The 115,343-nt window shown below is 41.1% G+C and carries 114 protein-coding genes, 2 rRNA genes and 1 pseudogene (2 of these 117 cut by a window edge); 62 read left to right on the top strand and 55 right to left on the bottom strand.

Annotation, left to right across the window (positions count from 1 at the left end; genetic code table 11):
• The 5 genes in view from murQ to miaA are tightly spaced (at most 34 nt apart) and all read right to left on the bottom strand, a layout consistent with a single transcriptional unit that may run on beyond the window.
• Window positions 1-396 carry the start of an N-acetylmuramic acid 6-phosphate etherase gene (gene murQ, locus ACXAH9_RS06555; protein WP_474894055.1) on the bottom strand. The gene continues 417 nt to the left of window position 1, outside the view, so the window shows 396 of its 813 coding nt (coding positions 1-396); it begins with the start codon at window positions 394-396; the stop codon falls past the left edge of the window.
• Window positions 389-1,228 (bottom strand): hypothetical protein, encoded by an 840-nt coding sequence (locus tag ACXAH9_RS06550; protein ID WP_474894054.1) that lies wholly within the window; start codon window positions 1,226-1,228, stop codon window positions 389-391. The genes murQ and ACXAH9_RS06550 overlap by 8 nt, the downstream gene beginning before the upstream one ends.
• Window positions 1,221-2,228, bottom strand: coding sequence for a Gfo/Idh/MocA family protein (locus tag ACXAH9_RS06545; protein ID WP_474894053.1), 1,008 nt, complete (start codon window positions 2,226-2,228; stop codon window positions 1,221-1,223). The genes ACXAH9_RS06550 and ACXAH9_RS06545 overlap by 8 nt, the downstream gene beginning before the upstream one ends.
• A complete protein-coding gene (locus ACXAH9_RS06540; RefSeq protein ID WP_474894052.1) occupies window positions 2,228-3,508 on the bottom strand; it encodes a glycosyltransferase family protein in 1,281 nt (426 codons plus the stop codon). The genes ACXAH9_RS06545 and ACXAH9_RS06540 overlap by 1 nt, the downstream gene beginning before the upstream one ends.
• A 34-nt stretch (window positions 3,509-3,542) precedes the next feature.
• Complete coding sequence (miaA, locus tag ACXAH9_RS06535) at window positions 3,543-4,457, bottom strand: tRNA (adenosine(37)-N6)-dimethylallyltransferase MiaA (protein WP_474894051.1); 915 nt, start codon at window positions 4,455-4,457, stop codon at window positions 3,543-3,545.
• A gap of 36 nt (window positions 4,458-4,493) precedes the next feature.
• On the opposite strand from miaA, the gene ACXAH9_RS06530 reads away from it, so the two are divergent.
• From ACXAH9_RS06530 to ACXAH9_RS06485, 10 genes are all read left to right on the top strand, one after another.
• Entirely contained in the window at window positions 4,494-7,754 is a 3,261-nt protein-coding gene (locus tag ACXAH9_RS06530; protein WP_474894050.1) for a PAS domain S-box protein, read from the top strand.
• A complete protein-coding gene (locus ACXAH9_RS06525) occupies window positions 7,747-8,121 on the top strand; it encodes a response regulator (RefSeq protein ID WP_474894049.1) in 375 nt (124 codons plus the stop codon). The genes ACXAH9_RS06530 and ACXAH9_RS06525 overlap by 8 nt, the downstream gene beginning before the upstream one ends.
• A complete protein-coding gene (locus ACXAH9_RS06520; protein ID WP_474894048.1) occupies window positions 8,111-8,386 on the top strand; it encodes a hypothetical protein in 276 nt (91 codons plus the stop codon). Before ACXAH9_RS06525 ends, ACXAH9_RS06520 begins: the two co-directional genes overlap by 11 nt.
• Complete coding sequence (locus ACXAH9_RS06515; protein WP_474894047.1) at window positions 8,383-9,153, top strand: MBL fold metallo-hydrolase; 771 nt, start codon at window positions 8,383-8,385, stop codon at window positions 9,151-9,153. Before ACXAH9_RS06520 ends, ACXAH9_RS06515 begins: the two co-directional genes overlap by 4 nt.
• A 12-nt stretch (window positions 9,154-9,165) precedes the next feature.
• Entirely contained in the window at window positions 9,166-10,701 is a 1,536-nt protein-coding gene (locus ACXAH9_RS06510; RefSeq protein ID WP_474894046.1) for an NFACT RNA binding domain-containing protein, read from the top strand.
• 32 nt (window positions 10,702-10,733) lie between these two features.
• Window positions 10,734-10,973, top strand: coding sequence for a CBU_0592 family membrane protein (locus ACXAH9_RS06505; protein ID WP_474894045.1), 240 nt, complete (start codon window positions 10,734-10,736; stop codon window positions 10,971-10,973).
• Window positions 10,970-11,164: a YwbE family protein gene (locus ACXAH9_RS06500; RefSeq protein ID WP_474894044.1), complete on the top strand. Its 195-nt coding sequence runs from the start codon at window positions 10,970-10,972 to the stop codon at window positions 11,162-11,164. Before ACXAH9_RS06505 ends, ACXAH9_RS06500 begins: the two co-directional genes overlap by 4 nt.
• A 143-nt stretch (window positions 11,165-11,307) precedes the next feature.
• Window positions 11,308-13,026 (top strand): chitobiase/beta-hexosaminidase C-terminal domain-containing protein, encoded by a 1,719-nt coding sequence (locus tag ACXAH9_RS06495; RefSeq protein WP_474894043.1) that lies wholly within the window; start codon window positions 11,308-11,310, stop codon window positions 13,024-13,026.
• 19 nt (window positions 13,027-13,045) lie between these two features.
• The gene (locus tag ACXAH9_RS06490) at window positions 13,046-14,770 is read left to right on the top strand and encodes a tetratricopeptide repeat-containing sensor histidine kinase (protein ID WP_474894042.1); all 1,725 of its coding nucleotides are present in this window, start codon (window positions 13,046-13,048) and stop codon (window positions 14,768-14,770) included.
• Between the two features lie 108 nt (window positions 14,771-14,878).
• Window positions 14,879-17,104, top strand: a complete 2,226-nt coding sequence (locus tag ACXAH9_RS06485) for a SulP family inorganic anion transporter (RefSeq protein ID WP_474894041.1) — start codon at window positions 14,879-14,881, stop codon at window positions 17,102-17,104.
• Window positions 17,105-17,158: 54 nt separating this feature from the next.
• Here the strand turns inward: ACXAH9_RS06485 and tilS are convergent, their stop codons facing one another.
• On the bottom strand, window positions 17,159-18,460 hold the full coding sequence (tilS, locus tag ACXAH9_RS06480; RefSeq protein ID WP_474894040.1) for a tRNA lysidine(34) synthetase TilS: 1,302 nt from the start codon (window positions 18,458-18,460) through the stop codon (window positions 17,159-17,161).
• 24 nt (window positions 18,461-18,484) lie between these two features.
• Between tilS and ACXAH9_RS06475 the strand changes: the two genes are divergently transcribed.
• The 10 genes from ACXAH9_RS06475 (at window position 18,485) to ACXAH9_RS06430 (ending at window position 28,028) form a co-directional block, all read left to right on the top strand.
• On the top strand, window positions 18,485-20,119 hold the full coding sequence (locus tag ACXAH9_RS06475) for an OstA-like protein (RefSeq protein WP_474894039.1): 1,635 nt from the start codon (window positions 18,485-18,487) through the stop codon (window positions 20,117-20,119).
• Window positions 20,120-20,179: 60 nt separating this feature from the next.
• Window positions 20,180-20,986: an outer membrane protein assembly factor BamD gene (locus ACXAH9_RS06470; RefSeq protein WP_474894038.1), complete on the top strand. Its 807-nt coding sequence runs from the start codon at window positions 20,180-20,182 to the stop codon at window positions 20,984-20,986.
• Window positions 20,987-20,996: 10 nt separating this feature from the next.
• Window positions 20,997-21,329 (top strand): DNA-directed RNA polymerase subunit omega, encoded by a 333-nt coding sequence (locus tag ACXAH9_RS06465; RefSeq protein ID WP_474894037.1) that lies wholly within the window; start codon window positions 20,997-20,999, stop codon window positions 21,327-21,329.
• Window positions 21,330-21,339: 10 nt separating this feature from the next.
• Complete coding sequence (coaBC, locus tag ACXAH9_RS06460; RefSeq protein ID WP_474894036.1) at window positions 21,340-22,527, top strand: bifunctional phosphopantothenoylcysteine decarboxylase/phosphopantothenate--cysteine ligase CoaBC; 1,188 nt, start codon at window positions 21,340-21,342, stop codon at window positions 22,525-22,527.
• On the top strand, window positions 22,528-23,415 hold the full coding sequence (gene porD / locus ACXAH9_RS06455; RefSeq protein ID WP_474894035.1) for a type IX secretion system protein PorD: 888 nt from the start codon (window positions 22,528-22,530) through the stop codon (window positions 23,413-23,415).
• A 27-nt stretch (window positions 23,416-23,442) separates the two neighbouring features.
• Window positions 23,443-25,095 (top strand): DNA repair protein RecN, encoded by a 1,653-nt coding sequence (gene recN, locus ACXAH9_RS06450; protein WP_474894034.1) that lies wholly within the window; start codon window positions 23,443-23,445, stop codon window positions 25,093-25,095.
• 292 nt (window positions 25,096-25,387) lie between these two features.
• Window positions 25,388-26,200, top strand: a complete 813-nt coding sequence (locus tag ACXAH9_RS06445) for an enoyl-ACP reductase FabI (protein WP_474894033.1) — start codon at window positions 25,388-25,390, stop codon at window positions 26,198-26,200.
• 44 nt (window positions 26,201-26,244) lie between these two features.
• Window positions 26,245-26,535 carry a four helix bundle protein gene (locus tag ACXAH9_RS06440; RefSeq protein ID WP_474894032.1) on the top strand — a complete coding sequence of 97 codons (291 nt, stop codon included), beginning with the start codon at window positions 26,245-26,247 and terminating at the stop codon, window positions 26,533-26,535.
• Between the two features lie 18 nt (window positions 26,536-26,553).
• Window positions 26,554-27,345 carry a 4-(cytidine 5'-diphospho)-2-C-methyl-D-erythritol kinase gene (gene ispE, locus ACXAH9_RS06435; protein ID WP_474894031.1) on the top strand — a complete coding sequence of 264 codons (792 nt, stop codon included), beginning with the start codon at window positions 26,554-26,556 and terminating at the stop codon, window positions 27,343-27,345.
• Between the two features lie 206 nt (window positions 27,346-27,551).
• Window positions 27,552-28,028: a hypothetical protein gene (locus ACXAH9_RS06430; protein ID WP_474894030.1), complete on the top strand. Its 477-nt coding sequence runs from the start codon at window positions 27,552-27,554 to the stop codon at window positions 28,026-28,028.
• 100 nt (window positions 28,029-28,128) lie between these two features.
• Here the strand turns inward: ACXAH9_RS06430 and ACXAH9_RS06425 are convergent, their stop codons facing one another.
• Window positions 28,129-29,211, bottom strand: coding sequence for an aromatic ring-hydroxylating oxygenase subunit alpha (locus ACXAH9_RS06425; protein WP_474894029.1), 1,083 nt, complete (start codon window positions 29,209-29,211; stop codon window positions 28,129-28,131).
• 58 nt (window positions 29,212-29,269) lie between these two features.
• Between ACXAH9_RS06425 and ACXAH9_RS06420 the strand changes: the two genes are divergently transcribed.
• The 3 genes from ACXAH9_RS06420 to ACXAH9_RS06410 all read left to right on the top strand — a co-directional run bounded on the left by ACXAH9_RS06420 (window position 29,270) and on the right by ACXAH9_RS06410 (window position 33,847).
• Window positions 29,270-30,574, top strand: a complete 1,305-nt coding sequence (locus ACXAH9_RS06420; protein ID WP_474894028.1) for an amino acid permease — start codon at window positions 29,270-29,272, stop codon at window positions 30,572-30,574.
• Window positions 30,575-30,608: 34 nt separating this feature from the next.
• Window positions 30,609-32,456, top strand: coding sequence for a serine hydrolase domain-containing protein (locus tag ACXAH9_RS06415; protein WP_474894027.1), 1,848 nt, complete (start codon window positions 30,609-30,611; stop codon window positions 32,454-32,456).
• 110 nt (window positions 32,457-32,566) lie between these two features.
• Window positions 32,567-33,847: a serine hydrolase domain-containing protein gene (locus ACXAH9_RS06410; RefSeq protein WP_474894026.1), complete on the top strand. Its 1,281-nt coding sequence runs from the start codon at window positions 32,567-32,569 to the stop codon at window positions 33,845-33,847.
• Here ACXAH9_RS06410 and ACXAH9_RS06405 read toward each other — a convergent pair whose 3' ends face one another.
• Complete coding sequence (locus tag ACXAH9_RS06405) at window positions 33,848-34,729, bottom strand: diacylglycerol/lipid kinase family protein (RefSeq protein WP_474894025.1); 882 nt, start codon at window positions 34,727-34,729, stop codon at window positions 33,848-33,850. It abuts the gene before it with no gap.
• Window positions 34,730-34,887: 158 nt separating this feature from the next.
• On the opposite strand from ACXAH9_RS06405, the gene ACXAH9_RS06400 reads away from it, so the two are divergent.
• From ACXAH9_RS06400 to ACXAH9_RS06390, 3 genes are all read left to right on the top strand, one after another.
• Window positions 34,888-35,790 carry an App1 family protein gene (locus tag ACXAH9_RS06400; RefSeq protein ID WP_474894024.1) on the top strand — a complete coding sequence of 301 codons (903 nt, stop codon included), beginning with the start codon at window positions 34,888-34,890 and terminating at the stop codon, window positions 35,788-35,790.
• Between the two features lie 63 nt (window positions 35,791-35,853).
• Window positions 35,854-37,467: a SulP family inorganic anion transporter gene (locus tag ACXAH9_RS06395; RefSeq protein ID WP_474894023.1), complete on the top strand. Its 1,614-nt coding sequence runs from the start codon at window positions 35,854-35,856 to the stop codon at window positions 37,465-37,467.
• Between the two features lie 58 nt (window positions 37,468-37,525).
• Window positions 37,526-38,482 carry an NAD(P)-dependent alcohol dehydrogenase gene (locus ACXAH9_RS06390; RefSeq protein WP_474894022.1) on the top strand — a complete coding sequence of 319 codons (957 nt, stop codon included), beginning with the start codon at window positions 37,526-37,528 and terminating at the stop codon, window positions 38,480-38,482.
• Here ACXAH9_RS06390 and ACXAH9_RS06385 read toward each other — a convergent pair whose 3' ends face one another.
• The 5 genes from ACXAH9_RS06385 to tgt are packed head-to-tail and all read right to left on the bottom strand — an operon-like array spanning window position 38,483 to window position 43,110.
• Entirely contained in the window at window positions 38,483-39,622 is a 1,140-nt protein-coding gene (locus ACXAH9_RS06385; protein WP_474894021.1) for a serine hydrolase domain-containing protein, read from the bottom strand. It abuts the gene before it with no gap.
• 27 nt (window positions 39,623-39,649) lie between these two features.
• Window positions 39,650-39,970: a heavy metal-binding domain-containing protein gene (locus ACXAH9_RS06380; RefSeq protein WP_474894020.1), complete on the bottom strand. Its 321-nt coding sequence runs from the start codon at window positions 39,968-39,970 to the stop codon at window positions 39,650-39,652.
• A gap of 1 nt (window position 39,971) precedes the next feature.
• Window positions 39,972-40,883 (bottom strand): DMT family transporter, encoded by a 912-nt coding sequence (locus ACXAH9_RS06375; RefSeq protein ID WP_474894019.1) that lies wholly within the window; start codon window positions 40,881-40,883, stop codon window positions 39,972-39,974.
• Window positions 40,880-41,971: an LptF/LptG family permease gene (locus ACXAH9_RS06370; protein ID WP_474894018.1), complete on the bottom strand. Its 1,092-nt coding sequence runs from the start codon at window positions 41,969-41,971 to the stop codon at window positions 40,880-40,882. Before ACXAH9_RS06370 ends, ACXAH9_RS06375 begins: the two co-directional genes overlap by 4 nt.
• A gap of 8 nt (window positions 41,972-41,979) precedes the next feature.
• Window positions 41,980-43,110 carry a tRNA guanosine(34) transglycosylase Tgt gene (gene tgt, locus ACXAH9_RS06365; protein WP_474894017.1) on the bottom strand — a complete coding sequence of 377 codons (1,131 nt, stop codon included), beginning with the start codon at window positions 43,108-43,110 and terminating at the stop codon, window positions 41,980-41,982.
• A gap of 67 nt (window positions 43,111-43,177) precedes the next feature.
• Between tgt and ACXAH9_RS06360 the strand changes: the two genes are divergently transcribed.
• The 3 genes from ACXAH9_RS06360 to rsmG are packed head-to-tail and all read left to right on the top strand — an operon-like array spanning window position 43,178 to window position 45,515.
• Window positions 43,178-44,248 (top strand): glycosyltransferase, encoded by a 1,071-nt coding sequence (locus tag ACXAH9_RS06360; protein WP_474894016.1) that lies wholly within the window; start codon window positions 43,178-43,180, stop codon window positions 44,246-44,248.
• On the top strand, window positions 44,236-44,847 hold the full coding sequence (locus tag ACXAH9_RS06355; protein WP_474894015.1) for an RNA polymerase sigma factor: 612 nt from the start codon (window positions 44,236-44,238) through the stop codon (window positions 44,845-44,847). The genes ACXAH9_RS06360 and ACXAH9_RS06355 overlap by 13 nt, the downstream gene beginning before the upstream one ends.
• Window positions 44,848-44,885: 38 nt before the next feature.
• Window positions 44,886-45,515 (top strand): 16S rRNA (guanine(527)-N(7))-methyltransferase RsmG, encoded by a 630-nt coding sequence (gene rsmG / locus ACXAH9_RS06350; RefSeq protein ID WP_474894014.1) that lies wholly within the window; start codon window positions 44,886-44,888, stop codon window positions 45,513-45,515.
• A gap of 54 nt (window positions 45,516-45,569) precedes the next feature.
• Here rsmG and ACXAH9_RS06345 read toward each other — a convergent pair whose 3' ends face one another.
• The 3 genes from ACXAH9_RS06345 to ACXAH9_RS06335 all read right to left on the bottom strand — a co-directional run bounded on the left by ACXAH9_RS06345 (window position 45,570) and on the right by ACXAH9_RS06335 (window position 47,401).
• Window positions 45,570-46,094: a hypothetical protein gene (locus ACXAH9_RS06345; protein ID WP_474894013.1), complete on the bottom strand. Its 525-nt coding sequence runs from the start codon at window positions 46,092-46,094 to the stop codon at window positions 45,570-45,572.
• Between the two features lie 145 nt (window positions 46,095-46,239).
• Window positions 46,240-46,761: a porin family protein gene (locus ACXAH9_RS06340; RefSeq protein ID WP_474894012.1), complete on the bottom strand. Its 522-nt coding sequence runs from the start codon at window positions 46,759-46,761 to the stop codon at window positions 46,240-46,242.
• Between the two features lie 130 nt (window positions 46,762-46,891).
• Window positions 46,892-47,401 (bottom strand): outer membrane beta-barrel protein, encoded by a 510-nt coding sequence (locus ACXAH9_RS06335; RefSeq protein ID WP_474894011.1) that lies wholly within the window; start codon window positions 47,399-47,401, stop codon window positions 46,892-46,894.
• 241 nt (window positions 47,402-47,642) lie between these two features.
• Between ACXAH9_RS06335 and ACXAH9_RS06330 the strand changes: the two genes are divergently transcribed.
• The 3 genes from ACXAH9_RS06330 (at window position 47,643) to ACXAH9_RS06320 (ending at window position 49,347) form a co-directional block, all read left to right on the top strand.
• Window positions 47,643-48,122, top strand: a complete 480-nt coding sequence (locus ACXAH9_RS06330; RefSeq protein WP_474894010.1) for a hypothetical protein — start codon at window positions 47,643-47,645, stop codon at window positions 48,120-48,122.
• Window positions 48,123-48,190: 68 nt separating this feature from the next.
• Window positions 48,191-48,886 carry an SIR2 family NAD-dependent protein deacylase gene (locus ACXAH9_RS06325; protein ID WP_474894009.1) on the top strand — a complete coding sequence of 232 codons (696 nt, stop codon included), beginning with the start codon at window positions 48,191-48,193 and terminating at the stop codon, window positions 48,884-48,886.
• Window positions 48,883-49,347, top strand: coding sequence for a nuclear transport factor 2 family protein (locus ACXAH9_RS06320; protein WP_474894008.1), 465 nt, complete (start codon window positions 48,883-48,885; stop codon window positions 49,345-49,347). The genes ACXAH9_RS06325 and ACXAH9_RS06320 overlap by 4 nt, the downstream gene beginning before the upstream one ends.
• A gap of 368 nt (window positions 49,348-49,715) precedes the next feature.
• Here ACXAH9_RS06320 and ACXAH9_RS06315 read toward each other — a convergent pair whose 3' ends face one another.
• Genes ACXAH9_RS06315 through ACXAH9_RS06305 form a run of 3 tightly spaced genes read right to left on the bottom strand, consistent with a single transcriptional unit; the run spans window position 49,716 to window position 52,798 of the window.
• Window positions 49,716-50,768, bottom strand: coding sequence for an amidohydrolase family protein (locus ACXAH9_RS06315; RefSeq protein ID WP_474894007.1), 1,053 nt, complete (start codon window positions 50,766-50,768; stop codon window positions 49,716-49,718).
• 25 nt (window positions 50,769-50,793) lie between these two features.
• Window positions 50,794-51,951 carry a tetratricopeptide repeat protein gene (locus ACXAH9_RS06310; protein ID WP_474894006.1) on the bottom strand — a complete coding sequence of 386 codons (1,158 nt, stop codon included), beginning with the start codon at window positions 51,949-51,951 and terminating at the stop codon, window positions 50,794-50,796.
• A gap of 46 nt (window positions 51,952-51,997) precedes the next feature.
• Window positions 51,998-52,798, bottom strand: a complete 801-nt coding sequence (locus tag ACXAH9_RS06305) for a hypothetical protein (protein ID WP_474894005.1) — start codon at window positions 52,796-52,798, stop codon at window positions 51,998-52,000.
• Window positions 52,799-53,034: 236 nt separating this feature from the next.
• Between ACXAH9_RS06305 and ggt the strand changes: the two genes are divergently transcribed.
• Window positions 53,035-54,753, top strand: a complete 1,719-nt coding sequence (ggt, locus tag ACXAH9_RS06300; protein WP_474894004.1) for a gamma-glutamyltransferase — start codon at window positions 53,035-53,037, stop codon at window positions 54,751-54,753.
• On the opposite strand, the gene aat is transcribed toward ggt, so the two are convergent.
• From aat to ACXAH9_RS06265, 7 genes are read right to left on the bottom strand one after another with little or no spacing between them, the layout of a single operon-like run.
• Window positions 54,750-55,385, bottom strand: coding sequence for a leucyl/phenylalanyl-tRNA--protein transferase (aat, locus tag ACXAH9_RS06295; protein WP_474894003.1), 636 nt, complete (start codon window positions 55,383-55,385; stop codon window positions 54,750-54,752). The two genes, ggt and aat, sit on opposite strands and share 4 nt — an antisense overlap.
• Window positions 55,386-55,388: 3 nt before the next feature.
• Window positions 55,389-56,138: a helical backbone metal receptor gene (locus ACXAH9_RS06290; protein WP_474894002.1), complete on the bottom strand. Its 750-nt coding sequence runs from the start codon at window positions 56,136-56,138 to the stop codon at window positions 55,389-55,391.
• Window positions 56,139-56,141: 3 nt separating this feature from the next.
• A complete protein-coding gene (locus tag ACXAH9_RS06285; RefSeq protein ID WP_474894001.1) occupies window positions 56,142-56,594 on the bottom strand; it encodes a hypothetical protein in 453 nt (150 codons plus the stop codon).
• Complete coding sequence (locus ACXAH9_RS06280) at window positions 56,594-57,661, bottom strand: M42 family metallopeptidase (protein ID WP_474894000.1); 1,068 nt, start codon at window positions 57,659-57,661, stop codon at window positions 56,594-56,596. The genes ACXAH9_RS06285 and ACXAH9_RS06280 overlap by 1 nt, the downstream gene beginning before the upstream one ends.
• Before the next feature lies 1 nt (window position 57,662).
• A complete protein-coding gene (locus ACXAH9_RS06275; protein ID WP_474893999.1) occupies window positions 57,663-58,361 on the bottom strand; it encodes an SDR family oxidoreductase in 699 nt (232 codons plus the stop codon).
• Between the two features lie 10 nt (window positions 58,362-58,371).
• The gene (locus ACXAH9_RS06270; RefSeq protein ID WP_474893998.1) at window positions 58,372-58,725 is read right to left on the bottom strand and encodes a four helix bundle protein; all 354 of its coding nucleotides are present in this window, start codon (window positions 58,723-58,725) and stop codon (window positions 58,372-58,374) included.
• Between the two features lie 31 nt (window positions 58,726-58,756).
• A complete protein-coding gene (locus ACXAH9_RS06265) occupies window positions 58,757-60,268 on the bottom strand; it encodes an acyl-CoA carboxylase subunit beta (RefSeq protein WP_474894202.1) in 1,512 nt (503 codons plus the stop codon).
• Between the two features lie 188 nt (window positions 60,269-60,456).
• Between ACXAH9_RS06265 and ACXAH9_RS06260 the strand changes: the two genes are divergently transcribed.
• The 6 genes from ACXAH9_RS06260 to ACXAH9_RS06235 all read left to right on the top strand — a co-directional run bounded on the left by ACXAH9_RS06260 (window position 60,457) and on the right by ACXAH9_RS06235 (window position 65,619).
• Complete coding sequence (locus ACXAH9_RS06260; protein ID WP_474893997.1) at window positions 60,457-61,404, top strand: Ppx/GppA phosphatase family protein; 948 nt, start codon at window positions 60,457-60,459, stop codon at window positions 61,402-61,404.
• A gap of 59 nt (window positions 61,405-61,463) precedes the next feature.
• The gene (locus ACXAH9_RS06255; protein WP_474893996.1) at window positions 61,464-63,149 is read left to right on the top strand and encodes a hypothetical protein; all 1,686 of its coding nucleotides are present in this window, start codon (window positions 61,464-61,466) and stop codon (window positions 63,147-63,149) included.
• Between the two features lie 9 nt (window positions 63,150-63,158).
• The gene (locus ACXAH9_RS06250; RefSeq protein ID WP_474893995.1) at window positions 63,159-64,235 is read left to right on the top strand and encodes an Ldh family oxidoreductase; all 1,077 of its coding nucleotides are present in this window, start codon (window positions 63,159-63,161) and stop codon (window positions 64,233-64,235) included.
• Window positions 64,236-64,242: 7 nt separating this feature from the next.
• A complete protein-coding gene (locus ACXAH9_RS06245; protein WP_474893994.1) occupies window positions 64,243-64,668 on the top strand; it encodes a DUF1801 domain-containing protein in 426 nt (141 codons plus the stop codon).
• Window positions 64,652-65,140, top strand: a complete 489-nt coding sequence (locus ACXAH9_RS06240; protein ID WP_474893993.1) for a hypothetical protein — start codon at window positions 64,652-64,654, stop codon at window positions 65,138-65,140. Before ACXAH9_RS06245 ends, ACXAH9_RS06240 begins: the two co-directional genes overlap by 17 nt.
• Before the next feature lie 122 nt (window positions 65,141-65,262).
• A complete protein-coding gene (locus ACXAH9_RS06235; RefSeq protein ID WP_474893992.1) occupies window positions 65,263-65,619 on the top strand; it encodes a SiaC family regulatory phosphoprotein in 357 nt (118 codons plus the stop codon).
• Here ACXAH9_RS06235 and ACXAH9_RS06230 read toward each other — a convergent pair.
• From ACXAH9_RS06230 to ACXAH9_RS06205, 6 genes are all read right to left on the bottom strand, one after another.
• Window positions 65,616-66,143 carry an outer membrane protein gene (locus ACXAH9_RS06230; protein WP_474893991.1) on the bottom strand — a complete coding sequence of 176 codons (528 nt, stop codon included), beginning with the start codon at window positions 66,141-66,143 and terminating at the stop codon, window positions 65,616-65,618. The genes ACXAH9_RS06235 and ACXAH9_RS06230 overlap by 4 nt on opposite strands.
• On the bottom strand, window positions 66,143-66,445 hold the full coding sequence (locus ACXAH9_RS06225; protein WP_474893990.1) for an FtsB family cell division protein: 303 nt from the start codon (window positions 66,443-66,445) through the stop codon (window positions 66,143-66,145). The genes ACXAH9_RS06230 and ACXAH9_RS06225 overlap by 1 nt, the downstream gene beginning before the upstream one ends.
• A gap of 73 nt (window positions 66,446-66,518) precedes the next feature.
• Window positions 66,519-66,713 carry a hypothetical protein gene (locus ACXAH9_RS06220; RefSeq protein ID WP_474893989.1) on the bottom strand — a complete coding sequence of 65 codons (195 nt, stop codon included), beginning with the start codon at window positions 66,711-66,713 and terminating at the stop codon, window positions 66,519-66,521.
• A 224-nt stretch (window positions 66,714-66,937) separates the two neighbouring features.
• Window positions 66,938-67,180 (bottom strand): hypothetical protein, encoded by a 243-nt coding sequence (locus ACXAH9_RS06215; protein ID WP_474893988.1) that lies wholly within the window; start codon window positions 67,178-67,180, stop codon window positions 66,938-66,940.
• Window positions 67,181-67,200: 20 nt separating this feature from the next.
• A complete protein-coding gene (locus ACXAH9_RS06210) occupies window positions 67,201-67,629 on the bottom strand; it encodes a type I restriction enzyme HsdR N-terminal domain-containing protein (RefSeq protein ID WP_474893987.1) in 429 nt (142 codons plus the stop codon).
• Entirely contained in the window at window positions 67,607-68,902 is a 1,296-nt protein-coding gene (locus tag ACXAH9_RS06205; protein WP_474893986.1) for an MFS transporter, read from the bottom strand. Before ACXAH9_RS06205 ends, ACXAH9_RS06210 begins: the two co-directional genes overlap by 23 nt.
• Before the next feature lie 70 nt (window positions 68,903-68,972).
• Between ACXAH9_RS06205 and ACXAH9_RS06200 the strand changes: the two genes are divergently transcribed.
• From ACXAH9_RS06200 to ACXAH9_RS06175, 6 genes are all read left to right on the top strand, one after another.
• Window positions 68,973-69,905 carry a succinylglutamate desuccinylase/aspartoacylase family protein gene (locus ACXAH9_RS06200; protein WP_474893985.1) on the top strand — a complete coding sequence of 311 codons (933 nt, stop codon included), beginning with the start codon at window positions 68,973-68,975 and terminating at the stop codon, window positions 69,903-69,905.
• Window positions 69,906-70,030: 125 nt separating this feature from the next.
• Window positions 70,031-70,348: a GNAT family N-acetyltransferase gene (locus ACXAH9_RS06195; RefSeq protein WP_474894201.1), complete on the top strand. Its 318-nt coding sequence runs from the start codon at window positions 70,031-70,033 to the stop codon at window positions 70,346-70,348.
• A 109-nt stretch (window positions 70,349-70,457) separates the two neighbouring features.
• A complete protein-coding gene (locus tag ACXAH9_RS06190) occupies window positions 70,458-71,537 on the top strand; it encodes a serine hydrolase domain-containing protein (protein ID WP_474893984.1) in 1,080 nt (359 codons plus the stop codon).
• Window positions 71,538-71,541: 4 nt separating this feature from the next.
• Window positions 71,542-71,868 (top strand): hypothetical protein, encoded by a 327-nt coding sequence (locus ACXAH9_RS06185; protein WP_474893983.1) that lies wholly within the window; start codon window positions 71,542-71,544, stop codon window positions 71,866-71,868.
• On the top strand, window positions 71,865-72,413 hold the full coding sequence (locus ACXAH9_RS06180; protein ID WP_474893982.1) for an RNA polymerase sigma factor: 549 nt from the start codon (window positions 71,865-71,867) through the stop codon (window positions 72,411-72,413). Before ACXAH9_RS06185 ends, ACXAH9_RS06180 begins: the two co-directional genes overlap by 4 nt.
• Window positions 72,410-72,703, top strand: coding sequence for a hypothetical protein (locus tag ACXAH9_RS06175; RefSeq protein ID WP_474893981.1), 294 nt, complete (start codon window positions 72,410-72,412; stop codon window positions 72,701-72,703). The genes ACXAH9_RS06180 and ACXAH9_RS06175 overlap by 4 nt, the downstream gene beginning before the upstream one ends.
• Here ACXAH9_RS06175 and ACXAH9_RS06170 read toward each other — a convergent pair.
• Complete coding sequence (locus ACXAH9_RS06170) at window positions 72,700-74,133, bottom strand: OmpA family protein (RefSeq protein WP_474893980.1); 1,434 nt, start codon at window positions 74,131-74,133, stop codon at window positions 72,700-72,702. The genes ACXAH9_RS06175 and ACXAH9_RS06170 overlap by 4 nt on opposite strands.
• Window positions 74,134-74,327: 194 nt before the next feature.
• Complete coding sequence (locus tag ACXAH9_RS06165) at window positions 74,328-74,963, bottom strand: DNA-3-methyladenine glycosylase (RefSeq protein WP_474893979.1); 636 nt, start codon at window positions 74,961-74,963, stop codon at window positions 74,328-74,330.
• Window positions 74,964-74,984: 21 nt separating this feature from the next.
• Here ACXAH9_RS06165 and ACXAH9_RS06160 point away from each other — a divergent pair, with 21 nt between their 5' ends.
• Complete coding sequence (locus tag ACXAH9_RS06160) at window positions 74,985-75,848, top strand: DUF2911 domain-containing protein (protein WP_474893978.1); 864 nt, start codon at window positions 74,985-74,987, stop codon at window positions 75,846-75,848.
• Between the two features lie 108 nt (window positions 75,849-75,956).
• Here ACXAH9_RS06160 and ACXAH9_RS06155 read toward each other — a convergent pair whose 3' ends face one another.
• Both ACXAH9_RS06155 and ACXAH9_RS06150 read right to left on the bottom strand, forming a co-directional pair.
• Window positions 75,957-77,666, bottom strand: coding sequence for a sodium:solute symporter family protein (locus ACXAH9_RS06155; RefSeq protein ID WP_474893977.1), 1,710 nt, complete (start codon window positions 77,664-77,666; stop codon window positions 75,957-75,959).
• A 130-nt stretch (window positions 77,667-77,796) separates the two neighbouring features.
• Entirely contained in the window at window positions 77,797-80,265 is a 2,469-nt protein-coding gene (locus ACXAH9_RS06150) for a PIG-L family deacetylase (protein WP_474893976.1), read from the bottom strand.
• Between the two features lie 133 nt (window positions 80,266-80,398).
• Here ACXAH9_RS06150 and ACXAH9_RS06145 point away from each other — a divergent pair, with 133 nt between their 5' ends.
• Window positions 80,399-81,559: a sensor histidine kinase family protein gene (locus ACXAH9_RS06145; RefSeq protein WP_474893975.1), complete on the top strand. Its 1,161-nt coding sequence runs from the start codon at window positions 80,399-80,401 to the stop codon at window positions 81,557-81,559.
• Window positions 81,556-82,704 carry a histidine kinase dimerization/phosphoacceptor domain -containing protein gene (locus ACXAH9_RS06140; RefSeq protein WP_474893974.1) on the top strand — a complete coding sequence of 383 codons (1,149 nt, stop codon included), beginning with the start codon at window positions 81,556-81,558 and terminating at the stop codon, window positions 82,702-82,704. The genes ACXAH9_RS06145 and ACXAH9_RS06140 overlap by 4 nt, the downstream gene beginning before the upstream one ends.
• Here the strand turns inward: ACXAH9_RS06140 and ACXAH9_RS06135 are convergent.
• Both ACXAH9_RS06135 and ACXAH9_RS06130 read right to left on the bottom strand, forming a co-directional pair.
• Window positions 82,701-83,174, bottom strand: a complete 474-nt coding sequence (locus ACXAH9_RS06135; protein ID WP_474893973.1) for a response regulator — start codon at window positions 83,172-83,174, stop codon at window positions 82,701-82,703. The two genes, ACXAH9_RS06140 and ACXAH9_RS06135, sit on opposite strands and share 4 nt — an antisense overlap.
• A gap of 246 nt (window positions 83,175-83,420) precedes the next feature.
• Window positions 83,421-84,812 (bottom strand): sensor histidine kinase, encoded by a 1,392-nt coding sequence (locus ACXAH9_RS06130; RefSeq protein WP_474893972.1) that lies wholly within the window; start codon window positions 84,810-84,812, stop codon window positions 83,421-83,423.
• 142 nt (window positions 84,813-84,954) lie between these two features.
• On the opposite strand from ACXAH9_RS06130, the gene ACXAH9_RS06125 reads away from it, so the two are divergent.
• Window positions 84,955-85,251, top strand: coding sequence for a hypothetical protein (locus tag ACXAH9_RS06125; RefSeq protein ID WP_474893971.1), 297 nt, complete (start codon window positions 84,955-84,957; stop codon window positions 85,249-85,251).
• A 62-nt stretch (window positions 85,252-85,313) separates the two neighbouring features.
• Here the strand turns inward: ACXAH9_RS06125 and menC are convergent, their stop codons facing one another.
• Window positions 85,314-86,378 (bottom strand): o-succinylbenzoate synthase, encoded by a 1,065-nt coding sequence (menC, locus tag ACXAH9_RS06120; RefSeq protein WP_474893970.1) that lies wholly within the window; start codon window positions 86,376-86,378, stop codon window positions 85,314-85,316.
• On the opposite strand from menC, the gene ACXAH9_RS06115 reads away from it, so the two are divergent.
• The gene (locus tag ACXAH9_RS06115; RefSeq protein ID WP_474893969.1) at window positions 86,377-87,537 is read left to right on the top strand and encodes an S-adenosylmethionine:tRNA ribosyltransferase-isomerase; all 1,161 of its coding nucleotides are present in this window, start codon (window positions 86,377-86,379) and stop codon (window positions 87,535-87,537) included. The two genes, menC and ACXAH9_RS06115, sit on opposite strands and share 2 nt — an antisense overlap.
• On the opposite strand, the gene ACXAH9_RS06110 is transcribed toward ACXAH9_RS06115, so the two are convergent.
• Entirely contained in the window at window positions 87,527-87,973 is a 447-nt protein-coding gene (locus tag ACXAH9_RS06110; protein ID WP_474893968.1) for a DoxX family protein, read from the bottom strand. The two genes, ACXAH9_RS06115 and ACXAH9_RS06110, sit on opposite strands and share 11 nt — an antisense overlap.
• Window positions 87,974-88,360: 387 nt before the next feature.
• Between ACXAH9_RS06110 and ACXAH9_RS06105 the strand changes: the two genes are divergently transcribed.
• Window positions 88,361-90,376, top strand: a complete 2,016-nt coding sequence (locus tag ACXAH9_RS06105; protein WP_474893967.1) for a prolyl oligopeptidase family serine peptidase — start codon at window positions 88,361-88,363, stop codon at window positions 90,374-90,376.
• 199 nt (window positions 90,377-90,575) lie between these two features.
• Window positions 90,576-91,217, top strand: coding sequence for an SDR family oxidoreductase (locus ACXAH9_RS06100; protein WP_474893966.1), 642 nt, complete (start codon window positions 90,576-90,578; stop codon window positions 91,215-91,217).
• A gap of 10 nt (window positions 91,218-91,227) precedes the next feature.
• On the opposite strand, the gene ACXAH9_RS06095 is transcribed toward ACXAH9_RS06100, so the two are convergent.
• Window positions 91,228-92,418, bottom strand: coding sequence for a sensor histidine kinase (locus tag ACXAH9_RS06095; RefSeq protein ID WP_474893965.1), 1,191 nt, complete (start codon window positions 92,416-92,418; stop codon window positions 91,228-91,230).
• A gap of 109 nt (window positions 92,419-92,527) precedes the next feature.
• A complete protein-coding gene (locus ACXAH9_RS06090; RefSeq protein ID WP_474893964.1) occupies window positions 92,528-93,091 on the bottom strand; it encodes a type 1 glutamine amidotransferase domain-containing protein in 564 nt (187 codons plus the stop codon).
• Window positions 93,092-93,230: 139 nt separating this feature from the next.
• On the opposite strand from ACXAH9_RS06090, the gene trhA reads away from it, so the two are divergent.
• The 5 genes from trhA to ACXAH9_RS06065 all read left to right on the top strand — a co-directional run bounded on the left by trhA (window position 93,231) and on the right by ACXAH9_RS06065 (window position 98,797).
• The gene (trhA, locus tag ACXAH9_RS06085; RefSeq protein ID WP_474893963.1) at window positions 93,231-93,857 is read left to right on the top strand and encodes a PAQR family membrane homeostasis protein TrhA; all 627 of its coding nucleotides are present in this window, start codon (window positions 93,231-93,233) and stop codon (window positions 93,855-93,857) included.
• Between the two features lie 109 nt (window positions 93,858-93,966).
• The gene (locus tag ACXAH9_RS06080; protein WP_474893962.1) at window positions 93,967-97,089 is read left to right on the top strand and encodes a sensor histidine kinase; all 3,123 of its coding nucleotides are present in this window, start codon (window positions 93,967-93,969) and stop codon (window positions 97,087-97,089) included.
• On the top strand, window positions 97,089-97,601 hold the full coding sequence (locus ACXAH9_RS06075) for a YdeI/OmpD-associated family protein (protein ID WP_474893961.1): 513 nt from the start codon (window positions 97,089-97,091) through the stop codon (window positions 97,599-97,601). The genes ACXAH9_RS06080 and ACXAH9_RS06075 overlap by 1 nt, the downstream gene beginning before the upstream one ends.
• A gap of 20 nt (window positions 97,602-97,621) precedes the next feature.
• Window positions 97,622-98,341, top strand: coding sequence for a hypothetical protein (locus ACXAH9_RS06070; RefSeq protein WP_474893960.1), 720 nt, complete (start codon window positions 97,622-97,624; stop codon window positions 98,339-98,341).
• A gap of 51 nt (window positions 98,342-98,392) precedes the next feature.
• Window positions 98,393-98,797 (top strand): OsmC family protein, encoded by a 405-nt coding sequence (locus tag ACXAH9_RS06065; protein WP_474893959.1) that lies wholly within the window; start codon window positions 98,393-98,395, stop codon window positions 98,795-98,797.
• Here the strand turns inward: ACXAH9_RS06065 and ACXAH9_RS06060 are convergent.
• The 3 genes from ACXAH9_RS06060 to ACXAH9_RS06050 are packed head-to-tail and all read right to left on the bottom strand — an operon-like array spanning window position 98,794 to window position 100,783.
• Entirely contained in the window at window positions 98,794-99,396 is a 603-nt protein-coding gene (locus ACXAH9_RS06060) for a hypothetical protein (RefSeq protein ID WP_474893958.1), read from the bottom strand. The two genes, ACXAH9_RS06065 and ACXAH9_RS06060, sit on opposite strands and share 4 nt — an antisense overlap.
• Window positions 99,397-99,407: 11 nt before the next feature.
• Window positions 99,408-99,761: a response regulator gene (locus ACXAH9_RS06055; RefSeq protein WP_474893957.1), complete on the bottom strand. Its 354-nt coding sequence runs from the start codon at window positions 99,759-99,761 to the stop codon at window positions 99,408-99,410.
• On the bottom strand, window positions 99,758-100,783 hold the full coding sequence (locus tag ACXAH9_RS06050; protein ID WP_474893956.1) for a sensor histidine kinase: 1,026 nt from the start codon (window positions 100,781-100,783) through the stop codon (window positions 99,758-99,760). Before ACXAH9_RS06050 ends, ACXAH9_RS06055 begins: the two co-directional genes overlap by 4 nt.
• Before the next feature lie 67 nt (window positions 100,784-100,850).
• Here ACXAH9_RS06050 and ACXAH9_RS06045 point away from each other — a divergent pair, with 67 nt between their 5' ends.
• From ACXAH9_RS06045 to ACXAH9_RS06025, 5 genes are all read left to right on the top strand, one after another.
• Window positions 100,851-101,792, top strand: a complete 942-nt coding sequence (locus ACXAH9_RS06045) for a carbon-nitrogen hydrolase family protein (protein ID WP_474893955.1) — start codon at window positions 100,851-100,853, stop codon at window positions 101,790-101,792.
• Window positions 101,789-102,649 carry a hypothetical protein gene (locus ACXAH9_RS06040; RefSeq protein ID WP_474893954.1) on the top strand — a complete coding sequence of 287 codons (861 nt, stop codon included), beginning with the start codon at window positions 101,789-101,791 and terminating at the stop codon, window positions 102,647-102,649. Before ACXAH9_RS06045 ends, ACXAH9_RS06040 begins: the two co-directional genes overlap by 4 nt.
• Before the next feature lie 99 nt (window positions 102,650-102,748).
• Window positions 102,749-104,449 carry a sensor histidine kinase gene (locus ACXAH9_RS06035; RefSeq protein ID WP_474893953.1) on the top strand — a complete coding sequence of 567 codons (1,701 nt, stop codon included), beginning with the start codon at window positions 102,749-102,751 and terminating at the stop codon, window positions 104,447-104,449.
• Window positions 104,446-105,075: a response regulator gene (locus ACXAH9_RS06030; protein WP_474893952.1), complete on the top strand. Its 630-nt coding sequence runs from the start codon at window positions 104,446-104,448 to the stop codon at window positions 105,073-105,075. The genes ACXAH9_RS06035 and ACXAH9_RS06030 overlap by 4 nt, the downstream gene beginning before the upstream one ends.
• A 120-nt stretch (window positions 105,076-105,195) precedes the next feature.
• Complete coding sequence (locus ACXAH9_RS06025; protein ID WP_474893951.1) at window positions 105,196-106,461, top strand: cation:proton antiporter; 1,266 nt, start codon at window positions 105,196-105,198, stop codon at window positions 106,459-106,461.
• 93 nt (window positions 106,462-106,554) lie between these two features.
• On the opposite strand, the gene ACXAH9_RS06020 is transcribed toward ACXAH9_RS06025, so the two are convergent.
• The 10 genes and pseudogenes from ACXAH9_RS06020 to ACXAH9_RS05975 form a co-directional block, all read right to left on the bottom strand.
• A complete protein-coding gene (locus ACXAH9_RS06020; RefSeq protein ID WP_474893950.1) occupies window positions 106,555-106,962 on the bottom strand; it encodes a DUF2721 domain-containing protein in 408 nt (135 codons plus the stop codon).
• A gap of 17 nt (window positions 106,963-106,979) precedes the next feature.
• The gene (locus ACXAH9_RS06015) at window positions 106,980-107,948 is read right to left on the bottom strand and encodes a glycosyltransferase family 2 protein (RefSeq protein ID WP_474893949.1); all 969 of its coding nucleotides are present in this window, start codon (window positions 107,946-107,948) and stop codon (window positions 106,980-106,982) included.
• Window positions 107,941-108,930: a glycosyltransferase family 2 protein gene (locus ACXAH9_RS06010; RefSeq protein WP_474893948.1), complete on the bottom strand. Its 990-nt coding sequence runs from the start codon at window positions 108,928-108,930 to the stop codon at window positions 107,941-107,943. The genes ACXAH9_RS06015 and ACXAH9_RS06010 overlap by 8 nt, the downstream gene beginning before the upstream one ends.
• On the bottom strand, window positions 108,920-109,444 hold the full coding sequence (locus ACXAH9_RS06005) for a DUF4199 domain-containing protein (protein ID WP_474893947.1): 525 nt from the start codon (window positions 109,442-109,444) through the stop codon (window positions 108,920-108,922). The genes ACXAH9_RS06010 and ACXAH9_RS06005 overlap by 11 nt, the downstream gene beginning before the upstream one ends.
• 6 nt (window positions 109,445-109,450) lie before the next feature.
• Window positions 109,451-109,960 carry a DUF4199 domain-containing protein gene (locus tag ACXAH9_RS06000; protein WP_474893946.1) on the bottom strand — a complete coding sequence of 170 codons (510 nt, stop codon included), beginning with the start codon at window positions 109,958-109,960 and terminating at the stop codon, window positions 109,451-109,453.
• 2 nt (window positions 109,961-109,962) lie between these two features.
• Window positions 109,963-111,213: a dihydroorotase gene (locus ACXAH9_RS05995; protein WP_474893945.1), complete on the bottom strand. Its 1,251-nt coding sequence runs from the start codon at window positions 111,211-111,213 to the stop codon at window positions 109,963-109,965.
• Window positions 111,210-112,724: a hypothetical protein gene (locus ACXAH9_RS05990; RefSeq protein ID WP_474894206.1), complete on the bottom strand. Its 1,515-nt coding sequence runs from the start codon at window positions 112,722-112,724 to the stop codon at window positions 111,210-111,212. The genes ACXAH9_RS05995 and ACXAH9_RS05990 overlap by 4 nt, the downstream gene beginning before the upstream one ends.
• Before the next feature lie 144 nt (window positions 112,725-112,868).
• Window positions 112,869-113,063 (bottom strand): annotated as a pseudogene (locus ACXAH9_RS05985) (BatA domain-containing protein); the annotation flags it as partial.
• 93 nt (window positions 113,064-113,156) lie between these two features.
• Window positions 113,157-113,268, bottom strand: a 5S ribosomal RNA gene (rrf, locus tag ACXAH9_RS05980).
• A 92-nt stretch (window positions 113,269-113,360) separates the two neighbouring features.
• Window positions 113,361-115,343: ribosomal RNA gene (locus ACXAH9_RS05975) — 23S ribosomal RNA — on the bottom strand (it continues 884 nt past the right edge of the window).

Below are 115,343 nucleotides of genomic sequence, written 5' to 3'. Positions count from 1 at the left end.
CGTATCAAGAGCTGTAATATCAAACTTCATAACGTCTTCCCAACCCTGTTTTGGATCATCTTCTGCAAACTCTACGGCTTTTCTGATAGCACCATCTCCACCCGCAATAATCCCGATGACTAAATCGTGAGAGACTCCAAACGTAGGCGGACACTCAGAAGCATCAACTATCCCGAGACGACCACTTGTGCCTGCTCCAATATAAAATAATCGCCCGCCCTGTTGCATTCGTGGAATGATTCCCAACACCAATTCTTCAATTTGAGGAATGCACTTCTGCACCACTGATGGAACCGCCTGATCCTCTTTATTAATATTTTTTAATAGCTCTCCAACAGCCATTTTTTCTAAATGATCGTATTTAGAGTCTGACTCTGTAAGTGGTTTTTTAGCCATGCTTTTGATGATATAAAACTAATCCAGCAATGGGTGATTGTACGATGTTTCTAATGAAAAACCCTTGTTCATTTCCTACTTCTCTTAGAATATCTGAAAAATAATGTGCGACCGATCCTGAAAAATGGAATGGCCTATTGTGATATTCTGAGGAATGAAAAAAGGCATCAAAGAAATCGTTGAAGGACTGTTTGATCAATTGGTAGATTTCCGGATGATTTCGATGCTCATGAATAAATGTAGCGAATGAAGCCAGGAAATGATTGGGTTTGGGCTTATTGTATATCTTTTGTATTGCCTGATGAGGAGACAGATTCAATTTTTCCTGAAACGAATAGTTAATTTCTTCAGAGATCTGTCCGCGAAATACCCTGGCTAGCAACTTCTTCCCCAAATAAGCCCCACTCCCCTCATCGCCTAGAATATATCCAAGCGAGGCGCTTACTTTATTTACCGACTGCCCATCATAGAAGCAGGCATTTGCCCCGGTACCAAGGATACATACATTTCCCTCTTCTTTTCCACAGAGACCTCTGGCCACACCCAGTAGGTCATTTTCAACCTTTACATTATCTCCAAAAACATCCCTAAGTGCCTTCTTAACTTCTTCAGCTTGCTCGTCAGTATCTACTCCGGCTGAATAAAAATAGGCAGGTATTCCTTTTTCAATTTCTTTACCAAATGTTTGCGAGATACTCTTTTTCAGATCATTTACATCATGGGTGTAGGCATTAAATCCAATGGTTTCGAACTGTTGAATATTTTCACCTTTCACAACACGCCACTGAGTGCCGGTTCCACCTGCATCACCAACAATGAATAAATCAGCCATTTGCAGCTTTGTAAATTTTCTCAATAATCTCTACGGTCTTAAGTCCCTCTAGGCCATTGGTAGCGATACTACCTCCTTTTTGGAGAACGTCAATCAGGTTTTCGTAAACTCGATCGTGGTTACTCATGCTTCCCTGATATTCACCATATTCATTCGCAGGATTTCCGGCCCTTAGCTCACCGATCCCCTCTCCTTCGAAAGACTGATACTCAAGCTTATTCAAATATTGACCCCCTACTTTTACAGTTCCTCTTTCACCAAAAATGGTAATGGATCCTTCCATATTCTTGGCAAATGAATTGACCGTATAGTTGATAGTACCCAATACACCATTCTTAAACTTTAAAGACACCACCCCGGTATCCTCAAACTCTATCACTTCCTGATGAGCATAATTATGGATAAGTGCTGAAGCCTCCTCCACATCGCCTATCATCCAATAGAGCAAATCGATAAAATGGCTAAACTGAGTGAAGAGTGTTCCACCGTCGAGCTCTTTGGTTCCTTTCCAGTCAGAGTTTTGGTAATAAGCAAAATTGCGATTCCAAAAACAATTGAGCTGCATAGAGTAAATGTCACCGAAAGCCCCCGCATCAATTTTTTCTTTCACAGCCTCAATGGCCGGATTAAACCTGTTTTGTTTAACGATGAACAAGCGTCGATTACATCGCTCGGCGGTTTTAATCATCTCTTCGCAATCAGAGGATGTGAGCGCCATGGGTTTTTCACAAAGCACATGAAAGCCTGCTTTGAGCGCAGCAATACTATGCTTGGCATGCAATCCATTTGGAGAACAGACGGCCACCACATCCATTTCTTTCACTTGTAAAAGCTCATCCTCAGTCGTGAACGATGACACACCATATTCCTCCCCAAGCGAGTTTGCCTTTTCTTCATTTACATCACAGACAGCAACCAGCTCTCCAAGCCTATCAATATGACCAGCATGTCGTCGTGCTATTCGTCCGCACCCGATAATTCCAACTCGAATTTTTTCCATTATTTCTTTATCAATTCCTCTAATTTATCAACCAGCTTTTCATGAGAAAATTTCTCCAATAGAGACATTGTATCCTCTGTATTGGGTTTTCGTTCATTCTCAAATACGTCCTCTAAAAATCCTCTGATTGAATCAATTTCTGAATAAGCCAATATTTCTCCTACATCTTTAGAATTCATCAACTCTCCCAAGTCGCTTCTTCTCTCTCCTAACCCTAAAATCATCCGCTGAGCAGCCAGATACTCGAAAAACTTTACCGGAAGAATCCAATTAGAATTATCAGACTTATTCAATAAAAGAAGCAAAATATCACATTTCCTATATTCATCCTGAATTGATTCATGAGGTAGATACCCTAAAAAATCCACCTTACTTTTTAATTCATTCAATTCGGATATTTCGCCCTTTATCGATTCAGAAACGATTCCACCTATCCGGATTCGAAGTTTGTTGGCAAAGACTTGATTTTCTCTACACATCTGATCCAACAGGTGCCACAACTGACGTGGGTTTCTTAGCTCATTGAGAAGTCCAAAATAGCCAATGGTGAAATGAGACGTATTAGGAATTTCCACTGATTTATTTTGAATAGTGACCCCATTATGGATTACCTCAATTCCTCCAAAAGATTTTGCCAAGCTGGCGCTCACAGTAATGCCAGTGTCGGCAAGATCAAGAACAGCCTTTTCCAACCTCTTATGTATGTTTAATGCCATTGAAGATGTTTTCAGTTTCTCCAGCACATCCCACTTACTCCAGGGGTCTCTAAAATCAGCTAACCATTTTACACCCGTTTTTTTCTTTACTCGTTTACCAATCAAATGCATGCTATGAGGCGGTCCTGTTGTAATTATGGCACCAATCCCTTCTTCTTCAATAAGCTTAATAGCTCGTTTTGCTGCAGGGCGAATCCAAAACAGGCGAGGATCCGGAATAAGCAAGTTTCCACGGATCCATATCATAAGGCTATCCTTAAATGACCTGCCTGACTTTTCCAGCACCAGCCCCTGCTGAACATTTTTGCGATCTTTGTTTCCTGTGAGAGCGTGAAACAGATTGAAAGGCTCCCATATCGGCAACTTGACGACAGGAATATCTTTTACTCGCTCCAGGAGTTTCTCATCACTAATTTCAAACTGTGGATTTTCTGGAGTCAAAACCCATGGTTCCCATCCACGTTTTTTTAGTTGGATGGCAAAATTCATCCATCGCTGCACACCCACTCCCCCACTTGGTGGCCAATAATAGGTTACAATTAAAATTTTGCGGGATGAATCCATAAAGCGATTCGCAAATCAACATAAATCTTCCTTCTCAGGAAAGCTCTTTCTCTATCTGTGCTTTTACTTCTTTAATCTGGCCTGGCTCAAACCAATGAATGTCTTGATACTTTCTAAACCAGGTCAATTGTCGTTTTGCGTATCTTCTACTATTTCTTTTGAGCAGCCTAATGGCCTCCGCTCTGTCATATTCACCATCCATAAACCCGAATATTTCTGAGTACCCAACTGTCTGTAGGGCATTGTGGTCTCTGTATTTATATAAGCTTTCTGCCTCATCAAAAAGTCCCTGCTCAATCATCAAATCCATTCGCTTGTTGATTCGATCGAAAAGTGCTTCCCGATCCATATTTAAACCAATTTTCAAATGATCATAAGGCATCTCCTCAGATTGCTTCCTCCTGAATGAACTAAAAGGTTTTCCAGATCCCCTGATTACTTCCAATGCCCGAATAATTCGCTGACCGTTTTTCTTATCTACCTTTTCATAGTAAGCAGGATCTATTTGTTTCAATTCTTTCAAAAGTGGATCAAGTCCATTTTGTTCAAATTCAATATTTAGCTTTTCCCTGATTGACGGATCGATCTTCGGCATTTCATCAAACCCATCCCAGATCGCTTTCAGGTATAGACCTGATCCACCCACAGCAATAACGGCATCATGCTCTTGATGCAATTTTGCGATTTTCTGTACCGCATCTCTACCATATTCTCCAGCACTGTATGTGTCAGAAATGGAATGCGAATTGATGAAATGATGGGGGGCCATTTTAAGCTCTTCTTCTGTAGGTTTAGCTGTCCCAATAGTCATCTCCTGGTAAAACTGCCTTGAATCAGCCGATACGATTTCAGTGTTCAGCCACTGGGCCAGCTGAATTGACAAGTCGGTCTTGCCTACGGCAGTCGGACCAACGATAGATATTAATATAGGTTTGCTCGAAATTGCCATCTTTTGTAATGGCTAAAATGCCTAATTTTATTGGATATGGCTGAGGTGGAAAACGATATTGATAAGTTAAAAAAGAAGATAGCAAATCTTGAGGCTAAGTTAGACAATACCCAAAGGGACTACTACACGCTTGTCGAAAAGACCAATCAAAACCTTAAAGATCTCTTCGACAACTCCAATGACCTGATCATCATCTTCAAACGAACAGGAGAAATCCGGTTTGCTAATGAGGCTGTGAAAAAGAAACTAGGCTACACTGAGGAAGAGATAACGGACATGAAATTCCTCGAGGCAGTTCACCATGAATATCAAAGAGGAACACTTCAAAATATCTTAAAAATCACTGCCGGCAGTCGATTTGAACGCTTTGAGACTGTTTTAACCTCCAGATCCGGTAAAAACATCTATGTGACCGGAAAGATGACATCCGTATTCGAAAATGATGAGCCAGTGGAGTATCGCTGTGTATTCTATGACATCACTGAGCGGATCAGGGCGGAGAGTGCACAAAGTCTTTATTATCAGATCGCCAATATTACCATTACTGAGAATGATCTGGAGCAGCTATATAAAAATATCTATCATCAGCTAAACCAGATGCTGAAGGTCCAAAACTTCCATATATCTCTAAAAGAAGGGAAAGAGTATAGTCAGGTATTCTGCATCAATGAAAAAGCTGAAGATGAAAGTATAACTCATGATGTAGACCATGCTCTCATGAACTACACCGTTCAGCGCGATCGATCGCTTATCATCTATACGGACGGAATCGAAAAAATCAGCCAGCAAAACAATGTGGATTTTAAAGATCCTATCCCCAAGATCTGGCTTGGGGTAATTATTCGGACAGCCTCCGAAATGGGGGTAATGTCTATCTATAGCTACAAAGATCAGAGTGCTTTTAACAACAAAGATCTTGAGTTATTAGATTATATCGCCGGACAAATAAGTCTGGCAATGGAGCGTCAGCAAAAAGAGGAAAAGATTGAAAATCAGGCAGCCACACTCGGCGCAATTTTCGATAGTAGTACGCATGAGATCTGGTCTGTTGATCGCGTATTTCGATTCACCTCCTTCAATCAGAATTATGAAATTGCTTTTAAAAAGTACTACGGAATCTCACCGAAGGTTGGCACCAGTCTAAAAGAAGTATCAAATAATCATTTAACAGACGAAACCAAAAACTTCTGGACATCAAAATATGAGGAAGCTTTTACCGGAAAGTTTGTCAATTTCCAGACCAACAACCTTGACAAATCAGGGAAGATGGTCTGGCGAGAAGTTTTTGTGAACCCAATTTTTCTTCCAAACGGCAGAATTGAGGAGCTTTCCATCATCGCCAATGACATCACAGAAAAGAAAGAGTCTGAAAGTGCACTCATTGCAAGTGAGGAGAAATTCCGTACGATTTTCGAATCTTTTCAGGACATTTACTTTCGTTGTGACACTGAAGGAATGGTGACCATGATAAGTCCTTCCGTTCAGGAAGTGCTTGGCTATTCTCCGGAAAATGTCCTTCATACCAACGTGTTGGATTATGCAGATCGAAAAAAGCAAGTGCTGGAAATTGGCAGGAGGATTAACCATGAGACGAGGATCAGGAACGTAGAGGGAACATTAAAAACGGCAGATGGAAACAAACTGCAGTTTCTATTTAACATTCGACTCATCAATAAAGACGATGGATCTGTTGAGATCGAAGGCGTGGCTAGAGATATTTCGCAGCTTAAAAAAACCAACGAAGAGCTAATTCGAGCAAAGGAAATGGCAGAGCGTTCGCTAAAGATTAAAGAACGTTTTTTGGCAAATATGAGTCATGAAATCAGAACCCCGATGAACGGTATCATTGGGATGATTGATCTGCTAGCCAGCACCACTTTGGATGAAGAACAGTCAGAGTATGTAAAGACCATCAACAAGTCCTCTCAGACATTACTTAATATTTTGAACGATATACTTGACTTATCAAAAATAGAAGCCGGTAAGATGGACTTGCGCCAGCAACCTGTTCATCTGGTCAAAACGATCGAAAAAGTCTACGATCTCTTCTCTCAGCAAGCTTCATCCAAAGACAACAACCTATATTATCACATAGATGAACGTATACCTGAATGGATTTTAGGTGATGAAACCCGTTTGATTCAGGTACTTTCCAATCTCACATCCAATGCGATCAAATTCAGTGAGAACAAAGGCAACATCAACATGAGCATCCGTTTACAAAAGAAGCGAGGTAAACAATTTGTGTTTAAAGTGTCAATCAAAGATTCCGGTATTGGAATTTCCGAAGAGGATCAAAAGAGTTTGTTCCAAAGCTTCCATCAGTTGGATAACAGTAGTTCCAAAAACTTTGGAGGAACAGGACTTGGACTGGCTATTTCGCGAGAGCTTGTAAAATCAATGAAAGGAGATATAGGCGTTGTGTCTACTCCAGGATTGGGAAGTACTTTTTGGTTCACTTTTATGGCAGAGGAAGTTTCTCCTGACCAGGTAAAAGCAAGTCAGCCCGACAAACCATTCACAAAAGAATTTACTGGCAAGCAGCCCAAAATTCTCTTGGTTGACGATAATGATGTAAATCGAAAAGTGGCAAGCAGTATTATGACTAAATCAGGCTGTCAGGTGAAGGAGGCTCATGATGGATTCGATGCGATAGAAAAGGTAAAAAAAGAGGCCTTTGACCTTATCTTCATGGATATTCAAATGCCGAAAATGGATGGCTTAAAAGCTACCAACAAAGTAAGGAAGCTGTCAAATGGTTCCAATACCCCAATCATCGCAATGACCGCTTATTCTATGGAAGAAGACCGTGAACGCTTCCTGAATGCCGGACTTGATGACTATCTCGCTAAACCTATCAAAGCAGAAATGCTAATTGATAAGATCAAAAAATGGGTTGACTTTAAGCCCATTGAAGTTTCAATTGACTCAATCGCCGAGAAAGCTGAGGATTTAGCCATTAATCAGAATACGCTAAATCAACTTGCTAAGTTTGGTGGGCAGGAGTTGATCGAGGCTACTTTGATGGAGTTTGAAGAAGAGGCAGAGCAACTAGTAAATCATACTGTAACACACCTAAACAATAAGGATTTCAATAAAATGAAGGGAGAACTTCATACCTTAAAAGGCAATGCTGGTACTTTAGGAGTAGAAAAATTATCTAAGCAGGCAGCTTTTATTGAAAAAAGATTAAAAGAAAATAAATTTGAAGGACTGGAAGGGGAAGTTCAAAAGCTAAAAACGCTTTTTCAGGAGTTTAAAGAGAGTAGCCAAAATTTGTTAGTCACCGATGAGTAAGAAAATAATAGTCGCCGAGGATAGCAGTGTTATCCAAAACCTAACCAAAAAAATCCTGACCCAACTCAATTACGAAATTGATTCAGTCAAAAATGGTCAGCAAGTGATAGACCTCCTTGAAAAAGATGATTATGGAATGGTTCTATTAGACATCCATATGCCCGTAATGGATGGGATGGAATGTGCAAGAAAAATCAGGAATATGTCTGGAAGCAATAGAGATATCCCGATCGTTGCAATCACAGGAAATGCGAATAATTATACCATAGAGGATTTTGAAGAGGCTGGTATTAATGCTTTTATCCCCAAACCCCTCAATTACGATTCAGTTGTGGAGATGGTGAAAAAGTATACGGATGACAATTAAATACACGAATCATTTTTTGAACAAGCTGGAGGATATCATGTCCGAAACGGACTATATCCTTCGCTATGAAAAAGGGAACTTCCAGTCGGGCTACTGCATTCTAAATGAAAGCAAAGTTGCTGTTGTTAATAAGTTTTTTGCGTTGGAAGGAAAGGTAAATAGCTTAATTGAAATAATAAGATCCATCAAAGTGGATGTCAATAAACTCAGCGACGGTAACAAAAAACTTTACTCCGAAATCACGAATAATCAACTTCAGTTGTGAAAGTTATCTTTCTGGGTACAGGAACCAGCCAAGGTATTCCGGTCATCGGATGTAAATGTGAGGTGTGCACCTCTGTAGATTACAGGGATAAGCGCTTGCGTGCTTCAATTTTCGTTGAATATGAAGGGGTAAACATCGTTGTGGATACAGGTCCGGATTTCCGGCAACAAATGTTGAGAGAACGGATCGATCAACTGGATGCAGTACTATTCACGCATGCACACAAAGATCATGTCGCTGGATTGGATGATATAAGAAGCTACAATTTTCTCCAGAAAAAGGATATGCCAATCTATGCCACCGATTTTGTTATCGGTCGGTTAGAAAAAGAGTTTGAGTACATCTTTTCTGCAGATGACTACCCGGGCATACCTAGGGTCATCGTAAACCCTATCGAGATCAAGCCCTTCTCTGTTCATGGGAAGGAAATAATTCCGATCGAAGTGATGCACTACAAACTTCCGGTACTAGGTTTCAGGTTTGGGGATTTTACCTACATCACTGATGCTAACTACATCTCAAAAGAAGAGAAGGAAAAGATCAAAGGGTCTAAGGTCATAGTATTAAATGCGCTTCAGAAAAAAAGTCATATCAGTCATTTCAATTTGGAAGAAGCACTGGAGCTGATGGAAGAGCTAAAGCCGGAAAAAGGATACCTTACTCATCTTGGGCATTTAATGGGAACACATAAGGATGTATCAAAAGAATTGCCCGAAAATGTGGAGATTGCATGGGATGGACTGCAATTGTCAATTGACAATTCATAATTGACAATTGGCATGTTCCACAACTACTTCTTCCTTAAACGCCTCGCACCAGAATTAGAAGAAAAGCTAAAAGGCCTCACGTTATTGGAATGCTTCTCACAAAATAAAGACGAGCTCATTTTGGGTTTTGGTGATCCAAGTCAATCATTTTATATCAGAGCAAATCTTGACCCCAATGTTTCGCTGCTCTCCTTTCCTGAGGGTTTTGCGCGAGCAGGAAAAAACAGCGTTGATCTTTTCTCGGAATTGCTAGACAAAGAGGTAACAAATGTTTCCGTTTTTGAATACGAACGCTCGTTTCAAATTGAATTGGGAGACGATGCATTGATCTTTAAAATGCATGCTCGCAGAGCAAACATTCTACATAGCAGAAACAATGAGATCGTAAACATCTTTCGCAAGAACCTAAGTCAGGATTTTGAAATCATTCCTCACGAGCTCAATCAGGATATTGAAATTTCTAAATCAGCATTGGCAGAGCATAATTACGATCCAACATCTTTAATTCCAGCACTGGGTAAGGAAACCAAAATGTATCTGGAACAAACCGGGTACTACGAAAAGCAAAACGCAGCGAAATGGAAGCTTTTCAATCAACTGTTATCACAGCTTGACAGTAATCCGATCTACTTACATGATGGACCATTTATTAGTTTGCTCAATGGTGGCTCACCTGAAAATACTAATTCGGCCGTTACAGCAGCTAATTGGCTGTATAACAAGACCGTCAGAAACTTCTATTTTGAGAAAGAAAAATCTCAAGCGATCAACAAGCTAAAACAAAAGATCAAAAAATCGGAGAACTACATTTCGAAGACAAAGACGAAGCTCCAGCAGGTTGAAAATTCAAGAAGTCCGGAGGAAGTGGCCAATATATTGATGGCCAACCTCAATAGCCTCCAAACAGGACTATCTAAAGCAGTTCTTCATGATTTTTATACGGATGAGCCTATTGAAATTAAGCTCAACCGTGAACTAAGCCCACAGAAAAACGCAGAGAACCTATACCGAAAAGCGAAAAACAGACATCAGGAAATTGATTCACTTAAGGAAAATATTGTGGCCAAAGAAAAGCTCATCGACAAGCTTAGCAGACAGATCCTGCATATTGATGAAATATCTGATACAAAAGAGCTCCGAAAATACCTGAAAGACTATGGATTAGGCCAGAAGGAAAAAGTAAAAAAGGAGCATCTTCCCTACCATGAGTTTGAGTTTGATGGCTGGCAAATCCTGCTGGGCAAGCACGCTAAAGCCAACGACGAACTGACACTAAAGGTAGCCAACAAAAACGACCTCTGGCTGCACGCCAAAGATGTGGCCGGATCGCATGTAGTCGTGCGCGAAAAGCCCGGACAAAACTTCCCAACACATATCATCGAAAAGGCAGCAGCATTGGCTGCCGCAAACTCCAAACGAAAAACAGATACCCTCTGTCCTGTGATATACACACTTAAAAAATTTGTTCGCAAAGCAAAGGGTGCACCGGCCGGTCAGGTTATTGTGGAGAAAGAAGAGGTGGTGATGGTGGAGCCAAAAACAATGTAAATAGCTACTTTCGCCATTCAACATTTTCTACTATGGGTACACTAGAACTAATCGGATGGCTGGGAGCCGGTAGCTTGCTTTTGGGGTTCGCTCTAAACTTATTTCAAAAGATTACGGCCGAATCATCAAGCTATTTGATGTTAAACCTCATTGGTTCAATTCTCCTTTTATATAATGCATACATGAATGGTGCCTTCCCATTCGTAGCAGTCAATTTTGTTTGGGTAGTGTTTTCGGCATTCAAGTTAGTTCAGATGCGACTAAAGGCATGAAGGACGGGACGCAAAGAAGTAATATCAAAATAGGAGCTGAAGTTGAGGTAGTCCAAAAACATCATCAGCACTCAGGTGAATTGACTCACGGTATTGTAAAAAAAATCCTCACAAAATCACCAAATCACCCTCATGGCATAAAAGTCATGCTAGAAAACGGCATTGTTGGAAGAGTGAAAAAAGTACTCTAATCCATTAATTACAAAATACGCTTGTCGTCATATTTCTTGATTGATCGAAAGGTGGTACTGCTCCGTCTTATAATTGATTCTTTAGGCTGTTTTGAGGTATATATTAGTGGAACTAGTTTGAAACAACGAATACCAAAATAACCATGAAGAACCTTTTTAGCTTGTTAATTATCACATGTCTTTGCCTCAACCTTTTCGGTCAGGAAGATTTAAACCATGAGAAAAAGATCTATAAAAATGAAGATGGGAAAGTATATGTAAACAAAGCTCTTCCCTTGTACCTAAGTGTATCAACCAGTCCTGATGGATCGGATAGTGAAGTGCTTGACGGAAAAGATCCTAAGTACAGCAGTCCGATGTACCTGGACTCAGAGGGTTACAACACCATCAGAACCCCCTGGAAGGTAGATCCTGAAACAAAGAAAGTTGTTTACCCAAAGGAAGAGGTAATTTTCGAGCTTTATGCAGACAGCAAATCACCGTCTACTAAAATTTCATATGGGGATGTTAAACTGTCTAATTTGGAAGAAAAGATGGCTCTAGCTGCCACAACTATTACACTCTCGGCTTCAGATGAAATCTCTGGCACCAATTCTATCTATTACTCGTTAAATGGTACTTCCTTTCAGAAATATACCGGACCTATTCCGGTTAATGAAGAAAAAGCCTACACACTTACCTATTACGCAGTAGACAATGTCGGTAATGTAGAGGAAAAGAAAAATGTTTCTCTTCAGGTGGATAATACAGCCCCTGTAACTTCAATGAAGATAGAGGGAGACCTTTCAGAAAATGTGGTCTCTACTCGATCCAGTATCAATCTGGAAGCAAAAGACAATATCTCTGGAGTTTCAAAGATTTTCTATACCATAGATGATGGAAGAACGTATGAGTATTCCTCGCCTGTTTCTATTGCCGCGCTTAGCGAAGGAGAACATACAATCACCTACTTTGCCGTAGATGCAGTTAACAACAACGAAGAGAAGAAAACCTATACTTTCTATTTAGACAAATCGCCACCACGCGTTATTGACGAGATCATTGGTAATACTTTCATTGCCAATGGAAAAGAATATTACTCAGGAAGAACCAAGCTAAAGCTAGTGGCGATGGATAATAAAGCCGGAGTGAAGGAAATTCTTTATTCGATCAATGGAGGAGAATTCAAACTTTATGAGGCTCCATTTTATTTGACAGAGGCTGGAAATCTTAATGTAGAAGTGTTAGCAACAGATAAAGTGAACAACCGGGTTCGGTCTAAAGAATTCTCTGACAAAAACAACTTGTTAAACTATGTTGATCTATCGGGCCCTAGCTTGAATTACGATGTTGTCGGACCATCTTTTTCTTTGAAAGATACCGTCTACATAACCAAAGAAACTACCATCTCATTACGAGGAACCGATAAAGATTCTGGATTTAAAGAAATCGATTATCAGGTAGACAATGGAACAGTCGAAACCTATTCTGAGCCTTTTAAAATAGAAAGTGAAGGACTACACATTGTTACCTATAATGGATATGATAACCTATCAAACTCTAGTACAGAGTCGATTCTATGCATCGTTGATAACAGTGGACCTGTCGTATATAATCGTTTTAGTATAGATTCGAATAAATCTAAGATGATTGATGGTGAGAGTGTTGATGTTTATCCTCCTCACGTGTTACTTTTCTTGTCTTCTACTGATGGTAAAGCTGGACTTGATAAGATTAGCTTCCAGGTAAATGGTGGAGCTATGCAACCCTACAGAAGCTTGATAGAAAACTTCAAAAAAGATACCCTTTACGAAATAAACGTTTTAGTTGTTGATAAACTTGGAAATGAAAATCAACAAGAAATACGATTCTATATTGAATAATGAATCTTAAATTTGAATTATGAAAACTTTAAGCAAAGCTGTGCTCTTGTGTGCAGCTTTCTTTACCGCCTTTTTTTCTAATGCTCAAGACCTAAGTGAAGAGACTCAGAGTCAGCTCTCTCATTATGAGCAAGCATTGGAAGTTGCATTGAGTGAAAACCAATACGACAATGCTGCTGGTATTTGTGGTAAGGTAGCCTACATCTATTGGGACAATAGAGTATATGGAGAGGCAATCTCTTACTTCGAAAAGTCCATTGATTTCAATCAAAAGGTCAATAACAAAAACGGAATGAAGAGTGCCTACTATAACCTTGGGCTTCTTCGCATAGATAATCAGCAATACGAGCAAGCACTTTCGGATTTCAATAATGGTATTGTGCTTGCAAAGGAATTAAACCAAAAGAACCATGTACTTTCCGGACTGATAAACGCTGCTTCGGTAAGTCAAAGCCTAGGCCAAAATCAAGAGGCCATAAATCTTGCTTCGGAGGCTTTGGATATCGCTAAAGAGTTAGAAAACATTAATCTAACCAAAAGGTGCTACGGCATTCTTTACGAAAGCTACCAGTCCATTGGAGATTCGGAAAAATCCATTGAGTATTTTGATCTCTACTCTACCGTAGACAGGTTTTTGAGAAATGAACAGGAAAAGAAAATAAAAGCTGAAACTGAACAACAGGTAGCAGCTATAGCCAGCCAGAAGGCACAAACGGATAAAGCGCTGCAAAGTAGCAACTTGAAGCTACAGGTTGCAGAAGACTCACTTCAAAGAGCACGAGAGATCACTGAACGTCAGCGATTGCAGCTAAAATTAAATGAGGTGACTTTGAGGGAACAGGAGGCCCAGTTAGAAAATGAGCGTCTGATCAGAAACGGCCTCATTATCATCACATGCCTCACTTTACTGTTCTTGATTATCCTCTATATCCAGTACAGACAAAAGCGGAAGAAAAACATCTTGCTGAGTCAACAAAACGAACAAATAAAAAGCCAGAAAGAAGAAATTGAAAGGCAGGGCGCAAACCTCACCATTAAAAATGAGGAGCTATCTGCGGTGAATAAGGAGAAGAATTTGATGATGAGTATGGTAGCTCATGATCTTAAAAAACCGATCAATGATTTAACTTCATTGTCTGAAATACTGGAGCAATACAAGGATAAGCTACCAGAAGACTTTAATCGCCTTGTTAGTGTCTTAAAAAAATCTTCAAGTGGATACCGTGAGATGGTCCATAAAATTCTGGACGCTGGAGCAATTGAAAGTCGAAAACTCAATGTAGTTGAAGAGAAACTCAACATACGAGATATACTAGAGGACAATGCACAATCTCAAAGCTTGTCTGCTGGAGAGAAAGATATTTCATTTGATCTTGAGAAAATCCCAGACGAATCTTTCATCAAAGGGGATCGTGTGTATCTAACTCAAGCAATAGAGAATGTACTTTACAATGCTGTAAAATATTCTCCAAAAGGATCCATTATTGAGCTAGGAGCCAATGCTTCGAATGGCCAGCATTACGAAATATTTGTAAAAGATCACGGACCAGGGATTGGTAAGGAAGATCAAAAGTATCTCTTTGAAACCTTTAAGGTTCTAAAAAATGGAGATTTTGAGTCAACCGGTCTTGGGTTATCTATCTCCAAGAAGTATATAGAGGCGATGAAAGGAAGTATCAGATGTGAAAGCAAAGAAGGTGACGGAACGACCTTTTATATGGAACTTCCCAAATGGGATAACTAAATCCATTCTACCACTTCACAGCTCCTCTTATTCATTCCTAATAATTCCTAATATTTGCTATTTTACGGAACTAGGTTAGTTTTTAATAAACCGTCAAATAGTATATAAATGGAAACTACACCCAAAGGGGGTATTCAAGGATTAATTGAAAATTGGCAGAGTGATTTAATCGCTGCTGTGAGTGTTGCACTTATTGCCTTACCCCTTTCATTGGGTATTGCATTGGCCGCAGGAGCACCTGCCATGGCAGGTATCATTTCAGCAGTTGTTGGTGGCGTGGTGACAACCTTTTATCGGGGTGGCCATGTGTCCGTAAACGGACCTGCAAAGGGAGTTATTGGTGTTATATTATTGGGTATTGCTTTGATGGATGATGGTTCTGGCCAGGCCTTCAATTACATATTGGCAGCAGTGGTTGTTTCAGGAGCCATTCAGGCAGTATTAGGGTTATTAAAATTGGGTCGTTTAGCGGAGATCTTCCATTCTTCTGTCATTCATGGCATTTTGGCAGCAATTGGGATAATCATTTTTGCAAAACAAATTCATGTTGCTATGGGCACACAATCTGATAGCCCGAGCATTATACAAAACCTCATCGATGCGGTTGTATTGTTACCTCAAGCTAATCCTTTTGTATTGATTATTTCGTTGGTTGGATTGCTTCTATTATTGTTCAACTCCAAAATTAATAATCGGTTTTTCCATTTTTTACCTGCACCGATGTGGGTCATAGCTCTTTCCATACCTTTTGCATATACCTTCAATTTCTTTGACAAACACACACTTTCATTCATTGGGAAAGCATACGAGGTAGGGCCTCATCTGCTGTTGGACATTCCTGATTCTATTTTGGATTCCATCATGCATCCCAATTTCAGCAAGGTTGACACGCTTGAATTCTGGACAACCGTCTTTTCCATTTTGATTATAACAAGTATTGAATCCTTGGCTATCGCCAAAGCTGTAGACAAAATTGACCCTTACAAGAGAAAGACGGATTTAAATAAGGATTTGACAGGAATTGGTTTGAGTACGATGGCAGCAGGTTTCATTGGCGGTTTGCCAATCATTGCCGTGATTATACGCAGCACAGTCAACATCCATAATGGTGCGAAAACAAAGTGGTCTAATTTGTATCAGGGGCTATTGTTGCTAATCTTCATTGTGGTTTTGAGCCCTATAATGAGTCAAGTGCCATTATGCGCTTTTGCCATTCTGCTTGTTTACACTGGATTCAAGCTGGCATCCCCAGCAGTCTTCAAACAAGCTTATGATCAGGGGACTGAGCAATTACTCTTCTTTGTCGGGACAATGATTTTGACCCTTTACACCAATCTATTAATTGGTTTACTTGGTGGATTATTACTGGCACTGATTACCCACATGCTATTAGCAAGACTATCGATTCCACAATTCTTTAATATGGTTTATCACTCGCGTACAAAATTGATCAAGCGACCAGAGGGCGGTTTCGACCTTAAAATCAGAGGCATTGCTAATTTCCTGGGCATCTTGAAGGTAGACAAGTTGGTGGCACAAATTCCACCCGGGGCAGATGTTAATATCGATTTATCAGAAACACGATTGGTGGGTATGACCTATATGGACTACCTGGTAGAATTTTTAAAGATGCAAAGGGATACGGGCGGTAATGTTTTTATAACAGGATTGGATTCGCATGTATCATCATCAACGTATAACAGAGCCCTGAAAATTAGCTTAACAAGCTCTGCTAAATTATCGCAGAGGCAAAAACGATTACGAAACTTAGCTACTAAGAATGATTATCAATACAACAGTCAAGTGGATTGGAATACGGTTTATCTTAAGAGATTCCACTTTTTTGAGATTAGACCAATTGAAGGGAAATCCAATACACTTAAAGGAACATATGAAGATTTGGATGTATCCTGGGAAATTGCTGATATAACCTTCAATGAGGGCCAGGCTTTTACAGCTGAGACGTTTAATACAACACTTATGGTCTTAAAATTGAACAAAAAAATACCCGTATTCACACTAGACAAGGAAGGAGTATTTGAAAGAATTTTTGATCGGGTTATGGCTCTTACAGGGTATAAAGACATTGATTTTGATTTGTATCCAGATTTTTCCAGAAAATTTCTTCTCATGGGAAATAATGAATCAGAGATTCGATCATTTTTTACAGATGAAATCATACGTTTTTTCGAAAATCAACAGATTTATCATCTGGAAAGCAATGGGGAGGCACTACTCATTTTTAATAAAATAAAACTGGCGCGTACAGATGAAACGCTTGATTTCATCAATTATGGCAAAGAGCTGGCCACTTTATTAGCAAAAACACCCTAAACATTTTTCCATAATCCGGTCTCTGCAGAACTAAAATTGATGTATCCTGAAAAGTCACTGGATACCGATTTTCAACACAGAATCTGTTTTTTCGCTAATCTTGAATTGATCTGACAACCGATAGCCAATGACCCATACAATTTGATCATCCGATTCAATGACCATTACTGATTTCTTTCTGGATAAGGGCACTTTTTCATCAATCAGGAAATCGCTGATTTTTTTCTGTCCTCTCATACCCAGCGGCCGAAATTTATCTCCCTCTTTCCAGTATCGAACCTTTAGCGGGAATTGAACCTTCATTTTATCCAAAAAAACAACTTTTTCAGAACCGAAAACAACTTCTGATTTCGGTATGTCTACAACAGAAAAATCCTTCCCGTCAAAAGAGTAATGACCGGGCTCCTTTATTAGTAATTCTCCTGAAACACCTGCACGATTCTTATCGATAAAAATTGATTCACGATCCATGGAGAGGATATGGGTTCCCTCCTGAAATATTTTGCCAGATTTTCCCCTGGCCTCAAATATCTCCTTCGCAGTAGTATAGTTAAAACCATAATCAGACAAAATTTCCGCTAAAATCAACACATCCGAAGCATTTGAAATCCATTGCAAATCCAACCTCCAACTCTCACTCTCTTGATGTAAATGATGGTTCTTAATTTCCATCACTTTACTGGCCACCAAATCAGAAGCAAAACCTAAACGCTCAGAGGTATTTCTAAATGTTTTTAATAACGAAGGGTTAAGTTTTTTCAATTCAGGGATCACGTCATGACGGATCAGGTTTCTATCATAATCTGTAGTTTCGTTGCTTGCGTCTTCTCTCCATTCCAGCCCACTATCCATAGCGTACATATGCAAAGCACTTTTTTCAGAGAATAAAAGCGGTCGGATAATTCGATCATTTTTGACTAAAATACCTGAAGCTCCTTTAATTCCTGTCCCTCTTACAAGGTTAAGCAAGATCGTTTCCAGTGAATCATTCAGGTGATGTGCTGTTGCTACTTTATCCAGCTTATGCTCCAGTAAAAGTTCGCTAAACCATTGATAGCGCACATTTCTAGCTTCTAATTGAATAGATCCATTCCCTAAATCGAACGATTTTACATAACAATTCACATCATTTTGGTCGGCCCACTCTAATACGAACGCTTCATCCTCATCAGACTCCTCACCTCTTAAACCAAAATTGCAATGAGCAATTTCAATGTCATACCCTCCTTTAAGAAATAAGTCTGTCATGACCATGGAATCAAGTCCGCCACTCACTGCCAGCAATATTTTTTCATCATTCTCAATCAAATGATTGGATCGAATGAAATCATGGAACTGTTTTTGTAAAGAATGCACAACTCGATCAGTTAATTTTGCCGAATGCGGAAGTTACTCCAAACCATTTTAGTCTTCTCACTTTTACTCCTCTGCTGGAACACACAAGCCCAGAAGAAAGATCGCATCAAATACAAAGCTGAAGATTTATATGAATTTCGTAAAAATGGAGAAAAAATCAGAAGACTGATTGGCAATGTGGTATTTGCCCAGGAAACAACCACCATGTATTGCGACAGCTCCTACTATTATGTAGATGACAATGTGATGGAGGCTTTCGGTCATGTGAAGATCATTGATGACTCTGTGACAATTACCTCAAGAAAACTGATCTATAATGGGCAGGATCGAACGGCAAAACTCCGTCAAAATGTGATTTATACCAAAGCAGATCAAAGATTAACAACCGACTTCCTTGATTACAACATGGATACAGAGGAAGGCCAATACTTCAATGGAGGTAAGCTTAAAGATTCTGTGAATGTATTGACAAGTAAAACCGGATACTATTACGGTTTGCAGAAATATGCACTTTTCTATTCGGACGTAGTGCTTGTCGCTCCTGATTATACGCTTAAGTCCGACACATTGCGATACAACATCCGTCCTAAGATCGCCATCACAGAAGGAAAGACAACCATCATCACCGAAGATGAATCAATCCTGCATGCTAAGGGAGGAACATTCCGTACACGAATGGATCAATCCGAATTCGTGGAAGGAACCGTGGAAACAACAGATTACTATATGGAAGGCGATGAGCTTTTCTTTGATGATCTCAAAAAATATTATGATGCCAGCGGTAATGTAAAACTCACTTCGAAAGAAGACGATGTGGTCATTACAGGAGATGATGGATTCGCTGACAAGGCCAACGGCATAAGTAAAGTATATGGGAACGCACTTATGCGTCGTTTTCTTCGAGAAGACACATTGTATCTGGCAGCAGACACGCTGGTTTCAATAGAAAGCGAATACGATTCAGCGAAGCGAATACTAGCATATCATAATGTGCGTATCTGGAAACAAAACCTCCAGGGGCTAGCTGATTCAGCTTCTTATTTTTTGCAAGACTCATTGCTCTATTTCTATAAAGATCCCATTTTTTGGAATCTCAAAAACCAGCTACAGGGTGATACAATTGTAATGGAAGTGACTGAGAAGGAGATCAAAACCATGTCACTCCTTCAAAAAGCTTTCCTTGCCACAGAGGATACCCTTAACAATTATAACCAGATCAAAGGAAGAACCATGCAGGCTCATTTTGAGCGATCTAAGATCAAGCGAATTGATGTGAATGGAAATGGTGAGAGTATCTATTATGTGCTGGATGATGACGATCCTAATGAAATTATAACACTTGGAATGAATCGTATTCTTTGTAGTGACATGACCATTCGTTTTGTCGATGAGGAACTGGATAATATTTCATTTTATATCAAGCCTGAAGCGAGATTTATCCCTCCACATGAACTAACTCCAGGTGTGCAGAGGCTTGATGGATTTGAATGGAGAGGCGATGAAAGGCCCTCATTGGAAGACCTTTTAACTACTCCTTTGCCATCGTCAGAAATGGAGGATACACCAAAAAAATTGCCCCCACCAGAAAAGCTAAACATCGAGGGTATCAATGAAAAAAGAAAACAAACGTTAAAAAGCATTAAGAACGATGGTGAATGATTGCGGCGTTGTTTCCGTTTAAGCCATAAGTCCTTAGTTTTGCCGACCTATTAAAAAATTATGAGGGAAATTCGAATTCTAATCTTGTTCATTGTTGCTGTCGCTGCACTTGGTAGTTGCAAGTTTCGCAAGATTCAAAAAAGTGGAGACTGGAAAGTAAAATACGAAGCAGCCCTTCAATATTACGAAGAGGAAGATTACCATCGAACCATTCTTTTACTTGAGGATATTCTTCCAATTATTAGAGGGACGGAAGAAGCCGAGTTAGGAAACTTCTACCTTGCTTACAGTTACTATTACCAAAAACAATATATCCTCAGTGCTCACCACTTCGAAGAATTTGTTAGAATCTACGGCCGATCCGATTATGTGATGGAGGCTGCATACATGCATGCTTATTCGTTATATCTGCAATCACCAGACTATCAGTTGGACCAAACGGTGACCTATGAAGCTGTAGCAGCGATGCAAAATTTCATCAATAAATATCCCAGATCAGAATATGCTGAGGATGCAGATAGGATCATTGATGACATGCAGGAAAAACTGGAAAAGAAGGCCTATGAACAGTGTAAGCTTTACTATAAGCTGAGAAGATATAAGTCAGCTTTAGTGGTTTACGACAACTTTGCTGATGATTTTCCTGATTCGGAATACAATGAAGAAATTGCGTATTTAAGAATAGAAACTTCCTTCGACTATGCTGAGGAAAGCATCTCTTCAAAGCAAAAAGAGCGATACCAAAACGCAATTGATCACTACCTGGAGTTTATCGACAAATATCCAAATAGTGAGTACATAAAAGATGCAGAGAAGATTTATGCAAAAAGCATAGAAGAAATTACTAAATTTGCAGATTCAAAATAATTAGAGCGAAATGCAGCAGATAAATTCATCACTTATTACCCGAGACAATCAGGAGATTCTAGAGCCTACCGGCAACCTATATGAGTCTTTGGTAATTATTGCCAAGCGAGCGAGACAAATCAGCGCAAATCAAAAAGAAGAGCTTAACGCTAAACTTGCTGAGTTTGCTTCTTCAGTTGACAACCTGGAAGAGATCTTCGAAAACAGAGAGCAAATTGAAATCTCTAAATTCTACGAGCGTATGCCAAAGCCTACTACCATGGCAATCGAAGAATTCTTAAATGGTGAATTAAATTTCAGATTACCTGAAGAAGAACAAGAGTCTGGTTCAGAATTAGCATAAATTAGTCGCCATGTTGGCGGGTAAAAAAATATTATTAGCGGTTTGTGGGTCCATCGCGGCTTATAAAACCGCTTTTTTTGTGCGTTTGCTCAAAAAGGAAGGGGCAGAAGTCAAAGTGATCATGACAGAGAGCGCCAAAGACTTTATTACTCCTCTCACACTGGCTACTCTTTCCAAAAACCCTGTCTACTCCGAATACTTTGATGAAAAAAGTGGGGAGTGGCACAACCATGTTGAACTGGGAATGTGGGCTGACCTGATGCTGATTGCACCCCTGAGTGCGAATACTCTGGGTAAAATGGCGAATGGCATTTGTGATAATCTGCTTTTAGCAACTTACCTCTCCGCAAAATGTCCGGTCATGGTGGCGCCAGCAATGGATCTGGATATGTACCAACATCCAACGACTCAAGAAAACCTTAAAAAACTTCAGTCATTCGGAAACGAGGTGATTGAAGCCCGAGATGGTGAGCTTGCCAGCGGACTGTCCGGGCAAGGAAGAATGGCAGAACCTGAAGAGTTGCTGGAAATTGTAAAAAAAAAGCTCGCTAATTCCGAAGCACTAAAAGGAAAAAAGGTACTTATCACCTCGGGTCCTACTTTTGAGTCGATTGACCCGGTACGGTTTATTGGAAATCATTCGTCCGGAAAGATGGGAACCGCCATCGCTAATGCATTTAGAAATGCCGGAGCAGAGATCACCATGATTTCTGGTCCTGCAGATTTCTTTCCACAGCATGGAGAAGTAATTAAAGTGCAATCTGCAAACGAAATGCTGGCAGAAGGGGAAAAACACCACGCCAATGCAGACATTGTTGTGTTTGCTGCTGCCGTTGCTGATTACCGACCAAAAGAACCAGCCAAGGAAAAAATCAAAAAAAGTGAAGACAACCTTCACATTGAGTTAGTAAAGAATCCGGATATTGCAGCCACACTTGGCGCAAATAAAAAGACGCAATATCACGTTGGGTTTGCATTGGAAACAAACAATGAGATTGTCAATGCAAAGGAGAAGCTAAAGAAGAAAAATTTTGATCTGATCGTACTCAATTCACTCAATGACCAGGGGGCTGGCTTTCAGCAAGACACCAATAAAGTTACCTTCTTTGATAAAGACAATAACGAACAAAAATTTGAGTTGAAGAGTAAGGCCGAAGTAGCAGAGGATATCGTAAAATACGTCATAAAGCACCTTTAAATGAGATTTTCAGGAATACTACTCGTTCTTATTGTTACCACATCTTTTTCTCAGGAACTCAACTGCCGGGTGATTGTCAATGCACAACAGGTGCAAACCACCGAACGAGCCGTGTTTACTGAAATGGAAACGGAATTTGCCCAGTTTCTCAACACCACCAAGTGGACCAATGACGAGTTTGAGGAGGAAGAAGTCATCAACTGTAATCTGGTGATCACTATTTCTGAAATGCCCAGCATTGGGGTATTTAAAGCTTCTGTGCAGGTACTTTCCAGCCGACCTGTGTATGGCACTGGGTATGAATCCGTCATTCTAAACTTCGCAGACAGAGATTGGGAGTTTGAATATGTGCAGGCACAGCCGCTTCGATTCAATGAAAACACCTTTACCAGCAACATCACCTCCATGCTGGCATACTATGCCTATATGATCATTGGTTTTGATTATGACACCTTCTCTGAGATGGGCGGTACACCGCATTTTCAAAACGCTTTCAAAATCGTGAACAATGCACAGCAAACAAATTACACTGGTTGGCAGCAGTTCAATAGTGTACGAAACAGGTACTGGCTGGTTGAAAATGTTCAGAATCCACAACTAGAACCAATTAGAGAAGCATTGTATATCTACCATCGTCAAGGGCTAGACATAATGGCGGACGATCGGGAGCAGGCAGAAAAAAATATTCTGGATGCTCTATCAAAAGTTCAGCGTGCAAATCGGGCACGCCCACGCTCCATCCTGACTATTGCTTTTATGGATGCTAAATCTGGTGAGCTCATCCAGATTTTCTCAGAATCCAGCCTCGCAACACGCAGACAAGCCTACAATCTCTTAAGCAATATTGACCCTGCAAGAACGGATGAGTACAAGGCATTAATTCAGTAGTCTCTTACATATCTTTGTGACCCATTTATGATCAAGTCACTGCAGATAAAGAACTACGCACTCATCCGCGAGCTGGAGATGTCCCCATCTTCTCACCTGAACATCATTACTGGTGAGACCGGCGCAGGAAAATCCATCATGCTGGGTGCGGTGGGTTTGCTTTTGGGCAAGAGAGCTGATACCAAAGTGCTACTTGATGAAAATCAGAAATGCATTGTTGAAGGGGTATTCGATATTTCCTCATACGCTTTAGAAAAAATCTTCGAACAAGAAGACCTTGACAATGAGACCGAATGTGTTATCCGTCGGGAGATCAGTCCTTCCGGAAAATCCCGTGCTTTTGTAAACGACACACCAACCAACCTCAGTGCTTTGAAGTCCATCGGTGAAAAACTGATGGATGTACACTCGCAGCATGAATCATTGCAGTTGGGGAAAAATATGTACCAGCTCAATGCACTGGACGCATTTGCAGCACATCCTGAATTGATTACTAATTATCAGGAAGCATACAGAACCTATGCATCTGCTAAAAAACGATTAGAGAAACTGGAAACACTTGCAGCTCAAAGTGCCGAAGATGCAGACTATAAGCAGTTTTTACTGAACGAACTACAAGAAGCAAACCTGGATGATCTAAATCAGGAAGAGCTAGAAAAAGAGCTGGAAGTACTCGAAAATGCCGAAGACATAAAGCTCAAGCTATCTCAGTCCATACATATGTTGGATGCGTCTGAGGTAGCCATTTTACAACAGCTCAATGAGTCTAAATCCCTCCTCCACTCCATCGCATCCTTCTCCAAAGATTTGGAGGACTTGAGCGAGCGGATGGAAAGTGCTTCCATCGAACTAGCTGATATTTCGAATGAGATGCAGCGCGTGCAGGATCAAGTGGAGCATGATCCGGAAAAAATCCAGGAACTAAAGGATCAACTGGATCTGCTTTTCAGATTACAGAAAAAGCACACGGTTCTTACAGTGGAGGAGCTAGTCAACATTCGAAACGAACTGGATGAAAGCCTGAGCCAGGTTGCGAACCTTGACAATGACATTGCGAAAGCAAAGAAAGAGATGGAAAGTGCAGAAAAAGCGATGCAGGAAAAGGGTGGCAAACTCACTGAGTCTCGGAAGCTATCCGCTCTTAATTTCTCTGATGAGATCGAAAAAATCATTCATCAGATCGGCATTGAAAATGGTACGGTAGAGATCAAAGTGAATCCAACTGAGCCTTCCATACACGGACTGGACACCATTGAAATGCTGTTTAGTGCCAATAAAGGCATCAAACCTCAGGAGCTGAAAGAAGTAGCCTCCGGAGGAGAATTCTCCAGACTGATTTTTGCGGTGAAATATTTGATCGCAGATAAGACCGCCATGCCGACCATCATTTTTGATGAAATTGACACGGGGGTTTCTGGTGAGGTGGCACTTCAAATGATTCGCATGATGAAACACATGGCTAAAAATCATCAGGTGATCAGTATCAGTCACTTACCGCAGTTTGCAGCCGGAGGTGATGCACATTACTATGTATACAAAGATCACACTTCTGACCGCTCCGTCAGCCGAATCAAAAAATTAGCAGACGAAGATCGTGTCACCGAAATCGCCAAAATGATCGGGGGAGAAAATCCAGGTACCTCAGCAATGGAAAGCGCGAAGGAGTTACTTCAGCTGTGAACATTCCCCCTTAAAAAAGGAGGTTTAGTTCACAATCGCCGCATGCAGCGAAAAGACAAAATTACGTGATGGAATTGTGGGATGGCTGGATTGATTTTGTCATGATTTTTTGCTTCGTTTTTCATCTAGGAAAAATGAAGAGCCTCCCCGGCTTGAGGGGATAATCAAAAAAACTCTTATTAAAAGTCTATGTCTTTAAATCAACATCTATTTTTACGGAAATTTAAATTCTAAAACACGCCTGCCTTTGGCGGCAGAAGGTTCAGAATGACAACCAATTGAAATTAATACCATGTCAAATAATCTACTAAAAGGAAAAAGAGGAATCATCTCAGGAGCACTGGATCAAAACTCCATCGCCTGGAAAGTGGCTGAAAAAGCACACGAACAAGGAGCCACATTTACATTGACCAACGCCCCGATCGCCATGCGAATGGGTGAGATCAATAAACTCGGTGAAAAATGTGGGGCAGAAATCATCCCAGCGGATGCTACCTCCATGGAAGATCTGGAAAACCTATTCACCAAATCTCAGGAAACATTGGGTGGAAAAATCGATTTCGTACTTCACTCCATCGGCATGAGCCCGAACGTTAGAAAAGGCAAAGACTATGGTGACCTGAACTACGACTGGTTCCAGAAAACATTAGACGTTTCTGCACTCTCTTTCCATAAGATGATGCAAACTGCAGAGAAGCTGGATGCCATGAACGAATGGGGATCCATCCTTGGTCTTTCTTACATCGCAGCACAACGCACCTTTCCCGATTACTCGGATATGGCTCAGGCCAAAGCTTTGTTGGAGTCCATTGCCAGGAGCTATGGCTATCGATTTGGCGTAAGCAAGAAAGTACGAGTGAATACTATCTCCCAGTCTCCTACCATGACAACTGCAGGTTCTGGAGTTCCGGGCTTTGATGTCTTCTTCAATTATGCAGACAAGATGTCTCCGCTTGGAAATGCAGACGCTGAAAGCTGTGCAGACTACTGCATTGCCATGTTCTCCGACCTGACACGTATGGTGACGATGCAGAACCTGATGCACGATGGTGGGTTCTCTACCTCAGGTATCACCGATGCGATGGTGGAGGAGCTTAGTAAGTGATAAGTTACAAGCTGTAAGCCGCAAGGCCTAAGCTGCAAATTTGTATGCGAAACTTCAAAGAGCTATTGATATGGCAAAAAGGACATGTGAGCCAAATAAATAGGGCTTCATCATCCATTCCAGCCAATATTGCAGAAGAAGCAAGTAGAAAAGGAATAAAGGATCAGGCGCGGTTTATTCAAATAGCACTTGGTTCTACTTTTGAACTTGAAACGTTCTTTATAGGAATCTCTAGGTTAAACTTGGTTGAAAATGCTGAATTAGAAAGCATTTTGAATCTGATCATTGAAGAGCAAAAAATGCTTTCTGGCTATTTAAAAAAACTTGTAGCTTGAAGCTAAAAACTTGCAACAATGATCTCCTTCCCCAACGCAAAAATTAATCTTGGACTCAACATTGTGAGCAAGCGGGAAGATGGCTATCACACCATTGAAAGCTGCTTTTATCCCATTACATGGCGCGACAGCCTGGAAGTGATAGAGGCAGCTTCTTTTGCTTTTCACAGCTATGGTCTGGACATTCCGGGAGACACCTCCTCCAATCTTTGTGTAAAAGCGTATGAACTCCTCAAGGCAGATTTTGACATTCCTCCCGTGGAAATTCATCTGTTAAAGAACATTCCCATGGGAGCAGGACTGGGTGGCGGCTCGGCGGATGGAGCGTTCACACTGAAAATACTGAATGACATATTTTCACTCAATCTTACAGATTCGCAGCTTGAAAACTACGCCTTGCAGCTAGGAAGCGACTGTCCCTTTTTCATTAAAAACCAACCAGCCATAACCAAAGGACGAGGGGAAAAACTTAAACCTATAAATCTGGACCTTTCCGGCTATCATTTAGCTATCCATAATCCAGGCATTCACGTATCCACCAAAGAGGCCTATTCAGGGGTTAAGCCTAAGCAATCTGAAATCTCTGTTTCAGAAATTATTCAAAGGCCCATTGAGCAATGGAAAGACCTGCTTAGAAACGATTTTGAGGCCTCCATCTTTCCGAACCACCCTGAAATTGAGCAGCTGAAAAAAGAGATGTACGAGGCAGAAGCGATCTATGCCTCTATGACCGGAAGCGGAAGTACGGTGTTTGGAGTGTTTGAGAATGAGATAGCGCATACTGAATGGAAGTCATTCAAATTGCACTAACCGTCTCGTAAACTTTTATGGGAGTAATCTATACGTAATCCTACGTTCAAAATCAGAGAGACTCCCCTGCCTCGGTTCGAGTCCTCAAGAAACGACAGGAAGGCATGTGAGGACACAAGCCATGCCTAAAGAATATGATACTTAAAAAGAGAAGTTTATATAAGTATATTTTATTTTCCCTAATAGGAGTTGTTTTCACATTTATCATGCATGAGTTCGCCCATTGGACTATAGGGGAGTCTCTTGGATATAAGATGAGAATGACATTAAATAAAGTTTATCCCATTTCTGGAGGATACGAAAGAGATTGGCATTACACGACAATTAGCTTAGCAGGACCAGTAATAACACTATTACAAGCGATTGTTTTCTTTTTGATTATTGGTCGAAATGGAAACAAAAACCTCTTTCCCTTTTTGTTTACTTGTTTTTATCTGGAGCTTCTTTCTGGAGTAATGAACTATCGTAACCCAAATGATTTAGGAAGAATTAGCACATCACTAGACCTTGGACTTTTTACATTACCAATAATATTTATCACCATTCATTTTCTCATGCTTTACATGATATCAATGAGAGAAAAGTACAGATTGAGTTTCCTGGTAATTACGCTTCTTTTGACTATTCTTTTTACATCAATCTGGATTTTAAGTAATCAGTTTTATCACATTGTTCTTATTTAAGATCCCTCTCAGCATGCCTCGGTTCGTGTCCTCACGAAACGAAAGGAGAAAAGGTTTGTGAAGACACAAACCAATGCTTAGGAATCTAACTAGCAACAATCTAGCCCAAATACTTCGCCAGCATCTGGTGAAACTGATGCACCCCCTGCTCACGTTTTGGTGAAAAGCGGCCGGATTGATAGTATTTCGATTGCAGGCCTTTATGAACCCCCTCCACTACAAACTCATCTTCTCGTTCTACTTTGTCCAACATAGCGCCCGCCCCCTTGTGGAGTTTGGATTCATCGTAGATGTATGACAAAAACGACACCTTAGTTTGATTCAGTGAAAGTGGACGCACAATATTGACCGACAATCCCCAGGGATAAAAATTGAACATCATGTTGGGGAACACCCAGAAATAGTAGGCGGCCACACGTTTGCCAGCATGGATATGATCTTTAGGTAAATCAAAAATATCTTCCGCTCCCTCGGAGTATCCCACCTGCACGTTGAAATGATCATGAAGGATCGTTTCATAGCTCCCGTAATCCAGTGCCTCATTCAGGTCATTGTGCACGAATGGAATATGGAATCCCTCCAGGTAGTTATCACAATACAGCGCCCAATGGGCATTGACCAGGTAATTCTTCGATTGCACAGCGTTGAAGACAAATTCATCAATGGGTAGAAAACCGACATATTGATTCATCTCCTTAATCACCTGATGAAAGTCAATATTCCCTCCCAACTGTGCAAACAGCATAGGTCCCCACTTTGCTAGCTCAAACCGATGCAGATCATCACACGCTCTCGGAAAATCCTTGGCTTCTTTAAATTCCGGCATAGACTCAAACTTTCCATCCAGTCCGAATTTCCTCCCATGATACATGCAAACCAACTTTCGTTGACTCCCGGGGTTTTGTGCCACAAGATTGGCCCGGTGCGTACACACATTGCTCAGGCAATGGATATCACCCTCCTCGTCTTTGGTCAGCACCATTGGTTCGGTAAGAAAACCATCCATCAAAACAAAAGGATACGTCTGTTTCGGCAACTGAACCAGATTTTCATCGCCCAGCCATTGCCATGACTGGTAAAAGACCTTTTCCCGGATCAAATCAAAAGTGGCCTGATCCCTGTAGAAAGAAGCCGGTAATGTTTCTGCCTGCGTAATCTCCGGATTGATGCGATATCGGTTCATTTATTTTGGGGTATATTTCAAAAATACATTTTTTTAAACCGACATCTATCACTATTACATGAGCAGAAAAAAGCTCGGCTTCTGGACCAGCTCTTCCCTGGTTGTGGGAAACATGATCGGCTCAGGCATTTTTCTCTTGCCTGCCACCCTCGCTTCCTTTGGAAGTATCAGTATTCTAGGATGGATCATTTCAGCATTTGGAGCGGCCACCCTCGCTTATGTCTTCATCGAGTTTAGCAAAATGATACCGGGTACTTCCGGCGGGCCATACGTGTACTCCCGCTCTGGCTTAGGTGATTTTGCCGGATTTTTAGTAGCGTGGGGGTATTGGATATCTATCTGGTGCGTAAATGCCGCGATTGCCATTGCGCTGGTGAGCTACCTGGGAGTGTTCTTTCCTGTCCTGCAAGTCAATAACGTCCTGGCTATTTGTACAGGACTAGCGATTGTGTGGGGAGTGGTATGGGTTAATACCCTGGGCATCAGAGAAGCAGGCATTTTTTCCTTGGTTACCAGCATCCTGAAGATTACTCCTCTGCTCGCTATCGGCATTTTTGGATTGTTCTATCTTGAAGTTGAACACTTCAGTTCCTTCAATATTAGTGAACTCTCTGACTTTCGTGCCATTACTCAAACTGCTACGCTCACCTTCTTTGCCTATATGGGAATCGAGTGCGCCACCATTCCTTCTGGTGACATTGAAAACCCGACACGAACCATTCCCCGGTCAACCTATTTTGGGTTAGGAATTGTCACCCTGGTATACATCCTTGGAACCACTTCATTAATGGGAATCATACCTCCTGAAGAACTACAGTTTTCACAAGCTCCTTTTGCTGATGTCGCCTCCATCATCTGGGGACCATGGGCAGAAAAGCTGGTGGCCGTTGGTGCGATCATTTCCACGCTCGGTGCACTCAATGGATGGATCCTTATTCAAGGCCAAATACCTGCAGCTATATCCAGAGATAAACTATTCCCTTCTGTTTTTACTAAAGAAAACAAAAATGGTGTTCCTGCAGTGAGTATCGTACTATCGAGCATCCTCATTTCCATTCTGATGATCATGAATTACTCCAAAGGATTGGTCGCTGCTTTTAAGTTTGCCATTCTTCTTTCTAGCATGACTGCCCTTATTGCGTATCTTTTTACCTCCGTGAGTTATGTGATTATAACAGCTAAAAATGAAGGTCTCACATCCGGATTTAAACGTAAGGTCGCAATCGCCTCTGTTTCCTTCATCTTTTCCATCTGGGCCATTGCCGGTTCGGGACTAGAAATCGTGTACTGGGGATTTTTACTATTAGTGGGAGGCTTACCTGTTTACGTTTGGATGAGAGTAAAAAACGAAGAATTAAATTAGTCGAATAAAGAACTTCTTTGGATGTGATGCCATTATGAAAAAATCACTGATCACACTTATTTATATAGGATTCGTTGGTTTGGGTCTGGCCCAGGAAACGAGCCCCCCTGGAGATTTGAAAGCCTTGATATCTAAAATAGATTCAATGGTAAATGAATCTTCGGTTCCTGCTGCATCAGTATCCATTGTTCGAGGTAATAGCATTTTATTAGCGACGGCATTTGGAGTACGGGACCTGGAAACTAAAGAAAAGGCAACCGGTGAATCACTCTTTAGAATAGGTTCCATTTCAAAAATGTTTGTGGCCCTTTCCATCCTGAAACTACAAGAGGAAGGAAAAATATCTCTTGAAGATCGTTTGATAGATTGGGCTCCAGAGATTGTCTTTGAAAATCCATGGGAGGATACCAACCCTATTCTAATTGAACATCTACTGGAACATACCACCGGCTGGGATGATATTCATTTAGTTGAATATGCACATAATGAACCTGAGCCGATTTCTTTAAGAGATGCATTAGACTTCCACCCACATTCCAGAATTACAAGATGGGTACCAGGAACCAGACATTCATATTGTAACTCCGGCCCTCCTGTAGCTGCTTACATTGTTGAGAAGATTACGGGTCAGAATTTTGAAGATTACGTGCAGGAAACCTTTTTTGACCCATTAGGTATGGAAACTGCGACCTACTTCAAGGATGATAAATATAATATTCATGGAGTAACCTTATACAAAGGAACGGAACCACAGGAATACTGGAACATTATCATGAGAGCTTCTGGCTCTATCAATGCCAGTGCAATAGATATGGCTAACATGATTCGGTTTTTCTTAAATGATGGAAAAGTTGATTCAGTATCACTCATCAGCAAAGAGTCCTTGATCCGAATGGAAACACCTAAAACTACCATTGGAGCAAGAGCAGGTGTAGAAACTGGGTATGGCTTAAATAATTACACAAGCATCATCAATGATTTCCCATTTCAAGGACACAATGGAGGAGTTGGTGGGGGATCAAGTGAGTTAATTTATAACCGGGAATATGACATTGGATATGTTGTAATGATTAATTCCTCTAACAGCAATATCAGAAACTCAATCTCGGAAGAAATAGCCAAGTACTTAACCAAAAATATTGAATCACCTAAAATTAAAATTGAAACCTCCACTACCGATGCATTTGATGGTTTCTACTATGCAATCAACCCCCGACAAGAAATGAGTTTCTTTACTAGCAGTCTATTTCAAATCAAGAAAATTTGGTCGGATGATAGCTTAATTTACCTGGCCAATTATCCTTCTGGAAAAGCACGTAAATTTCGCCCAATCAACGATAGCTTAGCTTATGGACAATTGGATAAGGTGTCCCTGGCTAAAATCAAAGATCCGCTAAAAGGAGAAGTAGTGGCAACAGGGTGGGGTATTTACGCTCCTACCTCCTTAGTTGCTATATGGTCGTCCTGGATATTTACCGGGCTTTGGGTGGTTGGATTGCTAGCGAGTGGAGTATGGATTTTAGTAACAATCATTCGATTATTGATAGGCAGTGAAAAGCTGAATTTAACCCACCTTGTACAGTCCGGACCGGTTATAATAGGAGCATGCCTTATGCTATTTTTCTTCTTTCTAGCCTACGGCGGTAATAAAGATCCTCACAACCTATTAGGCAGCCCAACCGGTGTGTCTCTAACAGTTTATTATGCATCTTTACTATTAGGACTCTTTTCTTTTTTAGCTGTAGGAATTAGCGTCTATGCATATACTAAAGTCAAACGCAACTTTACTTTCTGGTTTTATTCAATTCTAACCGTGATGTGCCTCATTGCATCATTATACCTTTGGGATCATGGAATCATTGGTTTGAAAACATGGGGATGATTAACAGGTAGAACCGTAAATTTTCTGTTTCATGAAAATGACGGGTAAGTGACGGGTGGAATATTTATTTTCTGAGTACGAATCCACGTAATTAGCAGCAAAAACACCGAATGAAAAAGATTCTTTTCTGCGTTTTAGCTGCCGTCCTTCTAATGAGTCTATGGGCAGGCTTCACTTTTATCGGCACAGTAAATGGTTGGTTTCATCAACCTATTGCCAAGAAATCTCCACAAGCATTTCAACAAGTTGTAGACCAAATGCTGGAAGATGAATTCGTCGGCAGTTTTGCTATGGCAACAATGGAAAACGGAAAGGTGGCCCTCGAAAAATTTCGTTCAGCAGGACGTCCGGTTGATCGAAACACGGTTTTCCAAGTGGCTTCACTAAGCAAGTGGGTATCTGCTTTTGGTATCATGAAATTAGTAGATGATGGTAAAATCGATTTAGATGTTCCAATCAGCACATATCTGACACGGTGGCAACTTCCTCCAAGTGAATATAACAATGATGAAGTGACTGTAAGGAGATTACTGAGCCATACCGCAGGACTCACCGATGAGTTGGGGTACTCAGGATTTGCTGAGGGGATGCCTCTTCCATCTATCGAAGAATCTCTTACTCACGCACCAGACGCAGATGAAGGGATAAGCGGTATAGTTAAAGTAGGCATAAAACCGGGGAGTGAATTTAAATACTCTGGAGGGGGCTATACCTTGCTGCAACTGCTCGTAGAAGAAGTCACCAAACAGTCATTCAAGGATTACATGAAAGCATCGATATTTCAACCACTTGGTATGATGCAAACATCCTATGAGTGGGACGAATCTTCGGCTTATGCATTAGCCGAATTTTATAATAACGATGGAACTAAAGCGAAGCATTATCGCTATGTGTCCCTTGCTGCCACATCACTTTATACCTCAATAGCAGATCTGGAGATATTTTTTCAAATTCACCTCAAAAATGAAAACGGTGAAAATCAAGGAAGAAATATCATCAAACCTGAAACATTGAAAATGATGCGAGAGCCACATGCTAGCACCATGGGAGCCGCAATTTGGGGATTAGGCACCATTCTGTTCGCAAAGACAGACACTCAAGATTTCATTATTGGTCATGATGGAAAAAGCACTCCCCCTATCAACACGGCTGTTCGACTAAATCCAGATACAGGTGACGGCATCATCATACTTTCCACCGGTCACTCCATCATCGCCACCAAACTGGCTAGTGAATGGGTATTTTGGAAGTATGAAAAGGTAGACACGCTACTCTTCACAATGCTCATGGAAGTTATGGTCATCAAAATTGGAATCGGATGGCTAGTAATTATTGTTGCAGTAATCGTATGTAGTGTTAGAAAGAGGGGACGAAAAAAGCGTTTGAACTAATTAATCGCAAACCATTATATCCAAAGCACCTTTAAGCACCTCTGCGTTTACTTTTTTCGCTTTACCAATCACCTCACCATCTACCTGAAGGGTTCGCTTTCTTGAGGAATAAATAGTGACTTCTTTTCCTTGATGGATAGCATAATAATCCGACTCTTCCAGTCGACCAATAAAACTATGCCAGGTCAAGTGTATAAGCTTATACCACGGAATGGGCATAAACACGCAAACCTCCAATAGTCCATCCTGCATATCGCAACGGGGATTAACGACAGCTCCGGTTCCATATTTGGAAGCGTTAGCAATGACTATCATTTCTGCTTTGTATTGATACCTTTCTCCATCAATGCTAATTTTATACTTGCCTCTCTTCCTTTTGCCCAGTTGCTTGAAAAATGAAATTGCATAGCCAAGTTTTCCACGCTTACCCTCTCTTTCAAATTCTTTAATCAGTTTTGCATTAAATCCAATATCACTCAAATGCAGACATAATTCTCCGTTTACACGTACAGCATCAATCTTTCTGAATTTAGCTTCTTGGAGGAGCTTTAAGTTAGTTTTCCATCGTTCAGGTATTTCCAGTTCCGATGCAAGTCCATTCGCAGAACCCAGCGGCAGTATTGCCAGTTTAATTGAGGTACCCAATAACTCTTCTGCTACTAACTTGATGGTGCCATCCCCACCCCCGGCTACTACAATTTTTGGATCAAACCTGTTTATTGCATCATTGATCCTTTTCCGATCATTTTCCCCTTCGGTTTTTAAAATTTGATGATCATAATCATGGGTCTGACAAAAATCATCAATCAGCTCATATAGACCATCTTTATTGGTGTCCCCGGCAATTGGATTGATAACGAAAAGAACTTTCTGTTTGCTCACCTGTTATTGAATAAGTACATAATTTAGTCAGTAACCAAACCAACATACCAATCGCAATATTCAAAAAAATTCGCATACGGTTTTTTCTTTGGCTGAAAAAAAAACTGGGCATTATTCGGCCACCCACTATTGTACCTTATCGTGGATATGGAAACGATTTGAAAGTTGTTATTTCAGGACACGTCCTAGAAAACCGTCCGAAATTTCTGGTTGATGCTGACGATAAAAAGCGTAAAAACTTTAGGAATATGATTGCTCGCTACATGAGTACTTCACTTCCTGAAGTGGAGGTAGGCATTCAATTTCATGATCAGAATCGGAACGTAACTACAGATGAACTGGGTTTTTTTCAAGCGCATATTGATCTTATTCATCCCCTAAAACCAGGCTGGCATCAAATTACATACACCATTGCTGACTGTAAAGTAAACGGTGAGGTATTGATCACAAGTCAAAATACTGATTTCGGCGTGATATCAGACATTGATGATACAGTATTGATTTCTCATGCAACACAGCTACTACGAAAACTTAGATTGATTCTGACTAAGAATGCAAAAACGCGTTTGCCATTTCCCGGTGTTAAGGATTTCTATTGTGCCCTTGCAGGTGATGAGTCTGTAAATCCAATATTCTATGTCAGTAGCAGCGAATGGAATCTATATGATTTTTTGGTAGACTTTTTTGAAACGAGGAAACTGCCAAAAGGCCCATTTCTCTTGCAGCGATTTAAGAGTGGACTGAAAGAACTAATAAAGTCTGGAGGTGGCACTCACATTCACAAGCAAGAGAAAATAGAATCGCTGATGAGGTTTTATCCCAACCTTACGTTCGTTCTGATTGGTGATAGCGGCCAGCGGGACCCGGAGATTTATGCATCCATAGTAAAAAAACATCCAGATCGGGTCAAAGCAATTTACATAAGATCTATCAAGAATAGAGAAATTGACAATGAAGTTGAAGTTAAAGTGGTAGAGGCCGGCGTTCCAATTAAGATGGTCGTAAACACAGATGAAGCTTATCGTCACGCACAGTCGATTGGTCTGATAACAGAGAAATAATCGGGTCATCTTTACGTGCCCTCTCCTAATATTCTATCTTTGCGCGCTCATTTATAATGACGTATGAAAAGATTATTCCGAAATTTCACCTTTAATCCGAAAAATGACATCCTATCCGGCCTGACGGTAGCGTTGGCATTGGTACCTGAAGCGGTGGCTTTTGCCTTTGTGGCAGGAGTCGACCCGATGATTGGCTTATATGGTGCGTTTATGATGGGGATTGTCACATCGATGTTTGGCGGACGACCGGGCATGATCTCTGGAGCTACCGGCGCAATGGCCGTGGTGATGGTTCATATGATCCAAAAAGGAAATGAAGTTGGAATGTCACTCGCCAACCCAGTTGAAAACCTGGGGCTACAATGGCTTTTCATTACGCTTTTGTTTGTGGGAGCAATCCAGATTACGGCAGGCGTTTTTCGTCTTGGAAAATTTGTGCGTCTCATCCCCCACCCGGTAATGATGGGGTTTGTGAATGGGCTTGCCATTGTCATATTTCTATCTCAATTGGGGCTTTTCAAAGAAAAAATAGATGGAGCTTACCAATGGAAGTCAGGAGAAGACCTTTATATCATGCTTGGCCTGGTAGGACTCACCATGACTATCATGTACTTCTTGCCTAAGCTCACAAAAAAAATACCTTCCGCATTGATGGGTATTGTAGTGGTTGCATGCATTACGATATTTGGAGGACTGGATGTTAGTACCGTAGGGTCATTCATCCGAGAAGGTGGTGGAAACGGACTTGAGGGAAGTTTGCCAAGTTTTCAAATTCAGATTTTTGGATTACTCGATACACTTAATGGACACTGGGGGTTAATCCTTTCGACTGCATTCCTTTTGGCAGCTGTTGGCTTAATAGAATCTTTAATGACGCTAAACCTCATTGATGACATGACGGAGACTCGTGGAAGTGGTAACCGGGAATGTGTTGCGCAGGGTGGTGCCAACATCCTGAATGGCCTTTTCGGTGGCATGGGTGGATGCGCGATGATCGGTCAATCGATCATCAACGTTAATTCAGGCGGCAGAGGGAGGCTTTCAGGCATTACAGCGGCTATTGCATTGCTATGTTTCATACTGTTTGCCGCCCCTTTGATTGAGCAAATTCCAATTGCTGCACTAGTGGGTGTGATGTTTATGGTGGTGATAGGCACTTTCGCCTGGAGTAGTTTCCGCATCATCAACAAAATTCCACTATCAGATGCCATCATACTTGTGACCGTTTCGGCCATTACTGTTTGGCAAGATCTGGCAATCGCGGTAATTGTGGGTGTAATCATGTCTGCTTTGGTTTTTGCCTGGGAAAATGCGACTCGTATTCGAGCAAGAAAATCCATCAAGGAAGATGGCACCAAAGTGTATGAAATCTGGGGACCGCTATTCTTCGGTTCGGTTCAGTCGTTCAATTCCAAATTTGACCCGGCCAATGATCCCGAAAAAGTAGAACTGGACTTTTTGGAATCACGAGTAAGCGACCATTCCGGAATAGAGGCCATCTATGCTTTAGAAAAGAAATATAAAGACTATGGGAAACAACTTAAGCTCGTTCACTTAAGCCCTGAATGTAAGACATTGCTTCATAAAGCCAGTCCGGAGTTCGAGCATATGATTGTCTCCTCCATCGATGATCCTCGCTACCATGTGGTGACAGATTTGATGGATCAGGAAGTCTGAGGATGTAACTATTGATTGACTTCATTCGTCCTTACATCGTCATCCTAACTACCAAACTGTGAAAGCAATCATTTGTGATTCCTACGGCCCGACTTCCCAACTCAAGATTAAAGACGTTGAAAAACCAATTCCAAAGGAGCATGAGGTTTTAGTTAAAATTCATTGCAGTGCCGTAAATGATTATGATTGGAGCATGGTCAGAGGCAAACCCAATCTTTACCGTCTCTTATTTGGTTTATTTAAACCCAAACATCCAATCCCCGGCATGGAGCTTTCCGGAGTAGTGGAGGCCTGTGGTGTTGGTGTGACACATTTCACGGGAGGAGATACTGTTTATGGAGACATCTCATATTATGGTTTCGGGAGTTTTGCAGAGTATATCTGTATCAATGAAAAAGCGCTGGTCAAGAAACCAAAAAACATGTCCTTTGAAGATGCTGCAGCCCTTTCTCATGCGGCAAACCTGGCCTGGCAGGGATTAGTAGATCTGGGAAAAATTCAAAAAGGAATGAATGTCCTGATCAATGGGGCTGGAGGTGGAGTAGGAATGATCGGCCTCCAAATTGCAAAATCCTATGATTGCAAAGTGACGGGTGTAGATACCGGAGATAAGTTGAAGACCATGAAAGAGCGTGGTTTTGATCAAGTTATTAATTACAAAGAAGAAGACTTTACAAAGCGAGATGAAAGCTATGACCTGATTCTGGATGCAAAAACAACGCGTGTTCCAAAAAAATACACAAAGGTTTTAAATCCGAATGGCAGGTATGTAACAGTTGGTGGAGTATTGGGGAGACTCTTACAGGTGGTTTTTGCACAGAAAGTATTGAAAAAACCCGTTTATGTGCTACCTCTTGATGCCAACAAAGACCTGGATAAAATTCAAGAGCTATACGAGTCAGGTAAAGTCAAACCGATCATTGATGGCCCCTATCCAATGGAGAAAACTCCCTGGGCCATTCAGTATTTTGGGGAAGGGAAGCATCACGGTAAAGTGATCGTTTCGATTATTTGATTACTCCAAACCCTTGTAAACCTTAGAGACAAGCTCTCCTAATTTTGATGGCTCCAACCATCTGGTAACAATGACCAGATCATTCTTTTGATCTATAACAATGAAATTTCCTCCAAATCCTGCTGCATAGAAAAGGTGATCGGGTAAACCCTCCCATGCTCTTGGACCTTTATTTAGCCACCACATATAGCCATAACTTTCAAATGCAGAGGCGGGTGTCTGAATCATTTCAGTCCAATTTTCAGAGATTAATTGTCTGTCATCCCATATTCCCTTTCGTGCAAATAGCAATCCAAATCGAGCATGATCCTCTGTGTTGATAAAAACTCCCCCTCCATGGTGTCCTCCGCCACTTACAACCTGCATTTTTTGCCCATCCATTGTGACCCATGAATTTTCATAGCCATGCCATCTCCAGGTTGTACTCGCCCCAATTGGATCCATGATGCGTTCTTTTAGTACCTGCGGCAAAGGTTTTCTCCAGACATTCAATAAAGCGTATGAAAGTACATTTACCCTAACGTCGTTGTATTTATAGCTGGTGCCGGGTTCCTTTAGCTCGCGGTATTTCCAATCATCGAGCTTTCCATCCCGAGATGGCCTGTCAGCCCAATCGTATAGTCCAAACAATGCACCTGACCAATCGGATGTTTGATGGAGAAGGTGCTCCCAGGTTATTTTCGAATTGTGCTCTCCTTCAAATGTATCATCCCACACATAATGGCTTAACCTATCTTTTACCGAGCTTATAAGTCCATCATCAATAGCTAGTCCTGCTGTGGTTGATAAATAGCTTTTGGTGACGCTGAAGGTCATATCCACTCGCGTGACATCACCCCATTCAGCGATGACATAACCATTCTTAATGATCATTCCGGCTGGTCCACCCCTTTCTTTTGTCGGCCCTTGTAGTTCATGATAAGGTTCCTGACTAAACCCTTCTAATATCGCCAACCTTAGGTCTTTTGGCCCTGAGTACTCATTATCTTGAGCAAACTGGATTGCATCATCGACGGCAGCTTGTGAGATGTTGACAGAAGCTGGCTCCTTTCTTTCCCAGCTTTTTTTGGAAGGATAGTATTGTGCGCTGAGCGATAGGGTAATGCTCAGCGCAAGTAGAAATAAATTCTTTCTTGCCATGATGGCAAGATACAAATGTCCTATTCTCTAATCAAGTTTCACGGCCGTGCCACTGGCACTCACCATCATCATTCCTGAATCTTTTCCCATGGTTTCATAGTCAAGGTCAATGGCAATGACTGCATTGGCTCCAAGCGCAGAGGCAGCTTCGATCAATTCCTGAACAGCAATGTTTTTTGCGTCCTTGAGCGACTTCTCATAAGCACCAGATCGCCCACCTACCACATCGGTGATAGAGGCAAAGATGTCCTTGAAAATATTCGCACCAATGATTGCTTCGCCGGTGACCAGTCCATAGTAAGTGGTGATGGTTTTACCCTCCACACTGTTAGTAGTTGTAAGTAGCATATTATCTGATTATATCGGTTGATAGCGCCTTTTTCTTGTAGCGCCGATTCAATAACGGATAAAGCAACACCGAGGTTAGGATCAATAATGTCCCTCCATAAAATCCCGGGCTCATCTCCTCGCTATCGCCGAAAATAATCAATGCCAGGATAATCCCATAGACCGGCTCCAAATTCACCACCAAATTGATTGAAAATGCCGATAGCCGTTTCATTAATTCCACAGAAACAGAATAAGCATACACCGTACAAACAATCGCAAGTATACCTAAGTATAACCAGTCAGTTAAAGAGGGTGTTAGCGAGAGGCTTCCAACAAAATAGATGATATAGATGGGAAAAAAGGCGGCTATTGCCAAACAAGCACCCGTCATTTCATAAAAGGTAATCACATAAGGATCATATGATTTGGTAAGACGACCATTGATAACAGTAAACACTGATGCTATAAACGCAGAAAGAACTGCTGTAAGAAGACCCGCCAAATAATCAAACTCTACATTGAATATCACCGCAATACCTATAAACGCTATAATGCTGAGCATCACCTCAAATCTTTTAATCTTTCGCCCCTGGGATAGGGGTTCGATTAAACTTGTCCACAGGGAGCATGTTGCCATACCCGCCAAACACACAGAAGCGTTGGATATACGCGCGGACAAGAAGAATAATATCCAGTGCAGGGCGATTAAAGCACCTGTACCAAGTATTTGTAATATGTGCTTTCGTGAATTGATCTTTAACGGTCGATTCCAAAACCTCAAAAGAATGAACAGGCCAATCGCAGCAATAAGGGTTCGAAAGAACACCACCTCCACCGATGGGATATCAATCAATAGACCCAAAATGGCTGTAAAGCCCCATATCAACACAATGAAGTGTAGGGTGAGGTAATCTTTGCGCTCCTGCATCATCGCGGTACGGTTTTATACAGCAGCATGGCTACCCCTCCAAAAATGATATTAGGCATCCATATGGCAAGGATGGTATTCATGGAGTTCGCTTCTGCTATCGCTCGCGCAAGCACAAAGGTGATGATAAATGCAAATGCGATCACAAATCCCAAAGCAATCTGGAATCCTGTTCCTTGTCGTGTTTTCCTTGCAGAAACGATTACACCAATAGCCATGAGTATAAAAACAGCAAAAGGAGACATGTATCGAATATATTCTTCCACTTGGAAGATGTGTACATCATCGGCTCCTCTGGATTTCTGCAGCCGGATGTAATCGTTGAGCTCCCCCATGGTCATGGTTTCCCACATCCGATCCTTGTTACCAAAATCGCTCGGATAGAGATTTAGTAGCGTATCGAGTTCTTTACCTTCTGTGATGACCTCACCATCTTCCAGGATTTGTCTTCTTTGCCAGCGTTTTAGTTTCCATCTTTTGGTGCTATCTACCCATTGAAGTTGTCGGGCATTTATTTTATCTACCAACTCAGTGCCCTTCATTTTTTCCAGAGATACAGAGGAACCTATGTCTCTTCTTACATCGTAGCGATAGAGATAGATGTAGTCCTCCAGGCTATCCCTTTCAGCTATTTTAAGATGAATGTGTTTATCTGTATTGTAAAATGGATCTTTTAAATACTCCAGCTCAAATGCGATTCGAAACTTATTGGCATCAGGGATTACATAGCTATTCAAATAAAAGCTAGCACCTGCAATCAATATAGCCGCCATTAAATATGGGATCAGCATCCTGCGAAAACTAACTCCACTAGCCAGGATCGCAACGATTTCGGTCTTAGCGGCCATTTTAGCCGTTGTAAAAACAGTGGCAATAAACACGGTAATAGGAGTAAGAAGTCCTGCAATCCAAGGAATGAACGTGAGGAAGTATTGCCTGATCAGATGACCGGGAACTTCATTCTCTATAAAGTCATCGTTTTTATCTACCCAGTCCAGCACACATATAATCATCTCCAGAGACACCACAACAAAGACGAATGCCGCCAGAATCTTCTTAAGTATGTACCAATCAAGTTTCTTTAATTTCATATGCCAGATCAAAGTCGTTGACTCACCTTCCTCACCATCTGATCTTTCCAGCTAGCGAAGGTATCATTTAAGATTTGTTTGCGAGCCTCCTCTACCAACCACAGGTAAAATGTGAGGTTTTGAATGCTTGCAATTTGTGCGCCAAGAATTTCATTGCTTGTGATCAGATGGCGCAAATAGCTTTTTGAATAAAAAGTGCTTGTATACCGTCCCAACTCAGGATCGATCGGGGAAAAATCTTCTTTCCATTTCTCATTGCGGATATTGATGATCCCCTGAGTGGTGAAAAGCATGCCATTCCTGGCATTTCTTGTTGGCATCACACAGTCAAACATATCCACACCAAGTGCAATACATTCAAGAATATTCGCTGGAGTGCCTACACCCATCAGGTATCTTGGCTTATCTTTTGGTAGTATACCACATACATGTTCAGTCATTTCATACATATCCTCTGCCGGCTCCCCTACCGATAGTCCTCCAATCGCATTTCCTTCCCGATTTGTGTTGGCAATGTAATCCGCTGATTTCGACCGTAAATCCTTGTAAACACTTCCCTGAACAATTGGAAAAAGGGTTTGATTATATCCATACTTGCCCTCCGTCTCATCAAAGCGCTGGATACAGCGATCGAGCCAGCGATGAGTCATGTGCATGGAACGTTCCGCATAATCATACTCGCATGGGTAAGGAGTACACTCATCAAACGCCATGATAATGTCAGCACCTATGGTGCGCTGAATATCCATGATTGACTCAGGAGTGAAGAAATGCCTGCTTCCGTCCTTGTGGGACTGAAAATGAACACCTTCCTCCACAATCTTTCGATTATCTGCCAGCGAATAAACCTGATAGCCTCCACTATCAGTAAGAATCGGCCGATCCCAGCCATTAAACTTATGTAAACCCCCAGCCTGCTCAATCACCTCCAGACCAGGTCTCATGTATAGGTGATAGGTGTTGCCTAATATAATCTGAGCCTTAACGTCTTCCTTCAGTTCACGCTGATGGACAGCCTTCACTGTGCCGGCAGTGCCTACCGGCATAAAAATAGGCGTTTTAATCTCGCCATGAGCAGTTTTCAGCGTACCTGCACGTGCCGAAGATTTACTATCGGTATGTTGTAAGTCAAATTGCATCGGGGCGCAAAAATAACTTTTAAAGTGGTGCATTCATTTTAACACAAGCTTTCATTTACTTCACAAAATGATTTTTGAATTATGGCTTGCTTTTGGAGGGCTTCACCTGGTTTTGACCATCTACCTGTCAGCTGCTTTTGGCAAGTACAGGTCACCAAAAAATTCTGAAAAGCCGAAACTGAGCATAATCATAGCAGCACATAATGAAGAAGAAAACCTACAAAAACTGATCCCCGCTATTGAAAATCAAGAATATCACGATTTTGAGATCATTGTTGCATTAGACAGAACCACAGATGACAGCAAATCATACCTTGCTAGTCGTAAAAACATTAAGGTTTTGGAAATCATTGAGGTGCCAGCTGGCTGGAATGCTAAAAAGTATGCACTAGAGGAGGCAACCAAACAAGCCTCAGGTGAATGGTTGGTTTTCACAGATGCTGATGGTTATCCATCTTCAAAAAAATGGCTCAGTACAATGTCGCAACAAATTGATACCGAAACACAAATTATCCTTGGTGTATCACCTTATGAGTCAGGAGCTTCTTTCCTTTCCAAATACATCAACTTTGAGGCCTTTATGACTGCCTATCATTACATCAGTCGTGCCTTGTTAGGCAAACCCTATATGGGTGTGGGTAGGAATTTGATGATCAACAAAGTATTATTTAATCGAATGGGCGGATATGAGTCTATCAAAGGAATCCGGGGAGGAGATGATGATTTATTTATCCAGCAGCATGCAAACAGGTTCAATACTCGTGTTGCATTAGATCGGCAAGCGTTAATATGGACATATCCAAAAAAGAGCTGGAAAGCTTACTTCCAGCAAAAACTCCGTCATCTATCGGTTGGAGCCAACTACAAAAATCGAGATCTGCTGTTTCTAACCGTTTTACACACTACTCATTTCGGCTTTTTCCTTTTACTATTCTTAAATACATCTCAGTTATTTTTCTGGCCGATGCTCCTTTTTTACCTATTTATTAAATTAGTGAGTTATAGATTTGCCGCGAGTAAAATTGGAACGCACATCAACTATATGTTGCTTCCGCTCGTTGACATGCTATACGCAGTGCTCACTCCGGTGATTGCATTGTGGTCAAAACTCGTAAAGGACATTCCATGGAAGAATTAAATCGTCAGTTTTCTGATAAGGCACTGCAGGATTTTAAGCTAATCGATCTTGCTACCGAAGGCAAAGATCAGGCAGCCTATGCAGAGCTGATGCAGCGATACAAGAAGCCTGTATACCACATGATCCTCAAAATGGTTAGAAATGTGGATGACGCGGAGGATTTGACGATAGAAGCATTCGCTAAAGCGTTTAAGAATTTAGGCAGATTTAAAAAGGACTACACTTTCAGTACCTGGCTTTTTCGCATTGCCACGAATAATGCCATTGACTTTATCCGAAAAAAGAAGCTGAATACCTTCAGCCTGAACAGCACCTTCACCGATGATAGTGGAGAGTCTGTGAATATTGACGTTCAGGATAAAAACCTTACTCCAGATCAGGAGACCATCAAAGATCAAAAAATTGAGTTGGTGCGCATGTTTGTAGATAAACTGCCGGCGAAATACCAGCGATTGGTAAAGCTTCGATACTTTGAAGAGCTTTCATACGATGAGATCGCGAAGGAACTGGAAGCTCCACTAGGAACTGTGAAAGCACAATTACATAGAGCACGTGAACTGATGTACGAGCTGGTGAAGGATAAGAAAAAGCATATTTAACCCACCCCTAACCCCTCCAAGGAGGGGAATAAACCCTCGTGAGTAAAATCAATATCATATTAAAGTATTTCCCTGACCTCACTGATCAGCAAAAAAGCCAGATTGAGCAGCTATTTCCTCTTTATGAAGAATGGAATGCTAAAATCAATGTGGTGAGCCGAAAAGACATAGACCAACTGTACGAACGACATGTACTTCACAGCCTGGCTATCGCTAAGTTTACATCCTTTGTCCCTGGTTCAAAAATCCTGGATGTAGGGACAGGCGGTGGGTTTCCAGGTATTCCACTAGCCATTTTATTCCCTGATTGTCAATTTCATTTAGTGGATTCCATTCGTAAGAAAATTACCGTGGTGGATGAAGTTGCCGGCGCTATTGGTCTGGATAACCTTACGGCTGAGCACCAACGGATGGAGAAGGTGAAAGGAACTTATGATTTCGTGGTTTCCAGAGCTGTAGCTCAGACCAAACAGCTTTTTATCTGGGCACATCAAAAAGTGAGCAAAAATCAACGAAACGAGCTGGATAATGGCATGATCTTACTCAAAGGAGGTGACTTAGAGCAGGAAATGAAAGAATTTGGGCGAGGTTACGTGGAAAAGAACTTATCAGACTATTTCTCAGAGGAATTCTTCGATACCAAGAAAATTATTTACGTTCCAGTTTAATTAGAACAAAAAACCCTCCGCCCGGAGGGTTAATCGTTGACGTTAATGGAGATCTCACAAATACACGTTGAGCCCCAGACTTAATCCAAATGTTTTACTCTTTACAATTTCATTTCCAGTGGCTATCCCATAGTTTAAGCTAGGCTCGATAGCAAGCTGATCAATAATCCAAATTGGATATCCTGCCTCAAATGCCAACACCCTGAAACTAAATTTGTCTGCAGCCCTTGCAAATACGTCCTCTCGACTGGCTGAGGAATACGATGCACCTAGAAAGAAGATTCCCTTCACATAGTACCTGACAAACGGGCCAATCAGGGTTGTAGTGTTTCCATCGTCCCCTTGTTTTTCCTTATCGTAACCAATGTTTAATCCTGCTGCGAGTTTATCCATTACAAAATAGCCTGCCACTCCTTCTATGTTAAAAGAAGTCGTTTTATCGAGTCCGGGCTCATCATAACTTGTTGACGAATATCCCAAACTTGAAGAGGCTCCAATGAGCCATTTACCCCGATCGGTTTGTGCATTGGCACACCCGAAAATCGCTACCAAGGTAGCGATAAGCCATACTTTTTTCATTGCTGTTTTGCGATTACACAATAGGTGTAATTTACGCTTTCAGCCGTGAGTTATAAGCTCATCGATCGGGTATATTTTTGGTGAGCCCTTAAAAACAAAAACCCTTCCAAATTGGAAGGGTTTAATTTTACTAGTCGAATGAATATCATCCACCGATATTGAATGCAATCCCAGCATTAATTACGAGCTGCTCATAGGGCGTATTATACTTTATTTGACCATTCAGAAACATCCCATCGCTTAGCGGGTAATTGAGACCTCCCCCGATGTTTAATCCCACTTTTGAGTCTGACTCCTTATTGCCGTTAGCTTCTGCACTTGCAAATCCAACACCAATTCCTGCTAACCCGTATAGCTGCATATCAGAATCACCGAAATAATACCTCCCATCAATGTTCAACGATGAGGCTTGGCTTTTAATTTCTTGTCCAAAGAACTCAACAGATGATGGGAAGAAATAAGTAAAACTTGGCGCCACACTTATAATATCAGTCACAAAGTATTCACCACCAATATTGATTCCAATTCCAGCCTTACTTCCCCCCTCATCAACAGCAGCTTTAGTTCCTAAAGCCAATCCGCCTCCAACTCTCATTTCACCCTCTTGAGCTTTAGCCGTAAATACCAAAAGTGCAACTAGCGTAGATGTAAATAACAATTTTTTCATACTTGCTTGAATGTTTGATTAATGATTCTGCAATATAATACGACCAATGAGCTTTGATAAAAACAGGTCGAAAACAAATAAAAAAACCCTTCCAAATGGAAGGGCTTTTTAAATCTTTTAAAAAGATATCTTAGAATGCGAAAGCTACACCAGCATTGATTACTAGCTGACCTTCACCTGGAGTTTGATATTTAACCTGACCATTAGCGAATAGGTTGTCACTAAGTGGGTACATGATACCAGCACCGATGTTAAGTCCACCTTCTGAAGAAGAAGCAGAGAAACCACTGTCCTCTACCTTAGCACTAACTGAAGAAAAACCAGCAAGTCCATAAACTCCACTTTCTCCGAAATAATATCTAACATCTACGTTTAAAGCGTTAAGGCTAAAATCAGTTGATCCAACTGAGCTTTTGAAGAACATGGTGTAGCTAGGCGCAAGACTAATTGCATCAGTGATTAAATACTCACCACCGAAGTTAAGACCTAGACCCATTTTTTCGCCAGACTCATCTACGCCAGCTTTAGTTCCAATAGCAAGTCCAGCACCAACTCTGATGTCACCTTGCTCTTGTGCGTTAGCAGTCATTCCTACAAGAAGAAAAGCTGCGAATAATGAAAGGATAGTAAATTTTTTCATAGGATTAATAAATAATTTGGTTGTACAATGCATGCAATATAGCGATACAATACGAAGTATAAAATACCTCTATGTGGGTATTTTAGCTGTTTATGTAAATAGTCGAATATGCACCTCAGTATCAAATAGTTAGATTTTAGGAAATAAATCTTTCATCTTGGTCATGTTTTCATCTTATTTGAGATTTTCTTTAATTAAGTTTATCATATAAATAATTCGATCATTTAAATACTCATCAAACATGAAAATCAAGACAAAACTCCTTGGGCTAGCCCTCATTTTATTTTCAATGACCTCATTCGCTCAAAGTCAGGGTGAGGCACGTGCTGGAGCCGGTTTAGGCTTTGGTTTCTCTCCTTTTGGTGGGGATGGAACGCTAGGGTTTGGTGCGAATTTTGAGTACGTTTTCAAAGATGGAATGTCTGGTTCCTTAGAATATTACTCTTATACAAAAGATAGCTTTACCACCAATGTTCTTGGCATTGATTATCGTTACTATTTCGTGACCGATAACACTCAAGTATATGGATCAGCTGGTTTGACAAGCCTTGGAGGTGATGTGGATGGCACCTTAGGGCTAAGCCTGGGTGCTGGTGCTATCTTCCCGCTTTCGGGTAATCTGGGTGCCTCTGCAGCTTTAAATTACAATATGGCTAAGCCTGATGGTGCAAACGACCCCTTTGGATTTAACATGAAAGGTGGAGTAGTCTATACTTTCTAAGGTTTTAGAAAACACCCTTAAATCTCATTAACTTTAAAGCTTCCAAACAGGAAGCTTTTTTTGTTCCTATGAAAAAGAAGATAGCTGTACTCACCGGTGCTGGCATCAGTGCAGAAAGCGGACTTAAAACTTTTAGGGACTCTGGTGGACTCTGGGAAGGGCATGATGTGACTAAAGTCGCTACTCCTGAGGCCTGGAGGAAAGACCGTGCATTGGTATTGGAATTTTATAATCAGCGCCGTAAGCAAGCTATGGAGGTAAAGCCCAACACTGGCCATTTGGCATTGGCTGAGTTGGAGAAGCACTTCGAAGTGGTTATAATCACACAAAATATTGATGCCTTGCATGAAAAGGCTGGCAGCACAAATGTGCTTCATTTACATGGTGCAATAAGTAAAGTTCGAAGCACGTTGGATCCGGAGCTCATTTATGAGCTTGATGGCTGGGAGCTAAGAGAAGGGGATAAATGTGCGAAAGGATCCCAACTCCGCCCTCACATTGTTTGGTTTGGTGAGCCTGTACCAATGATGGAACCCGCAATCGAGGAGGTTTTGTCTGCTGATATTTTCATTGTAGCAGGCACATCTCTGGTAGTATATCCTGCTGCAGGACTTTTGGATTTTGTAAATACAGAAGTACCAAAATTTGTGATAGACCCAAAAATTCCCGAGATAGCTAACGGAAATAACTTTTACCTTTATGAAGAGCCAGCCAGCACCGGGCTCCCGAAAGTAAAAGAACACCTGATTAAACACTACGCATGAGCAAAACCATCATTGAGAAATTTTATCAGTCATTTCAGCAATTGGATGCAAAATCCATGGCCGGATGCTATCATAAAGATGTTGTCTTCAACGATCCTGTATTTAAAGACCTTAAATACGACGAGGTAACAGCCATGTGGGAAATGCTGATCAAACGCTCAAAAGGCAATCTTGACATAGACTATCACACGGTGATGGGAGACAGTGAGATGGCACAGTGTATTTGGGAAGCAGATTATGAATTCTCAAAAACGGGTAATCCCGTACATAATATCATTCACGCCACAATGGAATTCAAAGACGGGCTGATCATCAAACACACTGATGAATTTGATTTCTGGCGTTGGTCTAAAATGGCCCTGGGACTAACCGGGATATTAATGGGATGGTCTCCTTACTTAAAAAGTAGAGTAAGTAAAGTTGCGAGGATGTCACTGGATAAATATTTGAAGGGAAATTAAGATCGAAATTAAAGAACTGTATTCCCTTAAGAGGTTTTTCGCAGAAAACCGAAACTTGGGAATCTCTACCATTAATTTAACGTCAGTTCGATATGAGAATCAAAAGGAAACTCCTAACTCCCCTCCTTGGAGGGGTGGGGACGGTCCGCCGCAGCGGTGAGTTTAGAAAAAATCGTTTCCTTTTGATGAATTTTTACTCAAAAAAGACAGCTTTTACGTCTGACCCACCTCTTCCTCCTCCAAGGAGGAGATTTATAGGAGTCATTTTTGAGAAAAAATGGATTTTCTTACTTCGAACTCAGGTTAATTAAGCTGATTTTAGATCCCCAAGTCTTGCTCCTACGTCGCAACGCAAGGGGATATGGATTTTATCCCTCCTCCATCAATACCTTGAGCAGCTCTTTATTCTTACTTTCACTCAATCCTAGCCAGTCAAGGGTAGATTGAAAGAAAATATTATCCAGATCTTTTTGAGGTAAATCCATTTCAGCAATGAACTTACCAATTTCTAAGTCACCTAGGGGGAATGGATAATCAGAACCCAGACATACTTTTTCAGATCCAATGAGATCAATGACATACTGAAGATAAGTTGGGTCATGTGTGATGCTATCCACCCAAAATTTACCTAAGTACTCACGAGGATTTACATCATTATGCACCGCGACCAGGTCAGGACGACAGTTGAAGCCATGTTCCAAACGCCCGATGGTGGCCAACAGTGATCCTCCTGCATGCGCAAAACAAACCCTCAGTTTCGGATATCTTTCGAATACCCCACCAAAAATCATAGAAGCTGCTGCTCTCGCAGTTTCTGCCGGCATGCCTACCAGCCATGGGAGCCAGTATTTTTCCATGTATTCTTTGCCCATCATATCCCACGGGTGTACCAAAATGGCCATTCCGAGACTCTCGCACGCCTCAAAAAATTCAAAGAATCGGGGTTTACTTAAATTATGGTTGTTGATGTTGGATCCTATCTGAACTCCGGGAATTCCTATTTTTTTCAATCGCTCCAGTTCTTTAATAGCCAGGTCCGGATCCTGCATTGGCACAGTACCCAATCCAATGTAATTTTTAGGATTTTCCTCCACAACCTGAGCGATATGGTCATTCAGAAACATGGATAGATCCAGGCAATCGTGACCGTCTGCCCAATAGCTGAACATCACCGGGATGGTGCAAATCACCTGCACCTGAGTATCAAATTTCTTATACTCCTCTACCCGCAGTTTTTCGTCCCAGCAGTTTGATTGAATCTCCCGAAAGAACTTATCTCCCTTCATCATCCGGGCCGCCTCCGGCTTGTGATGAAGTAAATGGATAAAGTCTCCATATCCGAATTTCTCTGCAAAGTTCGGGACATTGTGAGGGAGGATATGCGTATGCATATCGATTTTCAAACTTGTTTTGTTCGCCATGCTACAAAGGTAAAAAGAAATTTACCTATTGTCTGCTACAGTGCTTCTCGAGCATCTTCATCGCCTGATCCATTCCTAATTGCTCTGCCTTCCGCAAATACTCACAGCCTTTTTCATCTTTATCCAGACTCAGGTAGGCCATAGCAGCATTGAACCATACATTTTTATACCCCCTATCAATAGACAGGTATCGTTCATAAAAGCCGGCAGCCTCCTGAAATTTTTGCTCATGAAAAAATGAATTACCGATCAGGTAAAAGGCTTCAGTTCTGGATGGTTCTAATTGCATTGCTTTTATGAAGTCCTTTCTGGCCTGGCCATATGCACCCGTTCGTAACAATGCCTTTCCTCTACTTATGTATGCTAAATCATCATTTGGATCCGCTTTAATAGCCCGCGAATGATACTGAGCGGATAAACTATAGTCCCCGCTTTCATAGGCATTCGCCCCCACCAGGTTAAGCATTGGAGTAAACTCATCGTTCGCCATCAAAGCCTCCGGAAGTTGCGTTGACTCGTCTAGAATAGCCAGGTTGTACCACGCCCTATAGCTCTCCGGATTTAACTCAATTGCATTTTTCAGGTCTGAAATAGCCTCTCTCTTCCTGCCCATTTTTGCATAAAGCTGTGAGCGATTGATATAGCTGTCTGCTGTTGTATCAAATTTGAAAGAAGTGGTAAAATCTGCTAGCGCCCTGTCCCACTCGCCATTTTTTTCATAAGCCATCGCACGATACTGGTATACCCTGCTGATCATGGATTGTAGCGTTGTGAGAAAGGTCCCACGACTTCCGGATGGGTCGACTCCATAGTAAACCGCTTTAGTCTCCGACCCGGATTGATTGTCAATCACATAAGAAAAGTCTTTGATGGCCTGTTCCGTGCTTGACGTGTTGTAATAAATAAGTCCTTTTTGAAAATAAGCCTCCAGATTGTTTGGATCCTTCTGAATGACCGCTTCATAATCTGCCAAGGCGCGAAGGTCTTTATTTTCCGCTTCATGGATCATGGCACTTAAAAAATAGTCCTCAGCAGAGGGCTTTCTGGTCAGGTTTTTATTGATGTAATATCTGGCAGAATCCAGATTGCTCTCGTTGTAGTGCTGTCTGGCCTGATCGTAATAGTCCTGTGCGCTGATGAAGCTGTAAAGAAGAATAAAAAAAAAGTAGAGAATAGGTCGCATGGGTTGAGGGTTTCAACCTATGAAAACGAACCCATGAAGAAATAGGTTATAACACCTTCTGAATTTGCATGCTGCTTTCCTTGCTTAGGTGCACAAACTTTCCTTTTTCCATTTTATAAAAACTAATGGCCATTACAAGGAATAAGCCTGTGCCCTCAGGAATAATCCGATTATCAATGGAAATCATCCCTGTCATAGGTTCCGTAGGAATTTTTAGTAGCGGAAGCATTGCACTATCATACGTACCAAACTTACCGTGAAGGTCCTTATTCACAGGCTTATACCCACCTGCCTTTTGATCAAACTGGTAATCAGAAAGGGCTATGAGCCTGGCTGTTATTTTAAAGTTGGTAGCTCCTTTCGGACTTTTGAATGTCTTCTCCGGAATGAATGCAGGGAAATGCAGAATCACCTGCCCTCTTTGTGAGCCGGGTTTTACAAAGTACTTCGCACCAAAAATCTTTTCATAAGGAGCTTTGGAGTTAAACTCAAAACCACTGAGTAAATGTCCGTGTTTGCTAAGAAATAATGGTCGGGTGCCTGTCTGCCCCTCCTCCATTTTAGCGAGGTTTCTAAATTGGGCAGTTAGTTTTCCTGAAACATACGTTTCACATATTTCAGACATGCCACTGGATAGCGACTGGCGTAACGTTTTAGCCATCATAGAAGCTACCCCAAATTCTTTCTGGTTATTTCTTAATTCTTTATACGATGCTTTCGTTTTGATCTGTCGTGCTGTAGGTCCGCCTTTCTTCGCTATGATCTCTCTGTCTATACCCTTTAGTTTATATCTTCTATATCCCTTCGGAATCTCAATTTCGATTGGTGTTCTAGGTGACTCTTTCATGGTCGGCTGGTTATCATTTTTTGTAGATTAAATAGAGCTTTTTCGCTTAGGGCTGTTGAAGATAAGCATTCGACCCGTAACAACAAAATTTTTTCATTAAGGAAGAGGTTAATGTTTGGAATTGCTAAGTCCTGAATACGACCTACTTATAAAACTCAACTTTACTTTTTCACTTATAACGAAACTATAATTGGATTTTTTTGTGTTTTGATCGTTGATTAGTTTTCTAGCTAGTTATGAAAAAGAATTTACACCTTCGATACATCAAGTATTTCATGCTGCTAATTCTCTTCGCAGCATGCCAATCCCAACCTATCTACCAGCCTCTACCATCTGAGGTGGGGCCTTTAGGAGAAAAGGCAATGATATCTACTGCTCACCCTCTGGCGACCAAAATAGGTGTAGAGATATTAAAAAATGGAGGAAATGCTTTTGATGCAGCATTGGGTATCAAATTCGCCCTGGCAGTGGTGTATCCTCGTGCAGGAAATATTGGTGGCGGTGGCTTTGCCGTATACCGTTTGAACGATGGCACTGCAGGTGCGCTGGATTTCAGAGAGACAGCTCCTGAAGCTTCCAATCGCGATATGTATCTGGATGAAGAAGGAAATGTGATTGAGGATTTGAGCATCGTAGGACATAAGTCCGCAGCTGTACCTGGCTCAGTTGATGGTATTCTCCGGTTGCATGAAAAACATGGAACAAAACCACTTGCTGAACTCATTCAACCGGCGATTAACCTGGCCTATTTTGGGTTTACGATTACACAAAATCAGGCCGAAGAACTAAATGAAAAAAGAGACGCGTTTGCTAATGTGAATGGCCCAGACTTTTTTCTGATAAAGGAACAACCATGGCGTGAGGGTGATACTTTGAAGTTTACTGAGCTGGCTGGAACCCTAACACAGATCAGGGATCGGGGTAGAGAAGGATTTTATGGAGGAATTGTTGCTGATCAAATTGCTAAAGAAATGCAAAGAGGGGGTGGTTTGATTACTGAAGACGATCTTAAAAGCTATACCTCAAAATGGCGACCACCAGTAACTGGTAGCTATCGTGGGCATACCATTATTTCCATGCCCCCTCCCTCCAGTGGTGGAGTGGCCCTTTTACAGCTTTTACAAGGTGCTGAATTGTATAACATCAAAGAAATGGGCCATAATACCGCCGAAACTATCCACCTGAAAACAGAACTGGAAAGACGTGTATATGCGGATAGAGCTACTCACCTGGGAGACCCTGACTTTTATGAAGTGCCGGTAGACATGCTGCTTGACCCGGATTACAACAAAGAGCGATTTTCAAGTATTTCACTCAAAAAAAAGACGGATTCACAAGATATTAAAGAAGGGAGTGTAGAAAATGTAGAAAGCGTAGAAACCACACATTTTTCCATTATCGACCCAATGGGAAATGCTGTTTCGATCACCACCACTCTCAACTCATTCTTTGGCAGTAAAGTATATGTAAGGGGTGCAGGGTTTTTCCTGAATAATATCATGGATGACTTCAGTATCAAACCGGGTGTTCCTAACCAATTTGGTCTTGTAGGGGGTGAAGCTAACGCTATCGAACCCGGTAAAAGAATGCTAAGTAGTATGACGCCCACTATTGTGGAAAAAGATGGTGAACTTAAATTGGTCCTTGGAACTCCGGGAGGCTCTACTATTATCACATCTGTCTTTCAGGCGATCATGAACGTGATTGACCATGAAATGGGCATGCAGGACGCAGTGAACGCAACACGAGTACATAGTCAATGGCTACCAGATCGGATATTAATCGAGGAACGACCGCTGAATCCGAGAGTAGTACGTAAGCTGGAAAAGCTTGGTCATAAAATCGAACCAAGAGAAGCGATGGGTCGCATGAACTGTATTCTGGTAAGGCCAGACGGCACACTTGAAGGTGGCCCTGATTATACCAGAGGAGATAGTTATGCAGAGGGGTTTTAAACCAAATACTTCAAAAACTCTTCCCTACTAATCTCCTCAGCACCCATGGTCTCCATGTGCTGCGAGTGCACCTGACAATCGAAAAGCTTTCCACCCTCTAGTTGGAATTTTTGAATGAAATGGATCAAAGCCACTTTAGAGGCATTACTTTCTTTTGAAAACATGGACTCTCCACTAAACACTTTATTTGTTCGAACACCATACATCCCTCCGACCAAATCATCCCCTTTCCAAACTTCAACCGATTCTGCAATGCCCATATCGTGTAATCGGATATAAGCCAACTCCATTTCATCGGTGATCCAGGTACCTTTTTGGCCCGGTCTGGGCATTTGTTTGCATTCAGCAATTACCTTCTCATACGATTCATTGAAAGTAATTTTGAATTCCATTTTTCTGAGTACTCGTTTCATGGATCGAGAGATGTGAAGCTTTTCAGGAAACAGCACAAAACGAGGATCCGGACTCCACCAGATGATAGGGTCGTCTTTGCTATACCAGGGAAAGATTCCTGACTGATAGGCTAGTATGAGTCTTTCAGGTAGCAGATCACCACCCACTGCCACGATCCCATCCTCCGCCCCCTCGACAGGTGGATATATGATGTCATCAGTTAATTGATAGATGGGCATAAATCAGGACTTCCATTTTCTCAGCCGGCTGCCATACCAGCTATACAACTCTCCGTCTACTAGTTGGCAATCAGCTTTTGACCATTGGTCTCTGGCTTTTTCCAGGTGCTTTTCTTTGAATGGAAAGGGTTCCGAACTGAATAGAATTTTATCAGGATTTAGATCGGTAATTTGCTCGGTGGTTAGTTCAGGGTATCGATCCCCAGTAATCATATTTTCATAACCTAGATGGTTCAACAAATGATCGATGAAAGTGTTTTTCCCGGCTGCCATCCAGGGGTCTTTCCAGATCAGATAAATTACCTTTCCTGATTTGGAATTTTTAACCTTTTCTGTGGCTGTATGACAAGCTTGAATGATTGCTTCCGCCTGATCATTCAAATTACAAAGACCGCCTAGCGCAGACATCATTTCAAAGGAATCTACCAGTGTGTAGATATCGCTCATCCAAACAGGGAATTCCTTTTCAAGTTCTTCGATACCCTCACGATAATTCTCTTCCTTATTCCCTATAATGAGTTCCGGCTTAAGCTGCCTGATTTTATCGATATGAAAATTTTTCGTACCTCCAATTACAGGAAGGTCTTTGACTTGATCAGTTGGGTGAACGCAAAATTTAGTCCGTCCCACAACAGGTGCACCAATATCAATCAAAAATTCTGTTTGAGAGGGCACTAATGACACAATCCGACGAGGTGGAGAGGCTATTTTCACCTCTCGCCCCATCTGATCGGTATAAGTTTTAGCACTCATGGATCAATGACCATGTCCTGCGTGAGAGCCACTCTCAAGACGCTCGAACATTTCATTCATTAAGTCCTGATTTTCGTTCAGGCTTCCTTTAATCTCCGGAACTTCAGCATTTAATAAGAAATAGGTTTTCAACGAATCTACTTTATTGTCTCCAATAAAAGTTGCCTGAAAAAGTTCTTCACTTGATTTCGTCACCTCAAGTTGGAAGCTATGCTCATCAATTATTCGACTTTCAATTAACGAGAAATCAAGCGTTTTACCATCTCGCTTTAAATCATAAAGTAAGAACTGATCAATTCCACTCAGGTAACTCATTGCTTTATCTTCACCAAGCCAGAGCTCCATGTAGTCTCCACTTTCTGCATAGGTATACCATTTCCCTTTTACACTGAATGTTTCTTTAGTGACACAGCTAGACAGTGTAATAATTAGTGCAATTGTGAAAATCTTTTTCATTATTTGAAATAGGTAAAATCCTGACCGTCTTTTATTTGAGCAACTGTTTCATAAATCAGTCGAATTACATTCTCAACGTCAGCCTTATGTACTGTTTCCACTGTAGTGTGCATATATTTCAAAGGCAATGAAATCAAAGCAGAAGCAACTCCAATATCAGAATATGCAAAAGCATCGGTATCTGTTCCGGTGGTGCGAGATGCCGCCATCCTTTGGAAAGGAATTTCCTTCTTTTCAGCTACTTCAAGAATCAAATCTCTTAAGTTATTCTGTACTGCCGGGCCGTAGGTCACCGCAGGGCCTTTTCCTGCCGTCATGTCTCCACTTGTGATCTTGTCATACATCGGTGACTGAGTATCGTGGGTCACATCGGTGACGATCGCGACATTCGGCTTAATCCTTCTGGACATCATTTCAGCTCCACGCAACCCAATTTCTTCCTGTACAGAGTTCACCACATACAGGCCAAATGGTAGCTTCACTCCATTTTCTGATAGCCTTCTTACCACTTCAGCGATCATGAATCCACCCATTCGGTTATCAAGCGCACGCCCCACCAAGTATTTCTTATTCATCTCGAAAAGCTCATCCTGAAATGTTGCAACAGTACCAACATGGATGCCCATCTTCTCAACCTCTTCTTTACTTTCTGCCCCGACATCAATGCAAATATTCTTTAGAGTTGGATTATCCTCCTTATCCTTTCTTACATGAATCGCCGGCCATCCAAAAACCCCTTTAACTACTCCATCTTTCGTGTGTAGGTTCACCCGCATGGAAGGAGCAATCTGGTGGTCTGAACCTCCATTTCTCACAACATAGATATAGCCTTTGTCGGTGATGTAGTTTACAAACCAGCTAATCTCATCCGCATGTGCTTCAATCACCACTTTATACTTAGCCTCAGGGTTTACTACTCCATAAACACTTCCGTAGGTGTCAACTTCATATTCATCCACATAAGGCTTGATGTAATCCAACCATATTTTTTGGCCTTCCTGCTCAAAACCTGTCGGTGCAGCATTATTAAGGTATTTGTAAAGAAAATCTTTGCTCTTCTTGTCCATATTATATTGATTTTACTAATCCTCCATCTATGAGGAAGTCTTGTCCTGTAATATATTCTGATTTATCGCTCGCTAAATAGGCCACTAAGTTAGCAACCTCTTCGGGCGTACCCTGTCGCAACATTGGAATTTGATTGATTGTTTCCTGATCTGCTTTATAGCTATCTATGAACCCTGGCAGCACATTATTCATACGAATATTTGAAGCACCGTATTTTGTTGCGAAGAGCTTGGCAAAGCTACTCAAAGCGGTTCGTGCCACCGATGAAATCGGGAAACTCAACGAAGGTTCTTTCGCTCCAAATGTTGAAATATTGACGATCGAACCTCCTCCATTCATATAAGAAACAACCAATCGTGACATGCGAATGACATTCATCAATGCAAGGTCAAATCCTTCTTTCCATTGGTCATCTGTCAACTCAAGCAGCTCTCCTTTCGGCGGATGACCGGTATTATTCACCACTACATCAATCTGACCGTACGTTTCCATGGCAGCATCTACCAAACGTCTTAAATCCTCTTCATTGTCTGTCGATCCCTGCACCGCAATGCCACCAAACTTATCTGCAAGATCATGAATCTCCGATGAACGAGAAAGGATAGCCAGTTGATAGCCTTCTTTTGCCAATTTCTCAGCACAGGCTAACCCCATTCCTTTCGATGCTGCTGTTATGATTGCGACTTTATTAAGCTCCATGTTACAAGTATTAAGCTCCAAGCTTTCGCAAATAGCCTGATAGCATTTTTTGTTCTTCTATGATTAATTCCAAAATCGAATCAACCTGAATTCTTTCGAGTAATTTAAGTCTGCCTAACCCGATGAAAAAGGTCTCTAGTTCAAAAGCAGAACCAAGAGCGATCTTAATAAAACGTGATTGATCTTTTTCACTATTTCTGCTGCAGCCTTCAGCAATATTTGCAGGAATGGATGACGATGCTCTATTTATCTGGCTTACTAAACCAAACCTTTCATCACTGGGTAATAATTGAGAAAGCTTATAGCACTCTTCCCAAATATCCATCCCTTTCTGCCAGATTAATAATTCTTTAAAATTCCTCATGACTTGTGGCTAATAGCTTGCCGCTGAAAACTTATAAAGGAATATTCCCATGCTTCTTACGAGGAAGCTTATCCACTTTATTTTCCAGCATTCTAAATGCATGGATCAATTTCGTCCGTGTATTATGAGGCATGATCACCTCGTCCACAAAGCCACGTGCTGCTGCAATGTATGGATTGGCAAACTTCTCGGTGTACTCGTTGATTTTTTCCTGAAGCTTCGCATTTGGATCGTCTGCTTTCTTGATTTCTTTTCTGAAAATAATCTCAGAAGCACCTTGAGCTCCCATCACTGCAATCTCAGCTGTAGGCCATGCATAGTTCATATCTGCCCCGATGTGCTTAGAGTTCATCACATCATAGGCTCCACCATATGCTTTTCTGGTTATAACTGAAATCCTTGGGACAGTTGCCTCGCTGAAGGCATATAGTAGTTTCGCACCATTGGTGATAATTCCATTCCACTCTTGGTCAGTGCCTGGTAAAAATCCGGGCACATCTACCAACACTAATAATGGCACATTGAAGCTATCGCAGAATCGAACAAAACGACCACCCTTAGTACTTGAATGAATGTCAAGCACGCCCGCCATACTCATCGGCTGATTAGCGACAATACCAATACTTCTTCCGGCAAGCCTTCCAAACCCGCAAATGATATTCTCTGCAAAGTCTTTATGCACTTCTAAAAACGAGTCTTTATCAATGATACCATTGATCACATCGTGCATATCATACGGCTGATTCGGATTGTCTGGAAGAATATCATCCAGCTCATTCCTGGTCTCATCGCCAATTTCATAATCCAGCATTGGTGGCTCTTCCTCGCAATTTGAAGGAATGTAACTCATCAATTGCTTAATCTGTCGAATGCACTCAGCTTCGTTTGCACAGGCAAAGTGAGTCACCCCACTTTTTGATGCATGTGCCTGTGCACCTCCCAACTCTTCGCTAGTCACATCTTCCTGAGTTACCGTTTTTACTACGTTAGGTCCGGTCACAAACATGTAGCTGCTCTGCTCCACCATAAAGATGAAATCGGTGATGGCAGGAGAATAAACCGCACCACCTGCACATGGCCCCAGAATAGCAGAGATCTGAGGTACCACACCAGATGCGAGTGTATTCCGGTAGAAAATATCAGCATAACCACCCAGAGAAACCACTCCTTCCTGAATACGGGCTCCTCCGGAATCATTTAGTCCAATTACAGGGGCACCATTTTTCATGGCCATGTCCATGATCTTCACAATCTTCTCTGCAAATGTCTCTGAAAGAGATCCGCCAAAAACGGTGAAGTCCTGACTGAATACGTATACCAGCCTTCCATCAATGGTTCCATATCCGGTTACCACACCATCCCCAAGAATTTTTTGCTTATCCATACCAAAATCGGTCGCACGGTGGGTGACAAACTTGCCGATCTCTTCGAATGATCCTTCATCAAGAAGAAGATCAATCCGTTCACGAGCAGTGAGTTTTCCTTTCTCATGCTGCTTCGCAATTCGGTCTTCGCCTCCTCCTTTAAGAGCTTCTTCGTTCATTGCCTCCAATCGCTCGATCTTCTCGGCTGTGGATTGTATATTGGTCGCGGTTTTTGGTTTTTCTGTACTCATAATCTGATTGCAAAACGCCAAAGATAAGACGAGCAGTGGAGAATGAGGAATATGCATTTATCTATCGGGGAAATCTAAAATCACTCTCGCCCATTTTGCTATATTGCGGCCTGTTTATGAAGGTTGCAGTCATCGATTTAGGCACAAACACTTTTCACCTGCTTATTGCCAGTGTGGACAGGCATTCTCATGAAATTTTACTTCGAGAGCGAAAAGCAGTGAAAATAGGTGAAAAGGGAATCAACAAAGGAGAAATTACCCAGGCCGCCTGGGAAAGAGCACTCATTGCATTAAATGAATTTAAAGCAACCATAGACGAACACCAGATTGACAAGGTGTTTGCTACAGCAACAAGTGCTATACGCAATGCTGGCAATGGAAAGTTACTGGTAAGTGAAATCCATCGGCAAACAGGAATAGAGATAGAGGTGATTTCTGGCATGAGGGAAGCTGAACTTATCCATCACGGAGCGAGTAAGGCCCTGGATTTAGGCTCTAAAAAAAACCTCATCATGGATATCGGTGGTGGTAGCATCGAATTTATCATAGCAGATTCCAGCCGGGTATACTGGCTTAGAAGCTTTGAGGTCGGTGGTCAACGATTGGTAGAAAAATTCCACAAGTCAGATCCTATTACTACTCCAGAAACAGACGAATTAAAGACATTTTTTGAGACTGAACTGCAGCCACTAGTAGAAGCTTGTGCTGAGCACAAGCCAACCACTTTGGTGGGATGCTCAGGAACCTTCGATACCTTGAGTGATATCTACTGTGAACAAACGCAAACCAAGCGAAATCCTGATGACACTGAGTATCCATTTGGTATAGAGGCTTTTAAGGATATTTTCAATGAATTAATCGAGAAAACCCGTGAAGAGCGCCTGGCAATACCTGGAATGATTGAAATGCGTGTGGATATGATCGTGGTTGCATGCATACTGGTTGACTTTATTATTGAAAAACTGCACCTTGAGAATATCCGCATATCAGCGTATGCTCTGAAGGAAGGGATTCTCTATGATGTACTTGATAGTCTCCAAAAAGAAATAAATACCTCTAATTAGGTATTGGTTAAAACCCACTTCTTTTTAACTTTTACACTTTAACAACCAACAAAAATATCATGAGGTACCTAATTGGATCATTCTTCCTTTTTGTGTCATTTATTGGCTTTAGCCAAAACGATGAGTTCAAAAGTGTAATTTCTGAACTGCAATCGAATCTTTTGGAGGTGCAGACGGGTGACGAAACGTACACCCATGAAATAGAGCACCTTGGCTATTCGGTTCTCAAATACAGCCTGGTTGAAGTAGACGAAAAAGGCAACAGGGAAGAGATTGTATATGAGTTTAATGTGGCTGACCTGGATCCTTACGTAGTAAGAGAAGAAACCAAAAAAGACATTATCTATCTAAGCCTGACGGTAGACAATGGCCAAAAGTTCATCAAAGTATATGAAAATGGTGAGGTGAAAGGGTATGATGAAAACATGCTGATGGTGACTAAAAACATCGATAATGCCAGAATCATGAAAGACCTCATCAAAAAAGCCATCCCTATGGCTGAGGAGATCATGACCAATAAGCTAAAAGTTGAGACCTATCCTGAGATGGAAAGTTGGCTGGAAGAACATGTAGTAAATGCCGAAAGTAGTGGTAAAAGCTATAACCAGCAATTGGTGGCACTTGATGATTTCCCAGGTAACTTCAGACTAATTCAAACAGAAATAACAGCTAAATCATCAGAAGAAAAGCAATACATCTTCAATCTTTCAGACATTAATATCAATAGTTTGAAATTCAATATTTCGGGTTCAAGCTTCTCTCTTGACTTTGAAACCAACCGAAAGCAAAAAGTTATCAAAGTGCTTGAGAATGGAGTGCCAGACGGATTCGATGATGAAATTGAAATATTTACGAATAATGTGGAGGAAGCAAGGGATTTAAAAAACATTCTCACTTTAGCCGTACCACTGGCAGAGGATAAGGTTGAGGCATCCATTCAAAAGTTTGATGCTCTGCAGCCAGCCCTGGATTACCTCGGAAAGTTTGTTCAGAACATTGATTACGGCAATGAGTCCTTCGAACAATCTGCAGAGGGCGATTGTCTGATGAAGTTTGCCAGAATAGAATCAGACGAAAAATCGACAGAAAAACTCACTGCCGAATTTAACCTGATTGACGTCAACGGAAATCTCATTGATTATGACGTTTCCTCTGGTAAAATGTATGTGGAATTCACAACCAAAGAGTCACTGGACCTGATCAAAACTTACGAGAATGACGAGTTTGATGGGTATGATGATGAACTAAAGATCTACACAGAAAACGTTGAAGTAGCCCGAAGAATTAAGGCAGTTCTTGAAGATTTAATAAAAATCTGCGAACGCGACTACATTGATCCTTTTTCTGACATGAACCTGGAGCAAAAGATCGGCTGGTTGACCGAAAACATGGAAGAGGTTAGAAATGGTGATGAAACCATCACACAAACCTTCGAGCGAATCGATGATTCAGACCCAGATAAGATCAAGCTTACCAAACTAGAAGTTGATGCTAAAGGAGGTCAGGAAGAAATTTTCGAATTCAACTTTACAGACCTAAATCCAAAAAGTATTCAGTATGATATTGGGAGTAAGACCTTAGCAGTATCGTTTGAAACGAAGTTCAAAGAAGATATCATTAAGTACTATAAAGACGGTGAAATTGAAAACTACCAGGACGGTTTTGAGCTTAGTCTGGCCGATATCGAGAAAGCCCGAAACGTAATTTTGGTTTTCAATCAGATCATAGCGGAGCTAAATGAGTAATTTCGCCGCATGATTTTTTCAGCGGAAGAACTTAAGCGATTTTCTAAAGAGATATTTATCAGCATCGGTTGCCCTGAAGCAGAAGCTCAGCAGGCAGCCGATGTTTTAGTTAGTGCCGACCTAAGAGGGGTAGATTCGCATGGAGTAGCACGTCTTTCGGGCTATATACGCCTTCACGACAAGAATAGACTCAATGCCACGCCAAACATTAAGACGGTTCATGAAACACCTTCCACTGCAGTGGTAGATGGAGATCTTGGTTTGGGATTGGTAGTGGGGCCACATGCCATGAAACTGGCAATCAACAAAGCCAAAGAGGTCGGTTCCGGGTGGGTATCAGTAAAAAACTCTAACCACTACGGTATTGCCGGGTACCATGCTATGATGGCACTCGAAGAAGACTGTATAGGCATCTCATTAACGAATGCCAGTCCGCTAGTATCCCCTACTTTCTCTAAGGAACGATTGTTAGGCACCAATCCAATTTCCATTGCTATTCCAACCAAAAACCAACCTCCGTTTGTGCTGGACATGGCCACAACTACTGCTGCAAACGGCAAATTGGAAGTTCTTCAACGAAAAGGTCAGGATGCACCGGAAGGATGGTTGCAGGATAAAGAAGGCCATATCACATCAGATGCAAAAGGACTGATGAAGGGTGGATCTATGCGCCCATTGGGTGGAGATCGTGAGCATGGCTCACACAAAGGTTATGCATTGGGTGCTGTGGTAGATATTTTGTCAGCTGTACTCTCAGGTGCCAACTATGGACCATGGGTACCTCCGTTTGTTGCATTCATCGATCCGGCACCCAATCCTGTTGGGGAAGGACTTGGTCATTTCTTTGGTGCAATGAGAATAGATGCATTTCGTGATGGAGACGAATTTAAATCTCACATGGACAACTGGATCGAACGATTCAGGGCTTCAGAAACAGTGAATCCAAACGAGAATGTATTGATTCCCGGAGATCCAGAACGTGAAATGACAGAAGAAAGACTGAAGAATGGAATTGACCTGCTCGACCCTGTTGTTGAAGATTTGCAGGAACTTGGAGAGAAGTTTGGCGTTCCATTAAAGAAATAGAACCTTCATGGCAGAGCTCAAAACACAACCCAACGATCTCGATGTAGAAGCATTTATAAATATAATCGAGCCTGAATCGAAACGAGCTGATGCCTGGGAAGTGCTTAAGCTCATGAAAAAAGTCACCGGAGAAAAACCAGTAATGTGGGGTGATTCGATAGTTGGTTTTGGAAAATACAAATATGTGTATGAGTCTGGAAGAGAAGGTGAGTGGATGTTAACCGGATTTTCTCCCAGAAAGCAAGCCATGACACTTTATCTTATGTCGGGTTATGACAAAATGGATTACCTGATGCAAAAGTTGGGGAAATACAAAAGCAGTGTGAGCTGCCTTTACATTAAGCGACTTTCAGATATTGATATTGAGATACTAGAGGAGATGATTCGAAAGTCTGTTGAAATCATTAAAAAGAGATATGCGGAGTACAATTAGTCTTCTCGTTTTCAGCTTCTCAATTTCAATTGCCCTTTCTCAACGTGTCTCTTTTGAGGATCCTGATCTCACATTTAGTTTCAAAAAGCCAAAAGGCTGGGAGGTTTTCGACAATGGATATGTTGTAAAAGCAAGTCCCTCCGCGGTAGACACTACTGATATTTATTTTACCATCACTTATTTTGAGTCACCTACCCCAATTGGATCATTCAGCGAGATAATTGAAACACCATTGCCAGATAAACCCCTGGAAGAAGCTGCTCCTCAAAGGATTGTGAACATTGGGCAGTATCAGTTAAGAATGGAGAGCAGGGAAGCAATATCGGAGGAAACAAGCTTCATTCAACAAAAATATCAGTTCGATCATCTTGGGCAATCATGGGAGATCACAACCTTTGCTCCAGAACCCAAAGCTCCAAAGCTTCATAAGCTATTCAAGCGGATGATCAAGTCTCTCAGAATTGACCAATAGCCAATTCTCCACTGATCGGAATAAGACTCGTGTTCAACGATAGTTCCATTGCTCTCAGCTAATGATATGAACTCTTGAATCGCGGGACTAGTATAATACACTACACCCTAATACTTAATCACATGGATTATTTCCGCAAAGCCACCAACACCTCACCTGCGGTGATGATGGATTCTAAAACAAAATCAGTTCTAATTTCAGGCTCTTCGCTGTGCCGTGATGTTACGATCTACGCCTCTGTGATCAATGACATGATCGAGCAGTTTGAGCGATTTGACTATAAAGACCTCAATATCAAACTTGATGTGTTTAACACCATGGCTGCAAAGTCATTAATTGACCTATTGAAGTATTTCAAATTCAATCGAAAGGCTCCTTCCATACATTGGTACTTTGATAAAAAGGATCGAGAAATGCAGGAAATGGCAAATGATTACAGTGAACTGCTGGAAATGGAGTTTGAAATATCAGACAATTAGAAGACTCCTATCCCAACACCGGCTCGAATGACCCAGGGACTGTTGTATGGTCTTGGGATTTCGCTTTCGTCATAGAGCACATTGTAGAGTGCCATAATATTGAAAGAAGCTCTACCACCCAGTTGCTCAGCATAACCAGCTCCTACCAGCAGACTATTGAATGATGATTTTTCCGTTCTTTCAGGTGAAAAGGAAGTAAAGTATTCAAACCGAAGACGCTCATATTCTGCATAAGCAAAAAACTGGCGAGTAAAATTAAATCGGTTAAACACACTCCAACCGAAGTTGGAAAGCGAAGTATTAATTGGCTGCTTGATTTTTACGTATTGATAAGTAATCCCAATACCGGCTGAGTATCGATCGGTGATCTTATATCCGACCTGGGGAAAAACACTGATATTGGTCTGGTTAGAACTTGCGCTGAAGCCTCCACCACCTCCAAAATAAATTTTATCGGATAGCTTATTTTGACCAGCAAGTCCCAAAGCCAACCCAATAAATAGTATGGTAAAGAGTGATTTCATTATTCTTCTCTTACGACAATAAATAAGTCTTCGTTCGGCTTTTTCATTAGGTATTTTTCTCTGGCCATCTTTTCCAATAAATCAGGGTTGTTGTTCAATGCTGCCTGATCGTTCTTTACCTGCAATATTTTGTCCTGATAAAACTGTCTGGCCTCTTCCAGCTCGGCCTTCTTAGTGGATAGCTGTGCCTGAAGAAAAAGATCATTACTGTCTACAAAAGCCAGCCACACAACAAAGAAGAGCGTGGACAAAAAATAGAAATTCCTGAAAAATGGAGGTACTCGATTCAATATGTTCTTCATCTGCTTTGAATTTTAGTGGGTGGTTTGTATTTCAAAGCTTCAGCAGACAGTCTGACAAATGTAACGAGAATTACTAAGTTTTAGATTTCATCATATCAATTCCGACCCAAATAAATATGCCGGCACTAACAATAAAGGTGATCCCTAACATAAACTTTATCACGTCTTCTCTGATTTCAAAAACCTGATAAACGTTTACAATACCAATAAGTGCAATTGCAAAGGCTATTATTAGCCTGATTTTTTGTGATTTTGTGGTGGTGTGCATGATAGAGTAAGTTTTGTGGCGATAATAAAATTATCAAACTTCATGCAGATTTAATAATATCCCTGGATTGGAGGTAGAAAATGATCGCAAGAGGAAGCCAACATATCACCAGCATGATTTGTATCCAACTTGAATCTGGAGTGAATAAGTATCAATATAAATTAAATAGTATTCCTAAAACCATTAGGATAGCTCCAGCTAGTTGAAGCCTCCGGCGTTTCTTATCACTTATTGACACGGTCCTCAATAGTTACTGCTTTCAACTCTTTTTCCTTTAACTTCCACACAAGGAACATACCAGGAAACATAATGACCCAGCCTATCCAACGTGCCCATTCAAAAGGCTCACCATTAACTAACACTTGATACGTATGAAACAGGATCATGAATAGTGCCAGGATGGACATAAACAACGCACCTGTTGCCTGATTTTGCTTATCCCGATATTCCTTCTTGGAGATTTTCATGACTCTAATATAGGTACCTGTCAAGATTCATAAAAAGGAAAATCGCTGATCTGCTGGAAACCGGCCTCCTCCTTTTTCCAGATAAAATGAGTCATGCCGTTCGTAATGGCCAGGTACTGCGCATCCAATACTTTATTATAGGGCGAAACTTGTCCCATTACCTTCTGATCTAACTTCACACCTGGTGCTTTGCATTCCACTAAAAGAAAGGTATTCCCTTCCCTGTCAAGCACGGTGATATCCGATCGCTTTTGGTTTTTAAAATAGGTCATGGATTGTTCCAGTTTGAACAGGCCTTTAGGGTATCCCAAATGAGAAATAAGGAGATTAATGAAGTGCTGCCTAACCCATTCCTCAGGAGTTAGCACCACCCATTTTTTCCTGACAAGACAGAAAATTTTGTTTTCCTCGATCTGATAATCAAACTCAGGAAGCTTGAGTGGCTGCATTTTTCAGTCTAACCTGGGAAAGGAAAATAATACCAATAATAAAGAATGAAGCAAGTGCTAGCGTACTGTTGCGCATACTGCCTGTTACCTGTTCAATATAGCCATAAACAAATGTTCCAAAGACGATAGAAAGATTATAAGTCACATCATAAAAGCTAAAAAACGATGCTGTATCCACCGTGTCTTTTGGCATAATCTTCGAATAGGTAGCTCGTGAGAGCGACTGGATTCCTCCCATGACCAAACCGACGATAGCCGCCAAAGCAAAAAACTCTATTTCCTGATCCACAAAGTATGCCCCAAGACAGCATCCAATCCAGATCAGAATTTGAATGAAGAGTGATCGTATGTTCCCCTGCTTTTTTGATACAAATGCAAAAAGATACGCTCCTAATATTGCTACAAACTGGATCAGCAATATGGTCATGATCAGGCTGCTCGCTTCCATTTTAAGTTCTTTCGAGCCAAAAGTGGCTGCCAGATACATCACCGTCTGCACTCCCATGTTGTAGAAGAAAAAGGCCAGGAGAAATTTTCGCATCCCATCCATCTCCTTCAATTGCCGCCATACCGAACGCAACTCCCGATAACCATTGGTTAAATAATGCCCCTCCGGTTTTCTGCCGTGAGGATTTTCCGGGAGTTTAGAAATAGCGTACAATGAAAAACCAATCCACCACACCCCGACCGTCAGGAAGGCCACCCGAGACGCAATTCCTGCATCCGCCAAACCAAATGTATTTGGCATTTCTATAGTGGCTAGGTTGATGATCAATAAGATGACACCCCCCATATAGCCATAGGCATAGCCTCTCGCGCTGACTATATCACGTTTATCCTCTGTTACAATCTCATTCAAAAATGCATCGTAGAATACCAGACTACCCGAATATCCGACACTGGCCATTACAGAGCATAAAATCCCCCATTCCACATTTTCACCAGTGAAAAAGAAAAGCCCAATACAGGATATAGAACCGATAAACATGAATAGTTTTAAAAAGAACTTCTTCTTGCCTGCATAATCCGCAATTCCAGACAGAATGGGAAGGACGATAGCAACCATCAGGAAACTGGCAGAAAGTGCGTACGAATAAAGCACCGAGTTTACGATCTCCATCCCGAAAAAGTCAATCCGGTCACCACCACTGGCATTCACAGCCACAGTTTGATAATAAATGGGAAATATAGCAGATGTAATTGTAAGTGAATAGACAGAGTTTGCCCAGTCATACAGGCACCAGGCGTTGATGGTTTTCTTATCGTTCAGCATAGCGAATTATATTGAAGCGGCAATATAATGAATGCATCTTTCACTACTTTTAGCTTAATCTATTTACAATATGGACTTTAACCTTGCTCCCGAAAAACTACACCGCCAGAATATTCCTACCGCTCGCCTTCCTTCCGGCACGGTGATCGAAATTCCCATCTTTTCCTATGAATCAAAAAAAGAAGGACCTACCCTTCTTCTGATGGCAGGCATGCATGGTGACGAGATCAATGGAGTAGAGATCATGCGTAGGATCATTACTCAAAAACTCTATCAGGTTCAGTCTGGACGTGTAATTCTTGTTCCTGTTTTTAACGTTTTTGGGTTCATCAACTTTAGCCGAGAAGTGCCTGACGGCAAAGATGTAAACCGATCCTTTCCCGGAAACAAAAATGGCTCATTGGCCAGCCAATTTGCCTTTTTCATGACAGATGAGGTCCTTCCACACGTTGATTATGGAATCGATTTCCATACTGGGGGTAAACAGATTAATAATTATCCCCAGGTTCGTGCCATGCTTGACGATCCAAAAAATAATGCGCTTGCTCAGGCCTTTGCTTCACCTTTTATCATGAACTCTCCCTTTCGTGACAAATCATTGAGGAAGGAGGCAGGAAAAAAGGGGAAAAGCATTTTGGTTTATGAGGCAGGGGAATCACTCAAATTAAGAAAACCTGCTATTGATGAGGGTTTGGCGGGAATGAAACGGGTTATGAAGCACCTCAAAATGATTGAGAATGCTCCCACTCCAGCACGTCAGCCGATTGTTATTAGTAAATCCAGTTGGACCCGAGCGAGCAGAGCCGGACTGCACTACGCTCAAGCAAGAAACGGGTCGTTTGTCAAGAAAGGTGAGGTAATGGGTGTGATTTCAGACCCATATGGAGAATATGAGAAAAAAATTAAAGCAACCCACGATTGTCACATTTTGAGCATAAATAATAATCCTGTTGTAAATCGTGGAGACGCGCTATTTCATACTGGGATAACACACAATGATTGAAAAGCTGGATCATAAAAATCTCGAGTTTGCTATTCAAATTAGAGATGTTTTTCAGGCATCATATGCCATTGAAGTAAAACTGATTGATGCTCAAAACAACTTCGCCCCTCTAAAGAGGCCGCTTTCTGCATTTCATTAATGCTGATACAGAGTTCTTTGGCTATTTTGAAAATGAGCGCCTTGCAGGGGTTATTGAAATTAAAAGTGATGAAGATTGTACCCATATTCAAAGTCTGGTCGTACATCCTGCTTTTTTTAGTAGAGTCATTGCATGCCAGTTAATTCACTATTTATTCAATCATTTTAACTCTTATATGTATACCGTTGAAACAGGAGCAAAGAATGATCCAGCCATTTCACTTTACGAACGCTTTGGGTTTACGCTTGTGAAAAAATGGATGACTGAGATCGGTATTGAAAAAGTCGCTCTGGAGAAACTATAATGATATACTTTGAAATATTAAATTTTTTGTGACCGTTTGTTTAGCTGCTTAGTCTAATGGGGGTGAATTCACTTTTTAAGCATAATTAAAACACAAAAAATTCATACCTATGAAATCCTATTTCAAGTACTACATATTTCTATGCATCATACTTTCGAGTTGTGTTTCCTCAAGAAGCATATTGACTCCTGAAAGGAAAAAACTCAGTAAGGAAAAGTTGGATTCTATATTTCAAACCGGCCTGGAAACTTTAGAAATACCGGGGCTATCTGTCGCAATTATCAATGATGGGGATATCACCTATCATCAGGTATTCGGCATGGCCAATGTAGAGGACACTTTGCCAGTTTCCGAAAAGTCTCTGTTTGAAGGGGCCTCCCTGTCCAAGCCAATATTTGCTTATTTCGTATTAAAATTGGCTCAAGCCGATCTGATTGATTTGGATCAACCACTTTATGAAGTTTTACCCCATCCCGGAATCAAAGATGAACGCTACAAACTAATTACTCCAAGAATGGTATTAGCCCACCAAACCGGCTTTCCTAATTGGAGTAAAGGAAAAGAAATCGAATTAGCATTTACTCCTGGAGAAGGTTTTTCCTATTCAGGTGAGGCTTACCAGTATCTGACAGCATTTATTGGAACTAAGCTTAATACCGGATATAAGCATCGACTGGATTCTGTCTTCCAGGAAATTGTAGCTAAACCACTTGGCCTTCAAAATACTTTCTTCACCTGGAATAATCAAATTGAAGCACACAAAGTAATGGGATATCAGAATGGTGTTGCTACTGAAAATAAGGAACGAAATGAAGCTTTTGGTGCGGGGTACAGCCTGCACAGTGAGGCCAGGGACTATGCGACATTTATTACTGCCCTCATCAACGAAAGGGGCTTGGATCCTAAATTATGTAAGCTATTATTAACCGAGCAAACTGCCTTCAGTTTGGATAACCCACTCAGAGAATATGGTCAAACTGGCTGGACATTGGGGTTGGCTATGAGGCCTTCAGATGACGGGATGTGGCTGCTTCATACGGGAAACAACCACGACTTTCAGTCCTTCTGTGCATTCAATCAAGAGCTGAAATGGGGATTTGTATTTTTTATGAATACCAACAAGGCAGAGCCATTTTTTGAAGAAATAGAACAACCATTAGGAATCGGATTATTCAGTAAAAAATCATAAAATAATGGAAACACTTTTAGAAAATATTGTCTTTGCGATAATGTTTTTCGGCGGAATCATACTCGTCATATTCATCATCGCACGATACACCTACCTTACAAAAAAAGCTTTGGCAGAGCGCGGGTTCAACCCTCAGGATCAAAGATTCAAGATATCACTTATTGATATCGCCTGTGTGATTATTTCTGGCGGAATTGGATTGGGTGTAGCTTCATTCGTAACACTTTTGAGTATCTCTGAAGATATGATGGACATGCTCATCTATTGTACGCTACTGGTTTTTGTAGGAATCGGTTTATTAGTTGCAAACCACTTCAGACAAAAAGCTTGAAACCAGCAAAGATCGATTCAAGCCTCATTGAGTTGGCCAAAGAAGGAGACGCCATCGCTTTTAGAGCGATTGTGGAAGCATATAAAGATGTTTCTCTTTCTTTGGCTTGCACGATCTTAAAAGATGAAGCGGAAGCCGAAGATGTATTGCAGGAATCTTTTATTCGGGTTTATAAGAATCTTTCTGCATTCCGGATGGAATCGAATTTTTCAACATGGCTATATCGTATAGTTGTTAATACAGCAAAAAGTGCAGCTTTTAAAAGAAAGTCAAAATTGGCATTGACAAAGGAACCTGTTTATGAAGTAGAAAACTATAAACAAAAAGATCAGGCACATTACATCAATCTGGCACTTATGCGTCTAAAAAAAGATGAAGCATTGACTTTGCGGTTGCATTACCTCAGTGAACTGACCGTGAAGGAGATTCATGAAGTAACCGGGCACGGTGAATCTAAGATTAAAATGGATTTGCTAAGAGGAAGGAAAAGTTTTGAAAAAGCGCTGAATAAGATTTTAGGAAAAGAAATGAACCATTTGTTATGAAAAAAATTGACGAACTACTACAAGAGAATTTTCATAAAACCTCTGAGGGTTTCACCGAAAACGTGATGAAAAACGTAGCGCAAATCAAAAGCAATCAAAACGAAGTAAAATCTTCCAACCTGCTCAATTGGCTGATACCCGCTATTGCAATGCTTACTATTGGTATGCTAGGGATGGTTATTCAAGTTGATTTTAGTCCTCAGCTTATGTTGGCCTCACTTGCATGCCTTTCAATCGTGTCTTTGCTTTTAATCAAAGTTCAAGTGCTTAAGAAAAACCAATCTAACTAATCTTCAATCACTTCAAACTCCACCCTTCGGTTCAGTTTACGAGTAGCCTCTGTCTCGTTGCTGTAGATTGGCTGATTTCCCCCATAGCCTTTGCCACTGACACGATAGGGGCTAATGCCCTGTGAAATAATGTACTCCTTTACTGTTTTGACACGAGCTTCGGATAGCTGCACATTTTTTACAGGATCACCTGTATTATCCGTATGACCTTTTAGTAAAATTTTGATATCCGGGTTATCATTCATTACCTCTACCACCAGATTCAGCTCCTTCTCAGAGCCATCTACCATATTAGCAGTCCCGCGATGAAAAAGTACATGATCCAGGGTGATCACATTACCTTTAGCAATGGAAGAAAGTGAAATGATATTTTCGCCTGCCTGCAGCTGCTCATCCAGCATGAGCATTTTTGGCAGGTAACCCGGAGATTTAATTTCAACCTCTTCTCCGGTTAATGAATCAATTTCAAAAATCCCATTTGCACCTATCCGCTTTTCCTCTCCCATGATTAGCTCTGCAGGCACTACTTCATTAGTTTTTGCGTCCACCACCTTTATAATTATTTGATCCTCAGTGGGTTCTTCCACCACTACCGTTTCTAATTCCTTCACTTCGGTGGTATCTTCCTCGATATCCTCCTTAAATCGAATGCGCATGATATCTCCATATCCATCACTGTCCTGCGAGCTCACGTAATACGCCCATTCAGAACCATCGAGATAGCTAAAAGAAGTCTCCGCTCCGGATGTATTGATCTGAGCACCAAGGTTTACAGGTTCACTCCAGTTCCTCCAGCTCTCATCCTGACGTACGGTATAATAAAGATCAAAACTTCCCTGACCTCCCCGGCCATTTGTGGCAAAAAATAGAGTCTTATTGTCCTCGGCTAAAAATGGCGTGATTTCCTGAAATTCAGTATTCAGCTGATATCCCAAATTCTTAGCACGATCCCAACTGCCATCCGGCTTTTGTTTTACTACATATAAGTCTTCTACTCCATAGGTATTATTAGACTCCATACTTAGGATCATATATTTTCCATCTTTAGAAAGGCAACCACTTTGGATTGGTGCCTTATTCCGAAAGAAAGGAATTTCTACCTCATTATTCCTGCCTTTTGAGGAAAAGTATATTTTGCCATAATACATGCCTTTATCAAAAGTCACCTGACTATAATAAATACCAAATGGAGTAAACCCAATCGGACTAATCATTCCTTTTTCTCCCAGCCAATCCGGAAACATGAAAACCTCCCACTCCTGATCAAAGAATGTTCTCTTTTCTGAGAAAAATATTTCCGAAGTATTCGAAGTGCCTCCTAGTTCTTCTGTGTAGGCAAATCCTGACTGATGGGGATTGATGATCAAATAGTTCTGACCATTGGCTGTATTTAATGAATCCACAGGCTCACCCGTTCCTTCAAATGCCATTTGAGCATGTGAAAAAAAGCTTAAAATGAGAAGTAGAGTGATTATTGAACTTTTCAACTAATTAATTTAATTTTTTTATGAAAAATATTTGATTATATAACTATACTAATATATAATTGTACTTGTAAAGTTTCTCTATTGGTTAGTTGGTGACAAAGCTAAACAGCTAGTGAATTATTTGAAGTCCGGTGTGGTTAGCCGGACTTTTTTTCTTTTACATCCTTACTCACAAACTTATTGCCAGCAATCACAAACCGCCATGGTTTCAAGGCATCTTCTTCGGCATATTCTACCCCTATCCGTGTATCAGCCAGGATCTCAAGGTCTTTTTCTTCGCCATTGGTTCCAATCCAAATTTGATCAGAGAGCAAATCTGACCCGGTCATTTTTACATGAATGCCCATGGCCTGTGATAATGTGCCCGGACCCGAGGCTAGCTTGGTTTTAGTGCTCTTCCTTCTTTCCCTCATCACTTCCTCTCCAGCTATTGGTTCCAATGCTCTAATTAATACGGCATCTGCTTGTCCTTCTTTATTCGTGACCACATTTACAAGGTTGTGTATCCCATAGCATAGATAGACATACGCATGCCCACCTTCCCCGTACATCACTTCCGTACGTGGTGTTCTCTTTCCATTTGCGTGACAAGCTTTGTCTCCCCTACCACAATACGCTTCTGTTTCCACAATTTTTCCAGCGGTGATTACCTCATCCATGTTAGTTATAAGTACCTTCCCTAATAGATCCTTTGCTATTTGCACAACATCGTCCTTTAGATAAAACGATCTTGGGAGTTTTTCGTAAAGGGATGTATTAATTTCGAAAACCATAAAACCTTTTAACTCATGAACATGAAAAGAATCACAAATCTAATCGCACTATGCGTGCTAGTGGCATTTGGTGCCTCTGCACAAATTAACACCCCACAACCGAGTCCGGCAGGATCTGTCAGCTCTACAGTAGGTTTAACTGAAGTGAAGATCGATTATTACCGACCGGGTGTAAAAGATCGTCAGATTTTTGGGAGCGGCGATCAATACCTGGAGCAATATGGTGAGGTATGGAGAACAGGAGCAAATGCCGGCACAATGGTCAGCTTTAGCACAGATGTAAAAGTGGCAGGTCAGGATGTAAAAGCCGGAGAATACCAAATAGTGAGCATTCCGGGTGAATCAGAATGGCAGGTAATGTTAATTTCAGAGCCAATAGGAGGCAATGAGGGAGCATACGATGAAAGTAAAGCGACTGTTAAAGCGACTGTTAAACCAAGTAAACCAGCAGGCACAGTTGAGCGAATGAGTTTCCAAATTTCCGACCTCAGTGCAGACAATACTTCAGCAAACATTCACTTTGAGTGGGCTGATGTTTCATGGAAACTGCCGATAGCTGTAAGCTTTCACGAAACAGTAATGAAGGATATCGCTGCAAAAACTCAAGTAAATCCGCAGAACTATGTAGCTGCAGCCAACTATTACTTAAGCGCAGGAGAGAACCTGGAGCAAGCATTGGAGTGGATGAATAAATACTTGTCCATGGGCGAAAACTCCGGACAATTCTGGCATGTACACACCAAGGCTCAAATCCTGGCTAAAATGGGCAAGAAGAAAGAAGCCATTGCTGCTGCGAATGATTCAATGGAAAAAGCAAAGAACTTTCCGAATGGTGATTTTGGTTACATCAAAAGAAACGAAGATTTAATTGCTTCTCTGAAGTAATTAAAACCGAGTAAGATCGAAAAAGCGTGGGCTTAGCTCACGCTTTTTATTATTCTCTAAAATAAATCGAGAACCACTTATGATGAACGCTAATCAAGACAATCAGTCTCAATAATTAGGTCTCGGTTTGCTAGGCAACATTGGCTGAAGGATGATGCTAATTAAAATAGTGCCTAAACATCCGATCACATTATACCACAGGTAGCTTAGAGCGAATATTCCAGCCTCCGTCATAAAGTGAATAATAATTACTCCAGTCTGTGCAATGAGTGCTGCAATGAAAACCGCATTTCCTTTCACGTACTTTAGAAAAAAGGCTACCAGAAAGATTCCCAGCACGGTACCATAAAAGATCGAGCCAACGATATTTACCGCTTCAATCAGGTTTTCAGAATTCTTAGCCAAAATGGCAAACAGAATGGCCAGAACACCCCAGCCCAGTGTCATTAGCTTGGAAGTATTCAGGTAATGATGATCTGACCCATCTTTTTTGATCGCTCTTTTATAAAAATCAACCGAAGTAGTAGATGCCAGAGCATTTAATTCTGATGAAGTGGATGACATGGCAGCTGAAAAAATAACCGCGATCAATAACCCAATAAGACCATGAGGCAAGTAAGTAATAATGAACGTCAGAAAAACGTAATCAGAGTCTTTGGTCTCCAACGTGTCATCTGCTTTTAAAATGACCTCTTTTGCCTGCTCCCGGATTCGTACGGATCGGGCATCTGCCTCTTTCAATAGCTCAACTACTTTATCACGTTCTGCTCCTACCAATGACTCATTTGCAAGCTTCTCAGCGGCTGATCTTCGTTCATCAAGGGCATGAGCATATTCATGATTAAGCAATTCATATTCCTCCGCGTAAGCTGAGTTTTCAACAATGTCCACTGATGCTTCTTTGAAATGCAATGGTGGGTTGTAGAAAATGAAGAAAACATACACCATTACACCAACGAAAAGGATGAAAAACTGCATCGGAATTTTCAGAATCGCATTGAACATGAGCCCCATGCGACTTTCCGCAGCACTAGTCCCTCCGAGATATCGCTGTACTTGAGACTGGTCCGTACCGAAATAGGAAAGTGCCAGAAAAAATCCTCCGGTTAAGCCAGACCAAAGTGTGTAACGCTCACCAGCGTCCACGCTCAGGTTGACCGCTTCAAGCTTACCCAAACTACCCGCTATTTCCAGCGATCCGCTAAAAGAAGTGTAATCATTGATGTACCCTAAAATCACAAAAAATGCAGCAAACATTCCAGCCATGATGACAAACATTTGTTGCTTTTGAGTAATGGAAACCGCCTTCGTTCCTCCAGAAACAGTATAGATAATCACCAAAATTCCAGTACCTAAAATCGTAGCGGTTAAGTCCCATTGTAGTATGGAGGAAAGAATAATTGCAGGTGCATAAATAGTAATACCCGCTGCTAGTCCTCTTTGAAACAGAAAAAGTGCCGCTCCTAAATATCGAGTCTTTAAATCAAATCGTTTCTCCAAAAACTCATATGCCGTGTAAACCTTTAGGCGATAGAAGATAGGTATAAAAACAGCTGAAACGACGATTAAAGCAATGGGAAGGCCAAAATAATTTTGAACAAATCCCATCCCACTATCATATGCCTGACCGGGAGTAGAAATGAATGTAATTGCGCTAGCCTGAGTGGCCATCACCGAAAGTCCAATCGTGCCCCATTTCATGGAGTGACCACCTAGCAGATAGCCTTCAATATCTTTTTGTCCTCTGGTCTTATAAACGCCGTATGCTACTATGAAAAGTAATGTGCCAAACAGCACAATCAGATCAAGATTATTCATCAATAAGAAATGCTAAAAAGGTAGAATAATAGGATTAGTACAGCCAACCAACCTGCTACGAAGAGGTAGAGGTATCTCCACTTTTTAAATAAAGGTGGCTTGTCTATGTTTCTTTCAGAGATCAATTCTGTCATTTACCTAGCGATATCAAGTTTACAAAAATTCTGTAAGCTCCGGGCACTCCAGCGGGTAATTCTCTAAACCAGCTATAGCCAGAGTACACATAATACCCCTCTCCATACTTAGCGACGAGTAAGCCTCCTGTTTTTGGACTTTCACCGGGATCATTGCTTTTTAAGATGGGTGTAAATTCATCGGACCATTCACTAGGGAAGTAAAGTCCACGTTCCTGAACCCAATTATCAAAATCTTCATTGGTGATTCGATTGGGCGAATTCATGACCGGGTGATCAAAAGCCAAAATTTCTACGGGTGCCTGCTCAACCGCAACACGATCTCGTGAAAGTTTTAAATGGTAAGGAGCAATTTCCTGCGTAACCAGTCTGTGGCTGGTATTATATTGAATGATCAGATTACCTCCTTGTTTGACATATTCAAAAAGATCCTTGTTTTTGTATGAGAGCCAATCAACGGTATTAAAAGCTCTAATCCCTAAGATAATAGCATCGTATTGTTGAAGATTATCAGCTGAAATATCATCTTTCTCAAGCTCGGTTACCTCATAGCCAATTTGTTCCAGATTATCAGGAATGGCATCTCCCGCACCTTCTATGTATCCTATGTTATTGCCTTTCATTTTTAAGTCTACCCTGACGACTTTAACCTTTGAATCAGGGTATAATGTCTGCTTTGGAATATGATCATAGTCAATAACAGACAGTCCCTTGGAATAAGATTTTCCATTTACCAATGCCTCCGCAGACACAAAACCTTCTGAAGCATTTGAAGGAGGCGTGATATTAAAAGTAAAAACCTGCTCCTCTCGTTTGATCTCCAGATCAAAATCGTAAGATATTGGTTCTATTTTCCAACCTTCAGGGGCATTGAGAGACACACGCCCACTCAAATTCTTTTTGCCTGCAATTACTCTTACATCCACCGATTTAGAAGTGTTATCACCAAACACAAGGACACCTCCTGAAATGTTTACCATCACCGGAGGGCCAATGGTTATTGGTTCCACCACCTCTCCTTCAACAGGATCTGTCCGCCTAAACCTAACCGGAACCTTATATTCGACTCGCTCTCCGCTGAAATTGACAATCACATTTCCCGTAATTGCAGGATCATTTTCCGGCTTACCGATCTGTACCTGATCATTCACTGTATACATTCCCAACTGCCCATCTTCTCTCAACCAATATGGATGTGAATACTTCATCCCTGCTGGAAGTTGAAAATGCATTTCAGAAGTAAATGGTTTATTGTTTAGCAATGGCGCTTTTAAAGAAACCGGGTTTACCCACTCTTCAAATTTTATTCGCTCAATCTCCATTTCAATATTGCTGCGGTTAACTGCTTCGAATGAAATGGTTATAGAATCTCCTACAGCATAGCTTGGAGCAGAGGAAGTAAGCGAAAGATAGAGGCCTGAAGCCGCTTGAATCAAATCATCAATTTCTTGTTGCTTAACTTCTCTCCAAAACTTATCGTCAATTTCCTCTAATGCCTTTCTGGCACCAAGAAGGGGCTCAATGATTGTGGTGGGTTTGGTTTCATCATATAGGGATATCGCTTTATCAATGTAGAATTTGACCTCTTTTGATCCTTTGATTCGATCCCATGAAGTATTAATGCCTTCAAAAGGAAATTTACCTTCTTCTCCCTCCCATCGCTGCAAATATTCGACTTGCTCTCCCCGGGAACCTGAAGATCCGAACCCCTGGCTTTTGTGCATGCTTCTACTTCTCGCAGCTATTTCAGTGTAAGATTCACCTAGCAGCGCATTGTATCCCCCTACATCCAACGTCACCAGTTTAGTAGTGTCCATTTCTCCATTTCTAAACCACCACCATCCAGTGTTCCAAAAAATCTTTTTGGGCTGCCAGGGATCAACGTAATCTAATTGCTCAGGGTAGGCATTTTTATCTCCGCTGAGTTTAAAGGCTTCTCTAGCCAAAATGGCACTGGCGGTGTGATGACCGTGAGACCTTCCCGTATCGCTAAATCTGGTGATAATAATATCCGGACGGAATTTTCTGAAAGCCCACACAAAATCACTTAGTACTTTTTCCCGATCCCAAATATTAAATGTCTCGTCTGGGTTTTTAGAATACCCAAAATCATTCGCCCTGGAAAAAAACTGCTGTCCTCCATCGGTGCGCCTGGCCGCCAGCAATTCCTGTGTGCGTATGAGCCCCAGTTCCTCCCGAATTTGCGGGCCTATCAGGTTCTGTCCACCGTCTCCACGTGTTGCTGACAGGTAAGCAGTTCGCATTAGCTCCTCATTAGCATAATATGCAATGAGTCTTGTGTTTTCATCATCCGGATGTGCCGCAACGTAGAGGACGGATCCCAACACATTAAGTTTCTCAAGCTTCTGACGTATTTCACCTGGCTTGTAAGCCCTTGACTGCTGGCCATTACAATGAATAAATAGCGCAACTAAGACATAGCTAATAAAGGTTCGGGTTTTCATAGTTTGGTTTTGGTTCGGGTTAGTTACGAGTAAAAGGTCGGAAAGTTATGTGAATTGTATGAGCGGTAGAAAATTGATAAAATAATCCTGATCAAAATTTTCCTTTAGTTTTATGTTGACCAAACGCCTAAGCTTGAAAGCCTTACTCCGTACGCCTAAGAAATATGAAGAGAGTGAACTTGCCAGTATTGCAAGAGCATTAAATGTTGGCTTTTATCTTCTGTCGTTTTTCCTGATAGTCGTTTTCATACGACAGCTCCTACAGCGCGATTATGACATGATGATGCTGTTAGGACTGGGCATAGCAGTTTCCTTCCTTTCCAGATGGTTATTTCTCCGTGGACACCTAAAAAAGTCAACGATGATAGTGGCGATTTTTTTTACAGTACTGCTAACCATTATTTGTTCTTTAGGGAATGGCATACATGACATTGGACTAATCGGGTTCCCTATTCTTATTGGCTTTTCTAGCATACTTCTTGATCAAAAGCAGTTGGTCATTTCTTCTGTCTTGAGTGTATTAGGCTTAACATGGCTGGTGCTTGGGGCCCGGTTTTCACTTTTTGAACCTATTCCAGTTCCTGTTGGAGAACTTGGGGATTTTATTATCGCAAGCTTAATGATCGCTATTGGAGGGTTGGTTGCATTTAGCTTGACCAGTAATATGAAGGACTCACTGAAAAAAGCCAATAAAGAAATTGATTTAAGCAGAAATGAGGCACTCCATCTTTCAGATCAAATTGACCAGAAAGAAGAGATAATAGAGGAAATCCATAAGGCAGTGATCAATAGCCTAGGACATATCAGATACCTTATTGAACACAGTCCCAAAGAAACAGAAGAACTAGTTGAGGTCTATGAAAGTCTGAAAAGAAAGATTATCGTAATTGAAGCAGCGCATGGCATTCTTCTCACAGAAAAGGCTCCCATTCTATTGGATATAAAGGAGTTGACAAAAGAGATTTTAACCAAATATGAAGCCAGCTTATCTACATCGGCTCTCCAGGTGGATATAGATAAAGCCTCATGTATCATAAGCCTTGACCAGGCGATCTATTATGGTATTTTCCTTATCGAGTTGGTTCATGAAGTAGATCACTACCCCTCAGATTCATTTAAGATTACCTTGACTATGGAAGAGGATCTAATACAATTGAGGCTTCATGGATTTGAAAATGGGCATCAAGAAGAGCTGAGCATTATTATGGATTTACTATCAAAGCAGCTAAAGGGGACACTTAGTAAATCAGATCGTGAAATAATTCTTTCATTCCTACCAAGCACCAAAAAGTGAATTCCAAGTGGCTACCATATGATCATACGCTGGATGAACATTCCAAAAAGGAGATTACCATTCTTTTAAAAACATTCCTTTTTATTATTCCATTGGTGGCAGTGGCTTTGGCCATGGTGAATTTCTCACTTGGGCTAACTAATATCGCACTGACCATTCTTACCGTCCCAATCTTTTGCCTGATCTCCCTGGCAGCACTCTATAGAGGGATGATAAACCTTTCAATTACTATTCTGATTATCATACTTATAGCCGCAACGACACTCAGCTGCATGTTAGGTAACGGAGTTCACGAGACGGGCATCATCGTTTTACCGGTGATAGTCCTATTTTCCAGCCTAATCATGAATGAAAGGGGTGTTATTCTCACCACTCTAACGGTAATTCTTTGTTTGGCTTTCATTGTTTTCGGAGAGCAGGCAGGGATTTTCCCTTCAAGAAACGTACCTGCTGTTCGCTGGGTGGATTTAGTGGTGGTCTTAACCATCACCATCATACACGCCTTCGTTACCTACAGTTTCTCCAACATCACACGAAAAAATCTTAATCGGGCAAAAGCTGAATTGGAGAATCAGAAAAAGTACAAAGATGAGATAAACACCAATCTCAAAGAAAAATCTGAGCTGCTACGCTTAGTGCATCACAGAGTAAAAAACAATCTTTTGTTAATCAATAGTTTGATTGAACTAGAGACATATGGAAAGCCAAAAATAAAGGAGGAGCTATCTGAAGTAACCAAAAGTATTCATACCATCGCCCGCGCTCATGATCCGCTCTATCACACAGAAGATTACAAACAAGTGGCCATTAAGCCTTATCTCGAAAAGCTCATATCTTCTTTTGTACAGTCCATTGGGATTAAAAATCTGGAAATAAGTCTGGATGACAAATTGATATTTCATGAGAAAGCCATACTAATAGGCATTATCCTACAGCGTATTGTTAGTAACATTGAGCAAACAGATCTGGAAAAGCTGCAAGTAACACTGCTGTCTAAAAAGAATCGTCTTAAGCTGACACTTTCATTGACTAATGGAAATGAAATCAAAGATTCGCAGAAGTCACTTATTACATCTCTTGTTGACGAAATTGAAGGTGAATTCGAGCTTTCACCTACAGAAGCTTCAGTGACTTTTCAAGCTTAACCCAGCTTACTGAAATCTTTTACATCAGCGTCAGTAGTAAGAATTCGCTGGAAGATGGCATTTAAATTTTCGAATTCCCATGGTTTAGTCACAAAATCATGAATCCCAAAATCTCCGATTGTTTCATACAAATCAGCCTTTTTAATAAAGCCACTGAGAATCATTCTTTTGATCTTGGGATGAGAAGCAAAGACATCTTTTAAAAGCTCCACCCCTGACATATGAGGCATTCGGTGATCGGTCACGATCAAGTCAATCTTTTCTTTCTTTACAACCTCTAGAGCCTCCTGCGGACCCAAAGCAGTATGCACATTGTAGAGTCTTCTAAATGTTGACTTAAAGCCTCTTAAATTTGGCATTTCATCGTCCACATATAGAATCGTGTATTCTTTTTCCGTTTTGGATGCTTTTCTGGCAGCTCTCCTGGCGGCTCTACGTTCTGCTCGTTCTTCTGCTGTGAGTGTTTCCATAGGCAAAATTATTCTCTACAAAAATACAAGAATTACTGAGGATGGTATATCTATTTTTAGATAAGTAAAATACCTAAAATCCACCTTGTCCAGGTAATAATTCTTAAAACATAATGCTAATTAAAATTTTCTTTTATAAAAAAATGAAAACGACAAATATTGAAAATGCTGAGTTAGATAAGCTTATGATATACCATTTCAAATGATCGACTTATTTGTTAAGCCCTGTAAAAGGTACTTAAAAGTCTAGTCTGCTGAATTCAATACAAATTTGAAAGTCGTACCTTTTCTTTCAGGATTATCTTTTACAGTAATATCGCCCCCGTTTTGGGTTATTAGGTCTTTGCATATAAATAAGCCCACTCCGCTGCTCTTTTCATTGTCAGTCCCGCGTCGCTTATTGTCTTTCTTCATTTCAAAAAGATTGGCTTTCATTTCATCAGGGATTCCAATACCAGTATCCCTGATTTCAATCAAGATGCTTCCATCATGATTGCTCACATCGATATTGACATGCCCCCCCTTCTCTGTGAATTTTACCGCATTCGATATCAAATTACGGATGACAATTTTCAGTGCACCTTTATCAAACAGACATGCGGCATCCAAATCTCCCGAAAGCTTCACGTCCAGGTTTTTTTCTTCAATATGCCTGCTCATGTTTTGCACAATTGACTCAATAATCTCTCTTAAGTCAATTGCTTCCTGTTCGATCCGTTTATTCTGAGATGCGGCATGTCCCCATTCCATGAGCTCATCCAGCATTTGAATGGTATGATCTACGCTTTTATCAATGGTACCCATAAATTCCTTTACCTGCTCAACGCCCACCTGGTCTTCCTGAACTAAAGAAATAACACTTTTCAGGTTACTCATTGGCCCTCTTATGTCGTGACTAATGATCCTGATCAGCGTATCTCTCAACAAGCTTGCTCGAGTAATTTCTGCAGTTTTTTCTTCTACTCGTTTCTCCAGGTTTATATTCAGTTCCTCATTTTCCTTAAATGAATGAGCAAAAATTTCTGATAAGGCAATGGACTGAAAAAAGATAAATATGACAAACCCGGAGTTCACAAGATTTGGGCCTGCTGCAACCTCCAACGTTCCTGAAATTTTTAGAAGTTCCGCAATCACAAAAAGAAAACACAAGAGGGTGCCACCTAATACATACAAGGAACCAACTTTCTTTTCCTTTACTGCCTTGATAAGCAAGGTATACATGATTACATAAGATAAAAGCACCAGAATGGAATTGGCATTTAGGGAATGATAATACAGACTGTAAGGGGTAACAAGAACAAATAGCAACAGTAACCCACAGAGAATTAGGAACCCATTTACATATCGCTTAATTGCTGAAAATGGGTACAAGGAATAACAAAACAAAACAGACAATGGAGCACCCATGTAGCTACTGAAGTACTCTATTTTCCTACCCATCTCTAATGAGACATCAGGAAAGAACGTGAAGAAGATCATCGATCCATCATCCACCAGAGTAGCTCTCATAAAAATCGAGAAAGACAACAAACCCAGGTAGAGATAATAGCTCTTTTTTACCTGACGGTATAGGACCATATTGTAGGCGGCAAAAATGGCTATCGCCCCAATCTCCATCAATTCAATTAACTGCTGCATAAACCTTTCTTGGCTAGTGTGACTGGTAATTAAAGAATCCAATCGATAATAGACAAGTGGGTTGAGTATTTTTTCGACCATTTACTTTGATATCTACATATTTCTATATCTTTAGCTAACCTCAAACCAAGAAACTATGTCAATGTACTGTCTCGTATGGAAGTATGAAGTATCATCAGACCAAGCCAAGTTTGAAGAAGAATATGGCCGAAACGGAAGCTGGTTCAAGTTTTTTGAACCATGTGAAGATTATCTGGGTCATGACCTGATGAAAGGAGGTGATGGCAAAACATATATCCTGATTGACAAGTGGATGTCCAAAGCAGACTATCAGGATTTTCTCGATGAAAATAAAGCAGCATATGATGAGCTGAATAAAAAGAACTCAGACCTTTATGATGTAGAGGAGACAGTAGGTGAGTTTGAACTGCTTCAATAGGTTCAAATAAAGTCAGATGTGCCGGCTACTGTTGCTGTTGTGCTGGCTGATGATGAACTCCATTAGAAGTCGACATCACCCCAAACGCTGGATTTGGCATAAGTAAAAAAGCCTCGGTCAATAATGATTGGAGACTGAATGTTATTATGATACAATCCCCCGGTACCTAACCCGTGAAACTCTTCATTTTGTGGATATAGACTGGCAAACTGTGCAATAGCATTGAGGCCAAGGTTGGACTCAAGGTAGGATGTCACCCACCACTCTATCCCATGAATTTCAGCCAGATCGATCCACTCTTTCACCGAAGCAAATCCACCATGTAGTGTAGGTTTCAAAACCAGGTAGTGAGGTTTCAGCTCCTGAATGAGATCAACACGATTGCGTGAGCCATTGATGCCAATCAACTCTTCATCCAGCGCGATCGGTATTTCACTTCTGTTGCACACTAGCTCCATAGCCTCTGGCTGCATGGGCATGATCGGTTGCTCTATAGAGTGAATGTTGAACTTGCTAAGCTCCTTCAGTTTGAATAATACCTCATTGGTTTGAAATGCCCCATTGGCGTCAAGCCTGATGATGAGATCATCCGATACCTTACGAAGGGATTTAATCATATCCAGCTCGGTATCAAAATCCAGTGCCCCCACTTTCAACTTGATACAACTAAAACCTGCCTCCAGCTTCTCTTCGATCTGTTGATGCATGAAATCTTTATCCCCCATCCACACCAGTCCATTGATAGGAATCTTTATGCTATGAAAATCTTTAGAAAAAATCTCTTTTTGACCTCCATTTATTAAATCCAAAAATGCCATTTCCAACCCGAAACGAACACTTGGGAATGAAATAGGCACCAGTTGATCTACCATTTCAAATATTTCCTCCTCTATTAGAGGAGTCTTTTTATTGGCTATTTCCTTCCCAAGCTTTTCCAAAATTTCCGGTACCTCCTCCACATCTTCCGGACTGAGACGATGAATAGGTGCCACCTCTCCTATGCCAGCCTTACCGTCCTCATCAGTCAATCTAACGAACCATACTTTTCTGTCAGCCATTTTTCCCCGACTCGTTCGAGCTGAAAATTTAAAATCAAGTGTGTACGGTTTAACTTCGAGCCTCAACATGAATCTAAAATTAGACGACTTTATTTACGACCTGCCGGAAGACAGGATTGCCAAGCATCCCCCTAAGGAAAGAGCTGGTTCAAAGCTCTTGTTTTATAATCAGGGAGAAATTTCACATCACGAATTTAAGCAGATAGATAACCTAATCCCTGATGATTCGCTATTGGTTTTTAATGACACGAGGGTAATTCCTGCCCGCATCATCATGCATAAGGGCAGTGGTGCGCGTATTGAAATTTTTTTACTTGAACCGCTAAAGCCTTCAAAAGTTCACGAGGAAGTGATGAATGCAAAAGCATCCTGCACCTGGAAGTGCATGATTGGTAATGCGAAGAAGTGGAAGACAGACACTTCACTTAAGATTGATGACCTCAAATTGACAGCCACAAGAGCAGGACAAGACGAGGTGAAGTTTTCGTGGGAATCTGAACTTACTTTCTCAGATCTCCTCACAGAGATTGGAAAAATTCCACTACCACCGTACATCGATCGGGAAGTGGAGCAGGAAGATGAAGATCGCTACCAAACTGTATACTCCAAAATGAAGGGAGCCGTGGCAGCCCCCACAGCTGGGTTGCATTTTACAAATGAAATCATCAGATCACTAAAGGACAGAGGCATTCAAACTGACTATCTCACGCTACATGTTTCTGCAGGAACTTTTCAGCCAATAAAAAGTGAAAATATTAGCGACCACCCCATGCACAATGAACAAATATGGGTAAGCAAAAAGAATGTCGAAAATCTACTACATGCAAGCAAAGTAATAGCTGTAGGCACTACCTCCATGCGCACACTAGAGAGTCTCTACTGGTATGGCGCTAAGCTTCTAAGTGGATCAGATAACTTCTTTGTAGACAAGAATGATCCATATACACTCAAAGCGGTAAAAAGAAAAGCTGCTCTGCAGGCAGTATTAGATAAAATGGAAAAAACCGGAGTAGAGAAACTGGGCGGGCACACAGAAATATTTATCTACCCAGGTTATGAATTTCAAATTTGTGATGGACTGGTTACTAACTATCACCTCCCTGGTTCCACGCTTATTTTACTTGTCGCCGCATTCATCGGAGATGACTGGAGAGAAGTGTATCAGTCTGCATTGACTAACAACTATCGTTTCCTCAGCTACGGTGATAGCTCCTTACTTATCCGGTAGGCGCTGACTTCATTTTTATCCGCTGCTCTCTCAGGTAATCCAATGAAAACTTTCCACTGCCGGTAATGGCTATTACGATTAGCAAGACTAGTGTGATGGCTGCAGTCTGAAGCTCCATGTAGTTGTTTGCTGTGAGCATCTGCAAATAGTTGAAGATTACTGCACCAGCCAGAATTGGAATATTCAATAGACACATCCATCGTGTGAGTGCACCAGTCATAAGGATAATACCACCTGCCATGTGGATGAAGATAATAGCATGCGCCAGGTGAGCTGCTACGAAAACCCAGCCAACCGACTGGATATTTGCTGTGAAACTGTCAAAGTTACTAGCAAAAACAATTCCCTTGTAAGTGACGAACCCACCCAAAGCAATGCGAAGAAAATCTACGAAAATGGGCGGGTTGATCGATTCGATTTTTTGAATGATTCCCATAGTTTTTGGCGTTTGGTCTACCATAAGTTACTGAAAAAGACGATGATATCCAATACATTCTTGCTGGTGGCCTTGAAGTAGCGTTTCGTCGAAAGGAAAGAAAAATACCCTAAATATGGTATTGATAACCCGACTAAAACACCCTTGCTTTGTACATGTAATCAATCACCAAATTGCTATGAGTCAAATATTAAGAAGTCTATCCGTAAATCGCATTTATGCTGAAATGACCGGCAAACTTTTGATTGTTATTTTGATTCTTGCCTTGCTGATTGGTTAAGATCGCTCTGATCACCGCACTAAACTTATTAGTAGTTAAACATTAAAGCGCCTCGCCTGGCGCTTTTTTTTATGCCTTCTTTGAGGAAATTCTTTAGCTTAGATGGCATGAAAAAGTTATTGGTCTCCCTCACAGTAATTCTATCATTCAGTGTTTTCGCGCAGGATAACCTACCCTTTCAGGAACTGGATGTGTTCCAGTTGGAATGGGTAGCCGATCCGCAAATATCTCCAGACGGCTCACAGGTTGTTTATCGGCGAATGGGAATGTCCATCATGGAGGATAAAAAAGTTGGTAATCTATGGATCATCAATACGGATGGCTCCAACCACCGAAAACTAACCAGCTACGACGGCAGTGAATCTGGTGCGCGATGGTCTCCGGACGGCACGCGCATTGCCTACCGTAGATCTACTGATCAGGGATCTGAAATTCATATCTATTGGATGGAGAGTGGTCAGACAGCACGCATCACTCAGCTCGAAAAATCACCCGGCAGTATCACCTGGTCTGCTGATGGAAAACAGCTTGCTTTTACCATGACTGTAGCTCAAAAGCCCCCGGTAATCGTGAGTGATCCAAAAAAACCCAAAGGAGCCAAATGGGCAGACGCCCCGCGCATCACTGATCGCATGCGGCATGAAGCAGATGGTTCCGGCTACATTCCGCCCGGATTCCGACACATCTTTGTGGTGCCTGCATTAGGTGGCACACCAAGACAGATCACCTCCGGTGATTACAACCATAGCAGACCTGCCTGGACACCCGACGGCAACTACATCCTTTGCTCAGGGAATAGATCAGACAACTGGGAGTACGATTTCCGAAACTCAGAAATCTATAAAGTGAATGTGCAAACAGGCGAAATCACTCAACTTACAGATCGCAATGGCCCTGATCGATCTCCTTCTGTTTCCCCTGATGGACAAAGTATCGTCTACCTGGGCTATGAGGACAAAGTACAGACCTACCAGCTTACCCAAATCCAGCTGATGGATATCAACGGCAACAACAAACGAACCCTGCTTACTGATTTTGACAGAAGCATCTCTTCCATTATCTGGAGTGGGGATAGTAAAGGGGTGTACTATCAGTACGACGATAAAGGAAGAACGAAAATTGGCTACACAGATTTGATGGGCAACCAGCGACAGATAGCCGACAACCTGGGTGGAGCCACCATCGGACGACCGTATGGCGGAGGGTCATTCTCCGTATCTGGCAAGGGTGCTGTGGCCTACAACTACACCCGACCGGAACATCCAGGCGATCTGGCCGTAGTTAACCGTGGAAAATTTAGTCGTATTACCAACCTGAACACAGACCTGCTTGACTACAGGGAGTTGGGTCAGGTGGAAGAATTTTGGTGGAAATCTTCACACGACCAGCGAGACGTGCAAGGCTGGATCGTGAAGCCTCCTCAGTTTGATCCGAACAAAAAATACCCCCTGATTATTGAGAATCATGGAGGACCCATTTCTAACTACGGTGAACGTTTTTCACCGGAAATTCAGCTCTATTCAGCAGCGGGATATGTGGTGTTTTATCCCAACCCACGAGGCAGCACCGGCTATGGCGAGGAATTTGGCAACCTGCTCTATCACAACTATCCCGGCAATGACTATGACGACATCATGTCCGGCATGGATGCACTGATAGAAAAAGGTTATATCGATACTGAAAATCTATTTGTAACCGGCGGTAGTGCGGGTGGCATTATGACGGCCTGGATGATCGGAAAGTCTGACCGATTTAAAGCTTCTGCGGTGGTCAAACCGGTAATGAACTGGTACAGCAAAACACTAGTAGCTGACAACTGGTATGGCTACTACCACACTCGATACGAAGGACTGCCGTGGACGAACATGGAACATTACATGAAGTTTTCACCGATCTCGTTGGTTGGCAATGTGGAATGCCCGACAATGGTGATGGTGGGCATGGAAGACCTGCGCACGCCTACATCGGAAGCAAAACAACTTTATCATGCATTGAAGTATCGTAAGATCGAGACAGTGCTAGTAGAGATTCCTGGCTCATATCACAACATTTCAAATCGCCCCAGCCAATTGATCACTAAAGTGGCGCACATCATTGCGTGGTTTGATAAGTATAAGGGTTGATGTTCCAGATCCCGGATTTATTTCAGATCCTTTCTCAAGGATTTTCTGGTTACGAACAGTTGTCCCCTCAAGGGGCATCTCTTCCTGAAGCCTTGTCACCGTATAGAGGTTTGGTTAAGGCCGGGATTTGAGTAAATCCACATTTTCCTGAACGATTTGCGCTGAGATGGATTAATTATATAAACAACACACGAAAACAATGAATGTATTAATCATAGGCGCAAACGGAAAAATAGGAACCATTTTATCACAAAAGCTGAAAGACACCCCGCACCAGCCCATCGCCATGGTACGAAAGGTGGAACAGCAAGAGGCATTTGAAGCCAAAGGCATCAAAACGGTACTCGCAGATCTGGAAAATGATTTTGATCATGCCTTTGATGGTGTAAATGCAGTAGTATTTACGGCCGGTAGTGGGGCTCAAACCGGGAAAGACAAAACCCATTTGGTAGATCGGATCGGAGCTAAGAAAGCGATAGACTTGTCAGTAAAACATAAAGTAGATCGTTTCGTCATGGTGAGTGCATTCGGCGCAGATGCCAGCTCTGATCAATGGCCGGAGAGCATGGCTCACTATTATGAAGCCAAAGCAGACGCTGATAAGCACCTGATGCAGAGCGGCCTTAACTATACTATCCTGATGCCAGGAAGATTAACCGATGAAAAAGGGACCAACAACGTAGAACTTGGGGAAAAGATCAGTCAACGCAGTGGAAGCATTTCGCGTACAGATGTGGCTACCGTAGTTAAAAAATCACTGAATCATGATAAATCGTATGGAAAAAACCTGGAGTTACTAAACGGAAACACGCCTGTGGATGAAGCGCTTAATCTGCTATAAGTAAACGCATTCACTTGGGTATGGAGAAGGAAATAATTGTTCCTTCTCCTTCATCTGAATTGATATCCATCTCACCACCTAGCTCCTCCACCAGATTCTTTGCATGCCCAAGTCCTACACCCAGACTATATTCTCCCATCCTCCCAATTGTGTGAAACGAAGTAAACATCTCAAATGCTTTAGGTATCTTTTCCTCTGGTATTCCCGGTCCATTATCTAATACATAAAATTCATAATGGAAATCCAACTCACGTGCACCTACCTCCACGTCTGCAATCGGTTTGTCATTGTGCCTGATTGCATTAGACATTAGCTGCATGAGTATTTCTTCCAACATAGCCCCATTGGTAGTGACACTTTCGGTATGGAATACATAGTTGATTTCATAGTCATCTGATTGCTGGAAGCATTTCCGCAATCGGTCTCCCATCTCCTCCAGATTAATCGCATCATTCTTTAGTCGTTTCAGCTCAGGGATTTTAGCATGTTCATTAAGGGCCTTAACCATTTCTTTCAGCTTGCGTCCTGACTCAATCGCAGGCTGTAATTGTTTCGCTCCTTCCTTACCTATTTGGTCTCCATATTTTTTTATGAATTGGTCGTACGTTTCTGCCATGATATTTAAAGGAGAATTGATTTTGGCAGCAGCAATATCAGCAAACTTTTGAAGCATCTTATTTTTTGCTTCGAGCCTCTCATTCAAAGAACGAAGTTCGAATCTGCTTTTTCTTAGCTCCAGGAGGCTCATCACCTGTTTTGAAAGAACCTCTAACGCCCTCACCTGGCTTTCACTCAGCTCCTTAGGTTTCTGATCAATAACACAAAGAGTACCAAGCGAATGACCGTTTTTTGTTGTAAGCGGTACTCCTGCATAAAAAACAATATAGGGATCTCCGGTAACAAGCGGGTTCGAAAGAAACCGCATGTCGTCTCTTGCATCTTTGACATAAAAAAGCTTTTGGGGCTGCTCTATGGCATGAGCACAAAAAGAATGAATACGGGGTGTTTCACTCACATTTAAGCCATGATGAGATTTAAACCATTGTCTTTCCTTATCTACCAATGAAATAAGTGAAATAGGCGTTTGGCAAATTTCAGCTGCCAGCGCGGTGAGATTATCATAATCTTTATCCGAAAGAGTATCAAGAATGGAATAAGATTCCAGTTCGATAATCCGTTCATGTTCTTCCCTGGTGGTCATTCTTGGTGGGAATTTGGTGATGAAATTAAAAGTAGTAAAATGATTCTTTAAAACATAAAAAACCCCACACACCTTGAGGTATGTGGGGCACAGCTTTGGAGCTTAATTATTAGATTGTTTTTTGATTTTCGTGTACCCCTTCTGCAAATTCTTCAATCATCTTGGCATTGAAGTCGTCCAAATCTTCAGGTGATCTGCTGGTCACCAGGCCTGCATCCACTACTACGCTTTTATCAATCCACTTCGCGCCAGCGTTTTTTAAATCAGTTTTGATGCTTGGGAAAGATGTCATCATTCTTCCGGTTAACGCGCCTGTTTCAATTAGCACCTGAGGGCCGTGACAGATGGATGCGATCGGCTTGCCCGCCTCAAAAAAGTCACTAACAAATGCAACGGTATCTTCATTTACTCTCAGCAGATCAGGGTTGGCTACTCCACCAGGAATTAATAGTGCGTCATATTCATCTGCATTTGTTTGTTGCACTTGTTTATCTACTTCCAGTTCCATATTCCAGTTATCATCTTTCCAGCTTCTGATTTTTCCTTTGCGTGGAGATACAATGGTTACGTTTGCTCCATTAGACTCAAGCATCTCCTTCGGAGACATAAGTTCTGATTCTTCAAATCCATCTTCAGAAAGTATTGCTACATTCATTTCTTCAAGTGGTTTCATATCTTCGCTCTTAAATTTTGATTCAACATTCATATACTTTTAATACAAATGTTCTGATTGATCGTTTGGTCAAATCTGAATTCACAATCATATTTGGATTGTTTAACAAATCACCTAATATCCTATCGTAAAAAAATAAATGGCAGAGGTACATTATACAGCATCGGAAGAAAGACTCAACGTACTTACCCATGGACTGGGAGTGGTGTTGAGCTTTGTGGGTCTTGTTCTCTTGCTGGTGAAGTCGTCTGGAGTTACCGAGCTGATTTCTTCTCTGGTCTTTGGCTTAAGTCTGATCATTCTATATTCTGCCTCCACCCTATATCATGCTTCAAAGAATCAGCGCACCCGTGCTCGCTTGCGCATTTTCGATCACGCAGCTATTTATATACTAATTGCTGGAACCTATACCCCTGTTTGTCTGCTTACTTTGGGTGAAAGTATTGGCATCACACTTTTCTATTTTATTTGGGGGGTCGGCCTTTTCGGGGTAATTCTAAAGCTGTTTTTCACAGGTAGGTTTGATAGGCTATCCACCATCATGTATATCGTCATGGGCTGGATCGCCATTTTTGCTATCAAGCCGCTTTTGGCTACAATGTCATCTGAAGGGCTATTATGGCTATTGGCAGGAGGGGTCTTTTACACTTTGGGGGCTATTCTCTATAGCATTCGAACTATTCCCATGAATCATGCGACTTTCCATATTTGTGTTTTGGGAGGAAGTGCATGCCACTACATCATGATTTATTTCCACATCTTATAACAGATCATCGAAACCTATCTGGTTGAAATAGGTAATAACCACTTCTTTTCTTAAATTAAGAATACATACTATTTCAATGTTAAAAGGTCTTATCAAATTCATCCACCATGTGAACATTCTTCACAAAAGTGCTGCATTTTGGATGCTGGCCAATGTGCTTTGTTACGCTACGCATGGTCAGCCAATGAATTCTGAAAAACGCCTAACACAGTATGTCTTAAGAAGCTGGAATACCGAAGACGGATTAACCACAGAGTCTGTAAACGAAATGGCTCAAACAGGAGATGGATATATGTGGATTGGAACCTATACAGGCCTCCATCGTTTTGACGGCAAAGAGTTCACCGTATTCACCAGCCAGAATAGTGGTCTCCCTGCATCTAATGTATTACGTATTGAAAAAGGGACTGGGAATGAGCTATGGCTAGGAACGCTTCATGGGGTGGCCACACATAAAGACGGTGAGTTCAGTATTCCGGCTGGATTAGGAGTTGTAAAGCATTTGAGTATCGAAGAAATGCTGTTAACTCAGCAAGGAGATCTTTGGTTTAGCTCAAAATCCAATAACCTTTTTAGATACAGTGATGGAATACTGAAAGAAATGACCTCTGATTTTCAGGTTGAAAAAAGTACTATCCTTTCGATCGTGGAAGATCGTAATGGTAATGTATTTTTTGGTACAGATGATTCACGATTACTCAAATACTCGGCAGATGAAGAGTTACAAGACATTCAATTAGACCGGGATATCAATGGCATCAACACCCTGCTTTATTCTAAAGGACTCATCTACATGGGCACTGGTAATGGTCTTTATTTATGGGATGGAACAGAACTTATTGAGAGCCCTATATTAAAAAACACAACCATCAATGCCCTTTTGTTTGATAACAGTGAGATGCTATGGCTTGGAACGATGAAAGGACTTTTCAGATACAATCAAATTTCTACCGCCCTTGACTCTCTAACTGAGCAAACAGGAATGCCCAATAATATCGTTGAGGACCTGACTTTCGATTCTGAGGGGAATTTATGGGTAGGCACCTATAGAAGTGGTATTTTCTTTTTAGGAGATGGGTCTATCACAAGCTTTACAAAAAATGATGGACTGGCATCTAATATAATTAGTAGCGTAACAGAAATAGCTGACCATACATTTTTGCTGGGAAATGAGAACGGTAAACTCAACTTACTTACTAATGGAAAGGTGTCCGAATTCATTCCGCCTGTACCAATACCAAAAGAGAGACTCAAGAATTTATTTACTGATAGTAAAGGAAGAATATGGGTGAGTACCTATGGGGGTCTGGTGGTTATTGATGGAAATAAGGGCCGTCGATACTCTGTTGCTACTGGCTTCCCGGATAATTTTATTCGACTTGCTTATGAAGACCATGAAGGCACCATCTGGGTTGGCACAAAAAACACAGGCCTTCTTTTATTTGAAAATGGGAGTCTTGATTCATGGTCCTCTTTCGGCATAGAAGATGGCCTTACCTCTAATTACATCTTATCGATCGAACAAAACCATGATCAGGAGATGATTATTGGTACAATTAGCGGTCTAAATATTATCAAGGATAGAAAAGTCAAACAAACCCTCTCAGTAGATGACGGCCTCCCTTCCAACTTCATGTTTGCAACACATGCAACTTCCCTATTCATCTGGATCGCTTCTAATGATGGACTTTCAGGATTTGATGGAAAAGACATTATTAATTTCTCCTCCGAGAATGGGATGCCTACTAATATCATCTACGATGTTTTGGAAGACAATAAAGGTAACCTTTGGATGCCTTCAGAGAATGCTATTTTGAGTGTGAAAAGAGATGAACTGGAAGCAGCGGCTGATGACCCTACTGTCCAACTCAATGTAAAGCAATACGATGAAAGCTATGGCATGAAAAATAGCCACTGCCTGGGCGCTGTGTTATCCTTTGAAGACTCTCAAGGTAGATTTTGGATACCTACGATTGGTGGAATCGTACGATTAGACCCAAACCTAATTAAGCCTCCTTCCTTCAGACCAAAAATGTTAATAGAGGAGGTTTATGCAGACAATGAACTTATCTCAAAAAATAATGGGATAGTTGTACCCGCCCGAACCAACAGATTATCCATTGAATATACTGGCATAAGTTATGCTCATACTGATCTGCTTCAGTTTAGATATCGCCTGGCACCTTTCGATGATGACTGGGTGATGGGATCTGATGAGCGAAATGCAACATACACTAACCTATCACCGGGGAGATATGTTTTTGAACTACAGTCAGGCATAGAGGGTAACTTTTTTGACCGTACCCTCACTAAAGAAATCGTTATATCGGCAGCCTGGTGGCAAACAATATGGGCTAAAGTGTTAATGGTAATTTTTGTTCTTTGCTTAGGTATAATTCTCTATTGGGCGAGACTAAGAAGGCTTAGATCCAGCAACCTGAGACTGGAGAGAACCGTGAAAATACGCACACAGGAAATAGAGGAGCAAAAACAGGAATTGAGTCGGGCGATCGAGCAACTAAAGCAAGCTCAGGAACAAATGATCCAGTCAGACAAAATGGCTTCTTTGGGTATTCTAGCTGCCGGTGTTGCACATGAAATAAACAACCCCCTCAATTTCATCCAAGGTGGTGTGGATGGTCTGGAGCAAAAACTAAAAAAGAGCAAGAAAATCAAAAAGGAAGATTATGGCCTTCTGATTGGTGCTATTAAAGAGGGGATTTCCAGAGCCTCCACCATCGTATCCAGCTTAAATGAATTTAGCCATGCATCTGATAAGAAACTAGAGCCTTGTGACATCTACCACCTGATCGATAACTGCCTTACCATGATAAGATACCGTCTTAAAAATGGTATTGACCTGGAGAAAGAATTTTCAGATGAACCTGCAATCGTGATGGGCAACAATGGAAAGCTTCACCAGGCATTTTTAAATATCATCACCAACTCCATTCAGGCCATCGAAAAGACAGGGACAATAAAAATCAAAACCACCTTGAATTATGATAAAGTGACCATTGACTTTGCTGATTCCGGTCATGGAATTAAACCAGAAAATCTGAAGAAAATCACTGAACCATTCTTCAGCACCAAAGAGCCCGGCAAAGGAACCGGCTTAGGACTTTCAATCACTTACTCCATCATAAACGAGCATGGAGGAACATTAAATTACACCTCCGAATGGGGTAAGGGTACTACTGCTACAGTAGTGCTGCCTTTGATTAAGAAGTGATGAAGAAATTTAAAGCTCCTATTCTAAAATTCGAATCTGATCTTTGGAGCTACTATGTGGCAATTCCAAAAGAAATCGGCGATCAATTCATTGAAGAGGACGACCGGCGAATCATTTGCACCATCAACCATGCGGACCCTATCCATAGTGCATTAATGCCTAAGGGAGAAGTCTACAGTGTTTACGTGAAGAAGGAGTTTATGAAAAAACACCACCTTCAAGAGGGGGATCAGGTTGAAGTAAAACTTGAAAAAGATCGTTCTGAATATGGCATGCCTATTCCTGAGTCATTTCAGGTTTTGCTGGATCAGGATTCTGAAGGAAGCATGTATTTTCATAAACTAACCAAAGGCAAGCAACGAAATTTGATTCATATTGTAGGAAAAGTAAAAAATGTAGATAGCCAGCTAGCTAAAGGGCTCGCCATCATGCATCACCTTAAAGAAGCCGAGGGTGAATTAGATTTTAAGCGTCTGAATCTTTTGATCAAGGAATACAACAATCGAAAATGAAAGTTTTGTAGCTTGGTATTATGAAACATCTATTTGCTACTATTCTATTAATTCTTTCATTCCAGCTCACCGCTCAGGATCAATTCTATAAGGTTACTTTGCTTCGAGCCAAGCCGGGTGAGTTACTTGACTTAATCGCATTGATTGATCAGGATATTTCAAGCTTTGAGAGTTTCCTTGAAAACAAACCATACTTGCTTCGTCACAGCCAGGGAGATCATTGGGATTTGATGCTCATCTATCCCATTGACGAACTTGAAGGTTATTTTTCTTCTCTTCAGGCAGATGAAAGAGCAAAATCCAAAACCATTGAAAAACCTTATGGGAATGATTTTTTTGATTTGGTTTCATTTCAGGAAGAAGCCATTGTCAAAGGTCCATCGATAAACGTCTTCATAGCAGCGTTTGAAAAATACAATCTATTCCATATAGAAATTTTTACATCGTTGGCTGGAAAGCAAAACGAACTCCTGAAACAGCGACTAGCTGAAAATCAGTTTTACGCTGGTATAGAACATCGGCCGAATTTCATTTTCACTCGAGTATTTGGACCTAGCTGGGATAATTTCACCATCGGTTTCTATGAAAACATGCACGATTTTGCAGGTCCTGAGATTTCATTTGAAAAGGAAGATCAGGCCGCAAGGGAGGCTGGTTTTGAGGGAGTCAACTACATTGGGAGCTATCTTCGCTCCTTGATAGCAGAGCATCACGACACCCTGGCCTGGAAAGTGAACTAAAATGGCCAGTTTTGATTTGTATTACCCAGCATTAAAAATTATTCGAATTCCATGAAAATAGACTTGAAATATAAAGGTGACGAAGAGTTTACCTCAACCAATGAAAACGGAAACAAAATTGAAATAGACATGCGCTCTGCAGAACAGAAGCAGTATCAATCACCCACTGAAATGCTATTGTCTGCGGTGGGTGCATGTGCCGCGGTAGAGATTGTTTCAATGGTGAAAAAACGCAGAAAAACCTTTGTTGACCTGAAAGCAGAGATTAGCGGGGAACGAAGAGACGAACATCCACGTGGTTTCACAAAAATTCATCTAAAATATTTCATCTATTCCCCAGACCTTACCGAAGAAGAGGCTGAAAGAATTGTAGACCTGGCTACCACAAAATATTGTTCCGTTGCTGGCTCATTGAGTGCTGAGCAAACCCATTCGTTTGAGATTATCAGAAACTAGCTTTCTATCATCTTATTGAGCATATCTGATAATTTATCAAACGAGCCCATTTCGTACATGATCAGTATATCTCCACTGATATTCTTACCACGAATGGAAAAATTCGTGTGGCATACGAGCACCTGATTGTATCGTTGTTTGTCCAGCTGGCCATATATCCCTTCTATATCACCCTGATAGCTCTTTGGCATATGATAGTCCAATGGTGCATCCAGAATGTTACCAAACGAACCCATGATCGCGTTTAAGATAATATTTCCAACTTCAATCATCAACCCATCTTTCATCTCTGCTATGGTAGCGGAATCAGGATCTTCATGAATCAACAGAGAGGCCAACTGCTTGGCACTGTCTCCTGGTAGGATCACATTGGCACTTCCTTCATATTCACCCGAAAAACGCATCTCCACAGCGTGCACCTGATCTCCTCCTCCAAGCTTTTTGATTTCTGAAAGCACATCATCGAATGTAATCACGTTTACGTAGGGCACATTCAGTAGAATCTCTCCGTCAATCATTTGACTAAGCGACGCAGAACCTTTACCAACTCCTATGTTGATTATCTCGGTGATTGTATCTACTTGTTTTGAATTGAGCATATCTGTATCGCTTAATTAAAAATGTTGTTCAATATGGAGACAAGTTCATCCTTGTTAACCACCTTATTCATAAATGCCGTAGCACCTAGACTCATAACTTCCTCTTTTCTTGCTTTCTGTATATCTGCCGTAATGACAACTACTGGAGTTTCATTGCCTCTGGCTTTAAGTTCCTTTAGCACGTCAATGCCCGACATCCCGCCCATTAGCAAATCCAAAAAAATGCAATCATGAGATTCACTGAGGTTTGCAAGAAGTTCTTCGCCAGAAGATACAGCCTCAGACTCATGGCCCAACTCTTTGAGGATGTCCTGAAGTGTTTTGCGTTGAAAAAATGAATCATCTGCTATTATTATTTTTTTCATAACTTCTTTTTTAAGATCAAACTAACTGAAGTACCTATTCCCTCATTGCTGGTTATTTTAACATTTCCTCCATGTAGTCTCATGATTTGCTGAACAATGGACATCCCTAATCCATGACTCGGTTCTCCATCCAGTCCAGCTCTTTTGGAGCTGCCGAATTTCACAAAAACATTTTTCAGGATGTCTGGGGACATACCTATTCCCTGATCTGCAATTATCAATAGAATGTCCTCATCCTCCTCTAAAAGCTGAACCTTAATGATAGAATCTGGCTTACTAAATTTTACCGCGTTACTTAAAATATTATCCAGGGCTCGTGTCAACTTCGATTCATTTATCATAGCTACTGAATCCAGATCCGAGTCAAATTGTACCTTGATTTTCTTTTTAAGGGTTATAAGTCGGTGAGTCGCCAGGTAGTTAGATACAAAATCCCTAACGACTATCGGACTCATTCTTAGCTCATAGCTTTCAGACTCTATTTCTGCCAACTCCATGATCTCATCTGCAAGCCGCAACGTTTTATCAGTACTCACCTTAATCATATCAAGGTAAGTTGTCATTTCTCCCCGATCTATATCTTCATCATTCCTAATAGAATGATGCATCAGGTTAACCACACCTAAAATGGAAGCCAAAGGTGATCGAAAATCATGTGCCGCATTTTGCAGGTACAAAATGGAATTGTCTTTTTCAGGAATGACAAACCACAGACTTATGATATTACCTCCTGTCAACACAGACGAACAAGTGACATCACATACCTGACCATTGTTGCTAATGGTGAAATTTGTTTCCTGAGTCCTAGTTGAAATATTCTGATAGTAAGAAGTGATTTCTTTGAGACATTCACCAGTTACTATATTTTCTAGCCTGTAGTCCCCTCTTGGTAAAATGTCTTCACAGGTGCTTTTCTCCACATGAATGGTTTTAGGATCATCCCAAGACACCCAGGCATGTGGCACAGAAGACTCTAGCAAATGAAGCCTCGCATGTAAATCCTCGACATTTATTGCACTCATCCGGCAGTGGTTACAAATGCAAGATAATTCCAATTATTTTAGTGATCTATTATGATCAGCTAGTAGTATGAAAGACTTTATAAAAGTAGGAATAGCTCAAATTGCACCTATTTGGCTCAGCCGCCAAAAAACATTGGAGAAGGTGATGACTTTTGTTACTAAAGCCGCTGATCAGAATGCGAAACTGATTGTATTTGGTGAAGCACTCGTTCCCGGCTACCCATTTTGGCTGGAACGGTTAAATGGAGCTGCATTCAATTCGTCTGTCCAGAAAGAAATACATGCACTTTACTCGCGGCAAGCAATAAATATTGAAGAAGGCCAGCTTGATTCTCTTTGTAAACTTGCTAAAGAAAAAGAAATCTCTATCTACTTGGGAACCATTGAGCGGCCTTCCGACCGGGGTGGCCATAGCTTATATTGTTCAATGATATTCATTAATGAAGGAGGAGAAATAAAGTCCATTCATAGGAAACTAATGCCAACTTACGAAGAAAGGTTGTCCTGGAGTATAGGAGATGGACACGGACTGGTTACTCACAAGATACCACCATTCACTGTTGGAGGACTAAACTGCTGGGAAAACTGGATGCCATTAGCCAGAGCAGCGATGTATGCCCAGGGGGAGGACCTACATGTCTCTATATGGCCAGGCAATAAAAGAAATACAGAAAAACTAATCCCTGTGATCGCTCAGGAGTCCAGATCTTATGTAATGGGGGTTTCTGGCATTTTTAGACCCGAAGATGTCCCGGATGATTTTCCATTCGCGGAAGAAATGAGAAAAGTAACCCAAAACACATTGGCAGATGGTGGATCATGCATTGCGGCACCAGATGGATCATGGGTGATTGAGCCAGTTGTCAATAAGGAAGAATTAATAGTTGTGGAAATAAATCATAAAAGAGTGAGAGAAGAACGACAAAACTTTGATCCCTCAGGACACTATTCCAGGCCTGATGTACTTAGTTTAAGTGTGAATAGAGAGAGACAGTCTGTATTAAAATGAGGATACTTATAGCCTTCTCTATCTCTTTATTTTCCTCTGTTATACTTGCACAAAATCCTGAGCAGGATAAAATCCAGTTTCAATCGGCTGTGGATTGGCTGGGTAGCAAGCTGAATTATGTTTATTACGATGATGTGGGTGAAAAATGGTGGAATAATACCTTTTATGTTAATGATAATAGAGAAGTAACTATAAAACACATCGCATCTGACAAGCCCAACACAGCAAACATTCGTAATAAAACGTATACTATCAGATCATTTAGAATTCAGGACATCAATCCAAAAAGTTTAAAAATAACCGAGGTAGCGAAAACCAAAGGGAGACTGGTGAAGGGTAAAATGCTGGAGGTAAGAACCTACGGCTTCCAGGATTTAATCCACAAAACCATTAATAATAGAAGAGGAAGCAGCACATCTTTTTTATTTCTATCCTTTCCGGAGGTGTTAAATGACAGCATTTCAAACTACGCAGAAATAGTTAAGCAAAAGTTTGAGGAAGCCATACTTGTAAGCACTAAAGTTTACCCAAATAATAATGCGAGTGATATCAAAACTATTTTCACCATATTGGAAGGTGATTTCCAATCAGACGAAGGCCAGCTATGGAATGCACAAAAAGTAAAGCCTTATGTACTAAAAATAGATCAAGGAACCGGTAATATCGAATACTTTGGATTTGATCAGGATAAACAAAAATTCTACCTGCTTGACATTAATTCTGATGGTGTCCAAACCCAATTTTACGTAATGACCAATGAGGGTAGTCTCTCCCTGAGCTTAAGGGAGGAGACCGTCTTCGCATTCCACACACTTCATTCTTTCAGCTTTAATGGAACCAGATTCTTTAGGCGGTGAAGACAAAATTTAAAAACATCATACTTCCGGCTTTTGCCATTTCTTTCATCCGTATTTTTCCTTATTATCTTAAAAAAATTAACCAGATAATTTTACACGATGCTTAGCAGAGTAAATATTGGCAATAAACTAGCTATGCTACTGGTGGCCTTGTCACTGGTGCTCATAGCTATGCTGAGCTCGCTTTTCTATACACAATTTGACACTGCACTTAAGGAGCGTGTATTACTACAGCTGTCATCGGTGAAGCAGCTTAAGATTGTTAAAATCAAAACAGAGCTCAATGATCGTATTGCTGCATTCAAGCAATTGCTAAGCGAAGAGCATATAGAGGACGAGTATTTCGCATCATTGACCAGGTATGAAAAACTTCCTGACTCATTAATTGAAAAGGGATTCAGCGTACCGAAAGAATCAAATGTTCAACTGGTAGATCTGTCCCCTATTTATCCAGTTGGTCAAATCAAAGTAGGATTTATCGGAAAAAAGGATGATGAAATTCTGGTTGCTATCGCTGAAATTCCTGGTATACAGGAGATCTTATTGGAACGAACCGGGCTGGGACAGACAGGGGAGTCCTACCTGGTAGGTGAAAATTATCAGTTGCTCACAAAACCTAGGTTCAATGTGAAAAACCCACAGGTAGAAGTGAAGACACAGGGTGTTATCAGGGCTCTAAGTGGCGAGTCTGAAGAAGCTACCTACTCTGACTATCGGGGTGCCGAGGTGTTCAGTTCGTATGAAGGAATAAATATAAATGGACTGAAGTGGGTGATTTTGACAGAAATAGATCGTCAGGAAGCCCTATTTCCTCTTAAAAAACTACAGAACAACCTCTTCTATATATTCATTGTCATCTTGATTTTTGTGCTGGTTGTTTCCTACTTCCTCTCCAGGATGATTGTCCGACCAATCGTTACCATGGAAAAAACCCTGATGGATATGTCTAAGGGTGTATTAAATGAAGTTCCATACGATGAAAAGAGGGAAGACGAGATCGGCCGAATGTTTATGGCGCTGGAAAAGCTTGTAAGTGCACTTAGAGAGACAGTGGTCTTTGCTAATGAGATCGGTTCAGGAAATTTTGATGCTGACTATAAACCACTAAGTAAGCAGGATAAAATGGGTGCTGCATTGATTCAGATGAAAGAAAAGCTGCGCGCCTTTAAGGAAAATGAACAACGATTATTAAAAGAAAATCAGCGCTCTATCCTTAACGGCGAGGAACAAGAACGATCCAGACTCTCTAAAGAAATGCATGATGGTCTTGGACCTTTATTGACGACACTAAGAATGAATCTTCAGGCAGCTGAACTAAGTGAGGATACAAAAAAACAATTATTACTTAGGCTGGACGAAACCATCGGCGAAGTAAGGCGAATGAGCAACAATCTGATGCCAAATGTTCTTGTCGATTTTGGTGCTGGTGAAGCAATAGGTAACTTATTGAAACAAATTGAAGATAATTTCTCTATTTGCGTGCTTTACAAAAACGATATGCCAGCTGAATCAGACATTGATGATGACATTCATATCGCGCTGTATCGGATTGCGCAAGAGTCAATCAATAACGCAATCAAACACTCTAAAGCTACTGAACTAAAAGTATCTATGAGTGAATTTGAAGATCATGTGGGGTTCTTCATTGCCGATAATGGGATTGGGTTCAATCCAGAACAATCTTCTCATGGAAACGGCATTCGAAACATGAAAGAACGAGTAAAACTGGCCAATGGAACCATAGATATTAGAACTAATAATAAAGGAACAACCATAGAAGTAGAAATTCCACTACCATGAGCAAGATTAGAATTATAGTAGTTGATGATCACCAGTTATTCAGAGAGGGAATTATTTCTCTCTTATTAAAAAACGAAGATTTGGAGGTTGTAGGTGAAGCCTCATCTGCGGAAGATCTATTCGGTCTACTGGCTAGCACTGAGCCTCATATTGTCCTCATAGATATTACCATGCCTGGAATAAATGGACTTGAGGCAATTGAGGAATGTCGAACAAAATTTCCAGAAGTGCGATTCATTGTTCTTACCATGCATGCTGAAGGTCAGTATGTAGTAAAAGCTGTTAGAAATGGGGCGTTTGGCTACCTGATCAAAAATGCAGATGAAAATGAGTTGATTCAGGCCATTAAAAACGTAGCTAATGGGAAAAAGCATTTCAATAGTGAAATATCCCAGCTAATGATTGGCAATATGGCCATTGAGGGAGAATCTCATAAAAAACTATCCGATCGGGAAATGGAAGTTTTAACATTGGTCTCCGAGGGACAAACCACCAAGGAAATAGCTGAGCAGCTTTTCGTCAGTGCCCGAACAGTGGAAACACATCGGGTGAATATGATGAAAAAATTAAAAGTGCAAAACACGGCTGAGCTAATTAAAAAAGCAGCTCACTTAAATCTTATTTAAAAGTATCCGTGAAAATACGGATGACTCATTCCTGATATTCTCTGAAAAGATTATACAACTATTTTCAGAGTTTATCTCATTGATCAAAATCATACTTTTGATACCTCAAACAGGATAGCTATGAGCATCTTCGACATCATTGCGGTACTTATATTTTTTTCAGGTGTATTTATTTTCATAAATACATTTTACCTAAAGCTTCCGTCCTCAATTGGATTGACAATTTTAGCGTTGGCTCTTTCACTCTTGGTATTCGTATTCGGTTTTCTCTTTCCTGAGTTTCATCTTGCTGAGCATGTCAAAAAATATGATTTCGCGGAAGTACTATATCGTTTTGTGCTCAGTGTTATGCTATTCGCGGGTGGATTAAATGTTGACTTCAAAAAGCTCGGAGACCAACTCGTACCTGTTTTGGTGCTTTCATTCTTTGGAGTACTCATTTCCACATTCGTCATAGCCACGTTGATATACTTTACCGCTGGCATGTTGGGCATCACCTTAAGCTACATTGCTTCATTGGTATTCGGAGCACTTATTTCCTCCACAGACCCAGTAGCTATCACAAAAACCATCCGTAGGTTTAAGATGTCCAATGAGTTGGAAACAAAAATATCTGGAGAAGCACTGCTCAATGGTGCTATTGCCATTGTGCTTGCTCTCGTGTTTGTAAACATTTACAAAGAACAGGCCGCCATGGGTTCACTAAATTTTACAGGCGCAGCTTGGGTCTTGATTAGGGACCTGGGAGGTGGACTTATCGCCGGCCTGTTCTTTGGTTGGTTGGGTTACTCCGTCCTGAATTATATTGACAATGATAAGGTGGAGGTAGAAGTTTTGATCACCCTGGCACTGGTAATGGGTGGGTCTTACGTCGCAGACCTCATGTATGTTTCATCTATGATGGTAGCTGCTACCACTGGATTAATACTTGGCAACTTTGGGAGGAATGAAAAAGGAGAAAATGCAGTTGGCGCATACGTATATCGTTTTTGGCAATTATTAGAAGAAACATTGGCTGCAATGCTTTTCGTGCTAATTGGTTTTGAAATGTTGGTTATCCCTCTTCGACTTGACTATTTCGCGTTAGGTTTTTTTGCAGTCAATTTTGCCTTATTCGCCAGATGGATAAGTGTATTCATACCCATCAGGTTGATGTCGATGAGTCGCTCCTTTGATGATGGCACCATCCCGGTGCTGTCATGGGGAGCACTTAGAGGAGGGCTACCCGTAGCAGTTTCACTCTCACTAACCAACTTCCCCGGACAGGAAATTATCGTTACCATGACATACGTTGTTGTAGTTTGCTCAGTCCTTTATCAGGGCTTTACACTCACAAAAGTGATGAAATATTACAACGACAAGCACCCCATGAAATGGATGGACTAAGTATTTCATAAGTGGTTTTTTAAATAGTTAGGTCCTTTTTTGGTGGATATGCAGAAGGCTCTCGCAACACAGTTTGCGGGAGTGCTTTTGTGATTAGAACTTGAGCTTACTACCAAGCTCCATATCACTCAGCTCCAGATCTAAGGCCTTAGTGGATAGTTGTATTTCTCTTACGGATATGATTAATGAAAGCAAAAGCAAAACAAGGGATATTCCAAAAATTCCACTTCCCCATTCTCCTACTTTCAGGTAAATAAAGAACATAGCCAACACACAAAGAAGAAGACTCATTACTCCGAACAACTGCATAGCTCTAATCAGAAACAACCGCTTTCTTAAGTTCTTTAGCTGCCCTTCAAGCACACTCTTAGGGTCGCCTAGATAACTTTTATGTAGTTGACGGATTAGAGTGGCAATTGCTAAAAATCGATTGGTGTATGCGAGCAGAAGCAATGAAATTGCAGGAAAAAGAAGCGCAGGAGTAGTTAAAGTTATTTGCATACATCAAAGATAGCTTGCTAGCGTGATCTGGGATAGATCAGTTCTTTGATGAAACCAAAACCATAGGCAAAATGCTGTAAAAGGGTAGTGATAATTACCATAGCACCTACTTTTAAACTCTTCTCTATCCAGATTGAATGAATGAGTATACAGAAAAAGTAAAGCGCATAAACAAGCAAAAAAAACAAGCCATATCCTGGAGTGGTGATTGAAAAAATCAAAATAGAAACCAGACCAAGTGAGAAAATAGGCGGAAGGAAATGTGGGATTTTTATTGGTATCCCATATTTCCGATACAGCTGTATTCTAGTCCTGCCAAATGAAGATATTTGGTTGAAAAATGATTTAAGAGTGTTTCTACGCTTATGAAAAACCATTAAATCATCCGTTATCATTGCTTTAAAGCCTGATTTGCTAAACCTATTACTGAGTTCCATATCCTCTCCCATGTTGGTCTTCGCAAACCCTCCAAGCTGATCAAAAATTGAGGCATTGATAACCAAGTTGTAGCTTCTCAGGTATGCGTCATTGGATATTTTCGTCCTTTTGCCCCGAATACCACCGGTTGTTAGGAAAGATGTCATTGAGTAGGAGATCGCTTTTTGGAGTGGTGAAAAATCTGGGGATGCGGCATCTGGCCCACAGTATGCATGTACTCCTGGATGGTCAGCGGTTAAGCTTTCTAGTTTGGCAAGATATAATTCAGGAATCACACAATCTGAATCAAATAATATCAACCATTCTCCCTTAGCTCTTTCAAACCCATAGTTTCTACTAAACCCTTGCCCACTATTTTCCTTATAGAAATAAGAAATATCAAGCTTTGAACTGTACTTTGGAATGATGTCATCACATTTTTTGGTTGATCCATCTTCTACAATAAGCACCTCGAAATCCTTGTGAGTCTGATATACAAGACTTTCAAGTAATTCATCTATTTCATCAGGACGATTGAATACAGGAACAATGATTGAATATTTAGGCATAGTTCTCCGTGGATGTGATAGGATCCTCGGTCTTTTCAGCAATAAGATAGTCGCCCTTTTTTTGATTCAACTGGATCATCATTTCCGCAATAAATCCGGCCAAAAACAATTGCATGCCCACAATCAATGCAACTAAGGCAAGGAAAAAAAGTGGCTGATCAACAACATCTCTACGAGCCAACTGATAATACTGTCGGTATAGCTTCTCTCCTATGATCCATAGGGTTATAAAGAAGCCACCTATAAAAGACAGACTGCCAAAAACACCGAAAAAGTGCATCGGATTTTTCTTAAACCTGGAAACGAAAGTAACAGACAGTAAATCCAAAAATCCTGTCACAAAGCGCTTCATACCATACTTCGTAGAACCATACTTTCTTGCTCGGTGCGCTACTTGCTTTTCTCCTATTTTATTAAACCCATTCCACTTAGCAATGAGTGGGATATAGCGATGCATTTCACCATACACATGGATATTCTTTACCACATCTCGCTTATAAGCTTTAAGACCGCAGTTGAAATCATGCAAACTTATACCTGAAACCATCCGGGTAACCCAGTTGAAAAGTTTTGAAGGAATGGTTTTACTGATTGGATCATGTCGCTTTTTCTTCCAGCCTGAAACAATATGTAAATCCAGAGTTGTCAGCATCTTCATTAGCTCTGGAATCTCATCCGGACTGTCCTGCATATCCGCATCCATAGTTATGACTACTTTCCCACTTGCTTTATTAAAGCCTGTCTGCAGGGCTGCTGATTTACCGTAATTCCGATTAAACCGATAGCCAACTACTCTTTGATCTTTTTCAGCAAACTTGTTTATAACTATCCATGAGTTATCCGAACTCCCATCATCAACCAGAAGTATTTCCGTGTCAATCTTATTTTCGTCTACAACGCGAAAAATCCACTCCAAAAGTTCTGGAATGGATTCTTCCTCATTATAAACAGGTATAACTATTGATAGATCTTTAGCCTTCAAGTTCAGGTTCTTTCTTCTTAATTATTGCACCAGTTATAAGCGAAAGTATGGCATAAATAATTAATCCCCATAAAAATCCCATAACAGAACCTGATACTGTAAATCGATCTAATGTATCTGATCTGGTTTTTTCTAGGGCTTCATCCATTTGATCCTCCGGCATGCCGAAATTACGCATCATTGACTCAGCATTTTCCACAGATTGGTCAGCTAACATTTCAGGTAACTCAGGATCTATCACATTATACAATAGTAGATTGAAGATGGTACTTAGTAGGCCTGCTGCTATGAAAACTTGCATAGAGTACACCCATGCTTTTCCAAAGGACATATATCCTCCTATCTCATTTCTATGCTGAATGCCGAAATAGCATACCAAAGCAAGGAAAACAATAAAAAACAATAGCATCCACATGGACACAAGTAGAGCCGGATTTACGATGTATAGGAGTAGAGTAAGGACAATGCCAATTACACCCACCATTAATCCAGATTTGATTGCGTGATTGTTCATAGTTAGTTATTTAGGTTTTTTTCTTAAAATTATTGCAACTACAGGAGTAATTAGGAACCCGGCAATGATTTTCTTCCAAAAGGTACTTATCATCAGCCGAACTGTTGTTTCTTCATCCACAGCGGCAAGCTGTTGCTGATACTGCTCCTCGGAGAATTTCTCAAGATACAAATCCTTCTTTTCAATCAACATAGCTTTTGCTCCTTCTTTATATGCTTCAAGCAACTCAGGGTTTGCTTCAAAAACAAAATAAAAAACAGTTGAGAAGACTAAAACTGCAGGAATCATAACGATAAAACCAATACTTATTCCTTGCCAAAAATGAAAGTAACCGCCATTTCTGTAGTCTTTATATTCCTTACCACTGAAATAGATGAATAGAAAAAAAACACCTAAATCAAAGAAGAAATGCCGCATATCCAACAGTGGATTGCTACCAAAATTGATGGAAATGAAGAATAGACCTATTAGGAATACCCCACATAAAATAGAATACTTGATAGTGGATTTTATCACTGTTATTTGAGCGTTATACTGGTTCCGTTAATCGTACCAATCACCTCCCCCTTTAATTCAGAGTTCCAGAAAGGAGAATTTCGAGATCTTGACAAATTAGAAGCATCATTCAATATCCATAAACTGTCAGGATCAAAGATGGTAAGTTTGGCTACCTCACTCTCATCTATTTTCAAACCATCCATCCTCATGATTCTTCTAGGTCCATTAGTTACCCTTTCGATAAGAGTTTCCATTGGGATTTCCTTTGATAGCTTTAGCAGTGATGGATAAAAGGTCTGAAGTGATAAACTTCCTGGATCTGCGAGATCAAATTCCAGCTGTTTACATTCCTGATCCAGTGGACGATGGTTGGAACAAATAGCTTCAATCGTTCCATCCTTCACGCCTTTAACTAAAGCCTTTCTGTCCTTCTCCGATCGATAGGGTGGCAAACTCTTATGATTGGTGTCAAAATCACCTATATCGTTTTCAGAAAATAACAAATGATGAATCCCCACATCACATGTCACAGATAGTCCTTCTTTTTTAGCTTTTTTTATCAGCTCAACACCGCGAGCAGTAGAAAGACGACTAAAGTGGATGCTCCCACCACTGTACTTGAGTATATCAATATCTCGCTGAATAATTAATTCCTCAGAAAGTGAAGGCTCAGCTCTCAATCCCAAGAGAGTGCTCACCGTGCCCTCATGCATATGTGTGCCTTGAGAAAGATTTATATCTCTGGCATTCTGCACAATTGGAACATTAATATCATTGGTGTATTGGAGTGCTTTTAGTAGGAGCTTGGCATTCCAAATGGGTTGATCCCCCTCTGAAAAAGCAACCGCACCAGCTTCATGCAGATCCAGCATTTCTGTAAGGTTCTCGCCCTGCAATGAATCACTGATAGCAGCAAGCGGATGAATATCTACGTAATTAGGTGCTCTTTTTATTAAGTAGCTGACGTCACTCTTTGAAGTAATTGGAGGATCTGTTTCAGGAATTAAACAGATATCAGTAAATCCCCCAGCGCTTGCTGCCTTAGACCCACTTACAATATCTTCCCTATGTTCATTACCTGGATCACAGAATTGTGCATTTAAATCCATCCATCCACAACTAACCATCTTTCCCTGAAGGTCAACTTCCTTCTGAGCAGATTTACCATTGAGCGAAGTGATTTTACCCTTTTCGATAAGTATGTTAGCTTGCTTGGTATGAGCTGGGGAGTAGGGATCTAAGACGTATACATTCTTCAGCAGTAAGCTCATCTGAAATATCTATGCAGCATTGTTTCAGTAAAAATCAACATAATGGCCAAAATTAACGCATATTTCCATAAGCCAACTGATTCTGTTGACGCAAACACGGTATTTACTGAACCCTCATATGCTTCAGACACATTCACATTTTCATGTTGAGAGAAAGCTTGCTTCAATTCATCCAGACTTGGAGAAGCCATTATTGATTCCTCCTTCGGGATATTAATAGCTAATTGACGTAGAGTATCTCCTTCTTGAACCAGGTAATAAAATCCGGGATTAATATTTTCGGGAATTTGAATTGTAGTTTGTAAACCCGATGAATTAAATAAAGGAATTACTTCAAACCCATCTTTTACCAACCTAATTGGAATATCAGAAGTAGAAACATTAAGTTCAACTGAGTTACCAGGATAAACGTATGGTGTCTCAAGTCCACCTACCGAAGAAAAAGCTATTTGATATAAAATAGGTAGAAATAATGCGTTCGTTTCAAATCCTGAGGTAGTATTCAAAGCTGTATTGAAAACATATTTCTTTTCATTTACAAAAAGGAAAGGACTATTATCTCGGTAGTTTATAATTGGCTCATAAGCCCCTTGAACACCAAATATTGGTTTTAAAACAGGAAGTGAACCAGGCATGGCGTTTTTCTCAAATATTCCTTTCATTAATAAATTACCATCAACAAGATCTATCTGCAGATTGTCAGTTTCTCTTGTAGAAAAAGATAACCCCTCCAGATCATTGTACGATTGAGTTTCGAAAGAATCAGACGGGAATATAAGTAAATACTTGTCTTTAAATTGCTCAATTAAGTTAGTTGGGAGTTCTGTAAAAGAATTGAATACTATTAAATCTGATGCACTCATCAATTCATAGTCCAAATTCTGAATGTCTAGAATTTCAGCTTCAAAAAGTGCAGCGTTATTAAAAACTTCCTCAATTGCCCTCGTATCTCCATTATTCAAAATCGAAATGGTTGGCTTGTTGCTTGCTCCACGGATGAAGTAAAACTCATTGTCGTATAACACATCATCACCACTTATTATTAAGGAATAATGTCCGTATTCATCAAATGGAACATCAAACTCAATGACATCCAACTCTCCAACGCTTTTAACAACAGAGCTCAATTGCCTCCCCTCCTGCATTAGCTTTACAACCAAATTTCCATCCATTACATTTGACGCTACAAAATCAACAAAAATTGATAGCTTGGATAAATCAGTAGAGTTTACTTCAATCCACAAGCTATCTACAAATACATTCCTGTCATCATTTAAATCATTTAATAGTATTAGATCATAAGACCGTGAAGAATCAATATTCAATTCCTTCAGTTCCCCAACTTCAATGAGTTGAAAATCAGAAATAAAAACACTACTCCCCTCATGCTTGAATTCATTAGTAAAAAAACGACTCAGTCCACTAGAAGCATAGCTATATGAAACAGAAAAATCAGATGATGAAGCAACCTGCTGAGAGCTGAAATTGTCATATAGATTAATTGGTTTCAAATCATTATCGAGTAAGGATTGGACTGTTTCCTCCAAAACTAGATTTCCATTACTGTTGGATGAACTTATTGAGTTATCATAATAAAGAAATACGGGCCCATTTATTTTAGCATCATTGGACAGCAGTTGCCACAGACAAAATAGCAAGCAGCAAAAAATGAGAATTCGATTTCCTAAAACCAGTAGATATTTCAGCCTCGACTTTGCCTTAGTTTTTGAGGACAGCTTAACAATGTATTTAATAGTAGAAAAATAGAGCTTTTTAGCCCTACGGAAATCAAATAGATGTACCAGGATAGGAACAGCTAGAAAAAGAGAAAGCACCCACCAAATCACCATATGCTAATATAAAATTGACTTAACGACTTCTTAGGTGGTAAGTTATTATAAAACAAAAAAAGCCCTCTTATTTCTAAGAGGGCTTTGTTAATAAACTGGCAACGACCTACTCTCCCACCTATTACGGCAGTACCATCAGCGCTGACGGGCTTAACTTCTCTGTTCGGAATGGGAAGAGGTGGACCCCGTCGCTATAATCACCATAAATTTTGCCTATATCCATGATCGGATAGGACTTAATGTCTTGACATATAAAAGAAAGATTCACTTGAAAAATTGCGAGTTTATCGAAACGCTTTAAGAAAGCTTACGGGTAATTAGTACTGCTCAGCTTTGACATTACTGCCTTTACACCTGCAGCCTATCTACGTCCTAATCTAGAACATCCCTTAAAAGAAATCTCATCTTGTAGTGGGTTTCGCACTTAGATGCTTTCAGTGCTTATCCCTTCCAAACGTAGCTACCCAGCAGTGCTCCTGGCGGAACAACTGGTACACCAGCGGTTTGTCCAACTCGGTCCTCTCGTACTAAAGTCAGATCTACTCAAATTTCTTGCGCCCACAACAGATAGGGACCGAACTGTCTCACGACGTTCTGAACCCAGCTCGCGTGCCACTTTAATGGGCGAACAGCCCAACCCTTGGGACCTTCTCCAGCCCCAGGATGTGACGAGCCGACATCGAGGTGCCAAACCTCCCCGTCGATATGAGCTCTTGGGGGAGATCAGCCTGTTATCCCCGGAGTACCTTTTATCCTTTGAGCGACGGCCCTTCCATACAGAACCGCCGGATCACTATATCCTAGTTTCCTACCTGCTCGGCTTGTAGGCCTCACAGTCAAGCACCCTTATGCTATTGCACTCTGCGCACGGTTACCAAGCGTGCTGAGGGTACCTTTGAAAGCCTCCGTTACTCTTTTGGAGGCGACCACCCCAGTCAAACTACCCACCACACACTGTCTCCCTTACGGGGTTAGGCATCAGATAAATAAAGGCTGGTATTTCACCAACGACTCCACCATGCCTGACGACACAGCTTCAGAGTCTCCCAGCTATCCTACACATCATTTACCCAATACCAATGTGAAGCTATAGTAAAGGTTCACGGGGTCTTTCCGTCCCGTTGCGGGTATCCGGCATCTTCACCGGAACTACAATTTCACCGAGCTCATGGTTGAGACAGTACCCAGATCGTTGCACCATTCGTGCAGGTCGGAACTTACCCGACAAGGAATTTCGCTACCTTAGGACCGTTATAGTTACGGCCGCCGTTTACTGGGGCTTCAGTTCAGAGCTTCTCCGAAGATAACTCCCCCCCTTAACCTTCCAGCACCGGGCAGGTGTCAGGCCTTATACATCCTCTTTCAAGTTCGCAAAGCCATGTGTTTTTGATAAACAGTCGCCTGGGTCTTTTCACTGCGGCCCCCATTGCTGGGGGCGCCCCTTCTCCCGAAGTTACAGGGCGATTTTGCCTAGTTCCTTAACCATGAATCACTCGAGCACCTCAGGATTCTCTCCTTGACTACCTGTGTCGGTTTACGGTACGGGCACCTTTATTCTAGCCTTAGAGGTTTTTCTTGGAAGTCTGTTTAGGTACACTATCCACGCATCCGAAGATTTGTGGTACTATCAGGTTCAGCAGGGTCTGCGGATTTACCTACAGTCCCTATACCTACACCCTTCAACGTACTATTCCGTCAGTACGCGGTACTTTCACTACTCCGTCACCCCATCGAAAATAAAGGTGGTACTGGAATATTAACCAGTTGTCCATCGACTACCCCTTTCGGGTTCGCCTTAGGTCCCGACTAACCCCCGGCTGATTAGCATTGCCGGGGAATCCTTAGTCTATCGGTGGGCAGGTTTCTCGCCTGCCTTATCGTTACTTATGCCTACATTTGCTCTTCTCTATTCTCCAGCAGAACTCACGTTCCACCTTCGTCGATTAGAGAATGCTCCCCTACCATCATAAAATGATCCTAAGCTTCGGTATTGTACTTGATGCCCGATTATTATCGATGCTCTGCCGCTCGACCAGTGAGCTGTTACGCACTCTTTAAATGAATGGCTGCTTCCAAGCCAACATCCTGGCTGTCTAAGCAGCTGAACCTCCTTAGTTCAACTTAGTACAAATTTAGGGACCTTAGCTGTAGGTCTGGGTTCTTTCCCTCTCGGACTCGGACCTTAGCACCCAAGCCCTCACTGCGGAGTATATTTATCAGCATTCGGAGTTCGTCTGGATTTGGTAGGATTTGACTCCCCCTAGTCCAATCGGTAGCTCT

The organism is Ekhidna sp. ABH4_415, from assembly GCF_056161305.1.
Note: the sequence above shows the minus strand (reverse complement) of the source record. Positions and strands in the feature narration are given on the sequence as shown.

Excerpts from the sequence above, each read along its gene's own strand:
- ACXAH9_RS06550 (WP_474894054.1), bottom strand. The coding sequence starts at position 1,228 with ATGGCTGATTTATTCATTGTTGGTGATGCAGGTGGAACCGGCACTCAG.
- ACXAH9_RS06545 (WP_474894053.1), bottom strand. The coding sequence starts at position 2,228 with ATGGAAAAAATTCGAGTTGGAATTATCGGGTGCGGACGAATAGCACGA.
- ACXAH9_RS06540 (WP_474894052.1), bottom strand. The coding sequence starts at position 3,508 with ATGGATTCATCCCGCAAAATTTTAATTGTAACCTATTATTGGCCACCA.
- miaA (WP_474894051.1), bottom strand. The coding sequence starts at position 4,457 with ATGGCAATTTCGAGCAAACCTATATTAATATCTATCGTTGGTCCGACT.
- ACXAH9_RS06530 (WP_474894050.1), top strand. The coding sequence starts at position 4,494 with ATGGCTGAGGTGGAAAACGATATTGATAAGTTAAAAAAGAAGATAGCA.
- ACXAH9_RS06525 (WP_474894049.1), top strand. The coding sequence starts at position 7,747 with ATGAGTAAGAAAATAATAGTCGCCGAGGATAGCAGTGTTATCCAAAAC.
- ACXAH9_RS06520 (WP_474894048.1), top strand. The coding sequence starts at position 8,111 with ATGACAATTAAATACACGAATCATTTTTTGAACAAGCTGGAGGATATC.
- ACXAH9_RS06510 (WP_474894046.1), top strand. The coding sequence starts at position 9,166 with ATGTTCCACAACTACTTCTTCCTTAAACGCCTCGCACCAGAATTAGAA.
- ACXAH9_RS06505 (WP_474894045.1), top strand. The coding sequence starts at position 10,734 with ATGGGTACACTAGAACTAATCGGATGGCTGGGAGCCGGTAGCTTGCTT.
- ACXAH9_RS06500 (WP_474894044.1), top strand. The coding sequence starts at position 10,970 with ATGAAGGACGGGACGCAAAGAAGTAATATCAAAATAGGAGCTGAAGTT.
- ACXAH9_RS06495 (WP_474894043.1), top strand. The coding sequence starts at position 11,308 with ATGAAGAACCTTTTTAGCTTGTTAATTATCACATGTCTTTGCCTCAAC.
- ACXAH9_RS06490 (WP_474894042.1), top strand. The coding sequence starts at position 13,046 with ATGAAAACTTTAAGCAAAGCTGTGCTCTTGTGTGCAGCTTTCTTTACC.
- ACXAH9_RS06485 (WP_474894041.1), top strand. The coding sequence starts at position 14,879 with ATGGAAACTACACCCAAAGGGGGTATTCAAGGATTAATTGAAAATTGG.
- ACXAH9_RS06475 (WP_474894039.1), top strand. The coding sequence starts at position 18,485 with ATGCGGAAGTTACTCCAAACCATTTTAGTCTTCTCACTTTTACTCCTC.
- ACXAH9_RS06470 (WP_474894038.1), top strand. The coding sequence starts at position 20,180 with ATGAGGGAAATTCGAATTCTAATCTTGTTCATTGTTGCTGTCGCTGCA.
- ACXAH9_RS06465 (WP_474894037.1), top strand. The coding sequence starts at position 20,997 with ATGCAGCAGATAAATTCATCACTTATTACCCGAGACAATCAGGAGATT.
- coaBC (WP_474894036.1), top strand. The coding sequence starts at position 21,340 with ATGTTGGCGGGTAAAAAAATATTATTAGCGGTTTGTGGGTCCATCGCG.
- porD (WP_474894035.1), top strand. The coding sequence starts at position 22,528 with ATGAGATTTTCAGGAATACTACTCGTTCTTATTGTTACCACATCTTTT.
- recN (WP_474894034.1), top strand. The coding sequence starts at position 23,443 with ATGATCAAGTCACTGCAGATAAAGAACTACGCACTCATCCGCGAGCTG.
- ACXAH9_RS06445 (WP_474894033.1), top strand. The coding sequence starts at position 25,388 with ATGTCAAATAATCTACTAAAAGGAAAAAGAGGAATCATCTCAGGAGCA.
- ACXAH9_RS06440 (WP_474894032.1), top strand. The coding sequence starts at position 26,245 with ATGCGAAACTTCAAAGAGCTATTGATATGGCAAAAAGGACATGTGAGC.
- ispE (WP_474894031.1), top strand. The coding sequence starts at position 26,554 with ATGATCTCCTTCCCCAACGCAAAAATTAATCTTGGACTCAACATTGTG.
- ACXAH9_RS06430 (WP_474894030.1), top strand. The coding sequence starts at position 27,552 with ATGCATGAGTTCGCCCATTGGACTATAGGGGAGTCTCTTGGATATAAG.
- ACXAH9_RS06425 (WP_474894029.1), bottom strand. The coding sequence starts at position 29,211 with ATGAACCGATATCGCATCAATCCGGAGATTACGCAGGCAGAAACATTA.
- ACXAH9_RS06420 (WP_474894028.1), top strand. The coding sequence starts at position 29,270 with ATGAGCAGAAAAAAGCTCGGCTTCTGGACCAGCTCTTCCCTGGTTGTG.
- ACXAH9_RS06415 (WP_474894027.1), top strand. The coding sequence starts at position 30,609 with ATGAAAAAATCACTGATCACACTTATTTATATAGGATTCGTTGGTTTG.
- ACXAH9_RS06410 (WP_474894026.1), top strand. The coding sequence starts at position 32,567 with ATGAAAAAGATTCTTTTCTGCGTTTTAGCTGCCGTCCTTCTAATGAGT.
- ACXAH9_RS06395 (WP_474894023.1), top strand. The coding sequence starts at position 35,854 with ATGAAAAGATTATTCCGAAATTTCACCTTTAATCCGAAAAATGACATC.
- ACXAH9_RS06385 (WP_474894021.1), bottom strand. The coding sequence starts at position 39,622 with ATGGCAAGAAAGAATTTATTTCTACTTGCGCTGAGCATTACCCTATCG.
- ACXAH9_RS06380 (WP_474894020.1), bottom strand. The coding sequence starts at position 39,970 with ATGCTACTTACAACTACTAACAGTGTGGAGGGTAAAACCATCACCACT.
- ACXAH9_RS06375 (WP_474894019.1), bottom strand. The coding sequence starts at position 40,883 with ATGATGCAGGAGCGCAAAGATTACCTCACCCTACACTTCATTGTGTTG.
- ACXAH9_RS06370 (WP_474894018.1), bottom strand. The coding sequence starts at position 41,971 with ATGAAATTAAAGAAACTTGATTGGTACATACTTAAGAAGATTCTGGCG.
- tgt (WP_474894017.1), bottom strand. The coding sequence starts at position 43,110 with ATGCAATTTGACTTACAACATACCGATAGTAAATCTTCGGCACGTGCA.
- ACXAH9_RS06360 (WP_474894016.1), top strand. The coding sequence starts at position 43,178 with ATGATTTTTGAATTATGGCTTGCTTTTGGAGGGCTTCACCTGGTTTTG.
- ACXAH9_RS06355 (WP_474894015.1), top strand. The coding sequence starts at position 44,236 with ATGGAAGAATTAAATCGTCAGTTTTCTGATAAGGCACTGCAGGATTTT.
- ACXAH9_RS06345 (WP_474894013.1), bottom strand. The coding sequence starts at position 46,094 with ATGAAAAAAGTATGGCTTATCGCTACCTTGGTAGCGATTTTCGGGTGT.
- ACXAH9_RS06340 (WP_474894012.1), bottom strand. The coding sequence starts at position 46,761 with ATGAAAAAATTGTTATTTACATCTACGCTAGTTGCACTTTTGGTATTT.
- ACXAH9_RS06335 (WP_474894011.1), bottom strand. The coding sequence starts at position 47,401 with ATGAAAAAATTTACTATCCTTTCATTATTCGCAGCTTTTCTTCTTGTA.
- ACXAH9_RS06330 (WP_474894010.1), top strand. The coding sequence starts at position 47,643 with ATGAAAATCAAGACAAAACTCCTTGGGCTAGCCCTCATTTTATTTTCA.
- ACXAH9_RS06325 (WP_474894009.1), top strand. The coding sequence starts at position 48,191 with ATGAAAAAGAAGATAGCTGTACTCACCGGTGCTGGCATCAGTGCAGAA.
- ACXAH9_RS06320 (WP_474894008.1), top strand. The coding sequence starts at position 48,883 with ATGAGCAAAACCATCATTGAGAAATTTTATCAGTCATTTCAGCAATTG.
- ACXAH9_RS06315 (WP_474894007.1), bottom strand. The coding sequence starts at position 50,768 with ATGGCGAACAAAACAAGTTTGAAAATCGATATGCATACGCATATCCTC.
- ACXAH9_RS06310 (WP_474894006.1), bottom strand. The coding sequence starts at position 51,951 with ATGCGACCTATTCTCTACTTTTTTTTTATTCTTCTTTACAGCTTCATC.
- ACXAH9_RS06305 (WP_474894005.1), bottom strand. The coding sequence starts at position 52,798 with ATGAAAGAGTCACCTAGAACACCAATCGAAATTGAGATTCCGAAGGGA.
- ggt (WP_474894004.1), top strand. The coding sequence starts at position 53,035 with ATGAAAAAGAATTTACACCTTCGATACATCAAGTATTTCATGCTGCTA.
- aat (WP_474894003.1), bottom strand. The coding sequence starts at position 55,385 with ATGCCCATCTATCAATTAACTGATGACATCATATATCCACCTGTCGAG.
- ACXAH9_RS06290 (WP_474894002.1), bottom strand. The coding sequence starts at position 56,138 with ATGAGTGCTAAAACTTATACCGATCAGATGGGGCGAGAGGTGAAAATA.
- ACXAH9_RS06285 (WP_474894001.1), bottom strand. The coding sequence starts at position 56,594 with ATGAAAAAGATTTTCACAATTGCACTAATTATTACACTGTCTAGCTGT.
- ACXAH9_RS06280 (WP_474894000.1), bottom strand. The coding sequence starts at position 57,661 with ATGGACAAGAAGAGCAAAGATTTTCTTTACAAATACCTTAATAATGCT.
- ACXAH9_RS06275 (WP_474893999.1), bottom strand. The coding sequence starts at position 58,361 with ATGGAGCTTAATAAAGTCGCAATCATAACAGCAGCATCGAAAGGAATG.
- ACXAH9_RS06270 (WP_474893998.1), bottom strand. The coding sequence starts at position 58,725 with ATGAGGAATTTTAAAGAATTATTAATCTGGCAGAAAGGGATGGATATT.
- ACXAH9_RS06265 (WP_474894202.1), bottom strand. The coding sequence starts at position 60,268 with ATGAACGAAGAAGCTCTTAAAGGAGGAGGCGAAGACCGAATTGCGAAG.
- ACXAH9_RS06260 (WP_474893997.1), top strand. The coding sequence starts at position 60,457 with ATGAAGGTTGCAGTCATCGATTTAGGCACAAACACTTTTCACCTGCTT.
- ACXAH9_RS06255 (WP_474893996.1), top strand. The coding sequence starts at position 61,464 with ATGAGGTACCTAATTGGATCATTCTTCCTTTTTGTGTCATTTATTGGC.
- ACXAH9_RS06250 (WP_474893995.1), top strand. The coding sequence starts at position 63,159 with ATGATTTTTTCAGCGGAAGAACTTAAGCGATTTTCTAAAGAGATATTT.
- ACXAH9_RS06245 (WP_474893994.1), top strand. The coding sequence starts at position 64,243 with ATGGCAGAGCTCAAAACACAACCCAACGATCTCGATGTAGAAGCATTT.
- ACXAH9_RS06240 (WP_474893993.1), top strand. The coding sequence starts at position 64,652 with ATGCGGAGTACAATTAGTCTTCTCGTTTTCAGCTTCTCAATTTCAATT.
- ACXAH9_RS06235 (WP_474893992.1), top strand. The coding sequence starts at position 65,263 with ATGGATTATTTCCGCAAAGCCACCAACACCTCACCTGCGGTGATGATG.
- ACXAH9_RS06230 (WP_474893991.1), bottom strand. The coding sequence starts at position 66,143 with ATGAAATCACTCTTTACCATACTATTTATTGGGTTGGCTTTGGGACTT.
- ACXAH9_RS06225 (WP_474893990.1), bottom strand. The coding sequence starts at position 66,445 with ATGAAGAACATATTGAATCGAGTACCTCCATTTTTCAGGAATTTCTAT.
- ACXAH9_RS06220 (WP_474893989.1), bottom strand. The coding sequence starts at position 66,713 with ATGCACACCACCACAAAATCACAAAAAATCAGGCTAATAATAGCCTTT.
- ACXAH9_RS06215 (WP_474893988.1), bottom strand. The coding sequence starts at position 67,180 with ATGAAAATCTCCAAGAAGGAATATCGGGATAAGCAAAATCAGGCAACA.
- ACXAH9_RS06210 (WP_474893987.1), bottom strand. The coding sequence starts at position 67,629 with ATGCAGCCACTCAAGCTTCCTGAGTTTGATTATCAGATCGAGGAAAAC.
- ACXAH9_RS06205 (WP_474893986.1), bottom strand. The coding sequence starts at position 68,902 with ATGCTGAACGATAAGAAAACCATCAACGCCTGGTGCCTGTATGACTGG.
- ACXAH9_RS06200 (WP_474893985.1), top strand. The coding sequence starts at position 68,973 with ATGGACTTTAACCTTGCTCCCGAAAAACTACACCGCCAGAATATTCCT.
- ACXAH9_RS06190 (WP_474893984.1), top strand. The coding sequence starts at position 70,458 with ATGAAATCCTATTTCAAGTACTACATATTTCTATGCATCATACTTTCG.
- ACXAH9_RS06185 (WP_474893983.1), top strand. The coding sequence starts at position 71,542 with ATGGAAACACTTTTAGAAAATATTGTCTTTGCGATAATGTTTTTCGGC.
- ACXAH9_RS06175 (WP_474893981.1), top strand. The coding sequence starts at position 72,410 with ATGAAAAAAATTGACGAACTACTACAAGAGAATTTTCATAAAACCTCT.
- ACXAH9_RS06170 (WP_474893980.1), bottom strand. The coding sequence starts at position 74,133 with ATGGCATTTGAAGGAACGGGTGAGCCTGTGGATTCATTAAATACAGCC.
- ACXAH9_RS06165 (WP_474893979.1), bottom strand. The coding sequence starts at position 74,963 with ATGGTTTTCGAAATTAATACATCCCTTTACGAAAAACTCCCAAGATCG.
- ACXAH9_RS06160 (WP_474893978.1), top strand. The coding sequence starts at position 74,985 with ATGAAAAGAATCACAAATCTAATCGCACTATGCGTGCTAGTGGCATTT.
- ACXAH9_RS06155 (WP_474893977.1), bottom strand. The coding sequence starts at position 77,666 with ATGAATAATCTTGATCTGATTGTGCTGTTTGGCACATTACTTTTCATA.
- ACXAH9_RS06150 (WP_474893976.1), bottom strand. The coding sequence starts at position 80,265 with ATGAAAACCCGAACCTTTATTAGCTATGTCTTAGTTGCGCTATTTATT.
- ACXAH9_RS06135 (WP_474893973.1), bottom strand. The coding sequence starts at position 83,174 with ATGGAAACACTCACAGCAGAAGAACGAGCAGAACGTAGAGCCGCCAGG.
- ACXAH9_RS06130 (WP_474893972.1), bottom strand. The coding sequence starts at position 84,812 with ATGCAGCAGTTAATTGAATTGATGGAGATTGGGGCGATAGCCATTTTT.
- ACXAH9_RS06125 (WP_474893971.1), top strand. The coding sequence starts at position 84,955 with ATGTACTGTCTCGTATGGAAGTATGAAGTATCATCAGACCAAGCCAAG.
- ACXAH9_RS06115 (WP_474893969.1), top strand. The coding sequence starts at position 86,377 with ATGAATCTAAAATTAGACGACTTTATTTACGACCTGCCGGAAGACAGG.
- menC (WP_474893970.1), bottom strand. The coding sequence starts at position 86,378 with ATGTTGAGGCTCGAAGTTAAACCGTACACACTTGATTTTAAATTTTCA.
- ACXAH9_RS06110 (WP_474893968.1), bottom strand. The coding sequence starts at position 87,973 with ATGGGAATCATTCAAAAAATCGAATCGATCAACCCGCCCATTTTCGTA.
- ACXAH9_RS06105 (WP_474893967.1), top strand. The coding sequence starts at position 88,361 with ATGAAAAAGTTATTGGTCTCCCTCACAGTAATTCTATCATTCAGTGTT.
- ACXAH9_RS06100 (WP_474893966.1), top strand. The coding sequence starts at position 90,576 with ATGAATGTATTAATCATAGGCGCAAACGGAAAAATAGGAACCATTTTA.
- ACXAH9_RS06095 (WP_474893965.1), bottom strand. The coding sequence starts at position 92,418 with ATGACCACCAGGGAAGAACATGAACGGATTATCGAACTGGAATCTTAT.
- ACXAH9_RS06090 (WP_474893964.1), bottom strand. The coding sequence starts at position 93,091 with ATGAAACCACTTGAAGAAATGAATGTAGCAATACTTTCTGAAGATGGA.
- trhA (WP_474893963.1), top strand. The coding sequence starts at position 93,231 with ATGGCAGAGGTACATTATACAGCATCGGAAGAAAGACTCAACGTACTT.
- ACXAH9_RS06075 (WP_474893961.1), top strand. The coding sequence starts at position 97,089 with ATGAAGAAATTTAAAGCTCCTATTCTAAAATTCGAATCTGATCTTTGG.
- ACXAH9_RS06070 (WP_474893960.1), top strand. The coding sequence starts at position 97,622 with ATGAAACATCTATTTGCTACTATTCTATTAATTCTTTCATTCCAGCTC.
- ACXAH9_RS06065 (WP_474893959.1), top strand. The coding sequence starts at position 98,393 with ATGAAAATAGACTTGAAATATAAAGGTGACGAAGAGTTTACCTCAACC.
- ACXAH9_RS06060 (WP_474893958.1), bottom strand. The coding sequence starts at position 99,396 with ATGCTCAATTCAAAACAAGTAGATACAATCACCGAGATAATCAACATA.
- ACXAH9_RS06055 (WP_474893957.1), bottom strand. The coding sequence starts at position 99,761 with ATGAAAAAAATAATAATAGCAGATGATTCATTTTTTCAACGCAAAACA.
- ACXAH9_RS06050 (WP_474893956.1), bottom strand. The coding sequence starts at position 100,783 with ATGAGTGCAATAAATGTCGAGGATTTACATGCGAGGCTTCATTTGCTA.
- ACXAH9_RS06045 (WP_474893955.1), top strand. The coding sequence starts at position 100,851 with ATGAAAGACTTTATAAAAGTAGGAATAGCTCAAATTGCACCTATTTGG.
- ACXAH9_RS06040 (WP_474893954.1), top strand. The coding sequence starts at position 101,789 with ATGAGGATACTTATAGCCTTCTCTATCTCTTTATTTTCCTCTGTTATA.
- ACXAH9_RS06035 (WP_474893953.1), top strand. The coding sequence starts at position 102,749 with ATGCTTAGCAGAGTAAATATTGGCAATAAACTAGCTATGCTACTGGTG.
- ACXAH9_RS06030 (WP_474893952.1), top strand. The coding sequence starts at position 104,446 with ATGAGCAAGATTAGAATTATAGTAGTTGATGATCACCAGTTATTCAGA.
- ACXAH9_RS06025 (WP_474893951.1), top strand. The coding sequence starts at position 105,196 with ATGAGCATCTTCGACATCATTGCGGTACTTATATTTTTTTCAGGTGTA.
- ACXAH9_RS06020 (WP_474893950.1), bottom strand. The coding sequence starts at position 106,962 with ATGCAAATAACTTTAACTACTCCTGCGCTTCTTTTTCCTGCAATTTCA.
- ACXAH9_RS06015 (WP_474893949.1), bottom strand. The coding sequence starts at position 107,948 with ATGCCTAAATATTCAATCATTGTTCCTGTATTCAATCGTCCTGATGAA.
- ACXAH9_RS06005 (WP_474893947.1), bottom strand. The coding sequence starts at position 109,444 with ATGAACAATCACGCAATCAAATCTGGATTAATGGTGGGTGTAATTGGC.
- ACXAH9_RS05995 (WP_474893945.1), bottom strand. The coding sequence starts at position 111,213 with ATGAGCTTACTGCTGAAGAATGTATACGTCTTAGATCCCTACTCCCCA.